The organism is Microbacterium sp. SS28 (assembly GCF_022761035.1).
Lineage (GTDB): Bacteria > Actinomycetota > Actinomycetes > Actinomycetales > Microbacteriaceae > Microbacterium.
Map to the genome: position 1 here is coordinate 169,260 of NZ_JAKWJP010000002.1, position 112,709 is coordinate 281,968.

Annotated in this window: 105 protein-coding genes and 3 tRNA genes (2 of these 108 cut by a window edge); 42 read left to right on the forward strand and 66 right to left on the reverse strand. The window is 70.3% G+C overall.

Going from position 1 to position 112,709, the window contains the following annotated elements; genetic code table 11:
- Positions 1–651, forward strand: the end of a protein-coding gene (serA, locus tag MJ607_RS06095) for a phosphoglycerate dehydrogenase (protein ID WP_243074686.1). 954 nt of this gene lie to the left of the window's left edge; 651 of the gene's 1,605 nt are visible here — the last part of the coding sequence; its start codon lies beyond the left edge, outside the window; the stop codon is at positions 649–651.
- Between the two features lie 155 nt (positions 652–806).
- Here the strand turns inward: serA and MJ607_RS06100 are convergent, their stop codons facing one another.
- On the reverse strand, positions 807–1,349 hold the full coding sequence (locus MJ607_RS06100; protein WP_279234422.1) for a TetR/AcrR family transcriptional regulator: 543 nt from the start codon (positions 1,347–1,349) through the stop codon (positions 807–809).
- A gap of 79 nt (positions 1,350–1,428) precedes the next feature.
- Here MJ607_RS06100 and MJ607_RS06105 point away from each other — a divergent pair, with 79 nt between their 5' ends.
- From MJ607_RS06105 to MJ607_RS06125, 5 genes are all read left to right on the forward strand, one after another.
- Complete coding sequence (locus MJ607_RS06105; protein WP_374238044.1) at positions 1,429–2,976, forward strand: MFS transporter; 1,548 nt, start codon at positions 1,429–1,431, stop codon at positions 2,974–2,976.
- 30 nt (positions 2,977–3,006) lie between these two features.
- Positions 3,007–4,059 carry a 3-isopropylmalate dehydrogenase gene (locus tag MJ607_RS06110; RefSeq protein WP_243074688.1) on the forward strand — a complete coding sequence of 351 codons (1,053 nt, stop codon included), beginning with the start codon at positions 3,007–3,009 and terminating at the stop codon, positions 4,057–4,059.
- 51 nt (positions 4,060–4,110) lie between these two features.
- Complete coding sequence (locus tag MJ607_RS06115; RefSeq protein ID WP_243074689.1) at positions 4,111–5,217, forward strand: branched-chain amino acid aminotransferase; 1,107 nt, start codon at positions 4,111–4,113, stop codon at positions 5,215–5,217.
- Positions 5,218–5,381: 164 nt separating this feature from the next.
- The gene (locus MJ607_RS06120) at positions 5,382–6,146 is read left to right on the forward strand and encodes a fumarylacetoacetate hydrolase family protein (RefSeq protein WP_243075268.1); all 765 of its coding nucleotides are present in this window, start codon (positions 5,382–5,384) and stop codon (positions 6,144–6,146) included.
- A 7-nt stretch (positions 6,147–6,153) separates the two neighbouring features.
- Entirely contained in the window at positions 6,154–7,413 is a 1,260-nt protein-coding gene (locus tag MJ607_RS06125) for an MFS transporter (protein ID WP_243074690.1), read from the forward strand.
- 170 nt (positions 7,414–7,583) lie between these two features.
- Here the strand turns inward: MJ607_RS06125 and MJ607_RS06130 are convergent, their stop codons facing one another.
- On the reverse strand, positions 7,584–8,651 hold the full coding sequence (locus MJ607_RS06130) for an aminotransferase class V-fold PLP-dependent enzyme (RefSeq protein ID WP_243074691.1): 1,068 nt from the start codon (positions 8,649–8,651) through the stop codon (positions 7,584–7,586).
- An 83-nt stretch (positions 8,652–8,734) separates the two neighbouring features.
- On the opposite strand from MJ607_RS06130, the gene MJ607_RS06135 reads away from it, so the two are divergent.
- The 6 genes from MJ607_RS06135 (at position 8,735) to MJ607_RS06160 (ending at position 15,019) form a co-directional block, all read left to right on the forward strand.
- Positions 8,735–9,694 carry a LysR family transcriptional regulator gene (locus MJ607_RS06135; protein WP_243074692.1) on the forward strand — a complete coding sequence of 320 codons (960 nt, stop codon included), beginning with the start codon at positions 8,735–8,737 and terminating at the stop codon, positions 9,692–9,694.
- Between the two features lie 10 nt (positions 9,695–9,704).
- Positions 9,705–11,222, forward strand: coding sequence for a glutamate--tRNA ligase (gene gltX, locus MJ607_RS06140; protein ID WP_243074693.1), 1,518 nt, complete (start codon positions 9,705–9,707; stop codon positions 11,220–11,222).
- 69 nt (positions 11,223–11,291) lie between these two features.
- Positions 11,292–11,366, forward strand: a tRNA-Gln gene (locus MJ607_RS06145).
- Positions 11,367–11,545: 179 nt separating this feature from the next.
- A complete protein-coding gene (locus MJ607_RS06150) occupies positions 11,546–12,325 on the forward strand; it encodes a glucosamine-6-phosphate deaminase (RefSeq protein ID WP_243074694.1) in 780 nt (259 codons plus the stop codon).
- Between the two features lie 43 nt (positions 12,326–12,368).
- Positions 12,369–14,297 (forward strand): N-acetylglucosamine-specific PTS transporter subunit IIBC, encoded by a 1,929-nt coding sequence (gene nagE, locus MJ607_RS06155; RefSeq protein WP_243074695.1) that lies wholly within the window; start codon positions 12,369–12,371, stop codon positions 14,295–14,297.
- A gap of 2 nt (positions 14,298–14,299) precedes the next feature.
- Positions 14,300–15,019: a copper homeostasis protein CutC gene (locus tag MJ607_RS06160; RefSeq protein WP_243074696.1), complete on the forward strand. Its 720-nt coding sequence runs from the start codon at positions 14,300–14,302 to the stop codon at positions 15,017–15,019.
- Between the two features lie 13 nt (positions 15,020–15,032).
- On the opposite strand, the gene MJ607_RS06165 is transcribed toward MJ607_RS06160, so the two are convergent.
- The 3 genes from MJ607_RS06165 to MJ607_RS06175 form a co-directional block, all read right to left on the reverse strand.
- The gene (locus tag MJ607_RS06165; protein ID WP_243074697.1) at positions 15,033–15,773 is read right to left on the reverse strand and encodes a phosphatase PAP2 family protein; all 741 of its coding nucleotides are present in this window, start codon (positions 15,771–15,773) and stop codon (positions 15,033–15,035) included.
- A gap of 46 nt (positions 15,774–15,819) precedes the next feature.
- A complete protein-coding gene (locus tag MJ607_RS06170) occupies positions 15,820–16,557 on the reverse strand; it encodes a phosphatase PAP2 family protein (protein WP_243074698.1) in 738 nt (245 codons plus the stop codon).
- A gap of 186 nt (positions 16,558–16,743) precedes the next feature.
- Positions 16,744–17,661: an aminoglycoside phosphotransferase family protein gene (locus MJ607_RS06175; RefSeq protein ID WP_243074699.1), complete on the reverse strand. Its 918-nt coding sequence runs from the start codon at positions 17,659–17,661 to the stop codon at positions 16,744–16,746.
- Between the two features lie 117 nt (positions 17,662–17,778).
- Here MJ607_RS06175 and MJ607_RS06180 point away from each other — a divergent pair, with 117 nt between their 5' ends.
- From MJ607_RS06180 to MJ607_RS06195, 4 genes are read left to right on the forward strand one after another with little or no spacing between them, the layout of a single operon-like run.
- Positions 17,779–18,564, forward strand: coding sequence for a DeoR/GlpR family DNA-binding transcription regulator (locus MJ607_RS06180; protein ID WP_243074700.1), 786 nt, complete (start codon positions 17,779–17,781; stop codon positions 18,562–18,564).
- Positions 18,561–19,526, forward strand: coding sequence for a 1-phosphofructokinase family hexose kinase (locus MJ607_RS06185; protein WP_243074701.1), 966 nt, complete (start codon positions 18,561–18,563; stop codon positions 19,524–19,526). Before MJ607_RS06180 ends, MJ607_RS06185 begins: the two co-directional genes overlap by 4 nt.
- Before the next feature lie 10 nt (positions 19,527–19,536).
- Positions 19,537–21,588, forward strand: coding sequence for a fructose-specific PTS transporter subunit EIIC (locus MJ607_RS06190; protein WP_243074702.1), 2,052 nt, complete (start codon positions 19,537–19,539; stop codon positions 21,586–21,588).
- A 35-nt stretch (positions 21,589–21,623) separates the two neighbouring features.
- Positions 21,624–21,893, forward strand: coding sequence for an HPr family phosphocarrier protein (locus MJ607_RS06195; protein ID WP_243074703.1), 270 nt, complete (start codon positions 21,624–21,626; stop codon positions 21,891–21,893).
- Positions 21,894–21,967: 74 nt separating this feature from the next.
- Here MJ607_RS06195 and MJ607_RS06200 read toward each other — a convergent pair whose 3' ends face one another.
- Positions 21,968–22,606, reverse strand: coding sequence for an MBL fold metallo-hydrolase (locus MJ607_RS06200; protein ID WP_243074704.1), 639 nt, complete (start codon positions 22,604–22,606; stop codon positions 21,968–21,970).
- 109 nt (positions 22,607–22,715) lie between these two features.
- On the opposite strand from MJ607_RS06200, the gene MJ607_RS06205 reads away from it, so the two are divergent.
- From MJ607_RS06205 to MJ607_RS06215, 3 genes are all read left to right on the forward strand, one after another.
- Positions 22,716–22,788: transfer RNA gene (locus MJ607_RS06205), tRNA-Glu, on the forward strand.
- A 125-nt stretch (positions 22,789–22,913) separates the two neighbouring features.
- A complete protein-coding gene (locus MJ607_RS06210; protein ID WP_243074705.1) occupies positions 22,914–24,215 on the forward strand; it encodes a M20/M25/M40 family metallo-hydrolase in 1,302 nt (433 codons plus the stop codon).
- 9 nt (positions 24,216–24,224) lie between these two features.
- Positions 24,225–25,058: an undecaprenyl-diphosphate phosphatase gene (locus MJ607_RS06215; protein WP_243074706.1), complete on the forward strand. Its 834-nt coding sequence runs from the start codon at positions 24,225–24,227 to the stop codon at positions 25,056–25,058.
- 86 nt (positions 25,059–25,144) lie between these two features.
- Here MJ607_RS06215 and MJ607_RS06220 read toward each other — a convergent pair whose 3' ends face one another.
- Positions 25,145–26,008 carry a PAC2 family protein gene (locus tag MJ607_RS06220; RefSeq protein ID WP_243074707.1) on the reverse strand — a complete coding sequence of 288 codons (864 nt, stop codon included), beginning with the start codon at positions 26,006–26,008 and terminating at the stop codon, positions 25,145–25,147.
- A gap of 116 nt (positions 26,009–26,124) precedes the next feature.
- On the opposite strand from MJ607_RS06220, the gene MJ607_RS06225 reads away from it, so the two are divergent.
- The 9 genes from MJ607_RS06225 to lnt all read left to right on the forward strand — a co-directional run bounded on the left by MJ607_RS06225 (position 26,125) and on the right by lnt (position 36,064).
- Complete coding sequence (locus MJ607_RS06225; RefSeq protein ID WP_308193808.1) at positions 26,125–26,811, forward strand: HAD family phosphatase; 687 nt, start codon at positions 26,125–26,127, stop codon at positions 26,809–26,811.
- Positions 26,808–27,818, forward strand: coding sequence for a tRNA (adenine-N1)-methyltransferase (locus MJ607_RS06230; protein WP_243074708.1), 1,011 nt, complete (start codon positions 26,808–26,810; stop codon positions 27,816–27,818). Before MJ607_RS06225 ends, MJ607_RS06230 begins: the two co-directional genes overlap by 4 nt.
- 9 nt (positions 27,819–27,827) lie before the next feature.
- Positions 27,828–28,763 (forward strand): FKBP-type peptidyl-prolyl cis-trans isomerase, encoded by a 936-nt coding sequence (locus tag MJ607_RS06235; protein ID WP_243074709.1) that lies wholly within the window; start codon positions 27,828–27,830, stop codon positions 28,761–28,763.
- Between the two features lie 102 nt (positions 28,764–28,865).
- On the forward strand, positions 28,866–29,795 hold the full coding sequence (locus MJ607_RS06240; protein WP_279234468.1) for a WYL domain-containing protein: 930 nt from the start codon (positions 28,866–28,868) through the stop codon (positions 29,793–29,795).
- Positions 29,792–30,754 carry a YafY family protein gene (locus MJ607_RS06245; protein WP_243074711.1) on the forward strand — a complete coding sequence of 321 codons (963 nt, stop codon included), beginning with the start codon at positions 29,792–29,794 and terminating at the stop codon, positions 30,752–30,754. The genes MJ607_RS06240 and MJ607_RS06245 overlap by 4 nt, the downstream gene beginning before the upstream one ends.
- A 74-nt stretch (positions 30,755–30,828) precedes the next feature.
- A complete protein-coding gene (gene tatA, locus MJ607_RS06250; protein WP_243074712.1) occupies positions 30,829–31,077 on the forward strand; it encodes a Sec-independent protein translocase subunit TatA in 249 nt (82 codons plus the stop codon).
- A gap of 66 nt (positions 31,078–31,143) precedes the next feature.
- Positions 31,144–31,905 carry a twin-arginine translocase subunit TatC gene (gene tatC / locus MJ607_RS06255; protein WP_243075270.1) on the forward strand — a complete coding sequence of 254 codons (762 nt, stop codon included), beginning with the start codon at positions 31,144–31,146 and terminating at the stop codon, positions 31,903–31,905.
- Positions 31,902–34,412 carry an RNA helicase gene (locus MJ607_RS06260; RefSeq protein WP_243074713.1) on the forward strand — a complete coding sequence of 837 codons (2,511 nt, stop codon included), beginning with the start codon at positions 31,902–31,904 and terminating at the stop codon, positions 34,410–34,412. Before tatC ends, MJ607_RS06260 begins: the two co-directional genes overlap by 4 nt.
- A gap of 56 nt (positions 34,413–34,468) precedes the next feature.
- Positions 34,469–36,064 (forward strand): apolipoprotein N-acyltransferase, encoded by a 1,596-nt coding sequence (gene lnt / locus MJ607_RS06265; RefSeq protein WP_243074714.1) that lies wholly within the window; start codon positions 34,469–34,471, stop codon positions 36,062–36,064.
- A gap of 6 nt (positions 36,065–36,070) precedes the next feature.
- Here the strand turns inward: lnt and MJ607_RS06270 are convergent, their stop codons facing one another.
- The 4 genes from MJ607_RS06270 to MJ607_RS06285 form a co-directional block, all read right to left on the reverse strand.
- Positions 36,071–36,457, reverse strand: coding sequence for an RNA polymerase-binding protein RbpA (locus tag MJ607_RS06270; RefSeq protein ID WP_243074715.1), 387 nt, complete (start codon positions 36,455–36,457; stop codon positions 36,071–36,073).
- Positions 36,458–36,591: 134 nt separating this feature from the next.
- Complete coding sequence (locus MJ607_RS06275) at positions 36,592–37,368, reverse strand: glycerophosphodiester phosphodiesterase family protein (RefSeq protein WP_243074716.1); 777 nt, start codon at positions 37,366–37,368, stop codon at positions 36,592–36,594.
- On the reverse strand, positions 37,365–38,336 hold the full coding sequence (locus MJ607_RS06280; protein WP_243074717.1) for an SPFH domain-containing protein: 972 nt from the start codon (positions 38,334–38,336) through the stop codon (positions 37,365–37,367). The genes MJ607_RS06275 and MJ607_RS06280 overlap by 4 nt, the downstream gene beginning before the upstream one ends.
- The gene (locus tag MJ607_RS06285; RefSeq protein WP_243074718.1) at positions 38,333–38,803 is read right to left on the reverse strand and encodes an NfeD family protein; all 471 of its coding nucleotides are present in this window, start codon (positions 38,801–38,803) and stop codon (positions 38,333–38,335) included. Before MJ607_RS06285 ends, MJ607_RS06280 begins: the two co-directional genes overlap by 4 nt.
- A gap of 154 nt (positions 38,804–38,957) precedes the next feature.
- Between MJ607_RS06285 and MJ607_RS06290 the strand changes: the two genes are divergently transcribed.
- Positions 38,958–39,731, forward strand: a complete 774-nt coding sequence (locus tag MJ607_RS06290) for an SDR family oxidoreductase (RefSeq protein ID WP_243074719.1) — start codon at positions 38,958–38,960, stop codon at positions 39,729–39,731.
- A 58-nt stretch (positions 39,732–39,789) separates the two neighbouring features.
- On the opposite strand, the gene MJ607_RS06295 is transcribed toward MJ607_RS06290, so the two are convergent.
- Both MJ607_RS06295 and MJ607_RS20165 read right to left on the reverse strand, forming a co-directional pair.
- Positions 39,790–40,347 (reverse strand): HdeD family acid-resistance protein, encoded by a 558-nt coding sequence (locus MJ607_RS06295; RefSeq protein WP_243074720.1) that lies wholly within the window; start codon positions 40,345–40,347, stop codon positions 39,790–39,792.
- Between the two features lie 128 nt (positions 40,348–40,475).
- On the reverse strand, positions 40,476–41,396 hold the full coding sequence (locus MJ607_RS20165) for an AEC family transporter (protein ID WP_243074721.1): 921 nt from the start codon (positions 41,394–41,396) through the stop codon (positions 40,476–40,478).
- A 118-nt stretch (positions 41,397–41,514) separates the two neighbouring features.
- Between MJ607_RS20165 and MJ607_RS06305 the strand changes: the two genes are divergently transcribed.
- The 3 genes from MJ607_RS06305 to MJ607_RS06315 are packed head-to-tail and all read left to right on the forward strand — an operon-like array spanning position 41,515 to position 43,105.
- Positions 41,515–42,108: a sulfite oxidase-like oxidoreductase gene (locus tag MJ607_RS06305; protein ID WP_243074722.1), complete on the forward strand. Its 594-nt coding sequence runs from the start codon at positions 41,515–41,517 to the stop codon at positions 42,106–42,108.
- Complete coding sequence (locus MJ607_RS06310; protein WP_243074723.1) at positions 42,105–42,839, forward strand: ferredoxin reductase; 735 nt, start codon at positions 42,105–42,107, stop codon at positions 42,837–42,839. Before MJ607_RS06305 ends, MJ607_RS06310 begins: the two co-directional genes overlap by 4 nt.
- Positions 42,839–43,105, forward strand: a complete 267-nt coding sequence (locus MJ607_RS06315) for a DUF6510 family protein (protein WP_243074724.1) — start codon at positions 42,839–42,841, stop codon at positions 43,103–43,105. The genes MJ607_RS06310 and MJ607_RS06315 overlap by 1 nt, the downstream gene beginning before the upstream one ends.
- A 10-nt stretch (positions 43,106–43,115) precedes the next feature.
- Here MJ607_RS06315 and MJ607_RS06320 read toward each other — a convergent pair whose 3' ends face one another.
- Positions 43,116–43,577 carry an SRPBCC domain-containing protein gene (locus MJ607_RS06320; RefSeq protein WP_243074725.1) on the reverse strand — a complete coding sequence of 154 codons (462 nt, stop codon included), beginning with the start codon at positions 43,575–43,577 and terminating at the stop codon, positions 43,116–43,118.
- Positions 43,578–43,694: 117 nt separating this feature from the next.
- Between MJ607_RS06320 and MJ607_RS06325 the strand changes: the two genes are divergently transcribed.
- The gene (locus tag MJ607_RS06325) at positions 43,695–44,510 is read left to right on the forward strand and encodes an MBL fold metallo-hydrolase (RefSeq protein WP_243074726.1); all 816 of its coding nucleotides are present in this window, start codon (positions 43,695–43,697) and stop codon (positions 44,508–44,510) included.
- 15 nt (positions 44,511–44,525) lie between these two features.
- On the opposite strand, the gene MJ607_RS06330 is transcribed toward MJ607_RS06325, so the two are convergent.
- A complete protein-coding gene (locus MJ607_RS06330) occupies positions 44,526–45,443 on the reverse strand; it encodes a patatin-like phospholipase family protein (RefSeq protein ID WP_243074727.1) in 918 nt (305 codons plus the stop codon).
- Positions 45,444–45,676: 233 nt separating this feature from the next.
- On the opposite strand from MJ607_RS06330, the gene MJ607_RS06335 reads away from it, so the two are divergent.
- From MJ607_RS06335 to MJ607_RS06350, 4 genes are all read left to right on the forward strand, one after another.
- Complete coding sequence (locus tag MJ607_RS06335) at positions 45,677–46,543, forward strand: AraC family transcriptional regulator (protein ID WP_243074728.1); 867 nt, start codon at positions 45,677–45,679, stop codon at positions 46,541–46,543.
- A 126-nt stretch (positions 46,544–46,669) separates the two neighbouring features.
- Positions 46,670–48,013, forward strand: coding sequence for a nitrate/nitrite transporter (locus tag MJ607_RS06340; RefSeq protein WP_243074729.1), 1,344 nt, complete (start codon positions 46,670–46,672; stop codon positions 48,011–48,013).
- Between the two features lie 46 nt (positions 48,014–48,059).
- Positions 48,060–48,968, forward strand: a complete 909-nt coding sequence (locus MJ607_RS06345; RefSeq protein ID WP_243074730.1) for a pseudouridine-5'-phosphate glycosidase — start codon at positions 48,060–48,062, stop codon at positions 48,966–48,968.
- Complete coding sequence (locus MJ607_RS06350) at positions 48,965–49,810, forward strand: carbohydrate kinase family protein (RefSeq protein ID WP_243074731.1); 846 nt, start codon at positions 48,965–48,967, stop codon at positions 49,808–49,810. Before MJ607_RS06345 ends, MJ607_RS06350 begins: the two co-directional genes overlap by 4 nt.
- 4 nt (positions 49,811–49,814) lie before the next feature.
- On the opposite strand, the gene MJ607_RS06355 is transcribed toward MJ607_RS06350, so the two are convergent.
- From MJ607_RS06355 to MJ607_RS06365, 3 genes are all read right to left on the reverse strand, one after another.
- On the reverse strand, positions 49,815–50,078 hold the full coding sequence (locus tag MJ607_RS06355; protein ID WP_243074732.1) for a DUF6458 family protein: 264 nt from the start codon (positions 50,076–50,078) through the stop codon (positions 49,815–49,817).
- 110 nt (positions 50,079–50,188) lie between these two features.
- Entirely contained in the window at positions 50,189–50,635 is a 447-nt protein-coding gene (locus tag MJ607_RS06360; protein WP_243074733.1) for an SRPBCC domain-containing protein, read from the reverse strand.
- Positions 50,628–51,053, reverse strand: coding sequence for a helix-turn-helix transcriptional regulator (locus MJ607_RS06365; RefSeq protein ID WP_243074734.1), 426 nt, complete (start codon positions 51,051–51,053; stop codon positions 50,628–50,630). Before MJ607_RS06365 ends, MJ607_RS06360 begins: the two co-directional genes overlap by 8 nt.
- Before the next feature lie 87 nt (positions 51,054–51,140).
- Here MJ607_RS06365 and MJ607_RS06370 point away from each other — a divergent pair, with 87 nt between their 5' ends.
- Positions 51,141–51,707: a dihydrofolate reductase family protein gene (locus MJ607_RS06370; protein WP_243074735.1), complete on the forward strand. Its 567-nt coding sequence runs from the start codon at positions 51,141–51,143 to the stop codon at positions 51,705–51,707.
- Positions 51,708–51,711: 4 nt separating this feature from the next.
- Here MJ607_RS06370 and MJ607_RS06375 read toward each other — a convergent pair whose 3' ends face one another.
- Genes MJ607_RS06375 through MJ607_RS06385 form a run of 3 tightly spaced genes read right to left on the reverse strand, consistent with a single transcriptional unit; the run spans position 51,712 to position 54,938 of the window.
- Positions 51,712–52,476 (reverse strand): SGNH/GDSL hydrolase family protein, encoded by a 765-nt coding sequence (locus MJ607_RS06375; RefSeq protein ID WP_243074736.1) that lies wholly within the window; start codon positions 52,474–52,476, stop codon positions 51,712–51,714.
- Positions 52,477–52,495: 19 nt separating this feature from the next.
- Complete coding sequence (locus MJ607_RS06380; protein WP_243074737.1) at positions 52,496–53,857, reverse strand: MFS transporter; 1,362 nt, start codon at positions 53,855–53,857, stop codon at positions 52,496–52,498.
- A 37-nt stretch (positions 53,858–53,894) separates the two neighbouring features.
- A complete protein-coding gene (locus MJ607_RS06385) occupies positions 53,895–54,938 on the reverse strand; it encodes an LLM class flavin-dependent oxidoreductase (protein ID WP_243074738.1) in 1,044 nt (347 codons plus the stop codon).
- A gap of 129 nt (positions 54,939–55,067) precedes the next feature.
- Here MJ607_RS06385 and MJ607_RS06390 point away from each other — a divergent pair, with 129 nt between their 5' ends.
- Positions 55,068–55,694 (forward strand): phosphoribosyltransferase, encoded by a 627-nt coding sequence (locus MJ607_RS06390; protein WP_243074739.1) that lies wholly within the window; start codon positions 55,068–55,070, stop codon positions 55,692–55,694.
- A gap of 27 nt (positions 55,695–55,721) precedes the next feature.
- Here the strand turns inward: MJ607_RS06390 and MJ607_RS06395 are convergent, their stop codons facing one another.
- Positions 55,722–57,395, reverse strand: a complete 1,674-nt coding sequence (locus MJ607_RS06395) for a DUF885 domain-containing protein (protein WP_243074740.1) — start codon at positions 57,393–57,395, stop codon at positions 55,722–55,724.
- A 79-nt stretch (positions 57,396–57,474) separates the two neighbouring features.
- Positions 57,475–60,114, reverse strand: a complete 2,640-nt coding sequence (gene polA / locus MJ607_RS06400; RefSeq protein ID WP_243074741.1) for a DNA polymerase I — start codon at positions 60,112–60,114, stop codon at positions 57,475–57,477.
- A 58-nt stretch (positions 60,115–60,172) separates the two neighbouring features.
- Between polA and MJ607_RS06405 the strand changes: the two genes are divergently transcribed.
- Positions 60,173–60,601, forward strand: a complete 429-nt coding sequence (locus MJ607_RS06405) for a hotdog fold thioesterase (RefSeq protein ID WP_243074742.1) — start codon at positions 60,173–60,175, stop codon at positions 60,599–60,601.
- Positions 60,602–60,652: 51 nt separating this feature from the next.
- Here MJ607_RS06405 and MJ607_RS06410 read toward each other — a convergent pair whose 3' ends face one another.
- Positions 60,653–61,267, reverse strand: a complete 615-nt coding sequence (locus MJ607_RS06410) for an ANTAR domain-containing response regulator (protein ID WP_243074743.1) — start codon at positions 61,265–61,267, stop codon at positions 60,653–60,655.
- A gap of 55 nt (positions 61,268–61,322) precedes the next feature.
- Here MJ607_RS06410 and MJ607_RS06415 point away from each other — a divergent pair.
- Positions 61,323–61,405: transfer RNA gene (locus tag MJ607_RS06415), tRNA-Leu, on the forward strand.
- A gap of 166 nt (positions 61,406–61,571) precedes the next feature.
- On the opposite strand, the gene MJ607_RS06420 is transcribed toward MJ607_RS06415, so the two are convergent.
- The 16 genes from MJ607_RS06420 to rpe all read right to left on the reverse strand — a co-directional run bounded on the left by MJ607_RS06420 (position 61,572) and on the right by rpe (position 79,169).
- On the reverse strand, positions 61,572–63,116 hold the full coding sequence (locus MJ607_RS06420) for an APC family permease (RefSeq protein ID WP_243074744.1): 1,545 nt from the start codon (positions 63,114–63,116) through the stop codon (positions 61,572–61,574).
- A gap of 152 nt (positions 63,117–63,268) precedes the next feature.
- On the reverse strand, positions 63,269–63,652 hold the full coding sequence (locus MJ607_RS06425; RefSeq protein WP_243074745.1) for a PLDc N-terminal domain-containing protein: 384 nt from the start codon (positions 63,650–63,652) through the stop codon (positions 63,269–63,271).
- A gap of 82 nt (positions 63,653–63,734) precedes the next feature.
- Positions 63,735–65,177, reverse strand: a complete 1,443-nt coding sequence (pyk, locus tag MJ607_RS06430; RefSeq protein WP_243074746.1) for a pyruvate kinase — start codon at positions 65,175–65,177, stop codon at positions 63,735–63,737.
- A 60-nt stretch (positions 65,178–65,237) separates the two neighbouring features.
- A complete protein-coding gene (locus MJ607_RS06435; RefSeq protein WP_243074747.1) occupies positions 65,238–66,704 on the reverse strand; it encodes a glutamate synthase subunit beta in 1,467 nt (488 codons plus the stop codon).
- Positions 66,697–71,283, reverse strand: a complete 4,587-nt coding sequence (gene gltB / locus MJ607_RS06440) for a glutamate synthase large subunit (RefSeq protein WP_243074748.1) — start codon at positions 71,281–71,283, stop codon at positions 66,697–66,699. The genes MJ607_RS06435 and gltB overlap by 8 nt, the downstream gene beginning before the upstream one ends.
- A 78-nt stretch (positions 71,284–71,361) precedes the next feature.
- On the reverse strand, positions 71,362–72,345 hold the full coding sequence (lgt, locus tag MJ607_RS06445) for a prolipoprotein diacylglyceryl transferase (protein ID WP_243074749.1): 984 nt from the start codon (positions 72,343–72,345) through the stop codon (positions 71,362–71,364).
- 49 nt (positions 72,346–72,394) lie between these two features.
- Positions 72,395–73,204 carry a tryptophan synthase subunit alpha gene (gene trpA / locus MJ607_RS06450; RefSeq protein ID WP_243074750.1) on the reverse strand — a complete coding sequence of 270 codons (810 nt, stop codon included), beginning with the start codon at positions 73,202–73,204 and terminating at the stop codon, positions 72,395–72,397.
- The gene (trpB, locus tag MJ607_RS06455; protein WP_243075271.1) at positions 73,201–74,400 is read right to left on the reverse strand and encodes a tryptophan synthase subunit beta; all 1,200 of its coding nucleotides are present in this window, start codon (positions 74,398–74,400) and stop codon (positions 73,201–73,203) included. Before trpB ends, trpA begins: the two co-directional genes overlap by 4 nt.
- 53 nt (positions 74,401–74,453) lie before the next feature.
- Entirely contained in the window at positions 74,454–75,230 is a 777-nt protein-coding gene (gene trpC, locus MJ607_RS06460; protein WP_243074751.1) for an indole-3-glycerol phosphate synthase TrpC, read from the reverse strand.
- A gap of 2 nt (positions 75,231–75,232) precedes the next feature.
- Positions 75,233–75,463 carry a DUF6704 family protein gene (locus tag MJ607_RS06465; protein ID WP_243074752.1) on the reverse strand — a complete coding sequence of 77 codons (231 nt, stop codon included), beginning with the start codon at positions 75,461–75,463 and terminating at the stop codon, positions 75,233–75,235.
- Between the two features lie 33 nt (positions 75,464–75,496).
- Positions 75,497–76,099, reverse strand: a complete 603-nt coding sequence (locus tag MJ607_RS06470; RefSeq protein ID WP_243074753.1) for a Trp biosynthesis-associated membrane protein — start codon at positions 76,097–76,099, stop codon at positions 75,497–75,499.
- A complete protein-coding gene (gene hisI / locus MJ607_RS06475) occupies positions 76,096–76,473 on the reverse strand; it encodes a phosphoribosyl-AMP cyclohydrolase (RefSeq protein WP_243074754.1) in 378 nt (125 codons plus the stop codon). Before hisI ends, MJ607_RS06470 begins: the two co-directional genes overlap by 4 nt.
- Positions 76,470–77,249 (reverse strand): imidazole glycerol phosphate synthase subunit HisF, encoded by a 780-nt coding sequence (hisF, locus tag MJ607_RS06480; protein WP_243074755.1) that lies wholly within the window; start codon positions 77,247–77,249, stop codon positions 76,470–76,472. The genes hisI and hisF overlap by 4 nt, the downstream gene beginning before the upstream one ends.
- Positions 77,249–78,091: an ATP phosphoribosyltransferase gene (gene hisG, locus MJ607_RS06485; protein WP_243074756.1), complete on the reverse strand. Its 843-nt coding sequence runs from the start codon at positions 78,089–78,091 to the stop codon at positions 77,249–77,251. Before hisG ends, hisF begins: the two co-directional genes overlap by 1 nt.
- A 43-nt stretch (positions 78,092–78,134) precedes the next feature.
- Positions 78,135–78,398 carry a phosphoribosyl-ATP diphosphatase gene (locus MJ607_RS06490; protein WP_243074757.1) on the reverse strand — a complete coding sequence of 88 codons (264 nt, stop codon included), beginning with the start codon at positions 78,396–78,398 and terminating at the stop codon, positions 78,135–78,137.
- Between the two features lie 93 nt (positions 78,399–78,491).
- Positions 78,492–79,169, reverse strand: a complete 678-nt coding sequence (gene rpe, locus MJ607_RS06495) for a ribulose-phosphate 3-epimerase (protein ID WP_243074758.1) — start codon at positions 79,167–79,169, stop codon at positions 78,492–78,494.
- Positions 79,170–79,189: 20 nt separating this feature from the next.
- On the opposite strand from rpe, the gene glsA reads away from it, so the two are divergent.
- The gene (glsA, locus tag MJ607_RS06500; protein ID WP_243074759.1) at positions 79,190–80,362 is read left to right on the forward strand and encodes a glutaminase A; all 1,173 of its coding nucleotides are present in this window, start codon (positions 79,190–79,192) and stop codon (positions 80,360–80,362) included.
- A 94-nt stretch (positions 80,363–80,456) separates the two neighbouring features.
- Here glsA and MJ607_RS06505 read toward each other — a convergent pair whose 3' ends face one another.
- The 26 genes from MJ607_RS06505 to alaS form a co-directional block, all read right to left on the reverse strand.
- Entirely contained in the window at positions 80,457–81,821 is a 1,365-nt protein-coding gene (locus MJ607_RS06505) for an RsmB/NOP family class I SAM-dependent RNA methyltransferase (protein WP_243074760.1), read from the reverse strand.
- On the reverse strand, positions 81,818–82,741 hold the full coding sequence (gene fmt, locus MJ607_RS06510; RefSeq protein WP_243074761.1) for a methionyl-tRNA formyltransferase: 924 nt from the start codon (positions 82,739–82,741) through the stop codon (positions 81,818–81,820). The genes MJ607_RS06505 and fmt overlap by 4 nt, the downstream gene beginning before the upstream one ends.
- Positions 82,742–82,749: 8 nt before the next feature.
- Positions 82,750–84,735: a primosomal protein N' gene (locus MJ607_RS06515; protein ID WP_243074762.1), complete on the reverse strand. Its 1,986-nt coding sequence runs from the start codon at positions 84,733–84,735 to the stop codon at positions 82,750–82,752.
- Between the two features lie 57 nt (positions 84,736–84,792).
- Entirely contained in the window at positions 84,793–85,986 is a 1,194-nt protein-coding gene (metK, locus tag MJ607_RS06520; RefSeq protein WP_243074763.1) for a methionine adenosyltransferase, read from the reverse strand.
- 97 nt (positions 85,987–86,083) lie between these two features.
- Positions 86,084–86,338 carry a DNA-directed RNA polymerase subunit omega gene (gene rpoZ / locus MJ607_RS06525; RefSeq protein WP_243074764.1) on the reverse strand — a complete coding sequence of 85 codons (255 nt, stop codon included), beginning with the start codon at positions 86,336–86,338 and terminating at the stop codon, positions 86,084–86,086.
- An 81-nt stretch (positions 86,339–86,419) separates the two neighbouring features.
- Positions 86,420–87,316, reverse strand: a complete 897-nt coding sequence (gene gmk, locus MJ607_RS06530; protein WP_243074765.1) for a guanylate kinase — start codon at positions 87,314–87,316, stop codon at positions 86,420–86,422.
- The gene (gene pyrF / locus MJ607_RS06535) at positions 87,309–88,184 is read right to left on the reverse strand and encodes an orotidine-5'-phosphate decarboxylase (protein WP_243074766.1); all 876 of its coding nucleotides are present in this window, start codon (positions 88,182–88,184) and stop codon (positions 87,309–87,311) included. Before pyrF ends, gmk begins: the two co-directional genes overlap by 8 nt.
- A complete protein-coding gene (gene carB, locus MJ607_RS06540; protein WP_243074767.1) occupies positions 88,181–91,468 on the reverse strand; it encodes a carbamoyl-phosphate synthase large subunit in 3,288 nt (1,095 codons plus the stop codon). The genes pyrF and carB overlap by 4 nt, the downstream gene beginning before the upstream one ends.
- A complete protein-coding gene (gene carA, locus MJ607_RS06545) occupies positions 91,461–92,615 on the reverse strand; it encodes a glutamine-hydrolyzing carbamoyl-phosphate synthase small subunit (RefSeq protein ID WP_243074768.1) in 1,155 nt (384 codons plus the stop codon). Before carA ends, carB begins: the two co-directional genes overlap by 8 nt.
- Positions 92,612–93,121, reverse strand: coding sequence for a hypothetical protein (locus tag MJ607_RS06550; RefSeq protein WP_243074769.1), 510 nt, complete (start codon positions 93,119–93,121; stop codon positions 92,612–92,614). Before MJ607_RS06550 ends, carA begins: the two co-directional genes overlap by 4 nt.
- Positions 93,118–94,428 (reverse strand): dihydroorotase, encoded by a 1,311-nt coding sequence (locus MJ607_RS06555; RefSeq protein ID WP_243074770.1) that lies wholly within the window; start codon positions 94,426–94,428, stop codon positions 93,118–93,120. The genes MJ607_RS06550 and MJ607_RS06555 overlap by 4 nt, the downstream gene beginning before the upstream one ends.
- Entirely contained in the window at positions 94,425–95,384 is a 960-nt protein-coding gene (locus MJ607_RS06560) for an aspartate carbamoyltransferase catalytic subunit (RefSeq protein ID WP_243074771.1), read from the reverse strand. The genes MJ607_RS06555 and MJ607_RS06560 overlap by 4 nt, the downstream gene beginning before the upstream one ends.
- Positions 95,381–95,911 carry a bifunctional pyr operon transcriptional regulator/uracil phosphoribosyltransferase PyrR gene (gene pyrR / locus MJ607_RS06565; protein WP_243074772.1) on the reverse strand — a complete coding sequence of 177 codons (531 nt, stop codon included), beginning with the start codon at positions 95,909–95,911 and terminating at the stop codon, positions 95,381–95,383. The genes MJ607_RS06560 and pyrR overlap by 4 nt, the downstream gene beginning before the upstream one ends.
- A 105-nt stretch (positions 95,912–96,016) precedes the next feature.
- Positions 96,017–97,672 (reverse strand): cell wall-binding repeat-containing protein, encoded by a 1,656-nt coding sequence (locus tag MJ607_RS06570; RefSeq protein ID WP_243074773.1) that lies wholly within the window; start codon positions 97,670–97,672, stop codon positions 96,017–96,019.
- A 296-nt stretch (positions 97,673–97,968) separates the two neighbouring features.
- Positions 97,969–99,531: a Rieske 2Fe-2S domain-containing protein gene (locus MJ607_RS06575; RefSeq protein WP_243075272.1), complete on the reverse strand. Its 1,563-nt coding sequence runs from the start codon at positions 99,529–99,531 to the stop codon at positions 97,969–97,971.
- A 72-nt stretch (positions 99,532–99,603) separates the two neighbouring features.
- The gene (locus MJ607_RS06580) at positions 99,604–102,933 is read right to left on the reverse strand and encodes a DEAD/DEAH box helicase (protein WP_243074774.1); all 3,330 of its coding nucleotides are present in this window, start codon (positions 102,931–102,933) and stop codon (positions 99,604–99,606) included.
- Between the two features lie 53 nt (positions 102,934–102,986).
- Positions 102,987–103,397 (reverse strand): transcription antitermination factor NusB, encoded by a 411-nt coding sequence (nusB, locus tag MJ607_RS06585; protein ID WP_243074775.1) that lies wholly within the window; start codon positions 103,395–103,397, stop codon positions 102,987–102,989.
- 12 nt (positions 103,398–103,409) lie between these two features.
- A complete protein-coding gene (gene efp, locus MJ607_RS06590) occupies positions 103,410–103,970 on the reverse strand; it encodes an elongation factor P (protein ID WP_243074776.1) in 561 nt (186 codons plus the stop codon).
- 124 nt (positions 103,971–104,094) lie between these two features.
- Positions 104,095–104,553: a type II 3-dehydroquinate dehydratase gene (gene aroQ / locus MJ607_RS06595; RefSeq protein WP_243074777.1), complete on the reverse strand. Its 459-nt coding sequence runs from the start codon at positions 104,551–104,553 to the stop codon at positions 104,095–104,097.
- Positions 104,554–104,584: 31 nt separating this feature from the next.
- Positions 104,585–105,667 (reverse strand): 3-dehydroquinate synthase, encoded by a 1,083-nt coding sequence (gene aroB, locus MJ607_RS06600; protein WP_243074778.1) that lies wholly within the window; start codon positions 105,665–105,667, stop codon positions 104,585–104,587.
- A complete protein-coding gene (locus MJ607_RS06605; RefSeq protein ID WP_243074779.1) occupies positions 105,664–106,230 on the reverse strand; it encodes a shikimate kinase in 567 nt (188 codons plus the stop codon). Before MJ607_RS06605 ends, aroB begins: the two co-directional genes overlap by 4 nt.
- 3 nt (positions 106,231–106,233) lie before the next feature.
- The gene (gene aroC, locus MJ607_RS06610) at positions 106,234–107,460 is read right to left on the reverse strand and encodes a chorismate synthase (protein ID WP_243074780.1); all 1,227 of its coding nucleotides are present in this window, start codon (positions 107,458–107,460) and stop codon (positions 106,234–106,236) included.
- 4 nt (positions 107,461–107,464) lie between these two features.
- Entirely contained in the window at positions 107,465–108,307 is an 843-nt protein-coding gene (locus tag MJ607_RS06615; RefSeq protein WP_243074781.1) for a shikimate dehydrogenase, read from the reverse strand.
- Positions 108,301–110,112 (reverse strand): endolytic transglycosylase MltG, encoded by a 1,812-nt coding sequence (gene mltG / locus MJ607_RS06620; protein ID WP_243074782.1) that lies wholly within the window; start codon positions 110,110–110,112, stop codon positions 108,301–108,303. Before mltG ends, MJ607_RS06615 begins: the two co-directional genes overlap by 7 nt.
- A 2-nt stretch (positions 110,113–110,114) precedes the next feature.
- A complete protein-coding gene (ruvX, locus tag MJ607_RS06625; RefSeq protein WP_243074783.1) occupies positions 110,115–110,588 on the reverse strand; it encodes a Holliday junction resolvase RuvX in 474 nt (157 codons plus the stop codon).
- Positions 110,585–112,709, reverse strand: the 3' portion of a protein-coding gene (alaS, locus tag MJ607_RS06630) for an alanine--tRNA ligase (RefSeq protein ID WP_243074784.1). It continues 533 nt past the right edge of the window; only the last 2,125 of its 2,658 coding nucleotides appear in the window; its start codon lies beyond the right edge, outside the window; the stop codon is at positions 110,585–110,587. Before alaS ends, ruvX begins: the two co-directional genes overlap by 4 nt.

Consider the following 112,709-nt stretch of genomic DNA (forward strand, 5'->3'; position numbering starts at 1 on the left):
GCGGGCGGCATCATCGACCCGTTCGTGCGCCCCGGCATCGCCCTGGTCGAGAAGCTCGGCCAGTTCTTCACCGGCCTGTCGCACTCGGCGCTCACGAGCCTCGACATCGAGGTGCGCGGCGAGCTCGCGGCCTACGACGTCAGCGTCTACCGCCTCGCGGCACTCAAGGGCATCTTCACGAACATCGTGAGCGAGAACGTCTCGTACGTGAACGCCCCGCTGTTCGCCGAGCAGCGCGGCATCGAGACGCGACTCATCGTCGAGGCCGAGAGCCCGCTCTACCGCAACATCACGATCCTGCGCGGCACGCTGTCCGACGGCACGGTCCTCACGGTCGCGGGCACGCTCGCCGGCACCCGGATGGTGCCCAAGGTCGTCGGCATCAACGACTACGAGATCGAGGTGCCGTTCGAGCGGTACCACGTCGTCATGCGCTACCAGGATCGCCCCGGCATCGTCGCGATCTACGGCAAGGAGCTCGGCGACGCCAACATCAACATCGCGGGTCTGCAGGTCGCGCACCCCGATGCGAGCGGACGCGCCCTCTCGGTCCTGACGGTCGACTCGCCCGTCTCCGACGAGATCCTCGACGAGATGCGCACTGCGGTCGGGGCCGACATGTTCCGGCAGATCGAGATCTCCGAAGGCTGAGCGTGACGTCGCCGGAGTCTCGCAGCATCGCGGTCGCGGGACCCCGGCGCTTCTGCTGAGCCGGGTCCAGGGTGGCCCGATCTTGCGGCCTGTCGCCGACGCGCGACCGCTCCGGCGATTCGCGCGAGCCTGCTCACAGGCTCAACCAGCGAGAATCAGCGGGCGGCGGACTCCACGAGCGCGACGAGACGGTCGAGCGCGGGTCCCTCGGGGACCGCGTCGGTGAGCACGCCGCCTTCGAGCGCGTTGTTGAAGTAGAGGCCGTCGCTCACGAGCATCACGAGGTCGAGGGCCGCGGCATCCCTCGTATGCGGACGCAAAGCGTCCTGCCAGCGGTGCCGCATGTCCCGCAGCGCTGCGACCGCCGCTGAGCTGCCGCCCTGCGCGAGGCGCGAGACGGCGATGATGACGCGATCGAGGGGATCGTCGTCCATGACGGACGTCCGGAGGAAGTAGCCGATCGCGCCCTCGGGGGCCGCTGCGATGCGCTCGAGGTCCTCGTCGACGAGGGCCGCGAGCCGCTCGAGGAGGCCGGCTTCGAGGGCGTCCTTCGACGCGAAATGGTACAGCAGCCCACCCTTCGACACGCCTGCCGCGCGGGCCGTGGCATCCATGGTCGCGGCGCGGCCGCCGCTCGAGATGAGTGTCGCCTCGAACGCGTCCAGCACCGATTCGCGGGCGCGGGGTGGACGGCTCATGCGTCGATCGTATCGGCCGTCCGTCCTCGCAGAGCGGAGGTGCTCCGTGTTACTATACCGGCTGGACGGTTTACTAATGATGACACTCACCCAAGAACTCCGCATCGCCGACGCCCAGGCCACGAAGGTCGGTTGGCGCGGCTGGGCCGCGCTCGTCGTGCTCATGCTCCCTGTGCTGCTCGTCTCGGTCGACAACACGGTGCTGAGCTTCGCGCTGCCGCAGATCGCGCTCGACCTCGAGCCCACGGGCACTCAGCAGCTCTGGATCATCGACGCGTACCCGCTCGTCCTCGCGAGCCTGCTCGTGACGATGGGCACGCTCGGCGACCGATTCGGACGTCGACGGATGCTGCTCATCGGCGCGACCGGATTCGCGGCGGTCTCGGCACTCGCGGCGTTCGCGCCCACCGCGACGCTCCTCATCGCCGCGCGCGCCGCGATGGGCGTCTTCGGGGCCATGCTGATGCCCTCGACGCTGTCGCTCCTGCGCAGCATCTTCACCGACCGCGACCAGCGCCGCCTCGCCATTGCGATCTGGGCGTCGATGTTCTCGGCGGGCTCCGCCCTCGGTCCCATCGTGGGCGGCCTGCTGCTCGAGCACTTCTCGTGGGGCTCGGTCTTCCTCATGGCCGTCCCGGTCCTCGTGCCGCTGCTCGTGCTCGCGCCGATCCTCGTGCCAGAGAGCCGCGATCCGAACCCGGGCCGCATCGACCCCGTGAGCATCGCGCTGTCGCTCGGAACGATGGTGCCGATCGTCTACGCGATCAAGGAGGTCGCCGTCCACGGGCTGAGCGCGACCGTCGCCGTCCTGGTCGCGGTGGGGCTCGCATTCGGCACCCTCTTCGTGCGCCGCCAGCTGCGCGCCGAGACGCCGATGCTCGACATGCGCCTCTTCCGCCGCCCGACCTTCACAGGTGCGCTGCTCGTCAACCTCCTGAGCGTCGTCGCGCTCGTGGGCTTCTTGTTCTTCGTCGCGCAGCACCTGCAGCTCATCGTGGGCCTGAGCCCGCTCGAGGCGGGCCTCGTGCTGGTCCCCGGGCTCGCCGCGATGATCGCCGCAGGGCTGCTCGTCGTGCCGATCTCCAAGCGGTTCTCGCCGCGCATCGTCGTGCCCGCCGCGCTGTCGCTCTCGCTCGGCGGATACCTCGTGGTCGCGGCGACGGCGGGGTCGGGCAGCATGCCCGCCATCATCGCGGCCTTCGTCGCTCTCGGCATCGGCATCGGCATGGCCGAGACCGTGTCGAACGAGCTCATCCTCTCCAGCGCCCCGCCCGAGAAGGCGGGAGCCGCGAGCGCCGTCTCCGAGACGGCGTACGAGCTCGGGGCAGTCCTCGGCACCGCCGTGCTCGGCGGGCTGCTGACGGCGCTCTACCGCGGCGGGCTCGTCCTGCCCGGCGGACTGCCTGCCGACGCCGCGGAGGCGGCCCGCGAGACCCTCGCAGGGGCGATGCACACCGCCGACTCGATCGGGGGCGCGCTGGGCGAGTCGGTCCGGGATGCCGCCGCCCACGCCTTCGACGCGGGCGTCACCGTGACGGCGCTCATCGGCGCCGCGCTCGTCGCGATCGCCGCGATCATCGCGGCCGCTACCCTGGGAAGGTCCCGCTCCGCGTCCGTGGACCATTGACGCCGGAGTGTTCCCCCAGCAAGGAGAGCAATGTCGCGCGTCGTGAAGCTTGCCGTCATCCCCGGTGACGGCATCGGTCCCGAGGTCATCGCCGAGGCGGAGAAGGTGCTGGATGCCGCGACCGCGGGCAGCGACATCCGGTTCGACAAGACCGCCTTCTCGCTCGGGGCCTCGCGGTTTCTCGAAACGGGCGACACGCTCACCGACGCCGACCTCGAGTCGATCAAGGGGCACGACGCGATCCTGCTCGGCGCCGTCGGGGGAGTGCCCGGCGACCCGCGGCTGAAGGACGCCAACATCGAGCGCGGTCTGCTGCTGAAGCTGCGCTTCGAACTCGACCACTACGTCAACCTTCGCCCGTCGAAGCTCTACCCGGGCGCCCCGGGCCCGCTCGCCGAGCCGGGAGACATCGACTTCGTCGTCGTGCGCGAGGGCACCGAGGGCCCGTACGTCGGCAACGGCGGCTCGATCCGGCGCGGAACCCCGCACGAAGTGGCCAACGAAACCTCCGTCAACACGGCCTTCGGCGTGGAGCGCGTCGTGCGCTACGCGTTCGACCTCGCGGAGCGTCGCTCGAAGCGCGTGACGCTCGTGCACAAGACGAACGTCCTCGTCCACGCCGGCGGCATCTGGAAGCGCGTCGTCGACGAGGTGGCGCTGGAGCATCCCGAGGTCGCCGTAGACTACATCCACGTCGACGCGGCAACGATCTACCTGGTCACGAACCCCGGCCGCTTCGACGTGATCGTCACCGACAACCTCTTCGGCGACATCCTGACCGACTTGGCCGGCGCCGTCACCGGTGGCATCGGCCTCGCCGCTTCGGGCAACATCAACCCCGACGGCGCGTTCCCCTCGATGTTCGAGCCCGTCCACGGTTCGGCGCCCGACATCGCGGGACAGCAGAAGGCCGATCCCACGGCCGCGATCCTGTCCATCGCTCTGCTGCTCGACCACCTCGGGCTGCGGCACGAAGCGCACCGCGTCACCCGCGCGGTCGAGGACGACATCGCAGAACGCGGCGCCTCCGCCCGCACCACCGCGCAGATCGGCGACGCCATCGCCGCGCGGCTCCAGGCGTAACCTGGAAGCCGCGCCGCCGTCGCCGCAGCAGACCCCCAGTCAGGACACGACATGACCCTCATCGACTCCGACCCCGACACCGGACTCGCTCCGCTCCAGTTCGCGGTCACCAAGAACCTCGCCGCCAAGAGCCCCGCCCAGCGCGAGGCGATCCTCGCGGATCCGGGCTTCGGCACGAACTTCACCGACCACATGGTCGACATCTGCTGGTCGATCGGCGGCGGGTGGCACCGCCCCCGCGTGCAGCCGTACGGCCCCATCACTCTCGACCCTGCGGCCGCCGTCCTGCACTACGGCCAGGAGATCTTCGAGGGCATCAAGGCCTACCGTCACGCCGACGGCTCGGTCCACACGTTCCGGCCCGACCAGAACGGCCGACGCCTGCAGCGCTCGGCACGTCGCCTGGCACTGCCGGAGCTGCCCGTCTCGTACTTCCTGCAGTCGCTGCGCGAGCTGATCGCGCTCGACGGCGCGTGGGTGCCCTCGGGCGAGGACCAGAGCCTGTACCTGCGGCCGTTCATGTTCGCCAAGGAGGCCTTCCTCGGCGTGCGCCCCGCGAACAAGGTCGCGTACTACCTGATCGCGTCGCCCGCCGGCGCCTACTTCAAGGGCGGCGCCAGGCCCGTCTCGATCTGGCTCAGCGAGGACTACGCGCGCGCAGGCAAGGGCGGCACGGGGGCTGCGAAGACGGGCGGCAACTACGCGTCGAGCCTGCTGCCGCAGGCTGAGGCCTACGAGAACGAATGCGACCAGGTCGTCTTCCTCGACCAGGACCGCAACGTGGAAGAGCTCGGCGGCATGAACGTCGTGTTCGTCTTCAAGGACGGCACGCTCGTCACGCCGCAGTCGGACTCGATCCTCGAGGGCATCACGCGTGACTCGATCCTGCAGCTCGCGATCGACCGCGGCCACAAGGTCGAGGGCCGCAGCATCTCGCTGGACGAATGGCGTCGGGGCGTGGCATCCGGAGACATCGTCGAGGTGTTCGCGTGCGGCACGGCCGCCGTCGTGACGCCGATCGGCGTGCTCAAGGGCAAGGACTTCTTCGACGAGCAGCCCACGGGCACGCTCGCGCTCGAGCTGCGCGAGGAGCTCACCGACATCCAGTACGGCCGCCGCGAAGACAAGCACGGCTGGCTCGTGCGCCTCGACGGCTGAGCGCACTCGACGACTGAGCAGAGGGGGACGGATGCCGCGGCATCCGTCCCCCTTCTGCTTCTCCCGCCCGTCCCGCTGCCGCTCGCCAGACTTCACTTCTGTCATCGCCGGCCGCCCGTCGGATGACATTGGTGAAGTCCCGCGACGCGTGGGAGGGTGAACAGGTGAAGATCGCGCGGTTCAGCCACCAGGACGCCATCCGCTTCGGGATCCTCGACGAGGGCGACTTCGTCGTCCTCGCGGGCGACCCGATGTTCGCCGGATTCGAGACGACGGGGGAGCGCGTTCCCCTCGCGGACGCATCGCTGCTGGCACCCGTCATTCCGCGCTCCAAGGTCGTGTGCGTCGGGCGCAACTACCGCGAGCACGCCGCCGAGCTCGGCAACGAGGTGCCCGCCGAGCCGATGCTCTTCTTCAAGCCGAACACGTCGGTCATCGGGCCGGGCGACTCCATCGTGCGTCCCGTGCAGTCGTCGTTCACGAGCTTCGAGGGCGAGCTCGCCGCCGTCATCGGGCGCATCGCCAAGAACGTCCCCGCCGAGTCGGCGCTCGACTACGTGTTCGGCTACACGATCGCGAACGACGTCACGGCCCGCGACCTGCAGAAGACCGACGGCCAATGGGCCCGGGCCAAGGGCTTCGACACCTTCTGCCCGCTCGGTCCGATCATCGAGACGGAGTTCTCGTTCGACGGCGCGACGATCACGACGCGGCTCAACGGCGAGGTCAAGCAGAACGGGCCCATCAGCGACATGATCCACTCGGTCGCCGACATCATCGCCTACGCGTCAGCCGCCTTCACGCTGCTGCCGGGCGACGTCATCCTGACGGGCACCCCCGCGGGCGTCGGCCCGTTCGTCGACGGCGACGTCATCGAGGTCGAGATCCCGGGTCTCGGCATCCTGCGCAATCCCGCGCGCGCCGCGTAGGGGCCCGATGATCACGAACCGGACGGATGCCGCTTCCCTGACCCCCGACGACGTCAGAACCGTCCAGCGCCGCACGGTATGGGTGCTTTCGATCGGGCAGGTCCTCGGCGGGCTCGCGTTCGGCGCGACGCTCTCGCTGGGTGCCGTGCTCGCCGCCGAACTGTCAGGCGATGAGGCTTTCTCGGGACTCGCTGCGGCCTCCGTGACACTGGGCACAGCCGTGCTCGCCGTGCCGCTCGCCGCCTTCGCGCGGCGGGCGGGCCGACGCCTCTCGCTCGCGGCGGGCATGGCGATCGCGCTCGTCGGCGTCGCGGGCGTCGTCACGGCGGTCGGCTCCGACTCGTTCCCGCTGCTGCTCGCGGCGTTCCTCCTGATCGGCGGCGGCCAGGCCGCGAACCTGCAGTCCCGCTTCGCCGCGGTCGATCTCGCGACCGACACCTCGCGCGGCCGGGATCTCTCGATCGTCGTGTGGGCGACGACGATCGGCGCCGTCCTCGGACCCAACCTGACCGGACCCGGCGAAATGCTCGGCGACGCCGTCGGGATGCCGCCTCTCACGGGTCCGTACCTCTTCACCATCGTGGGACAGTCGCTCGGCATCCTGCTGTATCTCTTCACACTCCGGCCAGACCCTCTGCTGACGGCCCAGCGGGTGGTCGCGGCGGGCCAGGGCACACAGGCCGCCGCGGCGATCGTCAAGCCCGACCGGCCGAGGATCGCGCGCTATGCGATCTTCGCGGTCGCCGCCGCGCACGGCGTCATGGTGTCGGTCATGGCGATGACCCCTGTCCACCTGCTGCACCACGGGGCCGACCTCACGATCATCGGCGTCACGATCAGCCTCCACGTGCTCGGGATGTACGCGCTCTCGCCGGTCTTCGGCATCCTCTCCGATCGGATCGGCCGCGTGCAGACGATCCTCCTGGGCCAAGGCCTCCTCGTCGCGGCACTCCTCACTGCCTCATTCGGGCAGGACTCGACGGCCGCCGTCACGGTTGGGCTCATGCTGCTCGGCCTGGGCTGGAGCGCCTCGACCGTCGCAGGCTCCGCCCTCCTCACCGAGGCTTCGTCCGAGCAGATGCGCACGAAGCGGCAGGGCATCAGCGACTTCACGATGAGCATCGTCGGCGCCGGCGGGGCGATCCGCGCGGGCGTCGTCCTGGGCGGCATCGGCTACGGCGGGCTCGCGCTCGTCGTCGGCATCGCCGTGATCGCGGTCGCGGCGCTCTCGCCGCTCGCGCGCGCCACGGCGCCCTCCCGCGGCTGACGTACCGGCGTCAACCGCGCGGCGATCTCACCGATAGGCTCGCGAGAATCTGACGTCAACTCACGATGGGGCATCCGTTACGCCGATCGACCTCGGCCGCGCCCTTCCCGAAGGACGAGAGCCCGCGATTCATCGCAGGTCCCTAGCGCCCGCGCGCGACTGATCCGTCGTCAGCGGGCGAGTGCCCGCGCTGCGAGGTCGACGTCTTCGGCGTCGTTGAAGACGTGGAAGGCGACCCGTGCGCGACCCGACCGCCCCGACGCCGTCAGCCCCGCGAGGCTCAACCGGGCGAGATCGCACCCTTCGGGGTCGTCCCACGTGACGATCGCGCTCGGACGCAGCGGCGCCGGCAGCCCCATCCGCGCGCGGAAGTCGGCGGCGAGCTGCGTCGTGTGGGCGAACACCTCCGCGAGGTCGAGCGACGCGAAGAGCTCGAGCGCGGGCTCGGCGCCGACGAAGGCCTGCCACGCGGGCGACACGTCGAAGCGTCGCGCATCCTGCGCGAGAGTGAAATCGCCGCCGTAGCACGAGAGCCACGGATCCTCTCCGGCGTACCAGGCGGCACTCCGCGGCGCGATCTGCGACTGCAGGTCGGTTCCCACGGCGAGGAACGCGACTCCGCGCGGAGCGCACAGCCACTTGTAGGCGTGGCAGACGAGGGCGTCGAATCCGGATGCCGCGACGGGCAGCCAGCCGACAGCCTGCGTCGCGTCGCAGAACGTACGAGCGCCGTGCCTGCGTGCGGCCGCGGCGATGGCGTCGGCGTCCGCCACCTCGCCCGTCGCGGATTGCACGAGGGAGAAGGCGACGAGCGCCGTCTTCGGCGTGATCGCGTCGGCGAGCGCGTGCAGGGGTGCCGTGCGCACCTGGATGCCTCGCCCCGCCTGTACGAACGGCATGACAATCGATGAGAAGTCACCCTCGGGCACGAGCACCTCGCCGTCGTCGGGCACGGCCGTCGCGATGAGTGCCGCGCACGCCGAGACCTGCGAGGCGATTGCGACGCGGTCGGCGCCCACGCCCACGAGCTGCGCGAACAGAGCCCGCGAGCGTTCGACCGACGCACTGTACGCGGCGACGTCGACACGGCCGCGAGCCGCCGCCTCGACATCGGCGATGACGGCGTCGCGCGTCGCGCGAGGCGGGAGGCCCGCCGCGCAGGCCGCGAGGTAGCCCCGGCCGCCGTCGAACGCGTCGTGGGCGGAGAACAGGCGCGCGGGGAGGGTCGCGGTGGGCATGGATCCAGCGTGAGGCCCGTGACATCCATTCGTCTACGGCAGGTATTGCATGCGATACATGCTCACGGCTTATGCTTTCAGGGATGGCGGCAGACGAGCTCGATGAACCGGAACTCGACGTGCAGTCCCTCCGGGTCGTCAAGGCGATCGCCGACGGCGGCTCGATCACGGCGGCCGCCGAGGCGCTCGGCTACAGCCAGCCCGCCGTGAGCCAGCAGCTCAAGCGGCTCGAGACGCGGCTCGGACTCGCGCTCGTCGAGCGCGTCGGTCGCGGGGTCCGGCTCACCGAGGCGGGCCGCGTGCTCGCGCGTCACGCGCCCTCCGTCACGACGGCGCTGGATGCCGCGGCGGGCGAGCTCGCCGAGCTGCGGGGGCTGCGGGCAGGACGGGTGCGGCTCGTCGGCTTCCCTTCGGCGTCTCCGACCGTCCTGCCGCGGCTGCTCGCCGACCTCGCGCAGAGGCATCCCGGCATCGCCGTCACCTACGTCGAGGGCGAGCCGCCCGAGGCGGTGCTCGCGGTGCGCGAGGACCGCGCCGACATCGCGCTGACGTTCAGCTATCCGGGCGACCGCGAGGATCCGCACGGCTCGAGCGCGCACGGACTCTCGGTTCGGGAGATCGGCTCGGACGATCTGCTCGCCGTCCTGCCGCGGGGGCACGCGGCCGCCGAGAGCGACGTGCTCGATGTCGGGCAGCTCGCGGACGAGAACTGGATCGCCGGCTGCCCGCGGTGCCGCGGTCATCTGCTCGAGCTGTGCGGGCGTGCCGGATTCGAGCCGCGCATCGCGTTCGAGACCGACAACTTCGTCGCGGTCGAGGGTCTCGTCGCTCAGGGGATCGGCGTCGCGACGCTCCCGCGCATGGCCGTCGAGTCGTTCCCGCAGCTCCCCGGAGTCGTGACGCGGCCGCTGCCGGCGGGGGAGCGCAGGACGCTCCATGTCGTGACGGCGCATCGAGCCGAGCGCGTGCCGCCCGTGCGGGCGACGCTCGCCGCCCTCACGCGGGTGCTCGCGCCCACGGAGGGCGCGGCATCCCGCCGGTAGACTCGTGCGGATGTCTTCTGCACCCGATCCCCGCACCACGACCGCGACCGGCGCCGACGTGCGCGTGCGGTTCTGCCCGTCGCCGACCGGCCTGCCGCATGTCGGCATGATCCGCACGGCCCTCTACAACTGGGCCTACGCGCGCCACACAGGCGGCAAGATGATCTTCCGCGTCGAAGACACGGACGCCGCACGCGACAGCGAAGAGAGCTACCGCCAGCTCGTCGACGCGCTCACGTGGCTCGAGATCGACTGGGACGAGGGCGTGGAGAAGGGCGGGCCGCACGCGCCGTACCGCCAGTCGCAGCGCCTCGACATCTACGCCGGCGTGCTCGAGAAGCTCATCGCCTCGGGCGCGGTGTACGAGTCGTACTCGACGGCGGAAGAGATCGACGCGCGCAACGAGGCGGCCGGTCGCGCGAAGCAGCTCGGGTACGACAACTTCGACCGCCACCTGACCGACGAGCAGAAGGCCGCCTTCCGCGCCGAGGGGCGCGAACCCGCGTGGCGCATCCGCGTCCCCGACGAGGACGTCACCTACGTCGACCTCATCCGCGGCGAAGTGACCTTCCCCGCGGGGTCGTTCCCGGACTTCGTCGTCGTGCGCGCCGGCGGCCAGCCGCTGTACACGTTCACGAATCCCGTCGACGACGCGCTCATGGGGATCACGCACGTAATCCGCGGCGAAGACCTCATGCCCTCGACGGCGCGCCAGCTCGCGCTCTACGCGGCGCTCATCGACGCGGGCGTGACGCCCTTCGTCCCGCGCTTCGGCCACATGCCGCTCGTGCTGGGCGAAACGGGCACCAAGAAGCTCTCGAAGCGCGACCCGCAGGCCGACCTGTTCCTGCACCGCGAGCGCGGGTTCATCCACGAGGGCCTGCTGAACTACCTCGCGCTGCTCGGCTGGTCGATCGGTCCCGACCGCGACGTCTTCTCGCTCGACGAGTTCACGGCGGCCTTCGACATCGTCGACGTCAACCCGAACCCGGCGCGCTTCGATCAGAAGAAGGCCGAGTCGATCAACGGCGACCACATCCGGATGCTGCAGCCCGCCGACTTCGCCGCGCGCATCGTGCCGTACCTCGCTTCGGCCGGTCTCGTCGCGGTGCCGCCGACGGCGGAGCAGCAGGCGATCATCGACGCCGCCGCCCCGCTCGTTCAGGAGCGCGTCCAGATCCTCGGCGACGTGCCGGGACTGCTCGGCTTCCTCTTCGTCGACGAGGTCGATTACGCCGACGATGCCCTCGCCTCGCTGCCCGCCAACGCCGACGAGGTGCTCGTGGCGTCGGTGGGTGCCCTCGAGCTCCTTCCCGAGTCGGAGTTCACCACGGCGGCCGTCCAGGAGGCTCTCGCGGGCGCTCTCATCGAGGGCCTGGGACTCAAGCCGCGCGTCGCCTACGGACCGCTGCGCGTCGCGCTGAGCGGCCGCCGCATCTCGCCGCCGCTGTTCGAATCGATGGAACTGCTCGGCAAGGCGGCGACGGTTCGACGACTCGCGAGACTGGTCGAGACGCGCCCGGCGTGACGTCTCGGTTTGGCAGAGGGCGGGTCATCGTCTAAACTTGATCTTCGGCACGACCTCGGTCGAACGCCTTGGGGTATGGTGTAATTGGCAACACGGAGGTTTCTGGTACCTTTGTTCTTGGTTCGAGTCCAGGTACCCCAGCCAATCGAAAAACCCCCGCTCAGCGGGGGTTTTTCGTTTCCCCCGTGAGCACTCGCCGCTCCCGCGCCGCCGTGCGAGACGCACGCTCATCCGTCGCTCTGCGCACACTCTGGTGCGCGAAGCGAGGAACCCCTATCGTGGGGCGCGATCGCGGCGCCGATGCCGCAGAGTCGAGGTGCTCGATGGCGGAAGTCGTGGTCGTGGATTCCAAGGCGGCGGCCGGCGCGCTGATCGCCGACGAGATCGCGGGGCTCATCCGACGTCAGCCGGACGTCGTGCTCGGACTCGCGACGGGTTCGACACCCACCCCCGTCTACGAGGCGCTGCCCTCGCGACTGGAAGGGGTGGACGTCTCGAGAGTGCGCGGATTCGCGCTGGACGAATACGTCGGCCTCGACCCGCGGCATCCCGAGACCTACCGCAATGTGATCACGCGCGAGGTGGTGGACCCGCTCGGACTCAACCCGGAGCTGATCCACACCCCGAACGGCGATCCCGCCGGGATAGAGCACGCAGGCGACGACTACGAAGCCGCGATCCGCGCCGCGGGCGGCGTCGAGCTGCAGATCCTCGGCATCGGCACCGGCGGGCACATCGGATTCAACGAGCCCGGCTCCTCCTTCGCTTCTCAGACCCGCGTCAAGACGCTGACGGCCCAGACCCGGAGCGACAACGCCCGCTTCTTCGATTCGATCGACGACGTTCCGATGCACTGCATCACGCAGGGGCTCGGCACGATCCTGCGTGCTCGGCACCTGGTGCTGCTCGCATTCGGCGAGGGGAAGGCCGACGCCGTCGCCGGCGCTGTGGAGGGCCCCATCACGTCGTCTCTTCCCGGTTCAGCGATCCAGCTGCATCCGCACGCGACCGTCGTCGTCGACGAGGCCGCGGCGTCGCGGCTGGAGCACCTCGACTACTACCGATACGCCTACGACAACAAGCCGGACTGGCAGGGGCTGTAGAGCCCACTCATCGACAACGCCACTTTTCAACGAGGAGAAGAGCATGAAGTTCCTACAACGGCTCGGCAGGTCGATCATGCTTCCGGTCGCGGTTCTGCCGGTCGCAGCGATTCTGGCCGGCATCGGCTACTGGATCGAGACCGCCAGCGGCGACAAGAACGTGGTGTCGATCTTCCTCAATGCCGCGGGCGGCGCGCTCCTGAACAACATGGCGCTGCTCTTCGCGATCGGCATCTCGATCGGCATGGCGAAGAAGAGCGATGGCACCTCGGCTCTCGCCGGCCTCGTCTCCTGGCTCGTCGTTACGACGCTGCTCAAGCCCGAGACGGTGCTCCTGTTCACAGGCGTCGAGAACGTCAACGAGGTTGACCCCGCCTTCCTCAAGGTCCAGAACGTGTTCATCGGCATCATCTGCGGCCTCATCGGCGCGTACTGCTACGACCACTTCAAAGACACCAAGCTGCCCGACGCACTGTCCTTCTTCTCGGGCAAGCGGTCCGTAGCGATCGTCACGGCCGGGTTCTCGCTCGTGCTCGCCGTCGTGCTGTTCTTCGTCTGGCCGTTCGTCTACACCGGACTCGTCCTCTTCGGCGAGTGGATCGTGACCCTCGGACCGTTCGGAACCGGCATCTACGGCTTCCTCAACCGGATGCTGATCCCGGTCGGCCTGCACCATGCGCTGAACTCCGTGTTCTGGTTCGACGTCGCGGGCATCAACGACCTCAACAACTTCCTCAACGCGACGGGCACCTACGGCGTCACGGGCCAGTACATGACGGGATTCTTCCCCGTCATGATGTTCGGTCTGCCCGGCGCCGCTCTTGCGATGTACCTGACCGCGAAGACGACGCGCAAGAAGCTCGCGTACGGCATCCTCCTGGGCGGTGCGATCTCGTCCTTCTTCGTCGGAGTGACCGAGCCGCTCGAGTTCGCGTTCATGTTCCTCGCGCCCGTGCTCTACCTCGTGCACGCGGTGTTCACGGGCATCTCGATGGCGATCAGCCAGATACTCCCCGTGCGCATGGGCTTCGGTTTCTCTGGAGGATTCATCGACCTCGTCCTCGGCTGGGTCAACCCGATGGCGCAGAATCCGTGGCTCATCCCCGTCATGGGCGTCTTCTGGTTCTTCATCTACTTCGGGGTCTTCTACTTCTTCATCAAGCGCTTCAACCTCAAGACGCCGGGCCGCGAGGACGACGACATCCTGGGAGAGGGAACCGAGTTCGACACCCACTCGAAGGACGATGCCTACAACCTCACCGCCGTGCGGTTCATCGATGCGCTCGGCGGCAAGGAGAACATCACCGAGCTCGACAACTGCGCGACGCGGCTGCGCATGGAGATCGCGGATGTCTCGCAGGTCGACGACGTCGCACTCAAGCGCGCAGGCGCCGCAGGCACGATGAAGGCAGGCGGCCACTCGGTGCAGGTGGTCTACGGCCTGAACGTGCAGTTCGTGAAGGATGCGATGGAGCGCGTCATGTCCGGCGAGGTCGTGCTGCCCACCGCGGAGCCGGACCCCGGACGACCGGCCGCAGAGACCGCCACGGGAACCAAGACCCGGACGACGATCACGCTCCGCCAGCCGGTCGCGGGGACGGTGGTGCCGCTATCGGCCGTTCCGGACCCGACGTTCGCGGAGGAGATCATGGGACCGGGTGTCGCGATCGAACCGTCCGGGAGCACCGTCGTGGCGCCCGCCGACGGCACCGTGGGTGCGACTTTCGAAACGAGCCATGCCGTCGCGCTCGAACTCGACGACGGGACCGAGCTGCTCATCCACGTCGGGATCGACACGGTCCAGATGAAAGGCGACGGGTTCCGGACGCTGGTCGAGAAGGGAGCCCGCGTGACAGCGGGCACCCCGCTGCTCGAGTTCGATCTCCGCAAGATCGCGGCGGCGGGACATCCCGCCATCACGCCCGTGATCGTGCTCAACAACGAGGATGCGCGGATCGAATTCTCGGAGTGACGGTGGGCGCGCACGCGGTCGAGATCGCGGTTCAGGATGCCGCGGGCGCGCGTGTCGCCCTCGACGCCGGGGCCGACCGGCTCGAACTGTGCCAGTCGCTCGAGACAGGGGGTCTCACTCCGTCGCTGGGCACCCTCGAGTCGGTGCTCGCCGCGGTCGACGCGCTGCGTGTGAACGTCCTCGTGCGTCCTCGTGCGGGTGGCTTCGTCTATTCGACGGAGGAGACGGCGGTCGTCGAGGCCGACATCCGGGCGTGCGTCCAGCGCGGGGCCGGGGGCGTCGTGGTCGGCGCCCTGACCGCAGACGGCCTGCTCGATCGCGATGCGATGCGCCGCTGGAGGGATGCCGCAGGCGGGGCGACGATCGTGTTCCATCGTGCGATCGACGCGAGCGCCGACCCTCGGGCGGTGTTCGATGCCCTCATCGAGGAGGGAGCAGATCGCGTCCTCACGTCGGGGGGCGCCGCGCGCAGCATCGACGGCATCCCGCTCCTCTCGCGGTTCGCCGCGGCATCGGCCGGCCGGATCGAGCTGATGGCGGGCGGGGGTGTCAGCGCGGGAGATATCCGCGCGCTCTTCGCCGCCGGAGTGGATGCCGTGCACCTCTCTGCGCGTGCACGCTCAGGCGCTGATGCTCCGTCCGGGCCGGGCGGCGGCGCGAGCGGGCACGACGTGACGAGCGCAGCACTCGTTGCCGAGGCGGTGCGAGCGGCCACGAGCTGAATGGCGCGGCGGCTCACTCAGCCTCGTCGACGGCTTCCGTCGAGGACGGATGCGTGCGCGGGACCTCCATCCAGATCGGCGCATGAGGGCGACGTCCCTCTCGATAGAGGCGGAACGCGAACGGCGCCCACACGATGACGGCGACGGCGACGCCGATGAGCATCCCTCCGATCGTGTCGGAGATCCAGTGCGCGCCGAGATACGTGCGGCTGAGCATCATGAGGAGGGTGTAGATCGACCCCGCGATCCACACCCACCGGCGCGCGAAGATGATGCCGAGCGTCGTCGCGATGAGGGCCGCATTCGCGCTGTGCCCCGAGGGGAACGAGCCGAAATCGGGCGTCACCAGGATGTCGAGGGGACGCGGTCGGCCGATCACGTTCTTGATCACCCACACGACGGCGACGCTTCCGATGGCGGAGCATGCGTAGTACAGGGCGGCCCACGGGCGTCGCCAGACGAGGAGGCCTCCGATGATGACCAACGGCACGATCACGATGGAGCTGATCCCGCCGCCGATCCAGTTGAAGACGAGCGCCGGGATGGTGAAGATCGGTGCACGGGCCTCGACGAGCTCGCTCATCCACTCGACCTCGAAGCCGAAGGGCTTGTTGGACTCGCGGTAGAAGATGATCGCGCCCAGCAGCGCGACGAGGATGAGTGCGCTCGCCGCCGAGACCACCCACCACAGGCGGGCGATCCGCACCGGTGCAGGAGCGCCTGAAGGAATGGCCTCCGTCAACTTCTTCTCCATCCCGTGATCGTGGATTCAGTGCGAGAGCCGAGCTCGCTCGCGGGCGTCACCCGCTCGGCGACCCCACGCGCACGGTTCGCCAGGTGTCGACGGCGATCACCGCCCCGAGCATCACGAGCGACAGCGACAGCGAGGCGAGCACATCGGTGGGCCAGTGGTAGCCCAGATACACCCGGCACGAGGCCGTCAGAACGACGAGGATGACGGCGACGACGAGCGCCACGATGGTCGAGACCGGATTTCGTCGACGGGAGAAGACCAGGAACGTCGTGATGAGCAGGAAGTCGGCCGCCCCCATCACATGACCGGACGGGAAGGATGGCGTGTGGTCGACGTCGAGAAGCATGTCCGAGATCGGGGGACGCTCACGACCCACGATCGGAGCGAGGATCTGCACACTCGCAACCCCGAGGATCATCGCGGTCGCGAGCAGGAGCGGCCGCCAGGCGTGCTTGGCTGCGAAACCCCACCACACCGTCGCCACGAGCACGATCACCGGCATCGCTATCGGCCCGAACACGGCCGCCACGGTCGCCATGACGGCCGTCATCGGCGGCGAACGCATCCCTTCGAGCCAACCCTGCACGGGCCGGTCGATGACCGACAATCCATCGCTCTCACGCACGGAATCGAGGATCCAGAGGAACGAGACGAGCCCGACCACGACGAGCACGATGGCGATGATGAAGAGGTTTCGGCGAGCGGAGGCCGACACGAAGCGCAGTTCCACGATGAACTTCTCGTGGAACGCGCGCAGCCCTCCATGCGTGTCTGCTGTCGTCATCCTCGGCCCGTCCCTGCTCACGGTTTGGAGCCTCTACGCTACTTCGCCGTCATCAGGGGCGGACCGGCTTGACATTTCACCCATAAGGCGCAGTTCGTCGAACGCTGTCGCCGCTCGTGGCGGCGGATGCGACAGCTCTGAGGGCTGCGCCGATCTCGCCGCGGCGTGGCCGGGCGCAGACACCCTTCAGCGCCGCATGACCTGTTCGAGGGCGTCTCGCCCGAGCGCCGCATAGTCCGGATCGTCATCGCTGCGCGCGAGCAGCAGGACGGCGAACGCGGCCGCCCAGGCCGCGGCGCGCGTCCATGTCGCGTCGTCGTAGCGCCCGCGCGTCGCCGCACGGAATTGCGTGCGCCCGTACGCGTCGAAGGCGAGCCAGGCGACGGCGAGGTCGTAGGCGGGATCGCCCGCCGTCACGTCGCCGAAGTCGATGATCGCGGCGAGCGCCCCGTCGCGGATCACGAGGTTTCCGGGATGCAGGTCGCCGTGGATCCATACGGGCGGCCGCGCCCATGCAGGCGCCTCGAGACCGGCGCGCCACGCCGCGGCGGCCGGGTCGAGCAGCGCCCTCGGAAGGCGGCCGGCTTCGCGCAGCATCTCGAACCGCTCGTCGACGGCGAGCGCGCGTTCGATGAGGGGGACACCTCGGACAGGATTCACGGGATGCCCCTGAGGTGCCGTTTCGTGCAGGGCGCTCACGGCGTGTGCGAGCGACTCCGCCCATGACGAGCGCGCCGCGCGATCGGTGTCTAGTGCTCGGACCCCCTCGAGCCAGGGCACGACCGACCAGTGCCACGGGAAGCACTCGGCGGGTCGGCCGGCGAACACGGGAGCGGGCACGCGCACGCCCGTCGTGACCAGCCGCTCCGCGATCGCCGGCAGCGCCGCCTGCTCGTGGAGGATCAGGGGAGCAGCGAGCGCCCGGCGGGGGAGCCGCACCGCGAGCCGCGAGCCCAGCCGCCACAGCTCGTTGTCCCAGCCCTCGGCCGCCTTCGCGAGCGGCTGGGACGCGGCATTCGGGATCGCCTCGACAGCCTGCGAGTCGATCAGCTCCCGCACCGTCTCGGCGGTGATCGCCACCTCCGCGGCGGGCTTGTCCGGCATTCCGCGAGGGTACCGACATCGCGGTGGTCTCACCCGGCTTCTGTGCGATTCTGCTTTTCTGTTGTTTTATCTGTGTACCTGTTGTAACCTGTGAACACCTTGACGGTGAGGACTCTCATGTACGCAACGGAGCGGCACGCTCACATCACGCGCCACCTGACGGATCGCGGACGCGTCTCCGTCGTCGGGCTCGCGGACGACCTCGGCGTCACGACCGAGACGATCCGCCGTGACCTCGACCTCCTCGAGCAGCAGGGCGCGCTGCGCCGCGTGCACGGGGGAGCGGTGCCGCTGCGCACGGGCGGAGTCGCCGAGCCGTCGATCGCCGAGCGCATGAGCGTCAACGCCGAGGCCAAGCGCGCTATCGCGCTCCGCGCGCTCGAGGTCATCACCGACGGCTACCGCGGCGCGATCGTCTTCGACGCAGGCTCGTCCGTCGGTGCCGTTGCAGCGGGACTCGGCGAGCGCGTCGCCGCGACCGGCGCGCGCCTCGACGTCGTGACGCACGCCGTCCCCGTCGCCCACACGCTCTCGCTGCTCTCGGACGTCGGCCTCACCGTGTTGGGCGGGCAGGTGCGCGGACTCACGGCCGCAGCCGTCGGCCCCGCGACGCTTGCGGCACTCGAGTCGCTGCGCCCCGATCTGGCCTTCATCGGCGTCAACGGCATCTCCGCCGACTTCGGGCTCAGCACACCCGACCCCGCTGAGGCCGCCGTGAAGGCCGCCATCGTCCGCTCCGCACGCCGCACGGTCGTCGTGGCCGATGCGGCGAAGTTCGGCGTCGAGTCGTTCGTGCGGTTCGCGCACCTCTCCAACGTCGACATCCTCGTGACGGATGCCGCTCCCGATGCCGATCTCGCCGTGGCCCTGGCCGCGGCCGACGTGGAGGTGTGGATCGCATGATCGTCACGCTGACCGCCAATCCGTCCCTCGACCGCACCATCACGCTCGCCGAGACGCTGCGCCCCGGCGAGGTCCAGGCCGCGACGTCGGCGCGGGAGGATGCCGGCGGCAAGGGCATCAACGTCGCGCGCGTCGTGGCGGCCGCCGGCGTGATCTCGCTCGCCGTCCTTCCCCTGTCCGAAGGCGACCCCTTCGACGCGGCGCTGCGGGCCTCGACGGTCCGTGCCGAGCGGGTGCCGATCCACGGCTTCGTCCGCGCGAACGTCACGATCACCGACCCCGACGGCGTCACGACGAAGCTCAATCTTCCCGGTGCACGGCTCGACGACGACGACACCGCCGCCGTGATCCGCGCTGTCGTCGACGCGTGCGAGGGCGCCCGCTGGCTGGTTCTCGCGGGCTCGCTGCCCCCTGGCGCGTCCGACCGCTTCTACGTCGAGGTCATCGACGCCGTCCGCACCCGCTGGGGCGCCGAGGCACCCCGCATCGCCGTCGACACGTCGGGGCCCGCGCTCGCGGCCGTCGTCGCGGACGGTCGTCCCGACCTCATCAAGCCCAACGACGAAGAGCTCGCCGAGCTCGCCGGCGTCGGGCTCGAGTACGGCGTCGACCTCGCCGCCGCCGTGCTTCCCGTCGCGCGGCAGCTCGTGCCGTCGCGTGTCGGCGCGGCCCTCGTGACCCTCGGGTCGCAAGGCGCCGTCCTCGTCGAGGCCGACACGGCCTGGGCGGGCACGCCGCCGCGCATCCGCGTCGCGAGCACCGTCGGTGCGGGTGACAGCTCGCTCGCGGGCTACCTCCTCGCCGACCTCGACGGCGCGGACGCCGAAGAGCGCCTCCGCCGTTCGATCCGCTACGGCGCCGCCGCGGCATCCCTCCCCGGCACGCAAGCCCCCTCGCCTGCCGACCTTCCGGACGGCGACGTCCCCATCCGAATCCTCACCTCAAACGCATCACCGACCTGAGGAGGTCACCGTGTCCCAAACCATCACGCCCGAGCTCGTGAGTCTCGACGTCGGCCTCGGCGCCGACAAATCCGCCGTCATCCGGGCTCTCGCCGCCCGCGTCGTCGCGCAGGGTCGCGCGACCGACGCCGAAGCGCTCTACGCCGACGCGTGGGCGCGCGAGGAGAAGGACGAGACCGGCCTTCCCGGCGGCATCGCGATCCCGCACGCCAAGAGCGCCGCCGTGACCGAGCCGTCGCTCGCCTTCGCGCGTCTCGCGCCGGGCGTCGACTTCGGCGCCGACGACGGCCCCGCCGACCTCGTCTTCCTCATCGCGGCACCCGACACCGCCGCAGAGGCGCACCTGGCGGTGCTCTCCAAGCTCGCACGCAGCCTCATGCAGGACGACTTCACCGCGGGCCTGCGCGCGGCACGGACCCCCGAGGACGTCGTCGCGATCGTGCGCGCCGCGATCGGAGAAGGGGATGCCGCGACACCGGCCGCCCCCGCAGCCGCTGCCGCGGCACCGTCCGCCGCCGCGGGGGCCGTGGCATCCGGTCTCCTGGTCGACGGGCGCCCCGCGCGCATCGTCGCCGTGACCTCCTGCGCGACGGGCATCGCGCACACCTTCATGGCTGCCGATGCGCTCACGGCCGCGGGCAAGAAGAGCGGCATCGACCTCACGGTCGAGCCGCAGGGCTCGAGCGGGTACCAGGCGCTCCCGCAGCACATCATCGACGACGCCGACGCCGTCATCTTCGCGACGGACGTCGACGTGCGCGAGCTGCAGCGCTTCTCGGGCAAGCCCGTCGTCCGCTCCGGCGTCAAGCGCGGCATCGAGAAGCCGAACGAGCTCATCGCCGAGGCCGTCGCGGCCGCGAACGACCCGAGCGCCGCCCGCGTCGCGGCATCCGCCACAGCATCGACATCGACCGCGGCGGCGGCGAACGTCGGCTGGGGCGTGCGCATCCAGCGCATCCTGCTGACGGGCGTGAGCTACATGATCCCGTTCGTCGCGGGCGGTGGTCTGCTCATCGCCCTCGGCTTCCTGCTGGGCGGGTACGAGGTCGGCGACGACGCGAAGACCGTCATCGTCAACAACGCGCTGTGGGATCTCCCGCCGGGCGGCCTCGGTCAGTACCTGGGCTCGGTCGCGTTCATCATCGGCGTCACGTCGATGGGCTTCCTGGTCTCCGCACTCGCGGGCTACATCGCCTTCGCGATCGCGGACCGCCCCGGCATCGCGCCGGGCTTCGTCGCGGGCGCCGTCGCGGTGCTCATGAACGCGGGCTTCATCGGCGGCATCGTCGGCGGTCTGCTCGCGGGCGTCACCGCCTGGTGGATCGCGAGCTGGACCGTGCCCCGCTGGCTGCGCGGGCTCATGCCCGTCGTGATCATCCCGCTCCTGGCGTCCATCGTGGCGTCGGGCCTCATGATCCTCTTCCTCGGGCGCCCCATCTCGACGCTCATGGTGTGGCTCAACGACTGGCTCACGGCTCTTGCGGGAACTGCCGGGATCGTCGTCGTCGGCATCATCCTCGGACTCATGATGTGCTTCGACCTCGGTGGGCCGGTCAACAAGGTCGCCTACGCCTTCGCCGTCGCCGGTCTCGCGTCGGGATCGGCCGAGAACCCGACGCCGTACCTGATCATGGCCGCCGTCATGGCATCCGGCATGGTCCCGCCGCTCGCCATGGCGCTCGCCTCGACGGTGCTCGCCCGCAACCTCTTCCCGCCGGTCGAACGCGAGAACGGAAAAGCCGCGTGGCTGCTGGGCGCGGCGTTCATCAGCGAGGGCGCCATCCCGTTCGCCGCGGCCGACCCTCTCAGGGTCATCCCGGCATCCCTCGTCGGCGGCGCCGTCACGGGCGGGCTCAGCATGGCCCTCGGCGTGCAGTCGCTCGCTCCCCACGGCGGCATCTTCGTGTTCTTCGCGATCAACCCGATCTGGGGTTTCCTCGTGGCGCTCGCGGCCGGTACCGTCGTGACTGCGTTCCTCGTCGTGGCACTCAAGCGCTTCTGGGGACGCAAAGAGCTCGAAGCGGCCGAGGCCCCGTTCGAACCGGCCGTGGCCGCCGCCTGATCCCGTAGTCCGTCGAACGAACCAAGGAGCACTCCATGGCAGAACGCCAAGCCACCATCGCCAGCAGCTCGGGCCTCCACGCCCGCCCCGCGAAGCTGTTCGTGCAGGCCGTCAAGGAGCAGAACGTCCCCGTCACGATCGCGGTCGAGGGCGGAGCCGACCTCAACGCCGGCAGCATCCTGTCCATCATGGGACTGGGCGCCTCGCAGGGCACCGTCGTGACGCTCAAGGCGGAGGGCGACGGCGCCGACGAGGCGCTCGACGCGCTGGTCGCGTTCCTCGAGACGGATCACGACGCCGCGTAGCAGATGACGGATGCCGCGGCCCGGGTGAACCGGTCCGCGGCATCCGTCGTTCCCGCCCCCGAAGGGACGTCGGCTCAGATGTCTGTCGACTCGCCCGGGTCGAGGGCGAGGAAGGTGCCCCCGCCCTGCTCCACCGCCCACTTGAGCCGCGCGCGCCCCATGTCGCGTCCGATCACCGAGAGCGTCATGTCGTGCGTGCCGAAGGCCTGGCCCGGCGCGACCGAGAGGACGAAGTCCATGGCCTCGCCGATCTTGAGCCACGGCGCTCCGACGGGCGCGGCGAGCAGCTTGACGTCCCGGCCATGCGGCACGGCGTATGAATCGCCCGGGTAGTAGAACTCGTCATCGACGAGCACTCCGACGTTGTCGACGACGGGGATCGACTCGTGGATCACGGCATGGCTTCCGCCGAAGAACTCGAGCCGGAAGGGCTCGACCTCGACGCGGTCACCGGGTGCCACGACGATGATGTCGTAGCCCGCCGCGGCCTTCGCGACGCCCTCGGGTGCGTAGATCGGGGTGCCCGGCGCATACGCGAGAATCCGGTCGAGATGGTCGGGAGTCCAGTGATCGGGGTGCTCGTGCGTGATGACCACCGCGACGACCGCGGCGAGGTCCGCCAGGGGCAGGGTGAACGACCCGGGATCGATGATGAGCTTGCGCCCGTCGGACTGGAGAGTGAGCGCGGCGTGCTCGAACTTGGTGACTCGCATGCATCGAGTCAAAGGGTCGCGAGGCCCTGCGGCAAGGGGAGACACGCCGATTGCCGCCTCGATTTTGCCGAGACGTGAACCCCATGGCATACTTGAACGGTTGTCTTCCGGCCCCATCGTATAGCGGCCTAGTACGCCGCCCTCTCACGGCGGTAACGCGGGTTCGAATCCCGCTGGGGTCACAACACAAGAAAGAGCCGGTCCGAAAGGGCCGGCTCTTTCTTGGTTTCTGCGCGGATTTCCGCCTGTTTCTCACGGTCTCGGGGGCGAAACGGGGCCGCAATGCGCGGACGGTAGGTTAGTCCGCATGCCTACGCCCGGAGACGACCTTCCCGAGGTCGTGCAGATCGCGCGAGACCTCATCCGCTTCGACACGACGAACTACGGCGGGGGCCGCGCCAACGGCGAGCGGGAGGCCGCCGAATACGTCGGCGCATACCTCGGATCGCTCGGCCTGACGCCCGAGTACTACGAGCCGATCCCGCGCCGCACGAACGTCATGGCGCGCGTGCCGGGCCGCGATCGCGACAAGCCGGCGCTCGTCGTCCACGGGCACCTCGACGTCGTCCCCGCCATCGGCGCCGACTGGAGCGTCGACCCCTTCGCGGGCGAGATCCGCGACGGCCTGCTGTGGGGTCGGGGCGCCGTCGACATGAAGGACATGGACGCCATGATCCTCACGTCGGTCGCCGACATCCTTCGCGCGGGCGAGCAGCCCGAGCGCGACCTCGTGCTGGCCTTCTTCGCCGACGAGGAGAACGGCGGCGTCGAGGGATCCGCGCTCGTCGTGCGCGACCGGCCGGAGTGGTTCGCGGGCGCGACCGAGGCGATCAGCGAGGTGGGCGGATACTCGATCGCGGCCGACGGCCGACGCGCGTACCTGCTGCAGGTGGGGGAGAAGGCCCTCATCTGGATCCGGCTCGTCGCGCGCGGCCGCGCCGCCCACGGCAGCAGCCTGCACGCCGACAACGCCGTCACGCGGCTCGCAGAGGCCGTCGCGGCGCTCGGGCGCACGCAGTGGCCGATTCGCCTCACGGCCACCACGGGGGCACTGCTCGAGGGGCTCGCCGAGCTCACCGGCGGCGATGCGGGCGACCCCGACACCCTCGCCGGAACGACGGGCGCCGCATCCGGATTCATCCGCTCGACTCTGCGGACGACGACCAATCCGACGGGTCTCACGGCGGGGTACAAGCACAACGTCATCCCGGACCGGGCCGAGGCGCTCATCGACGTGCGCGCGCTGCCCGGCACGGAGGATGCCGTTCTGGCCGACATCCGCGCGATCGTCGGCAACGGCGTCGAGGTCGAGATCGTCCACCAGGACATCGGGCTCGAGGTGCCGTTCGAGGGCGACCTCGTCGATGCCATGGTGGCGGCGCTGGGCCGCCACGACCCCGGCGTCCCCGTCATCCCGTACCTGCTGGGCGGCGGCACCGACAACAAGGCGCTGTCCGCCCTCGGCATCGCCGGCTACGGCTTCGCGCCGCTGCGCCTGCCCGCCGACCTCGACTTCACCGGCATGTTCCACGGCGTCGACGAGCGGGTCCCGCTCGACGCCCTCGTCTTCGGTCAGCGCGTTCTGACCGACCTCCTCCGCAGCTACTGAAAGGCGCGCATGCACCTCCTCGAAGCGATCATCCTCGGGCTCGTCCAAGGCCTGACCGAGTTCCTTCCCGTATCCTCCAGCGCCCACCTGCGCATCGTCGGCGAGTTCCTGCCCAGCGCGACCGACCCGGGCGCGGCGTTCACCGCCATCACGCAGCTCGGAACTGAAGCGGCCGTCGTGCTCTTCTTCTGGCGCGACATCGTCCGGATCGTGAGCCATTGGTTCCGGGCGCTCTTCGGCAAGATCCCGCGCAACGACCCCGATGCCAAGATCGGCTGGCTCATCATCATCGGGACGATCCCGATCGTCGTGCTCGGACTGCTCTTCCAGGACGAGATCGAGACGGTCCTCCGCTCGCTGTGGTTCACGGCCGCGACGCTCATCTTCTTCGGCATCCTGCTCGGCATCGCCGACTGGGTCGGCAGCAAGCGCCGCAAGCTCAACGACCTCACCGTCGGCCACGGCATCCTCTACGGCCTCGCGCAGTCGCTCGCCCTCATTCCGGGCGTCTCACGCTCGGGCGGCACCATCACGATGGGCCTCTTCCTCGGCTACGAGCGCGCCGCGGCCGCCCGCTACGCGTTCCTGCTCGCGATCCCCGCCGTGTTCGGCAGCGGCTTCTACCAGCTCTACAAGAGCTGGGGCGAGCCGACCGTCTTCACCCTCGGTGAGACGGCGATCGCGACAGGCGTCGCGTTCATCGTCGCGCTCGGCATCATCGCCTTCCTCATGAGCTGGATCTCGAAGCACAGCTTCCTGCCGTTCGTGATCTACCGCCTCTTCCTCGGCGGGCTGCTCATCGTCCTGCTCCTGACGGGCGTGCTCGAGCCGCTCCCCGTCTGACGTTCGACGCGGTGGGCCGCCTGCGGGCGGCCCGCCGCGTCCACGCGCCTCGCGCTGCGTGGGACGGCTGCGCGCTCGAGCGAGAGCTAGCGGCGCGGTTCGTCGCGGCCGGGCTTGGTGGGCCCGTCGCCGCCCCTGCGCAGATAGCGCTCGAACTCCTGGGCGATCGCGTCGCCGGAGGCTTCGGGGGAGTCCCACGTGTCGCGCGTGCGCTCCAGCTGGCGGATGTACTCCGTCATCTCCTCGTCGTCGGCCGCGGCGGCGTCGATCGACGCCTCCCACGCGGCGGCGTCGCTCGCGAGATCGCCGCGCTCGATGCGGGCGCCCGTGAGGTCCTCGAGCTTGTCGAGCAGGGCGAGGGTCGCCTTGGGGGACGGCGTGTGGCCTGCGACGTAGTGGGGCACACTCGCCCACAGCCCCGCCGACGGGATGCCCGCCGCGTCGGCGGCGTGCGAGAGGACGCTGAGGATGCCGACGGGACCCTCGTAGGTGCTCCGCTCGAGGCCCAGCGACGTGCGCAGACCCTCGTTCTCGCTTCCCGCGAAGATCGAGATGGGCCTCGTGTGCGGCACGTCGGACATCATCGAGCCGATGCCGACGAAGCCCGTGATGTCTTCGCGGAGCGCGATGTCGATGAACTCGCCCGCGAAGGCCTGCCACGCGCGGGCGGGCTCGACGCCCGTGAGGAGCCACAGCTGGGTTCCTCGCGTCGCACGGGCGGGGCGCAGGAGGGTCGCCTCGGGCCACTTCAGATTGCGGCGTCCATCGGCGTCGGCCGAGATGTGGGGGCGTGTGTACTGATAGTCGAAGTACAGCTCGGGATCGACCGAGAAGACGGGCGTGTATTCACCGCTCTCACGCAGCTGCGAGAGCGCAGAGGACGCAGCCTCACCCGCGTCGTTCCAGCCGTCGAATGCGGCGACGATCACTCGGCGTCCCAGTCCGTCCACGCAGCCTCCTCCACCCCCACGGGGATGCTTCCAGGATAGGCGTCCTGCGGCCCGAGGGCGCGGCCCTCACGACGGCGCGCCCCGGTCTCGCAGGTCGCGGTCGGTAGCATGGTTCGGTGAATCAAGGTCTTCCCGCCGCTGTCCTCTGGGACATGGACGGCACCCTCGTCGACACCGAGCCCTTCTGGATGGCGGCCGAGACGCCGCTCGTCGAAAGCTTCGGCGGCTCGTGGTCGCACGAGCAGGGCCTGCGCCTGGTGGGGCTGGGACTCGAGGACTCCGCCCGCATCTTCCAGGAGGCGGGGGTGCGCATGGGCATCACCGACATCGTCGACCACCTCACGGACGACGTCATGGAGCAGCTGTCCGTCAAGGGCGTCCCGTTCCGCCCCGGCGCGCGCGAACTGCTCGAGAGTCTTCGGGATGCCGGCATCCCGACCGCCCTCGTGACGATGTCGCTGCGCCGCATGGCGCAGTCGGTCGTCGATCTCATCGACTTCGACGCCTTCGACGTCGTGATCGCGGGCGACGACGCGACACGCCCCAAGCCCTTCCCCGATCCGTACCTGCAGGCGTGCGAGGCCCTCGGCGTCGACCCCGCCCATACCGTCGCGATCGAGGACTCGCCCAACGGGCTGCGCTCGGCCGTCGCCTCGGGCGCCGCCGTCATCGGCGTCCCGCTCATGGTCTCGATCGACGGAGCCGGCGCCCACGCCGTCTGGCCGACGCTCGAGGGCCGATCGGCGGCCGATGTCGCCGAGGTCCACCGAACGCACGTCGAGCGACGGGAGTCGGTCCGATGACGACGCAGCGACCCAGCGGACCCTTCCGCATCGGCGACCGCGTGCAGCTGACGGGGCCCAAGGGCCGCCTGCACACCATCACCCTCCGCGCCGACGGCGAGCTGCACACGCACCACGGCGTGCTCAGGCACACGGCCCTCATCGGCCAGCCGGACGGCTCGGTCGTGACGAACAGCGGCGGGCACGAGTACCTCGCGCTGCGGCCCCTCCTGCGCGACTTCGTCATGTCCATGCCGCGCGGTGCGGCCATCGTGTACCCGAAGGATGCCGCGCAGATCGTCGCCCAGGCAGACGTCTTCCCCGGGGCCGTCGTGGTCGAGGCGGGCGTCGGGTCGGGCGCGCTGTCGCTATGGCTCCTGCGCGCCACGGGCACGGAAGGCCGTCTCGTCTCCTTCGAGCGCCGCTCCGACTTCGCCGAGGTCGCCCGCGCCAACGTCGAGACGTTCATCGGCGAGATGCCGGCCAACTGGGATGTCGTCGTGGGCGACCTCGCCGAGTCGCTGCCGACCGCCGTGGAACCGGCATCCGTCGACCGCGTCGTGCTCGACATGCTCGCTCCGTGGGAGTGCATCGACGTCGTGGCCGAGGCCCTCGCCCCCGGTGGCGTCGTGGTCTGCTACGTCGCGACGGCGACGCAGCTGAGCCGCGTCGCGGAGTACATCCGCGGGACGGGCCTCTTCACGGATCCCGAGGCGAACGAGACGATGGTCCGCGGCTGGCACGTCGAAGGACTCGCCGTCCGGCCCGATCACCGGATGGTCGCGCACACGGGATTCCTCATCTCGGCGCGCCGGCTCGCGCCCGGCGCCATCGCGCCCGAGCAGAAGCGCCGTGCGTCGAAGTCGAGCTACGGCGACGAGGACGTCGAGCTCTGGACCCCCGGGGCCGTCGGGGACCGGCAGATCACCGACAAGAATCTGCGCAAGCGCGTGCGCGAGGCGCAGCGCGCGGCCGACGGTGCACGCGAGGCGTCCGCGCGCGCGGGCGAGCCGGACACATCCGCCTAGACTGTTGCGGTGCGCAAGATCCCCGCTGCCCTCGCGGTTCTCGGACTCGCCGCGGTCGGCCTCGCCGGCTGCGCCCTGCCCGCGGGCTATGACGACTGCTCCCGTACCGCCTCCGACGGGACGGCGACCGATCTCGTGACCGTGAGCGGTGAGAGCGGCGCCACCCCCGACATCGCCGTGCCCACGCCGTTCCACGTCGAGAGCGCGTCCTTCGCCGATCTCGCGCAGGGCGAGGGCCCGACCATCTCGGGCGGCGCGCAGGCGCTCGTGCTCGACATGCAGATCGTGAGCGGCGAGACGGGCGACATCGTCTATCAGTCGCCGTACGACGGCGACCTCTCGCGCGTCACCTCCTTCGACCAGTGGGTGCAGGCCGTGCCGGCGTTCGAGTCCGCGCTCGCGTGCGCGACCGAAGGCTCGCGCACCGTCGTCGCACTCGCGCCCGGCGACATCGAGGCGGAAGCCGCTGCGAGCCTCGGACTCGCCGAGGACGAGTCCGCCGTCGCCGTCGTCGACATCCAGAAGGTCTTCCTGCCTCACGCGCAGGGGTCGCTCGTGTACAACGACGCGCGCGGCCTTCCTACGGTCGTCCGGGCTCCCGACGGTCGCCCGGGCATCCTCGTCCCCGACGCGGATGCCCCGGAGGAGGTCGCCGCGCAGACCCTGATCAAGGGCACAGGCGAGGTCGTCACGGGTGACCAGCCCATTCGGGTCCACTACACGGAAGTCTCCTGGGACAGCAGCTCGGTCACCAACAGCACCTGGGACGGCGCGCCCGCGACGGAGACGCTCGACCATTTGGTCCCGGGCGCGGCGAAGGTGCTCGAGGACGTCACCGTCGGCTCGCAGCTGCTCGTCGTTCTTCCCGCGAAGGACGGCGAGACGGGTTCGGCGCGCGTGTTCGTGATCGACATCCTCGGAGTGGATCAGTCACCCACGCAGTGAGGCGATGGCGTTCTCCAGCGACCCTAGGATGAGGGAGTGCCTGCGAGATCCCCCGTCCGCAACCCGCCGGAAGAGCGGCTCGTCAACCTTGTCGTCGCCCTCATGGCGACGGAGCAGGGGCTGACGAAGGACGCCATCCTCGGCTCCGTGTCGGGCTACCGCGAGCAGACCGACGCGGGCGCCAAGAAGGACGCGCTCGAGAAGATGTTCGAGCGCGACAAGGAGAACCTCCGCGCGCTGGGCGTGCCGATCGAGACGATCGGCGACCGCCTCGACCCGGACGACCTGCGCGAAGCGCGCTACCGCGTTCCGACGGCCGAGTACGAACTGCCGGACGACATCGAGTTCAGCCCTGCCGAGCTGGCTCTGCTTCACCTCGCGGGCGGCGTTTGGAGCGAGAGCTCGATGTCGGCCGAGGCGCGCAGCGGGCTGCGCAAGATCCGGGCGCTCGGCATCGCGGTCGAGGACCCGATCATCGGCTACTCGCCGCGGATCACGGTGCGCGAGCCCGCCTTCCCCGTGCTCCAGCAGGCGATCGAGCAGAGCCGCGTCGTCACCTTCCCGTACCTCAAGCCGGGGGAGGAGGCGCCGCGCATGCGCCGCGTCCAGCCCCTCGCGCTCATCGAGTACGAGGCGCGCTGGCACGTCTTCGCCGTCGACCTCGACGCCCTCGCCGACCGGACGTTCCTGCTGTCGCGCATCGTGGGCGACGTCGCCACGACACGCGCGAGCTTCGATCCGTCGCTCCGCGAAGGCGCGGGCGAGCGGGCCCGCGCCGGACTCGAAGAGCTCGCCGCCCGCCAGTCGGCGCTCATCGAGGTCAACCCCGGCAGCGAGGCCGCGCTGCGCCTCTCGCGGCGGGCCCAGCCCGCGTCGCAGGGGATCCGGGTACCGTACGTCGACGTCAACATCCTCGCCGACGAGCTCGCGTCGTACGGTCCCGAAGTGCGCGTCGTCGAACCCGACGCGCTGCGAGAGAAGGTCGTCGCGCGCCTGACCGCGACCGTCGAAGCACACGGAGGCGTCGCATGAGCGAACGCAGACCCCTCATCGCGACGGACCGCGCCGCGATCATGCTCCAGCTCGTGCCATACCTGCTCGGCAAGGGCGAGGTCTCGGTCGCCGAGGCCGCCGACGAATTCGAGGTGTCGGCCGCGCAGATGCGCGAGATGGTCGAGAAGCTCACCGTCATCGGCCTGCCCGGCGACAGCGGGTTCTGGCAGATGCCGAACGAGCTCTTCGACATCGACTGGGACCTCCTGACGCAGCAGGACCTCATCGTCATCACGAACAGCGTCGGCCTCGAGCGCTCGCCCAAGCTCACGGCGCGCGAGGCCGCCGCCCTCCTGGCGGGCCTCCAGCTCGCCCGGACGATCCCGGGCGTCGGCGACTCCGAAATCTTCGCGGGCCTGCTCGCGAAGCTCTCGCGCGGCGCCTCGGCCGCGCCCGCCGAGGTCATCGTGGCATCCGAGCCGGTCGACGAAGTGCGCTCGATCGTCGCGTCCGCCGTGCGCGAGCGCCTCGCCGTCTCGTTCACGTACAAGGCGACGGATGCCGCTCCCACAACCCGCACGGTCGACCCCGTGAAGGTGCAGATCGCGAGCGGCCAGTGGTATCTGCAGGGCTGGTGCCACCTGCGGCGCGCGATGCGCACGTTCCATCTCGACCGGGTCAGCGACATCCGTCTCACCGACATCCCCATCTCGCACGGCGGCGAGCCCGTCCCCGGCTGGTTCGAGGACGGCGAGGACGACGTCGTCGTGCGCGTGCGCTTCCCCGAGACCGTCGCACCCCTGCTCGGCGACTACCTCGACCGCGCGACGGTCGACACCGTCGACGGCGTCTCGACCGCGACGATGCGCGTCGCCGACGAAGTGAGCCTGCGCCGACTCGCCGCGAAGCGCGGGGGAGTCGTCGAGATCCTCGAGCCGGAAGGCGCCCGGCGCGCGGCGGCCGAGTGGGCGGCGGCGGGACTCGAGCAGTACCGCTGAGCCCCGCCTGCCGGTCGGCTGACTTGCTTCGGGTTTAGACTGAGGTGATCCCGACCTGACAAACGGAGTGCATCATGCTCGGCAATCTGAACGGCTGGCACCTTCTCATCCTGCTCGCCGTCATCCTGCTCCTCTTCGGCGCCGCCAAGCTTCCGGCGCTCGCCAAGAGCGTGGGTCAGTCGGCGCGCGTCTTCAAGGGCGAGATGAAGGCCATGAAGGAAGAAGACCAGACCGCGCCCGTCGCCGAGGCGACCGCCGCTGACCCTGCGACGCCGTCCGCGACGGTCAGCAGGCCCGCTGACACCGCAGAACCCAAGCAGTAGCTCGCGGTGGCCACGGCCGGACCGCCGCGGATCGACGAACCGGACGCACCGCGGCACGACAAGAGGATGTCGCTGGGGCAGCATCTCGTCGAGCTGCGCCGACGCCTCGTGATCGCCGCGCTGGCGCTCGTCGTCGGCATGATCGTCGCCTTCTTCATCACGGACTGGGTGCTGTGGCTCATCACGGAGCCCATCCGCGTCATCGCTGCCGAGAACGGCGACTCACGCCAGGTCGAGCTGATGTTCAGCACCGTGACCTCGGCCTTCGACCTGCGCCTGCGGATTTCGTTCGCGATCGGCATCCTGCTCTCGGCGCCGATCTGGCTGTGGCAGATCTGGGCGTTCGTCATGCCCGGTCTCACCCGCAAGGAGATCGGGTACACGTGGGGCTTCCTGGGGGCGGCGATCCCGCTCTTCTTCATCGGCTCGTACGTCGGCCTGCAGATCATGCCGCACATCGTCGAGCTCATGAACAGCTTCGTCCCCGAGGGCGGGGCCTCGTTCTACGACGCCCAGTACTACTACGACTTCGTCTTCAAGCTGCTCGTCGTGGTGGGCGTCTCATTCGTGCTCCCGGTGTTCCTCGTGGCCCTCAACCTGGCGGGCGTCATGTCGGGGCGGGCGATCCTCAAGGGCTGGCGCGTCGCGATCCTCATCGCGACGGTGTTCGCGGCGCTCGCCACGCCCGCCGCTGACGTCGTCAGCATGCTGATCCTCGCGGGCATCCTCGTCGTGCTGTTCTTCGCCGCCGCCGGGATCTCCCTCCTGTTCGATCGCCGTCGCTCCAAGCGCGAGAGCTCGCTGCTGCCCCCCGGGGCCGTGGCGTGAGCGAACCGAGTCCGGCCGACCGGTACGCGCAGGCCCGTGAGGACCGTGTGCATCCCGCAACGGCCGGTTTCGCGGCATCCCAGCGATTCACTCTGGATCCGTTCCAGGTCGCGGGATGCCACGCCCTCGAGGACGGCCGCAGCGTCCTGGTCGCCGCGCCCACGGGCGCCGGCAAGACGATCGTCGGCGAGTTCGCGATCCACCTCGCTATGCGCGAGCCGGCCGATGCCCGGCACCCCGCGAAGGCGTTCTACACGACGCCGATGAAGGCTCTGTCGAACCAGAAGTTCCGCGAGCTCGTCGAGGTGTACGGCGCGGACGACGTGGGGCTGCTGACGGGCGACACGAACATCAACGGCAATGCCCGCGTCGTCGTCATGACGACCGAGGTGCTGCGCAACATGCTCTACGCCGACTCACCGGCGCTGCGCGGCCTGCGCTACGTCGTCATGGACGAAGTGCACTACCTCGCAGACCGGTTCCGCGGAGCCGTATGGGAGGAGGTCATCATCCACCTTCCGTCGGATGTTCGGCTCGTCTCGCTGTCGGCGACGGTCTCGAACGCCGAGGAGTTCGGCGACTGGCTCGACACCGTCCGTGGCGACACCGAGGTCATCGTCTCGGAGGTGCGCCCCGTCCCGCTCGAGCAGCACGTCCTCGTGCGCGGCGACCTGCTTCCGCTCTTCGACGACCGCGCCGGGATCGCGACTGCGCAGGTCAACCAGGAGCTCATGCGCATCCGGTCGTTCAAGGGCCCGACGTACGAGAACAACCGTCGCGCGCAGGCGGCCCGCAGCGCGAACTACCACGCGGGCGGCGGGTACGAGGCATCCCGTCGCCGTCCTCAGAAGGGCAGCGTGCGGCCCGTGCGATCGGCGAACGTCCAGCGCATCGAGCGGATGGACCGGCCCGACGTCATCGAACTGCTCGAGCGCGGCAACCTGCTGCCGGCGATCTTCTTCATCTTCAGCCGCGCCGGATGCGACGCGGCCGTGCAGCAGGTGCGCCGCGCGGGCCTGCGCCTCACGACGCACGAGGAGCGCATCGAGATCCGGGCCACGGTCGAGCAGCTCACCCGCACCCTCCATGACGAGGACCTCGCGGTGCTGGGCTTCTGGGAGTGGCGTGAGAATCTCGAACGGGGCGTCGCGGCGCACCATGCGGGGCTGCTGCCGGCATTCAAGGAAGTCGTCGAGGACCTCTTCCAGCGCAAGCTCGTGAAGGTGGTGTTCGCGACCGAGACCCTCGCCCTCGGAATCAACATGCCGGCTCGCACCGTCGTGCTCGAGAAGCTCGAGAAGTTCAACGGCGAGGCGCGCGTCGCCATCACGTCCGGCGAATACACCCAGATCACCGGGCGTGCGGGGCGACGGGGGATCGACGTCGAGGGCCACGCCGTCGTACAGTGGACCGAGGGGCTCGACCCTCAGGCCGTCGCGGCCCTCGCGTCGCGCCGCACCTACCCGCTCAATTCGAGCTTTCGACCGACGTACAACATGGCCGTCAACCTCATCGACCAGTTCGGGCGGGGGAAGGCGCGCGAGATCCTCGAATCGTCGTTCGCGCAGTTCCAGGCCGACCGCGCCGTCGTGGGCCTCGCGCGGCAGGTGCGCGAGCAGGAGGAGTCGCTCGCGGGCTACGAGCAGGCCATGACGTGCGATCGCGGCGACTTCGCCGACTACTCGCGCATCCGCCGCGAGCTCAGCGACCTCGAGAAGATCAATCGGCGGGACGTCACGGCCGGTCGCGCGACGCGCGACGAGCGGCAGCGCCAGATCTCGTCGCTGCGCAAGCGCATGCAGCGGCACGCCTGCCATCAGTGCCCCGACCGCGAGCACCACGCGCGCTGGGCGGAGCGGTACTGGCGCCTCAAGCGCACGGTCGACGACCTGCGCCGTCAGATCGAGAACCGCACCGGCACCGTGGCGCGCATCTTCGACCGCGTCGTCGATGTGCTGGCCGAGCTCGACTACGTCGCCGTCGCTGAGGACGGAGCCACCTCGCTGACCCCGGCGGGCCGCACGATGCGCCGCATCTACGGCGAACGCGACCTCCTCGTCGCGGAGTCGCTGCGGACGGGCATCTGGAAGGACCTGGATGCCGCGTCCCTCGCGGCGCTCGCATGCTGCCTCGTCTACGAGCCGCGGCGCGAGTCCGGCGACCCGGGCGACCAGCGACTGCCGCGCGGCGCGTTCCGGACGGCCCTGAGCGCGACGCAGGACCTGTGGCAGCGCCTCGACGACCTCGAGCGCGACCACCGCCTGCCCGGCTCCGAGCCGATCGCCGCGGGTCTCGCGCAGGCGATGCACTCGTGGGCGCGCGGCGTGCCGTTGGACCGCGTGCTCATCGAAGCGGATCTCGCGGCCGGCGACTTCGTGCGCTGGACCAAGCAGACGATCGACCTGCTCGATCAGCTCTCGCTCGTCGCCGAGCCCGCGGTCGGCACCGTCGCCCGTCGGGCGCTCGACGCCGTCCGCCGCGGCATCGTCTCGTACTCGTCGGTCTGACCCGGCAGAGGCGCCCGCCCGACGCTCGCGACGGCCGAGGGGCTTAGGCTCGATCCGTGCCCGACGCCCCCACCCTCGCCGAGCCCGTGCGACCGATCCTCCCGCTGTGGGCCGCGGTCGCGGCATCCGTCGTCGCAGGACTCGTCCTCACCACCGCGTTCCCGGCGCTCGCCTGGTGGCCCGCCGTGTTCGTCGCCGTTCCGCTCGCGCTCGTGAGTCTCGTGGGGCGCGGGTTCTGGTCGGCCCTCCTCGTCGGCTTCGCCTTCGGCGCCGCGTTCTTCTTCGTGAATCTGCTGTTCACGGCCCGCTACCTCGGGCCCGTGCCGTGGATCGCACTGTCGATGCTCGAGGCGGCCCTCACGGCGCTCTTCGCGATACCGATCGCCCTCGCCTACCGCTGGGTTCCGCGCGTCCTTCCGGGAGCGTGGGGGAGGCTCGTGTCGCTTCCCGCGCTCGTCGCAGGGCTCTGGACGCTCCGCGAGGAGGTGCTCGGCACGTTCCCCTACGGCGGATTCCCGTGGGGGCGGCTCGGGGTGACGCAGGCGGACGGCCCGTTCGCCGAGGTCGCGTCATGGGTCGGGATGTCGGGCCTGTCGTTCCTCATCGTGCTCGTGTGCGCCGCGGGGGTCGAATACGTCCGCCTCGGCCGGTGGCGCGACGTCCGCGCGGTGGTCCCGACCGCCGCCGCGGCTGTGCTGCTGATCGTCACACCCCAGTTCCCGACGACGGATGCCGGTGCGATGCGGGTCGGCGCCGTCCAGGGCAACGGCCCCGCGGGCTACTTCGACGAGCGCGGCCGCAACGACATCCTCCGCGCGCAGCTCGCGGCGACGCGGCCGATCCTCGACGAGGACATGGACGTGCTGCTGTGGCCCGAGGGCGGCATCGATTCCGACCCCACGACCGACGAGGCGACCGCGGGAGTCCTCGACACCCTGGCCGCGCGCATCGGCGCGCCGCTTCTCGTGAGCGCCGTCACGCAGCGCGGAGACGAGTACTTCAACTCCGCGCTGCTGTGGGAGGAGGGCGCCGAGAACCCGGTCGACACCTACGACAAGCGGCATCCCGTGCCGTTCGGCGAATACGTCCCCGACCGCTGGCTCTACCGCAACTTCGCGCCCGAGCTCATCGACCTCATCCAGCGCGAGTACACGCCGGGCGTCGCGACGCCGATGTTCGACATCGGGGGAGTAGGCGTGGGGCTCGCGATCTGCTTCGACGTCATCTACGACGACGTCATCTGGGACGGCGCGCAGGCGGGCGCCGAGGTCTACATGTTCCAGACGAACAACGCGGACTTCCGCGGGACCGATGAGAACCTGCAGCAGCTCGCGTTCGCCCGCATGCGCGCGATCGAGACGGGTCGCTCGGTCGTCAACCTCTCGACGGTCGGGACGAGCCAGGTCATCGCGCCGGACGGCGCGACCCTCGACGGTCTGCCCGCCGACGAGGCGGGAGCCATGCTCACGGACGTGCCGCTGCGGACGGGGCTCACGCCCGCCGTCATCGCGGGCGCCGCGCTCAAGGCGCTCCTCGCGTGGGGGAGCCTCGCCGCGCTCGTCGCGTTCGGGATCATCGCCCGGCTGCGGCGACGGGCCGGCAACGCAGCGACGCCGGCTCCCGAAGGAACCGGCGTCGCAGAGAAGGCGTGATGCGCGTCAGGCGCTGATCTTGTCGAGGGTGACGACGTCCTCGCCGGCGCCGCGGCGGGCGCGGACGTAGGCGAGACGCTCCTCGAGGAGCTCTTCGAGCTCGGGGAGGGTGCGCCGCTCGAGCAGCATGTCCCAGTGCGAGCGCGGCACCTTGTCGCCGCTGTGGTCGACCGTCGCGGTGCCCTCGCCGATGCGCAGGAGCGACTCGGAGCCGCACGTGCGGCATTCCCAGCTCTCCGGGATCTCGGCGTCTGCCGCGAAGGTCAATGTCGTGTCACGTCCGCACGACGTGCACGTGTAGGTGTGCTGTGCGCGCTCATGGAACACGACGCCCTCTTCGCTTTGTAGGCTCTGGGCGCCGAGTCGGATGCCGCGCAGGCTGCGGTCTGCCATTTCGGGTCCTCTCGTCGCTAACCAGGTATAACGAAGTGACCTGGGCGTCTCATCCGAACAAGGCCGCTCCAGGCGCCTTTCACAGTGGATGCACAGCCTGACACGCCGTCTCATCGATTGTGAGACCCGGAACCTCAGCGCAATGTCGCGAGGGCCAGATCGGCGCGGTCCGTCACGATGCCGTCGACGCCCAGGGCCACGAGCCGTCGCATGTCGGCGGGGTCGTTCACCGTCCAGACGTGGACCTCGACGCCCGCCGCGTGCGCGTAGTCGATGAAGCGCGGTGTCACGATGCGGATACGGCCCTGCCGCTCCGGCACCTGCAGGGCATCCAAGCCCTGCAGGATGCGGCGCGCCAGCGGCCGGGAGCGCACCGACACGGCGCCGACCAATCGCGTGACGATCGCGCTGCCCGCCGACGTCGCGGGACGGATGTCGCCGCCGACGCCGGCCGCAGCGGCGAGGGCGGCGCGTCGGCGGTCGTCCGAGAAGCTCGTGACGAGCACGCGCGCGCCGTGCGCGGCGACCTGCCGACCGACCTTCTCGGCGGCGCCCGCGGCCTTGACGTCGAGGTTGAAGCGCACCCCCGGGAACGCGTCGAGGGCCTGCTCGAGGGTCACGAGCCCTCCGTGGCCGCTCATCAGGAGCTCGAGGTCGCGGAGGGTCACTTCGTCGACGCGGCGCGGATCGCCCGTCACGCGTCGCAGATCGGCGTCGTGGAAGAGCACGACGAACCCGTCGCGGGTCAGATGGCAGTCCGACTCGACGTAGGCAGCACCCGCCGCCTGCGCCGCCGCGACGGCCGCGAAGGAGTTCTCCACGACGCCGGCTCGCGCGGCATCGGCCGTGACGAGACCGCGGTGCGCGAGCACGCGCGGCGTCGCGACCCCCTCGAACCAGGGATGCGTCATGCCGTGGGCGGCTGCTCCGCTGCGGGCTTGGCCGGGGGAGCGGTCACGGCGTCGGCGGGGCGTACGGCGTTCGCGACCGATGACCCGAAGGCTCCGCTCACGTTCTTGAGGGCCTCGGTGAGCTCGCTCGGGATGATCCAGAGCTTGCTCGACGGGCTCTCGCTGATCTTCGGGAGCGTCTGCAGGTACTGGTACGCGAGCAGCTGCGGGTCGGGGTTGCCGACGTGGATCGCGTGGAAGACGGTCTGGATGGCCTCGGCCTCGCCCTGCGCGCGCAGCACGGCGGCCTGCTTGTCGCCCTCGGCCTTGAGGATCTCGGCCTGGCGCTGGCCCTCGGCCGTGAGGATCGCGGACTGCTTCGTTCCCTCGGCTGTGAGGATGAGCGCACGGCGATCGCGCTCGGCACGCATCTGCTTCTCCATCGAGTCCTGGATCGAGTGCGGCGGGTCGATCGCCTTGAGCTCGACGCGTCCCACGCGGATGCCCCACTTGCCCGTCGCCTCGTCGAGCACGACGCGGAGCTGCCCGTTGATGTTGTCGCGGCTCGTGAGGGCCTCTTCGAGGTTGAGTCCGCCGACGACGTTGCGCAGCGTCGTCGTGGTGAGCTGCTCGACGGCGCCGAGATAGTTGGCGATCTCGTATGTCGCGGCCCGAGCGTCGGTCACCTGGAAGTAGACGACCGTGTCGATCGAGACGACGAGGTTGTCTTCAGTGATGACGGGCTGCGGCGGGAACGAGACGACCTGCTCGCGCATGTCGATGAGGGGTCGCAGCCGGTCGATGAGCGGCACGAGGAGGTTCAGACCGGGCGACAGGGTCTTGTGGTAGCGCCCCAGCCGCTCGACGATGCCGGCGCTCGCCTGCGGGATGATGCGGATCGAGCGGGCGATGACGACGATCACGAAGATGACGACCGCGATCGCAAGCGTCCAGCCGATCGCGACGGGGATGACTTCTTCGACGGTCATGCGTTCTCCTCGTTCACAGGTCGGACGTAGGCCGTGGCGCCGTCGATGCGGCTCACGCGGACGGGCTCGCCCGGCTCCAGGGCGGCGGCGGCATCGGCACGTGCGGTCCACACGTCGCCGTTCGAGAGCTTCACCTGGCCGCCATCGGCGGACACGGTCGACAGCACGCGTCCGGACAGGCCTATGAGGGCGTCGACGTTGCTCGGCGTGGGGTCTTCGCCTCGTCGGAGGCGCCGCAGAAGGGGCGGTCGCAGCACGAGGACGAGCACGGCCGCGACGACGGCGGCGATGACGACCTGGAGCCAGATCGGGGCGCCGAGGAGGTCGGATGCGAGGCCTGCGACCCCGCCGATGCTGAGCATCAGGAAGGTGAAGTCGAGCGTCAGCATCTCGATCACGAGGAACAACAGGATGAGCACCAGCCATCCGATCCAGGCCCAGTCTTCGATCGTCTGGATGAGCTCCACGTCGTGCCTCCTTCAATCGAACCTATCACGCAGGAAACCGCCCGGATCGGCCCCGAGCGGGCCGGATTGGTAGGGTCGAGTGATGCCGCGCGAACCGTCCGCGGCGGCCGCGGCATCCGCTGATCGGCACCATCGCAACCCCTTGGGAAGTCACGTGTCCGAACCCCTCACGCCCCTTGCTCCCGGCTCGCTCACGGGCCTGACCGCCCTCGTGACGGGCTCGTCGCGCGGCATCGGCGCCGACACCGTGCGCTACTTCGCGCAGGCCGGCGCGAACGTCGTCATCAACTTCCGCAACAAGGCTCCGCGCGCCGAGAAGCTCGCCTCCGAGCTGCGCGAGCTGGGTGTCGAGGCGCTCGTCGTCGGCGCCGACCTGACCGACCCCGAGTCGGTGCAGGCGATGTTCGACCAGGTCTCGCAGACCTTCGGCGGGCTCGACATCCTCGTGCTGAATGCCTCGGGCGGCATGGAGTCCGGCATGGCCGAGGATTACGCCCTGCTGCTCAACCGCGACGCGCAGGTCAATGTGCTCGAGACGTCGCTCCCGCTGCTCCACGAGGGGTCGCGCGTCGTGTTCGTCACGAGCCACCAGGCGCACTTCATCCGCACGACTCCGACGATGCCCGAGTACGAGCCGGTCGCGCTGTCCAAGCGTGCGGGCGAGGACGCGCTGCGCGAGCGGATCCCCGCGCTGACCGAGCGCGGGGTCGAGTTCGTCGTGGTGTCCGGCGACATGATCGAGGGCACGATCACCGCGACGCTCCTCGAGCGCGCGAATCCGGGCGCGATCGCGGCACGCCGCGAGGACGCCGGCAAGCTCTACAACGTCTCGGAGTTCGCTGCCGAAGTGGCCCTCGCAGCCGTCGAGCCGATACCCGCCGACAACACGCGCCTCGTCGGAGACACCGACTCGTTCGGCGACGAGTAACCGCAGGACAGAGAAGAAGGGCCCCGGGAATCCCCGGGGCCCTTCTTCTCTGCATGACTCAGAAGTCGCGGCCCGAGAACTTGAAGGCGCGGATGATCTGGATGATGCCGAGGACGATCAGCAGGATGCCGAGCAGCCACCACAGCACGGCCGCACCGAGGAGCGGCGTGACGATGAGGTAGATGCCGGCGATGAGGCTGATGATCGCGAAGAAGATCGTCCAGCCCTTCGAAGCGGCGTCGCCGAGCGTCGAGAGCGAGACGATGCCCTCGACGACCCAGAGGATACCGATCAGGATGCCGACGAAGATCGCGAGCCAGGCGGTCGCCTGCTGCAGGTTGAGGAGCGCGACCACGCCACCGGCGATGAAGATGAGGCCGAGGACGATGTGGCCGACGCGGGCCCAGCCGCCCTTGGACTTCGAGAAGATGCCGAGGCCGGCGTAGACGAGCCCGCCGACGATCGCGTAGATCGCGATCACGATGGTGACGAAGAAGGCAGCGCCCTGCGGCTGCCAGATGATGAGAGCACCGGCGAGGATGGAGAGAACGCCACCGACACCGAATGCGGTGCGGACGCCGTTGATGGCCGACTTCTCGGCTGCGGATTCGGACATGGGAGCCCTTTCTGAGTGTTTCCTGAGAGGTTCTGGCCCAGCCTAGACCCCGCCGCGACAGACTCCGCGCAGCCGCGCGGTTCGATCACACCTTATGGCGGAGGGTTTCGCCGTGTTTCGGAGGGCGCTCAGGCGAGCAGATAGGTCGCGAGCAGCAGCACGGGCACGCAGCCGACCGTCGTCAGGAAGACGGTGTCGCGCGAGATCGTCTCGCCGACTCCGTAGCGCTGCGAGTAGTTGAAGACGTTCTGGGCCGTCGGCAGGGCCGCCAGCACGACCACGACGAGGACGTCGTGCGCCGGCATTCGGAATACGAACTCGCCCACGGCCCACGCGACGATCGGCATGAAGAACAGCTTGAGCAGCGTCGCGAGCGTTATGTCGCGGCGGCGCCCGGACGGCGCGAGCACGCGCTGGCCGTACAGCGAGATGCCGTACGAGATGAGGAGGACGGGGACGCACGCGTTCGCGACGAGCTGCGCGGGCTCCATGACGATCGGCGGCAGCTCGAGGCCCGTGACGGAGACGATCGTGCCGAGGATCGACCCGACCACGATCGGGTTTGTCAGGGTGCGCAGCAGCGCCCGCGGGAAGGACGTCCGCCCCGCCGTGACCGTCTCGAGGATCGTCATCGAGATCGGGGTGAAGACGAGCAGCTGCATCAGGATGACGGGGGCGGGGTACGCGGCCGATCCGAGCAGGTAGAGAGACAGGGGGATGCCGATGTTGTTGGAGTTGACCTGCCCCGCCGAGAGGGCGCCGATGACGATCTCGCCCGTCGAGCGCCGCCACGCGAAGCGCGCCACCGCGACGTAGACGACGAAGACCGACACCGCGGCGATCGCGGCTACGGGCAGCATCGCGGAGAAGAGCAGTCGCACGTCAGCCTGGCTCAGCACGACGAACAGCAGAAACGGCGAGAGCACGAAGAACGTGAGCCGCGCGAGCACGGGGCGCCCGTGCTCGCCCAGCAGATCGGTGCGCCCGATGATCCAGCCGACGAGGATCGCGACGCCGACGACGGCGAACCCCGTGAGGGACTCGATCACGGGGTGTCCGGGCAGTCGTCGAGGCTAGTCACATCTTCAGGCTATCGACGCCTCGAGCCGGGCCTCGCTAGCCTGGTGCCGTCGGCGGAATGTCGCCCGCCGGCGTGAGGAGGAGTCGATGGCAGTGTTCTCCCGAGGCTTCGGCGATCGTCGTCGCGAGTCGGACCCGCGGCTGCCGCCGGGTCAGTACCTGACCGAGGACTTCCCGGTGCTCTCCGCAGGCCCCACCCCCGAGATCGACACGGGGGAGTGGCGCTTCACGATCCGCACCGAGGCGGGTGAAGACACGTCGTGGACGTGGGACGAGTTCCAGGCGCTGCCGATCGAGGACATCGACACCGACATCCACTGCGTCACGCGCTGGACGAAGCTCGGCACGTCGTGGCGCGGCGTCTCGCTCGACACGCTCATGGAGGGTATCGACACGAGCGTCGAGTACGCGATGGCGCACTCGTATGGCGGCTACACGACCAACGTGCCGCTCGAGGATCTGCTCGGCGGCAAGGCGTGGATCGCCTTCGAGTTCGACGGCGAGCCGCTCGACCCCGAGCACGGCGGTCCCGCGCGGCTGCTCATCCCGCACCTCTACTTCTGGAAGAGCGCGAAGTGGGTGCGCGCGCTCGTGCTGCACGAGCACGACGACCCGGGATTCTGGGAGCAGAACGGCTATCACCTGCACGGCGATCCGTGGACCGAGGAGCGCTACTGGTGACTGCGCCCGGTCGCGTGCTCTGGCGCGAGGCGCGCGTCGCCGAGGCGGTCTCGGCCTCGCCGCGCTCGCGGATCCTCCGCCTCGAGGCCCCGGGATGGCCCGGCAGCCTTCCGGGACAGCACGTCGACGTGCGCCTCACCGCCGAGGACGGCTACCAAGCCGTGCGCTCCTACTCGCTCGCGCTCGCGGGGGACGGGGACTCGATCGAGCTCGGCGTCGACGAGGTGCCCGACGGCGAGGTGTCGCCGTATCTCGTCCACGACGTCGCGCCGGGGGACGAGCTCGAAGTGCTCGGACCGCTGGGAGGCTACTTCGTGTGGCACCGGGACGATCCGTCACCCGTGCAGCTCATCGCGGGCGGCTCGGGCATCGTGCCGCTGCGCGCCATGGTGCGCGCGCGGGTCGAGGCCGCGACATCCCAGCCGTTCCGGCTGCTCGTCTCGGTGAAGACCCCGCAAGACGCGATATATCGCGATGAGCTCAACGGCTTGACGGATCATGGGGGAGTCGAGGTCGACTGGGTCTTCACACGCAGCGCGGCGCGGGACTGGACGGGCACGGTCGGCCGGCTGTCGGCGGAGGCCCTGGATGCCGCCGTCTGGCCCGTCGCGGACGACCCGCTCGTGTTCGTGTGCGGCCCGACGGGGTTCGTCGAGTTCGTCGCACGAGCGCTCGTCGCGCGCGGGCATCCGTCGGCGCGGATCAAGACCGAGAGATTCGGAGGCGCCTGATGAGCGCGCATGTCGAACACGTCGACGGCAATGCGCTCGCCGGCATCCTGGCCGAGTTCATGAGCGCGGATGCCTCGACCCTGCGCATCACATGCCGCCATTGCGGGGCGCACGATCCGATGGGCGAGGTCGTCGTCGAGCGAGACGACGCGGGATCGATCGTGCGCTGCCGCGGCTGCAGTCACACGCTGCTCGTGATCCTGCGCGACGCAGGAGGCGGCATCCGTCTGCGCTTCGAAGGATGCGCCGAGATCGCTTCCGGCTGACAGACCCCGATCAGGAGACGGATGCCGCGTCTTCGCCGGCGAGGACGGCGGACGTGCCTCGCTGCCACTCCAGGAGCATCTCGTCGAAGTCCTGCGCGAACTGCTCGAGCAGCGCATCGGCCGCCTCGTCGAGCGACGTGATGTCGTATCCCACGTCGACCCGGGTGCCGGCATCCGTTCGCTCCAGACGCACGCGAACCCTCGTCGCGCTGTGTCCCGGCGTGAACCGCGCGTAGGTCGCCGCGGTGGGCGGTATCGACTCGACGACGATCCACGTCGTCTCGCGGCCGTCGGCCGACGTGCGCCAGACGGTTCCGGGCGCCGTGTCGTCGTCGACGTCTGCGAGAAACTCCGGCGACCACCCGGGAACCCAGAGTCGCTCACCGGCTGCAGTGAACAGCGGGAACGCCCGCTCCGGCGGCGCTGTGAGCGCGAACCCGCCCCGGCAGACGAAGCGAGGACGTGCGGTCACACGCGCGACGTTACCAGTACGTGCAATCGCCGATAATGCACATTATGTCAACTCTTTCACGGAGCGCCCTCCTCCTGGGTTCTTCCGGATGAGCGGACACTTCCCCAGAATGGGGGGATGCTGCAGGAAGTCGCCGACGGCGTTCTCGTCCACGAGAGCCAGTTCATCCAGAGCAACTCCGTCGTCGTGCGCGGCCGCGACGGCGTGCTGCTCGTCGACCCCGGGATCACGCGCGACGAACTGGAGCACATCGCCGACGACCTCCGCGAGATGGGGCTTCCCGTCGTGGCGGGCTTCTCGACGCACCCCGACTGGGACCACGTGCTGTGGCACGCGCGGTTCGGCGATGTCCCCCGGTACAGCACGGCGCGGGGTGCGGCATCCATCCGGGACGTCCTCGCCAGCGCGGACTGGCGCGAGCAGGTCGCCGAAGGACTCCCCCCGGAGCACGCCGACGACATCCCGATGGAGCTGCTCGGACTGCTCACGCCTCTGCCCGCCGAGGCGACGATCCTTCCGTGGGACGGCCCTGCGGTGCGGATCCTCGAGCATCGGGCCCACGCCCCCGGTCACGCGGCGCTGCTCATCGCGGAGCCACGCGTCCTGATCGCAGGCGACATGCTCTCCGACATCCTGATGCCTTTCCTCGACCCGCGGGCCGAGAGTCCGATCGACGACTACCTCGCGGCGCTCGCCCTGTTCGAGGGCGTCGCGGGCGAGGTCGACGTCGTCATCCCGGGTCACGGATCGGTGGGACGAGGCGACGACGTGCGCGCACGCATCGCCCTGGACCGTGCGTATGTCCAGGACCTCCGTGACGGCGGCGAGTTCGACGACTACCGCATCGGCCCCGCCGCCCCGCTCGAGTGGCTGCCCGAAGTGCACGAGTGGCAGGTTGAGCGGCTCACCGGCGGCGATCAGGCCGCACAGTAGGCCGCTCCCCCGCTGTCAGCGCCAGAATCCGCCGAGGTGGGCGGCGAGACCTCTCCCCTGCGCGAACCCGGCGCGAGCCGCCGCAGGACGCGTCGAAGAGTCCATGAGGTCGTCGCCGAAAGCCGACAGCGCATCGGCATCCGGGAAGATCGTCTCGACGCCACTCCCCTGCGCCCGCAGTTCGTCGAGCTGCGTCGCGAGGTGCGTGCCCCACGCGAACGGGGTGCGTGTCCTGCCGCCGAGCGGCGACAGCACGAGCACGCGGGCGAATCCGGCGGCGAGATCGGCGTTGTCGGCGTTCGACCGGTAGCCGCCGTCGATGTACCGCCCCTCCCCTATGCGGTACGCGAAGCCGCCGGCGCAGCTGGCCGCGACGGCGTCGACCAGTTCGATCCCGCTGTCGCGATCGAACACGACAGGTTCGCTCGTGCGGGCGTCGACTGCCGTGATCTGCAGGCGCTGCCGCGGCCACTCCGCGTGGGGCAGGCGAGCTGCGACAGTCGTGCGCCACCGCTCGGACTGCTGGGGGACGTCGTGCTCCGCGAATGCGGCAGCCGTCCGGCGTCGCACGTCGGCCATGTCGGAGGAGGCCGCGATGATCGCGTCGAACCTCTCGAGATGGCTCGTCGTCAGCACGGGAGGCCGGCGATCGCTGCCGGTCGGCGCCGTCCGCACAGGTGGGACCTCGAGGGTGGCGGAGAAGAGGTCGGCGGGCGCCGCCCCCGTGATCTGGGCGGCGGCGGTCGATCCGGCCGAAGTGCCGATGATGAGGTCGGCGTCGGTCACATCGAGACCGCCGTCGGAGAAACCGGCGACGACGCCGATCAGCCAGGCGTTGCCGGCCGATCCGCCGCCCCCGAGCACCAGCGCGGTGCGGGAGGCGGAGTCGTCGTGGGCGGATGTTTCTGAGGTGCGCGAGAACAAGAGGTTCATGGTCGCAGCTTTCTTGGAGTGCAGGATGCGCTCCCCGCGACGGCTATGTCAGTCGCGCGATCGTGAACTCGAGGGAGCGCCCGGAGTGGACAGTGCGTGCATCGGGCTCACCTCCTCGGATCGTGTCACGTTCGCCGAGAGTCTACGCCCGACTCCTGGCACGATCGGATCGGACCGTGAAAGTCGGGTGGCCGCGGCGCGAGAGGACGAGGCTGGATGTCGAAGGAGAGGCCGTGATCGCGATACTCAACCGGGTCGTCGACGCTGTCGAGGAACACCTCGGCGACGAGATCGACCTCGGCGACCTCGTCGCGAGCCTCGGAGCGACGGAGTACCACGTGCGCCGGATGTTCTCGTCGCTCGCGGGCATGCCGCTGTCGGAGTACATCCGGCGGCGTCGCATGACCGTTGCGGCCGCGGATCTGCTCGGAGACGACGATCTGCTGAGCATCGCGGTTCGCTACGGGTACGGCTCGACGGAGGCGTTCGGCCGCGCGTTCCGTGCCGTGCACGGCGTCGGGCCTGCCGACGTGCGCCGTGACGGCGGCCCCCTTCGCTCGCAGCCACAGCTCAGGTTCCGCCTGACCGTAGAAGGGAACACCCCCATGGACACCCGCATCGTCGACCGACCCGCCTTCCATCTCATCGGGCACGCGGCGCGCGTGCCGCTCATCCACAGCGGCGTCAATCCGCACATTCAGGCGCACATCGCCGCGCTGCCGATCGACGAGCACGCCCGACTCAAGGGGCTCAGCACCACCGAGCCCGAGGGGCTGCTGCAGGTGAGCGCGGACGTGGACCCTGACTACGCCGAAGGCAGCGAACTCACATACCTGCACGGCGTCGCGGTGGAGGACGGAGCATCCGTGCCCGACGACCTGACGGCGATCGCCGTGCCCGCGGGCACGTGGGCCGTCTTCCGAACGGAGGGGCCGTACCCCGCCGCACTGCAGGCGACGTGGGCGGCGACCGCGACCGACTGGTTGCCGTCGAACCCGTGGCGGCTGCGGCCGGGACCGTCGATCGTGGCGGTGCTCGACCGCTCCCCCGACTTCAGCACGGCGACGTGCGAGCTGTGGCTCCCCGTCGAGCGCGCCTGATCCCGATCGCCGGCGCGGTGTGAGCGCAAATCGCGCCGCTGAGGTGCCGGCCGGATCACGGATGCCGATCCGGACGATACGCTGGAAGCAACCCTCGAATCGATTCGGATTGACGACGCACGACTGATGACGACTCCCCTGCAGGCCCAGCCCTCCTGGAGGGCGTGGATCATCTGGGGAGTCGGCGTTGCCGCCTATGTGCTCGCGGTGACGAACCGGACGTCGCTCGCCTCGGTCGGCGTCGACGCCGCCGAACGCTTCCAGGCCGATGCCTCGACGCTTTCGCTGTTCGCCGTGCTGCAGCTCGCCGTGTACGGGGCGATGCAGCTGCCGGTCGGCGTCTGGCTCGACCGCTTCGGCGCCCGCCCCATCATCGCGATCGGGATGGCGCTCATGGCGGTCGGGCAGCTCGTCATGGCGGTCTCGCCCAACGTGGGCGTCGCGATCGTCGCGCGCATGCTGCTCGGTGCGGGCGACGCCGCCGTGTTCCCGAGCGTCCTGCGCCTCATTGCAACGTGGTTCCCCGCGCAGCGGGCGCCCGTCATGGTGCAGTTCACGGGGATCATCGGCCAGTGCGGGCAGATCATCGCGATCGTCCCGCTCGCGGCGCTCCTGCACGCGACGTCGTGGAGCGTCGCGTTCGGCAGCCTCGCGGGGCTGTGCGTGCTCTTCACGATCCTCGTCGCCCTCGTCATCCGGAATCATCCTCCCGAACGCGATGCCGATGTGTCCGTCGACACCGACACGGGGTCGATCCGGGTCGTGACCTCGTCGGCAGACACGAGCGTCGGCATGCGTGCCGCCTGGTCGCACCCCGGCACGCGCCTCGCCTTCTGGTCGCACTTCACGACACCGTTCGCGGGCACCGCCTTCGTCATGCTGTGGGGCGTGCCCTTTCTCACGGCGGGCGAGGGCCGCACCAACGCCGAGGCGGCGACGATCATGCTCGTGTACGTCATCGCGGGCATGCTCATGGGCCCGTTCGTCGGGATGCTGTCGGCGCGCATCCCGCATCTGCGCTCGCGTGCCCTCGTCCTGCCGACGATCGCTGTGCAGGCCGTCGTCTGGCTCACCGTCATCGCGTGGCCCGAGCCGGCGCCGCTGTGGCTGCTCTTGGCGCTCGCCCTCGCGCTCGCGACGGGCGGCCCCGCCTCGATGATCGCGTTCGACCACGCCCGCACCCACAACCCGAGCCACCGGCTCAGCACCGCGACGGGCATCACGAACGTGGGCGGATTCCTCGCGGGCCTGCTCGCGATCCTCCTGATCGGCCTCGCGCTCGACGCGCAGGGGGCCGGCACGCCCGAGACGTACACGCTCGAGGCCTTCCGTCTCGCGTTCCTCACGCAGGTACCGCTCTGGGCGCTCGGCGCGGCGTTCATCGTCGTGGAGCGCAAGAAGACGCGCATCCGGATCGGACTCGACGCGCCGCGGCCGCCCCGCTCGGCACGCCGTCGCCGCAACCGCTGATCGGCGCCGCCCGGTGCGTACTGTGGGACGCGACGAGAGGGGCGCAATGGCCGTGCATGTCTCCGACGAGGTCCGGGATGCCGTGGGCCGCGGCATCCCGGTCCTCGCGCTCGAATCGACGATCTTCACGCACGGACTCCCCCGCCCCCGCAATCTCGTGGTCGCCCTCGAGGCGGAGCAGCGCGTGCGGGCCGCGGGCGTCGTGCCCGCGACGATCGGCGTCGTCGAGGGGCGTGCCGTCGTCGGCCTCTCGACCGCCGAGATCGAACGGCTCTCGACCGCCGACGACGTCGTCAAGCTGAGTGTGCGCGACCTGCCGATCGCAGCCGCCAAGCGCCTCCACGGCGGGACGACGGTCGCCGCGACAGCGCTCCTCGCGCACCGCGCCGGCATCCGGGTGTTCTCGACGGGCGGGCTCGGCGGCGTGCACCGCGACGCGCAGCAGACCTTCGACGAGTCGGCGGATCTTCCGACCCTGGCGCAACTGCCGCTCGTCGTCGTGAGCGCCGGCGTCAAGTCGATCCTCGACATCCCGCTGACCCTCGAGCGGCTCGAGACGCTCAATCTGGCGGTCGTCGGCTACCGCACGACCGACTACCCCGGGTTCTACATCGCCGATTCGGGATACGACATCGAGTACTCGGTCGCGTCGGCCGACGAGATCGCCGACATCGCGGCGGCACGGGACGAACTCGGGATCTCCTCGACGATCCTCGTCGCCAATCCCGTCGAGGAGTCAGCGCAGCTGCCCGCCGACCTGCACGACGACGTGCTCGCGCGCGCGCTCGCCGCGGCCGCCGCCGAAGGCGTCTCAGGTCACGACACGACGCCGTTCCTGCTCGACTTCATGCAGCGCGAGACGGGCGGGCGCAGTCTCGACGTCAACGTCGCCGTGTACCGGGGCAACGTCGCTCTCGGCGCCGAGATCGCGGCCGCGATGGCGAGTCGCGCATGACGCTCACGGTCATCGGCGACCTCATCGCCGACGTCGTCGTGCTGGGCGCGACGACGCTCGAGATCGGCACCGACAATCCCGCCGTCATCACGCACGTCCGCGGGGGCAGCGCCGCCAATGTCGCGGCGGCGGCGGCGCGGTCGACATCCGTCCGCTTCATCGGACGCATCGGAACGGATGCCGAGGGCGAAGCCCTCGCGCACGAGCTGGCCGAGGCCGGGGTCGAGGTGCGCGTGCAGCGCGCGGGCCGCACGGGATCGATCGTGATCCTCGTCGACGACGCGGCGGAGCGCACGATGCTCACCGACCGCGGCGCGGCGGCCGAGCTCGGGGAGATCGACCCCGCATGGCTCGAGGGCACGAGCTGGCTGCACGTTCCGCTGTACGGATTCGCCGAACCGGGGTCGGCGGCGGCTCTGCGTGCCGCGGCCACGCGCGTGCGCGCGAGCGGCGCGCCCGTCAGCCTCGATCTCTCGAGCGTCGCGTCGATGCGCGCGCACGGGCGCGACGAGCTGCGCGGCATCCTGTCCGCCCTCTCGCCGACCGTCGTGTTCGCGAATGCCGACGAAGCGCGCCTCCTCGACGAACTCGATGTGCACGTCGCGGGCGACGTCGTGCTCGTCGTGAAGCGCGGCGGCGATCCCGTACTCGTCCGGTCCGACGGCGCCGTCACCGAGGTGCCCGTCGAACGCGTGTCCGACGCCCTCGATTCGACGGGTGCGGGAGACGCCTTCGCCGCCGGCTACCTCTCCGCGGCGCTCGAGGGAGGCACGCCCGCGGAAAGCGCAAAGGCCGGCGCAGCCCTCGCGAAGGAGGCGCTGCGCCGGCCTGGCGCGATCTGAGGGTCTAGAGCCCCGCTGCGTCGTCGGGCGTGCTCGAGGACTGCCGCGTCACACGCTCGTTGGATACCGGGTCGACGGTGGTCCGCTGCACGACGTCCGAGCGGCGGCGGCGTGAGAGGAGCACGATCCCGATCAGGACGATCACAACGCCTGCACCCATCAGGATGTAGCCGACGAGATCCAGATTCACCCAGTCCACCTGGACGTTCAGGGCGAACGCGAGGATCGCTCCGAGGACGAACAAGACGATTCCGGCACCGATGCTCATGCGAGGCTCCATTTCCGGGACCTCCCCAAGTGGAGTCCCTTCCGTTGCTCGATGCTGGCAGATCGGTGCGCGCGGACGCAGGGGCTTGACAAGCCCCGAATCCGCTGGGATCAGGCGTTCTGCATGCGCGCGAGCTCGTTCTCGATCTCGTCGACGAAGGCGTTGTAGCCCGCGATGGTCGCCGCGACCTGCTCGTCGCTGAAGTCGGCGCGGTCCTGGCGGATCGTCAGGCGCGTGCCCCCGTCGATCTCCTCGAGGTCGAACAGCACGGGGAGCCCCGCATACTGATCCGGATTGTCGGTCAGCGTCATCGCGAGGTGCGACGGCGGGTCGACCGCGACGTACTCGCCGGCCCAGTCGATCCGATTTCCGTCGGGCAGCAGCATGACGGCGCGGAAGGCGCCGCCGACGCGGACGTCCATCGTGAGCGAGTCCTGCGGCACCTCGACGGCTGCGGTCCCGAACCAGACCGCGAAGTGCTCGGGCTTGCTGAGCGCGTCGAAGACGAGCGATCGCGGTGCGGTGAGCTCGCGCGTGATGGTGAAGTAGTCAGCCATGGGGGTTCTCCTTGTCGTGTGGTGGTTCAGGGTCGTGTGGTGGTTCAGGGTCGCGTGACGGGTCGGGGGCCGATGAGCTCGGGGCGAGCTGCTGCAGGACCTCGAGGTAGGCGCCGAGCGCGCCCAGGGAGTCCGACCAGAACCGCTCGAAGTCGCCGATCCATCGGGATGCCTCGGCGAGCGGCCGCGCGTCGAGCCGCGCTGGGCGGTACTGCGCGTCCCTCCCCCGCGTGACGAGCCCCGCGGCCTGCAGCACCCGCAGATGCTTCGAGACGGCGGCGAACGTCATGTCGAACGGAGCCGCGAGCTCCCCCACGCTGGCCTCGCCCTGCGCGAGTCGCGCGAGGATCCGCCGCCGCGTCGGATCGGCGAGCGCTCCGAAGGTGCGATCGAGCTGCTCCTCCGTCGGGTGCGGCATCCGTCCACTCCTTATTCAACTGATTGGTACAGTACCCTTTGGTTGAATAGCTGTCAAGATGTCGGATGCCGCGGCTACCGTAAGCGCATGACGCGCTTGATCTTCAACACCGCGACGACGCTCGACGGCTACATCGCCGATCCCGCCGACTCGCTGTCGTGGCTCTTCACCGTCCCCGGAGCGGGCGAGGCCGAGAGCGACTTCGGCGGCTTCCTCGCGACGATCGGGGCCCTCGTGATGGGCTCGACCACGTACGAGTGGATCCTGCACCACGAGGACCTGCTCGCACACCCCGAGCGCTGGCAGCGCTCCTACGCCGACCGGCTCTCGATCGTCATGACCTCGCGCGATCTGCCTGCTGTCCCCGGCGCACGGCTGCACTTCCGCTCCGGCTCCGTGGCCGACGTCTGGGCAGAGCTGCAGGAGGCCGCTGAGGGAAAGGACGTGTGGGTCGTGGGCGGTGGCGACCTCGTCGGGCAGTTCGCCGACGCGGGCCTCCTCGACGAGGTCCGGGTGTCGGTCGCGCCCGTGACCCTCGGGGCGGGCAGACCGCTCCTTCCCCGACGAATCGAGTCCGACCGGCTCACGCTGGAATCCGTGGCACAGAAGGGTCAGTTCGCCGAGCTCGTCTACCGCGTCACGGGACGGGCCTGAGGCGTCAGGCCTCCGAAGGGTCGAACGTCGCCCACGTCGCGAACTTCGGCTCACGTCCGTCACCCGACGACGTGCCGGTCATGCGGCGACGCACCCAGGGTCCGACGTGCTCCCGGTAGTACGAGGTCGACCGCACCGCCGCGGCGGGCGGCAGCGCCGGCAGCGACCACCACGCGGCCGGGGGCTCGAGCCCCAGGGCGGTCAGCACACGGGCGGCGACGCGGTGGTGACCGCGAGCGTTCATGTGCAGGCGATCCTCGGACCAGTAGCCCGGCGTCGACAGTTCGCGGTCAGGCCAGTTGAGCGCACGGATGACGTCGGGGCGCTCGTCCAGGCGCACTCCGACGGCAGCCGACAGCACATCGCCGCGGCGCTGGAAGACGCGGCCCATCGGCAGCTGCGGCGACGGGTTCGCCCCCGAGAGCACGATGAGCTGCACGCCCTCTTCGTCGCATCGACGGATGACATGGTCGAAGGCCTCCACGATCCGCGAAAGGGACGCGCGGGGCCGGAGCATGTCGTTGCCTCCCCCGTTGAACGAGAGATGCGTCGGCTTCAGGGCGAGTGCCGGCTCGAGCTGCTGGTCGACGATCGGCCACACGAGCTTGCCGCGGATCGCGAAGTTCGCGTACTCGACGGGCTCGTCCGTCGCGTCGGCCCAGCCGTGGGCGACGAGGTCCGCCCAGCCGCGCACGCGGCCGTCGGGCAGATCGTCGCCGACGCCCTCGGTGAACGAGTCGCCGATCGCGACGTAACGAACAGATGCCACCGGCCCAGCCTAGGCGGGTTCAGCGATCGTCCAGCGCCCGACCGCGGCGATCGAGGAGACCCCACGCGGCGATCGCGGCGACAGCGAAGAAGGCGGCGAAGAGGACGAAGAGCGCGGGGGCTCCGCCGAGCGCGAGCATCGGCGGGACGGTGAGCGGCGCCACGATCGATGCGATGCGACCGGCGCCGGCTGCCCAGCCGGAACCCGTCGCCCGCAGAGAGGTCGGATACATCTCGGGGGTCACGGCGTACAGCGCGCCCCACGCTCCGAGGTTGAAGAACGACAGCGCCATGCCCGTCGCGATGATGGCGGGCTCGCCCGCGGCGGTGCCGAACAGGATTGCGGAAACGGCGGACCCTGCCAGGAAGATCGAGAGCGTCGCGCGGCGGCCCCAGACCTCGATGAGCCACGCAGCTACGGCGTACCCGGGCAGCTGTGCGAGCGTGATGATGAACGTGAACCCGAACGACCGGACGAGGTCGTAGCCCTGCGCGACGAGGATCGTCGGGATCCAGATGAAGGCGCCGTAGTAGGAGAAGTTGACGCAGAACCAGACCAGCCACAGGCACGCCGTGCGGACGCGGAACTCCCGACCCCAGAGCAGTCGCAGGCGCTCGCGCGTGGTCGGGGCGGCGGGCATCTCCGGCGAAGCGGATGCCGTCTGCTCCTTCGAGGGAAGGGGCTGCGCCGTCGGCGCAGCGACCTCGGCCTCGAATGCACGCACGACGGCGTCCGCATCGGCGAGGCGGCCCCGTCGCTCGAGCCAGCGCGCCGACTCGGGCAGCCCCCAGCGCACGATGAGCGCATACACGGCGGGGATCGCGCCCAGCGCGAACGCCCACCGCCATCCGTTCTCGGAGGTCGGGATCACGAAGTAGCCGATCAGCGCCGCCGCCGTCCAGCCGACGGCCCAGAAGGCCTCGAGCAGCACGACCATGCGCCCCCGGATTCGCGCGGGCGCGAACTCGCTCACATACGTCGAAGCCACCGGCAGCTCGGCGCCGAGTCCGAGGCCCACGAAGAACCGCAGGATCAGGAGCAGTGCGAGCCCGCCGACGAGCGCGCTCGCGCCCGTCGCAAGCCCATAGACGATGAGCGTCAGGGCGAAGACCTGCCGCCGGCCGAACCGATCCGCAAGCAGTCCGCCCACGCTCGCGCCGATCGCCATCCCCACGAACCCGATCGAGGCGATCCACGCGGCCTCGGTGGGCTCGAGCGACCACTGCTGTGCGAGCGCCGCGATGATGAAGGAGATGAGGCCGACGTCCATCGCATCGAGGGCCCAGCCGACGCCCGAGCCCGTCAGCACACGGAGGTGCCGCCGGGTGAAGGGCAGTCGGTCGAGCCGTTCCGACACCGTCGCGGTCGAGGCATCCGTCATGTCGTCATCGTACGGATGCCGGGACCGGTGCGGTGCGCTACGCGAGCAGCTCGCGGACGCGCGGCGCGACCTCGGCTCCGTACAGCTCGATCGAGCGCATCATGCGCTCGTGCGACAGCGTGCCGGTCGAGAACTTCATGTCGAAGCGATCGAGCCCCAGCGTGCGGACCGTGTCGGCGATCTTGCGTGCGACGGTGTCGGGCGAGCCCACGTAGAGGGCGCCCTCCGGGCCGACGTCGTGCTGGAAGCGCAGCCGGTTGTACGCGGGCCATCCGCGCTCGCGGCCGATCGTGTTGTTCATCGCCTCGAAGCCTTCGTAGGCCTCGTCCCATGCCTGCTGGTCGGTCTCGGCGACGTGACCCGGCGAGTGCACGCCAACCGGCAGGGGGTCGCGGCCGAACGAGTCGAGCGACCGCTGGTAGAGGTCGGTGAAGACGCGGAAGCGATGTGCGGGACCGCCGATGATCGCGAGCATGAGGCCGTAGCCGTAGCGGGCTGCGCGCACGGCGGACTCCGGCGTGCCGCCCACGCCGACCCACGCGCGGATCCCGTTCTCGGTCTTGGGGAAGACGTCGGCGTCTTCGAGCGACGCGCGCGTCGAGCCCGACCATGTGACGGGCTTCTCGGTCAGCAGCTGCGAGAAGAGGGCGAGCTTCTCGTCGAAGAGCAGCTCGTAGTCGCGCAGGTCGTAGCCGAACAGCGGGAAGGACTCGACGAACGAGCCCCGACCGAGGATGACCTCGGCCCGCCCGTTCGAGATGGCGTCGAGCGTCGCGAACCGCTCGTAGACCCGCACAGGGTCGTCGCTGGAGAGCACCGTGACCGCAGTGCCGAGATGGATGGCCTTCGTGCGTGCCGCGGCGGCCGCGAGCACGATCTCGGGGCTCGAGACGGCGAACTCGGGTCGGTGGTGCTCCCCCACCCCGAAGAACGACAGCCCGACCTCATCGGCGAGGACCGCCTGATCGACGACGTTGCGGATCGTCTCGGCGTCGCTCAGGAGCCGTCCGGAGGCGTCGCGCGTGACATCGCCGAAGGTGTCGAGACCGAGCTCGAGCTGAGAGGGATCGCTGATGGCCATGATCCATCCTTTCATTCGTCTGCATAGAACCCCGGTCGGGTTCTCGACATTCCCTCCGAGCCCGCCACTCCCCTGCTGCCGCCGCTGCGGACCCTGTGCCGCCTGATGGCCCGCGCGTAGGGTGAGGCCGTGGCCATCTTCCCCGATCGCGTCCACGCGGGTCGAGAGCTCGCCGCAGCACTCGCGCAGTGGGCGACCACGGATGCCGTCGTCCTCGGCATCCCCCGCGGGGGCGTCGTCGTCGCCGCCGAGGTCGCCCACGCGCTGGGACTGCCCCTCGACGCCGCCGTCGTGCGCAAGCTCGGCACGCCCCACCACGAGGAGTACGCCGTCGGCGCGATCGCGGACGGCGTCCGCGTCGTCGACCCCGAGGCGATCCGCCGGGGAGCCGTAACGCCCGATCAGCTCGCATCGGTCGAGACCGCCGAGCGGGCTGAGCTCGCGAGGCGCAGTGCGCTGTTCGCGCCGCATCCCGTCGACGTCACCGGCCGGCCCGCGATCATCGTCGACGACGGCGTCGCGACGGGTGCCACCGCGACCGCTGCGTGCCGCGCCGTGAAGGCGCGCGGCGCGCGGCACGTCGTGCTGGCGGTGCCCGTGGCACCGGCATCCTGGATCCCCGAAGACGTCGACGAGTACGTGTGCCCGCATCGCGAACGCGGCTTCTGGGCGGTCGGCGAGTACTACGACGACTTCACCCAGACACGGGACGAGGAGGTCGCACGCCTGCTCGCGCGCGACCCCGCCGAGGAGTAGAGCCGGCAGGCTCAGGCCTCGACGGGCTCAGCCGACGAGCGCCGTGCGAAGGGTGTCGAGACCGACGCCGCCGATGCCGAGGGCGCACTGGTGGAACGCCTTGATCGAGAACGCGTCGCCCTCGGTCTCGGCCACCTCGTCACGCAGCTGCTCCCAGATGCGCTGCCCCACCTTGTACGACGGAGCCTGACCCGGCCAGCCGAGGTAGCGGTTGACCTCGAAGCGGATGAACTCGTCGGGCATGTTGACGTTGTGCCGCATGAACTCCAGCGCGTACGCGGCGTCCCACGGGCCCGACTCGTCGGGGCGCGTCTTGGACAGGTGCACGCCGATGTCGAGCACGACACGCGCGGCGCGCATGCGCTGGCCGTCGAGCATGCCGAGGCGGTCGGCCGGATCGTCGAGGTAGCCCAGCTGCTGCATGAGGCGCTCGGCGTACAGCGCCCACCCCTCTGCGTGGCCCGACGTGCCCGCGAGCAGGCGCCGCCACGAGTTGAGCTCGGCGCGGTTGTAGACCGCCTGCGCAATCTGCAGATGATGCCCGGGGACGCCCTCGTGGTACACCGTGGTGAGCTCGCGCCACGTGTCGAACTCGTCGACACCCTCGGGGACCGACCACCACATGCGGCCCGGGCGCGAGAAGTCGTCGGTCGGGCCCGTGTAGTAGATCCCGCCTTCGTTGGTCGGGGCGATCATGCACTCGAGCCGGCGGATCGGCTCGGGGATGTCGAAGTGCGTCCTGCCGAGCTCCTCGACGGCCCGGTCGCTCGTCTCCTGCATCCAGCGCTGCAGCGCCTCGGTGCCCTGGAGCTTGCGCGAGGCGTCCTGCTCGAGGAACGCGACGGCCTCTTCGACGCTCGCTCCCGCCTTGATCTCGTGCGCGATCGACTCCTGCTCGGCGACCATGCGCGCGAGCTCTTCGACGCCCCACTCGTACGTCTCGTCGAGGTCGATCGTCGCGCCGAGGAAGCGGCGCGAGTGCAGCGCATAGAGGTCGCGGCCGACGGCGTCCTGCTCCGACGCCTCGGGGGCGAGCTCGTTCGCGAGGAACTGCGCGAGCTCGTCGTATGCGACGCGGGCGGCGCCTGCGCCCTCTGAGATTTCACGGGCGAGGGATGCCGGCAGCTGACCCTCGTCGGGAGCCGCCTCGGCAGCGAACCCCGCGAAGAAACCCGTGTCGCTCGTGTAGCGCCCGATCTGCGTCACGACCTCGGACACCTGACGGCGTGCCGGCACGACTCCGCGCGCGATGCCCTCGCGGAGCGTCGCGACATAGCCGTCGACGGCCCCGGGGAGCGCCCTGAGGCGCTTGGCGACGACGCTCCAGTCGTCGACCGTGCTCGTGGGCATGAGGTCGAAGACGGAGCGGATGTCTTGGGCCGGCGACGCGATGACGTTGAGGTCGCGCAGGTGGGACTGCGCGTCGTGCAGCTCGAGCGAGAGCCGCAGCTCGCGAGTCAGGTCCTCCTTCGTCACCTCGTCGACGGGGTCGACGGGCGCGGCGGTCTCGAGCGCCGAGAGCGTCGCGCGGGTCGCCTCGACGACGCGCTCCTGGCCCTCGGGCGAGAAGTCCGCGTACCGGTCGTTGTGCTCGCTCTTGCCGATGTAGGTGGCCAGTGAGGGATCGAGCTCGGCGAGCGTGTCGACCCATGCGTCGGCGATCGCGTCGATCGGAGTACCGGGCCGAGGGGAAGCAGTCATGCTTCGAGCCTATGTACGCGACCGCGTCGCAGCCAACCCGGCACCCGGTTCCGTCGTGCCCGAGCGTCGGTGCGCCGCGTCAGTGCGCCGCCTCGTTCCAGTCGCCGCCGCGGCCGATCTGCACATCGAGGGGCACCGAGAGCTGGGCGGCGCCGCCCATCTGCTCGCGCACGACGCGCTCCGCGGCGTCCCACTCGCCGTCGGCGACTTCGACGACGAGTTCGTCGTGGATCTGCATCAGAACGCGGGAGCGCAGGCCCTCGGCCGTGAAGTCGTCGTGGATGCGGAAGAGCGCGATCTTCATGATGTCGGCCGCGCTTCCCTGGATGGGCGCGTTGAGGGCCGCTCGCTCGGCGTTCTCGCGCAGGACGCGGTTGGGGCTCGCAAGGTCGGGGAACGGCCGCCGGCGCCCGAAGATCGTCTCGGTGTAGCCGTCGATGCGGGCCTGCTCGACCGATGAGCGCAGGTAGTCGCGCACGGCGCCGAACCGCGCGAAGTACTCCATCATGAGCTGCTTCGCCTCGGACTGCTCGATGCGCAGCTGCTTCGAGAGGCCGAACGCCGAGAGGCCGTACACGAGGCCGTACGACATCGCCTTGACCTTCGTGCGCATCTGCGACGTGACCTCTTCGGGCGCGACGCCGAACACGCGCGCACCGACGAAGCGATGCAGGTCTTCGCCCGAGTTGAACGCCTCGATGAGCCCCGGGTCTTCCGAGAGGTGCGCCATGATGCGCATCTCGATCTGCGAGTAGTCGGCCGTGAGGAGGGTCTCGTAGCCTGCCCCCACCTCGAAGGCGGACCGGATGCGGCGGCTCTCCTCGGTGCGGACGGGGATGTTCTGCAGGTTCGGGTCGGTGCTCGAGAGACGGCCCGTCTGGCTGCCCGTCTGCAGATACGTCGTGCGCACCCGGCCGTCCGCCCCGATCGCGACGTCGAGCGACTCGATGATCTGGCGCAGCTTCGTCGCCTCGCGGTGCTGCAGGAGCAGGTCGAGGAACGGGTGGGGGTTCGTCTCCTGGAGGTCTGCGAGCACCGCGGCATCCGTCGAGTACCCCGTCTTCGTCTTGCGGGTCTTCGGGAGCTGCAGCTCGTCGAACAGCACCTCCTGCAGCTGCTTCGGCGAGCCGAGGTTGACCTCGCGTCCGATCGCGGCGTACGCATCAGCGGCGATCGCGTCGGCGCGCTCCCCCAGCTCGCGAGAGAACGTCGAGAGCTTCTCGTGCGAGACGGCGACGCCCGCGAGCTCCATGTCGGCGAGAGCCTGCAGGGTCGGCAGCTCGATGTCGGTGAGGACGGTGGAGACGGATGCCGCGAGCTCGCCGCGCACCGCCTCTGCGACGCGCAGGACGAACCACGACAGCTGACCCGCCGTCGCGCCCTCGGTCTCGGGCACGAGCTGCGTCGGGTCGGACTCGGGGAGGCTCTCGTCGAGGTAGCGCTCGACGAGGTTGGCGAGGGTCTTGTCGGGGAAGCTCGGGCGCAGCAGCCAGCCGGCGAGGATCACGTCGAGCGCGAGACCGCCGACGCGCGCTCCGGCGCGCCGGAGAGCCTTGACCTGCGGCTTGGCGTCGCTGAAGACCTTGGGAGCGTCGGAGGCGAGCCACGGGCCGATGGCCTCGCCCACTTCGGGCGTCCAGGCGGACTCGGCGGCGGCATCCTTCGACGCGAAGCCGAGTCGATCGGGCTGGCCGCCCGAGACGACGACCGTGACGCCGACCTCGCCCTGCGCCGCCTCGAGCCACGCGCGCAGCGCATCCGGAGCGAGCTCGGCGGGCGCGGGCATCGGCACCGCCGCGGCAGAGGTCACCGCGGCCATCTGCTGCTCGATGCCGGCGAGTTCGGCGACGCGTGGAATGAGCGTCTTGAACTCGAGGCGCGCGAAGATGTCGCGGACCGCCTGGGCGTCCATCGGCTGCACCTCGAGGTCGAGCGGGCCGAGCGGAAGCTCGACGTCGGTCAGGAGGCGGTTGAGCGAGCGGTTGCGTCGCACGTCGTCGAGATGCTCGCGCAGGTTGCCGCCGACGACGCCCGTGACCTTGTCGGCGTTCTCGAGCAGCGCATCGAGCGACCCGAACTGCGTGAGCCACTTGACGGCGGTCTTCTCGCCCACCTTCGGGACGCCAGGCAGGTTGTCGCTCGTCTCGCCGACGAGGGCCGCGATGTCGGGGTACTGCTCGGGAGGGACGCCGTACCGGTCGATGACGGCCTGCCGGTCGTAGCGCTTGAGCTGCGAGACGCCCTGCACGTTCGGGTAGAGCAGCGTGACCTCGTCGTTCACGAGCTGGATCGTGTCGCGGTCGCCCGAGCAGACGAGCACGTCGAAGCCCGCGGCAGAGCCCTGTGTCGCGAGCGTCGCGAGGATGTCATCGGCCTCGATGTCTTCCTTCTGCAGCACCGGGATGCTCATCGCGGCGAGGCACTCCTGCAGCAGCGGGATCTGGCCCTTGAACTCGGACGGCGTCTCGGACCGGTTGGCCTTGTACTCGGAGTACGCGCGGGTGCGGAACGACTGGCGCGACGTGTCGAAGGCGATCACGAGATGCGTCGGCTTCTCGGCCTTGATGAGGTTGATGAGCATCGACAGGAACCCGTAGATCCCGTTCGTGTGCTGGCCGTCCTTCGTCGAGAAGTTGTCGACGGGGAGCGCATAGAAGGCCCGGTACGCGAGGGAATGGCCGTCGACGACCAGAAGGGTAGGCTTTGCGGAGTCCGTCACCCTGCAAGCCTAGACGCGGGGTGGGACACGAACCGATGCCCGCGAACCCGGACGGACGATGACTGAGCCGCACCCTGCTCCCGACGACCGGATCGACTGGGCCCGCTCCCGCGGCGTCGGCGCACTGGCCGAGAAGATGGGCTTCGAGTGGGTCGAGTTCACCCTCGAGCGCGCCGTCGCCACGATGCCCGTCGAAGGCAACACGCAGCCCGTCGGGCTCTTCCACGGCGGCGGCTACGTCGTGCTCGGCGAGTCGCTCGGCTCGATGCACGCGAACCTCCACGCCGGCCCCGGACGCCTCGCCGTCGGCATCGACATCAACGCGACCCACACGCGCTCTGCGACGTCCGGGCTCGTGACAGGCGTGTGCACGCCGATCCACATCGGCCGCAGCCTCACGGTGCACGAGATCGTCGTGAGCGACGATCAGGGCCGTCGCTGCTCGACCGTGCGGATCACGAACATGATCCGCACCCTCGCGGCATAGACGACGGATGCCGCGACCCGTGGGCCGCGGCATCCGATTGAAGTCTCCGGCTCAGCCCTTCTTGGGCGCGAGCTGCTCGATGATGGCCTTCGCGACGTCCTGCATCGTGAGACGACGGTCCATCGACGCCTTCTGGATCCAGCGGAACGCCTCGGGCTCGGACAGCCCCATCTTCTCGTTGAGAAGGCCCTTCGCCCGGTCGACGAGCTTGCGGGTCTCGAAGCGCTCGACCATGTCGGCCACCTCGGCCTCGAGCGTGATGATCTGCTCGTAGCGGGCCAGCGCGATCTCGATCGCCGGCAGAAGGTCGTTCGGCGTGAACGGCTTGACGACGTACGCGAGTGCACCGGCCTCGCTCGCACGCTCGACGAGCTCCTTCTGGCTGAAGGCCGTCAGCAGCACGACAGGCGCGATGTGGTTCTTGCTGAGCTTCTCGGCGGCGCTGATGCCGTCGAGCTGGGGCATCTTGACATCCATGATGACGAGGTCGGGACGCAGCTCCGTCGCGAGCTGGACGGCGGTCTCGCCGTCGCCCGCCTCGCCGACGACGTCGAACCCGTTGTCGCGGAGGATCTCGACGATGTCGAGGCGGATCAGCGACTCGTCCTCCGCGACGACGACGCGACGGGGGGTGGTTGCCGAAGTGGCTTGCTCTTGCTCAGTCACCTTTGAATCCTAGGGTATGTTCATTCGCGGACGCGCGGTGCCCTCCTCCGCGCGGGCCGGTGTGGCGGAATGGCAGACGCGACCGACTCAAACTCGGTTGTCCGAAAGGACGTGTGGGTTCGAGTCCCACCACCGGTACGAAGGAAGGGCCGCCCCTCGGGGCGGCCCTTCCTTCGTGCGTGTGGTGTCGCTGAGAATGCACGTGTGGCCGTAGGGCCGAGTCCCACCACCGGTACATCACCGGCACAGACAGGGTCTGAGAGGGGAGCGGATGCCTCGATACGAGGCATCCGCTCCCCTCTTCTCAGTCGTCGACCGTCTTGATCGCCGTCGTGTTGGGGTCAGGCAGCGTCTCGACCTGCTCGGGCGAGCGCAGGTCGACGTCCGCGGGCGCCTTCCTGTCGAGCTCCGCCGGCAGCTCGAGCGGTCGGCGCGAGTAGTAGACCTTCGCCTTGCGGTAGAACAGCGCGAGCGGCACGACGCCGAGCACGATGAGCCCGATGCCGAGCCAGTTCACGATCGGGTCGTTGAGCGGGACCGACACGATGAACGCCCAGGCCATGAAGACGGCTCCCGCAGCCGGCCACAGGCCGATCAGCACGAAGTTCTTCACCGACTGGAACAGCACGCGGCGATACGCGACGACGACGGCGATGCCCGCGAGCGTGTAGTAGAACGCGATCTGCAGGCCGATCGACGAGATCGCGTTGCTCATGATGTCGGCGACGCTCCCGAGGAAGTTCGAGCCGATGAACAGCACCAGCGAGACGCCGAGGATCACGAGGGTCGCGAAGGTCGGGGTCTTCCAGCGCGGGTGGACGCGGCCGAACGCCTGGGGAAGCGTGTGGTCGCGGCCCATCGCGAAGAGCGTCCGCGTCACCTGGATGAGTGTCGTCTCGAGTGTCGCGATCGTCGACAGCGCCACCGCGATGATGAGGATCTTGCCGCCGAGCCCCGGCCAGATGATGTCGCCGAGCACCGAGAGGATGTTCGCGCTGTTCTCCTCGATCTGCTCCTGCGAGAGCATGATGAGCGTCGCGATCGTGAAGATCTCGAAGAGGACGAACACGATGCCCACGCCGATGAGGCCCGCCGAGCCCGCCGACTTGTGGCCGTCGGTCGTCTCTTCGTTGAGATTCGACGAGACGTCCCAGCCCCAGTAGTAGAAGGCCGCGATGAGCGCCGCCGAGACGAAGACGCCGGGACCCGCGAGGTGCGTGAAGCCGAGCCACTCCCACGAGAAGTCGGGTCCGTCGTGCGCGGTCGTCGCGGCGCGGTACAGCGCGAGCCCCGCGAAGACGACGAGGATCGCGACCTCGGTGACCGACATGATCCACTGCGCGCGCGCCGTGATGTGCACGCCGAAGTACACGCAGGCGGCCATGACGATGAACCACACGGCGCCGACGGTCGTGATCAGCGGGACGTTGTCGGCCTGGCTCGGGTCGAACAGCGAGACCGTCATTGCCCCCGCGGGAAGCGCTCCCGCGACCATGAAGATCGTCGCCGAGATGACGAGCGCCCAGCCGGAGAGGAAGCCGAGGGCCGGGTGCAGGGCGCGTGCGACCCACGAGTAGGCGGCACCGGCATTGACGTCGGCGCGGCCGAGATACAGGAACGCCCACGCGATGCCGAGCATCGGGATGCCGCACCACAGCAGTGCGGCGGGTGCGCCGAGCCCGGCGACGCCGACGAGGGTCGCGGTCGTCGCCGCGATCGAGTAGGCGGGAGCACTGCCCGCCACGGCCATCACGATCGAGCCGGCAGGGCTCACTCCGCCTGCCTGCAGGGCGTGAGAGCCCGCATCCCTCTGGCCGTCGGGTGCGACCTGAGAGCTGTTCTGTGCCATCTGTCATCCTCACTGCCGCCACGGTGGCGACGGCTGGACGCTACACCCGATCGGCGTGCGCCATCCATGAGAATCCACAGGCCGCCGCGGGAACGCAGAAGCGGCGTGGAGCTGAGCTCCACGCCGCTTCCCGAGCGGTGCTCGGTGGCCGGTCAGGCCCCGAAGTACTGGTTGCCCAGGGCCTTGCTCTTGAGGGCGTCGAACTCGCCCTGCGAGATCGTGCCCGCATCGAGCAGCGACTTCGCGCGGGCGATGTCTTCCGCGGGGCTCGCCGATGCGGTCGGACGGTACGCGTCGTTCTCGGCGACCGACGCGCGCGCCTGATACTCGCGCTCTGCGATGCCCTTGCCGCGGGCGATGATGTAGATGATTCCCGTCAGGAACGGCACGAAGACGAGGGCGATGATCCACAGCGCCTTGAGCCACCCGTTGAGACTGTCATCGCGGAACAGATCGCGGATCACGAAGATGATGACGTAGAGGTAGGCGATGAAGTAGAACGCCCACAGCAACCACCAGAAGAACACGGAATCCACCTTTCCAAAGCGGCTAGATCGCCCTCAGCCTAGCGATCGCCAGGCCGAGGACGATCCATTCGTCGCCCGCTGCGGGTGAGTGCTACTGGCGGTAGATCGGCGCTGCGCCGTGCACCGCGTCGCCGACCTTGTGGACGCGGATGTCGTTGGTCGAGCCGATGATTCCGGGAGGGGATCCCGAGATCACGACGACCTTGTCGCCGACCTTCGCGAGCTCGTTCGAGAGCAGGTAGTCGTCGACCTGGATGAACATGCGGTCGGTGTGCTCGACGTGCTCGACGAGCGTCGACTGCACGCCCCACGTGAGCGCCATGCGGCGCCGGATGGCCGGCTCCGGCGTGAACGCGATCATCGGGATCTTGGAGCGGATGCGCGACATGCGGCGGGCCGTGTCGCCGGACTCCGTGAAGAGGCACAGGAACTTGGCGTCGACGAAGTCCGCGACCTCGACGGCGGCGAGCGTGATGGCGCCGCCCTGCGTGCGAGGCTTGGCCGTGAGCGGCAGGATGCGCTCGAGGCCGTGCTCCTCGGTCGACTCGACGATGCGGGCCATCGTCTCGACGACCACGACGGGGTACTTGCCGACGCTCGTCTCGCCCGAGAGCATGACCGCGTCCGCGCCGTCGAGGACGGCGTTGGCGACGTCCGAAGTCTCGGCGCGCGTCGGAACCGGGTTCTCGATCATCGACTCGAGCATCTGCGTCGCGACGATGACGGGCTTGGCCATGCGCCGGCACAGCTCGACGGCGCGCTTCTGGACGATCGGCACGGCCTCGAGCGGAAGCTCGACGCCGAGGTCGCCGCGGGCGACCATGATGCCGTCGAACGCGTCGATGATCTCCTCGAGATTGTCGACAGCCTGCGGCTTCTCGATCTTCGCGATGACCGGGACGTGGCGTCCCTCCTCGGCCATGATGACGTGGACGCGCTGGACGTCCTTCGCGTCGCGGACGAACGACAGCGCAACGAGGTCGCAGCCGGCCCGGAGGCCCCAGCGGAGATCCGCTTCGTCCTTCTCGGACAGCGCGGGCACGTTGACCGCGACGCCGGGAAGGTTGATGCCCTTGTTGTTCGACACGGGGCCGGCGACGATGACCTTCGTCGTGACGACGGGGCCGTCGACGCTCTCGACCTGGACGCGCACCTTGCCGTCGTCGATCAGCAGGAAGTCGCCCGCCTTGACGTCGTCGGGAAGGCCCTTGAACGTCGTCGAGACGATCTCCTTCGTGCCGGGGACGTCTTCCGAGGTGATCTTGAAGATGTCGCCGACCGCGAGCTCGTGGGGGCCGTCGGTGAACTTTCCGAGGCGGATCTTCGGACCCTGCAGGTCCACGAGGATCGCGACAGCACGCTGCGCGTCCTCGGCGGCCTTGCGGACGTTGGCGAAGTTGTTGTCGTGGACCGAGTAGTCCCCGTGGCTGAGGTTGAACCGCGCGACATCGACGCCGGCATCGATGATCGCGCGGACCATCTCATACGTCGAGGTTGCGGGGCCGAGGGTTGCGACGATCTTTGCGCGTCTCATCCGTATGTGCTCCGTGGGAGGGATTTTGCGGGAAAGCGGTCGGATTCGACCTCATTCAGCCTACGCGGGCAGGAGACCGATCGCGACATCGGACGCCCGGACGGGAGCCGGAAGCGATGTCGCACCCATGAGGTAGGCGTCCGCATGCGCTGCCGCCGCGCGGCCTTCCGCGATCGCCCACACGATGAGCGACTGGCCGCGGCCGGCGTCGCCTGCCACGTACACGCCGGGCACGGCGGAGCGGAAGTCATCTTCGCGCTCGACGTTGCCGCGGCTCGTGAACTGCGCGCCGAGCTGCTGCTCGAGCTGCGTGCGCTCGGGGCCGGTGAATCCCATCGCGATCAGCACGAGGTCCGCGGGGATCTCGCGCTCCGTGCCGCTCTTGGGCACGCGCCGGCCGTCGACGAACTCGGTCTCGGCGACGCGCAGCGCGCGCACCTCCCCCGCCCCGTTCCCGAGGAACTCGACAGTCGAGGCGAGGTAGGCGCGCTCTCCGCCCTCTTCATGCGCGGACTGCACCTCGAAGAGCGTCGGCGACATGGGCCACGGCTGGTGGTCGGGACGCTCGCCGGGAGGGCGGTTGCCGATCGCGAGGTTCGTGACGCTGAGCGCGCCCTGGCGGTGCGCCGTGCCGATGCAGTCGGCGCCGGTGTCGCCGCCGCCGATCACGATGACGTGCTTGCCCTCTGCCGAGATCTGGTTCGGCACCTTGTCGCCCGCGGTCGCGCGGTTGGACTCGACGAGATACTCCATCGCGAAGTGCACGCCCGCGAGGTCGCGGCCGGGGATCGGGATGTCGCGCGGCACTGTCGCGCCGGTCGCCACGATGACGGCGTCGTAGCGCGCACGGAGGTCGCTCCACGAGATGTCCTTGCCGACCTCGACGCCCGCGCGGAAGCGCGTGCCCTCGTCCTGCATCTGGCGAAGACGCGACTCGAGGTGCTTCTTCTCCATCTTGAAGTCCGGGATGCCGTAGCGCAGGAGCCCGCCGATGCGGTCGTCGCGCTCGAACACCGCGACGGTGTGACCCGCGCGCGTCAGCTGCTGCGCGGCCGCGAGGCCCGCGGGCCCCGAGCCGACGACGGCGACGGTCTTGCCGGTCAGGCGACCGGGCGGCTCGGGCTCCACCCAGCCGTTGCCGAACGCCTCGTCGATGATCGAGACCTCGATCTGCTTGATCGTGACGGCGGGCTGGTTGATCCCGAGCACGCACGAGCTCTCGCACGGAGCGGGGCACAGACGGCCCGTGAACTCCGGGAAGTTGTTCGTCGCGTGCAGCCGCTCGATCGCGGCGCGGCCCTCGCCGCGCCACGTGAGGTCGTTCCACTCCGGAATGAGGTTGCCGAGCGGGCAGCCCTTGTGGCAGAACGGCACGCCGCAGTCCATGCAGCGGCCCGCCTGGCGACGGAGCACGGCAGAATCGCCGGGCTCGTACACCTCTTTCCAGTCGAGGATGCGGACAGGCACCGGACGACGAGCCGGAAGCTCGCGATCGGTGACCTTCAGAAAGCCTTTCGGGTCAGCCACCCGTCACCTCCAGGATGCGGGTCCAGACGACATCGCCGTCGGGGTCGAGCCCTTGGGCGACCGCCTCCTGACGCGTCTGAAGGACCGCTGCGTAGTCGCGCGGAAGCACGCGCACGAAGTCGTCGAGGACCGTTTCGAAGTCCTCGAGAAGGGATGCCGCAAGCTGCGACCCGGTCTCGGAGAGATGCTGCACGAGGAGATCGCGCAGGATCTCGGCATCCCCCGATCCCAGTTCGCCGAGCACGAGCTCGCCGCTCGCGAGCGCCTCGCGGTTGACGAGGGCGCGGTCGAGCTTGTGGATGTAGGCCATGCCGCCGGACATGCCGGCGCCGAGGTTGCGCCCCGTCTTGCCGAGGATGACCGCGAGACCGCCGGTCATGTACTCGAGGGCGTGGTCTCCGACGCCTTCGACGACGGCCGTCGCGCCCGAGTTGCGCACGAAGAAGCGCTCGCCGACGACGCCGCTGAGGAACATCGTCCCCTGCGTCGCGCCGTAGCCGATCACGTTGCCCGCGATGACGTTCTGCGACGCGTCGAAGCGCGCGGCCCGCGGCGGGCGGATCACGATCTGCCCACCCGAGAGGCCCTTGCCGACGTAGTCGTTGGAGTCGCCCTCGAGCCGCAGGGTGATGCCCGCGGGCATGAATGCCCCGAACGACTGACCCGCCGAGCCCGTCAGGTTGACGACGATCGAGCCGGTCGGCAGCCCGTTCTGGCCGTGCGCACGCGTGACGTGGTGGCCGAGCATCGTGCCCACAGCCCGCTCCGTGTTGCGGATCGCGAGGTCGATCTCGATGTGTCCGCCGTGCGCGATGACGTCCTGCGCGCGCTCGAGCAGCTGCACGTCGAAGTGGTCCTCGAGCTCGTGCTGCTGGCCGCGCGCGTTGCGACGCGGCTCGTCGGCGGCGAACGCGGGGCCCTCGAGCACGGGCGAGAGGTCGAGACCGCTCGCCTTCCAGTGGTCCACGGCGCCGTCGATGTCGAGGACCTCGGTGTGGCCGATCGCCTCGTCGAGCGAGCGGAAGCCGAGCTCGGCGAGGTACTCGCGCACCTCTTCTGCGATGAACTCCATGAAGTTCACGACGAACTCGGGCTTGCCGTTGAACCGCGCGCGGAGCACGGGATTCTGGGTCGCCACGCCCACAGGGCACGTGTCGAGGTGGCAGACGCGCATCATGATGCAGCCGGACACGACGAGCGGGGCCGTCGCGAAGCCGAACTCCTCGGCGCCCAGCAGCGCGCCGATGATGACGTCGCGTCCCGTCTTGAGCTGGCCGTCGACCTGGACGACGACGCGGTCGCGCATGCCGTTGAGCATGAGCGTCTGCTGCGTCTCGGCGAGACCGAGCTCCCACGGCGTTCCCGCGTGCTTGAGCGAGTTGAGCGGGCTCGCGCCCGTCCCCCCGTCGTGGCCCGAGACCAGGATGACGTCGGCGAGCGCCTTGGCGGTGCCCGCGGCGACCGCCCCGATGCCCGACTGGCTCACGAGCTTGACGTGCACGCGCGCACCCGGGTTGGCGCGCTTGAGGTCGAAGATGAGCTGCTTGAGGTCTTCGATCGAGTAGATGTCGTGGTGCGGCGGCGGCGAGATGAGACCGACGCCGGCCGTCGCGTGCCGCGTGCGCGCGACCCACGGGTACACCTTCGTGGGGGGTAGCTGCCCGCCCTCGCCGGGCTTGGCGCCCTGCGCGAGCTTGATCTGGATGTCGTCGGACTCCGTCAGGTACAGGCTCGTGACACCGAAGCGCCCCGACGCGACCTGCTTGATCGAGCTGCGGCGCTCGGGGTCGAGCAGCCGATCGACGTCCTCACCGCCCTCACCCGTGTTCGACTTGCCGCCGATGCTGTTCATCGCGATCGCGAGCGTCTCGTGCGCCTCGCGGGAGATCGAGCCGTAGCTCATCGCACCCGTCGAGAACCGCTTGACGATCGCCGAGACGGGCTCGACCTCGTCGATCGGGACGGCGGGACGCAGTCCCTTGCGCAGCGCGAACATGCCGCGCAGGGTCTTGAGCTCGCTCGCCTGGTCGTCGACGAGCTTGGTGTACTCGCGGAAGACGTCGTAGCGCCGCGTCCGCGTCGAGTGCTGCAGCCGGAAGACGGTCTCGGGGTTGAAGAGGTGGGGCGAACCGTCGCGCCGCCACTGGTATTCGCCGCCCGTCCAGAGCCGCTCGTGCGCGCGCACGGCGGCGTCCTCGGGGTACGCGTACGCGTGACGCGCGGCGTTCTCGGCCGCGATGACGTCGAGGCCCACTCCCCCGAGCTTGGACTCGGTGCCCGTGAAGTACTTCGCGACGAACTCGTCCGAGAGCCCGATGGCCTCGAAGACCTGGGCGCCCGCGTAGGACGACACCGTCGAGATGCCCATCTTGGACATGATCTTCAGCACACCCTTGCCGAGCGCGTAGATCAGGTTGCGGACGGCCTTCTCGGGCGGGATGCCGGTGATGAAGCCGGCACGGACGAGGTACTCGACCGTCTCCATCGCGAGATAGGGGTTCACGGCGGACGCGCCGTAGCCGATGAGCGTCGCGACGTGGTGCACTTCGCGCACATCGCCCGTCTCGACCACGAGGCCGACCTTCATGCGCGTCTCGTTGCGGATGAGGTGGTGGTGCACCGCAGCGAGCATGAGCAGCGACGGGATCGGCGCGAGGTCCTTGTTGGAGTCGCGGTCGCTCAGGACGATGAACTCGGCGCCGTCCTCGATCGCCTGGTCGACCTCCTGGCACATCTGGGAGATGCGCTTCTGCATGCCCTTGTGGCCGGCCTCGACGCGGTAAAGACCCCGGATCGTGACCGACGTGCGACCCGGGAGGGCCGTGTCGATGTGCTGGATCTTGGCGAGCTCGTCGTTGTCGATGACCGGGAAGTCGAGCGTCACGGTGCGCGTGTGGTCGGCACCCCACGACAGCAGGTTGCGCTCGGGGCCGAGCCCCAGCGAGAGCGACGTGACGACCTCCTCGCGGATCGAGTCCAGCGGCGGGTTCGTCACCTGCGCGAACTGCTGCGTGAAGTAGTCGAACAGCAGGCGCGGACGATCGCTCAGCACGGCGACGGGGGTGTCGCTGCCCATGGCGCCGAGGGGCTCGGCACCGGTCTGGCCCATGGGGGTCAGGAGGATGCGCACCTCCTCCTCGGTGTAGCCGAAGGTGCGCTGACGGCGCGTGATGGACGCGATCGGGTGCACGATGTGCTCGCGCTCCGGAAGATCGGCGAGGCGCACGCGTCCCGCGTCGAGCCATTCCTGCCACGGCTCGAGCGTCGCGAGCTGGCCCTTGATCTCGTCGTCCTCGATGATGCGGCGCTGAGCCGTGTCGACGAGGAACATGCGGCCGGGGCGCAGGCGTCCGCGGCGCTTGATGCGCTCGGGCTCGAAGTCGAGCACGCCGGTCTCGCTGCCGATGACGATGAGGCCGTCGGTCGTCTCGGTCCAGCGGCCGGGGCGCAGGCCGTTGCGGTCGAGCGTCGCGCCGACGAGGGTGCCGTCGGTGAAGATGAGCGCGGCGGGGCCGTCCCACGGCTCCATCTGCATCGAGTGGTAGTCGTAGAAGGCGCGCAGATCGGGGTCGATGTCGACCTGCTTCTCGTACGCCTCGGGGACCATCATCATGATGGCGTGCGGCAGGCTGCGGCCCGTGAGGGTCAGGAGCTCGAGCACCTCGTCGAACGAGGCCGAGTCGCTCGCGCCATCCGTGCAGATCGGCAGGAGCGGCTTGAGGTCGCCGAGCAGCTCGGACTCGAGCTGCGACTGACGCGCGCGCATCCAGTTGCGGTTGCCGTTGACGGTGTTGATCTCGCCGTTGTGCGCGAGCATGCGCAGCGGCTGCGCGAGCGGCCACGACGGGAAGGTGTTCGTCGAGTAGCGCGAGTGCACGACCGCGAGCTCGGACATGAAGCGATCGTCCGAGAGGTCCGGGTAGAACGGCTCGAGCTGCAGCGTCGTGACCATGCCCTTGTAGCCGAGCGTGCGGCTCGAGAGCGAGACGAAGTACGCGTCGAGCTCGTGTCGCGCGCGCTTGCGCAGGCGGAACACGCGGCGGTCCAGCGCGATGCCCGACAGCGCGGGCGCGTCGCCCTCGGCGGGGCTCGCGACGAACAGCTGCTCGAAGACGGGCTGCGCGTCGAACGCGAGCTTGCCGAGGTGCTCGTCATTGGTCGGCACCTCGCGCCAGCCGAGCACGGCGATGTTCTCGCTCGCGGCGATCCGCTCGATGCCGGCCTTCTGCGCGGCGCGCTCGTCGGCGTCGACCGGCAGGAAAGCCAGTCCGGCGGCGTACTCGCCGACGGGCGGAAGATCGAAGTCGACGACCTCGCGCAGGAACGCGTCCGGCATCTGCGTCAGGATGCCGGCACCGTCACCGGTTCCCGCGTCCGAGCCGATCGCACCGCGGTGCTCGAGGTTGCGCAGCGCCGTCAGGGCGAGCGCGATGATGTCGTGGCCGGGCTCGCCGCGAAGAGTCGCGACCATGGCCAGACCGCAGGCGTCCTTCTCGAAGGCAGGGTTGTACATTCCCTGCTTCTGCGGGAGGCCGCTGGTGCCGGTGGAACCGGGGCTGTGACGGGGGCTCGAAGCCATACCGACCGTCCTCACTTGATGCTCACAATGGGACGACGTCGGCCCGGTACTAGCTGGACTGCACGAATGTGCAGCGGGTTACTTGGCGGCGACTGTGCTTGTGGCGGTGCCCTCGGCGACGGCGTCGGCGGGTGGTTCGCTGAGATCGACGAAGTCGTTGGTGTCCTGCGATTGTACAGCCCCGGCGGGATTCCACTCGCGGCCCGGCTGGTAGGGAGAAGGCTCCAGGCCGGGGTGGCGCCGCTTCTGCACGATCAGGATGACGAGACCGAGCACGACGCCGAAGATCGCCGCCCAGACGTTTGTGCGCAGTCCGAAGTAGACCTCGCTGGGGTCGATGCGGATCGACTCCCACACGATGCGTCCGGCGCTGTACCAGACGAGGTACAGGCCGAAGAGGCGGGCCCACTGCAGCGTGAACTTCCGGCCTGCCCAGAGCAGGACGAGCACGCCCAGCGTGTTCCAGATGACTTCGTACAGGAACGTCGGGTGGAACAGCGTCCCCGGCTCGAGGCCCGCGGGGAAGGCGGGGTTCTCGCTGTCGATCTCGAGACCCCACGGGACGTCGGTGGGAAGGCCGAAGAGCTCCTGGTTGAACCAGTTGCCGAAGCGGCCGATCGCCTGCGCGAGCAGGAGGCCAGGGGCCAGCGCATCGGCGAATGCCGTGAATCGGATGCCGGTCCACCGGCAGCCGAGCCACGCGCCGATCGCGCCGCCGATGAGGGCGCCGTAGATCGCGATGCCGCCCTCCCAGATGCGGAAGATCGCCCAGAAGTCGCTGCCCTCGCCGAAATAGAAGCCCGGGTGGGTCGCGACGTGGTACATGCGTGCCGCGATGATCGCGAGCGGCACCGCGAGCAGCGCGATGTCGACGACGACCCACGGCTCGGCGCCGCGCTTGGTGAGCCGGTGGTTCGTCATGAAGACGGCCACGATGATCCCGGCGATGATGCACAGCGCGTAGTAGTGGATCGTCAGGTTCCACGAGAACACGTTGATCGTGAACGAGCTCACGGGAGGGCTCGGGATGCTGGTGACGACGTCGAGTGCGGCGCGGATCATGCTGGTCCTTCGGAAGGGGTTCGCCGGCATCGCGCCGGCTTTTGGAAGTCTAAGCGGCGCGCACGGCGCCCGCGGCAAGTGCGCGAGCCGTCTCGGAGAGGCCTTCGAGGCCGCCGTCGCGGAGCGCGCGCACGAGGGCCGTGCCCACGATCGCGCCATCGGCGTAGTCGAGCACGCCCTCGATCTGGTCAGCGGTCGAGATGCCGATGCCGACGCACGCGCGCAGCTCGCCGTCGGGCGATGCGGAGGCGTGCTCGCGGAGGCGTCCGACGAGAGTGCGGGCGGCGGCATCCAATTCGGCCCTCTCGCCCGTGATGCCCATGGTCGAGACCGTGTAGACGAAGCCCGTCGAGCTGCGGACGATGAGCTCGAGGCGCTCGTCGGTCGACGTGGGCGCCGCGAGGAACACGCGGTCGAGGCCTGTGCGCTCGCTCGCCTCGATCCACTCGCCTGCGGCCTCGGGCGTGATGTCGGGCGTGATGAGCCCCGCACCGCCCGCCGCGAGAAGGTCGTCGGCGAAGCGGTCGACGCCGTACTGCACGACGGGGTTCCAGTACGTCATCACGAGCACCGGTACGTCGACGCGGCGCGTGATCTCGCGGACCGCCGTGAACGTGTCGCGCAGGCGGAAACCCGCGGCGAGAGCCGCCTGCGTCGCCTCCTGGATGACCGTGCCGTCCATGACGGGGTCGGAGTACGGCGGGCCGAGTTCGAGGATGTCGGCGCCGCTCTGGGCGAGGGCGACCGCCGCGTCGATGCTGGTCTGCAGATCGGGAAAGCCCAGCGGAAGGTAGGCGACGAACGCGCCCCGTCCTTCCGCGCGGGCGGCGTCGATCGCGGCGGCGACGCGCGAGGTCACAGCTTCGTCCCCTCACCCTTGGCGGCGGGGTCCGTCGGCTCTCCGAGGACGGGTTCGTCGTCGTAGAGGCCGAAGTAGGTCGCCGCCGTGTCCATGTCCTTGTCTCCGCGGCCCGAGAGGCACACGGCCAGAACCGCGTCGGGGCCGAGCTCGCGCCCGAGGCGCAGCGCGCCCGCGAGGGCGTGCGCCGACTCGATGGCGGGGATGATGCCCTCGGTCCGGCTCAGGAGGCGGAGCGCCTGCATCGCCTCGTCGTCGGTCGCGGGGATGTACTCCGCGCGCCCGATCGACGCGAGCCAGGCGTGCTCAGGGCCGACGCCCGGGTAGTCGAGGCCCGCCGAGATCGAGTGCGACTCGATCGTCTGGCCGTCCTCGTCCTGGAGGACGTAGGTGCGCGCGCCGTGGAGCACGCCGGGGCGTCCGCGCTCGATCGAGGCGGCGTGACGGGGCGTGTCGACGCCGTCGCCCGCGGCCTCGACTCCGTAGAGCTTGACGCCCTCGTCGTCGAGGAACGCGTCGAACATGCCGATCGCGTTGGATCCGCCGCCGACGCACGCGACGACGGCATCCGGAAGCCGACCGATCTCGTCGAGGAGCTGCGCGCGCGCCTCTTCCCCGATGATCTTCTGGAAGTCGCGCACCATGGCGGGGAACGGATGCGGCCCCGCCGCCGTGCCGAAGATGTAGTTCGTCGACTCGACTGTCGCGACCCAGTCGCGGTACGCGTCGTTGATCGCGTCCTTGAGGGTGCGGGACCCGGTCTTGACGGGGATCACCTCGGCGCCGAGCAGGCGCATCCGTGCGACGTTGAGGGCCTGTCGCTCGGTGTCGACCTCGCCCATGTAGATGGTGCACTCGAAGCCGAAGAGCGCCGCCGCCGTCGCCGTCGCGACGCCGTGCTGGCCGGCACCCGTCTCGGCGATGACGCGCGTCTTGCCGAGGCGCTTGGTCAGCAGCGCCTGTCCGAGCACGTTGTTGATCTTGTGCGAGCCGGTGTGGTTGAGGTCCTCGCGCTTGAGGAAGACGCGCGCGCCGCCCGCGTGGGCGGCGAACCGCGGCACCTCGGTCAGGACCGACGGGCGGCCCGCGTACGAGCGCAGGAGCTCGGCGAACTCGTCCTGGAATGCGGGGTCGACGATCGCCGTCTCGTACACGGCGGTCAGTTCGTCGATCGCGGCGATGAGCGACTCGGGCATGTAGCGCCCGCCGAACTCGCCGAAGAAGGGCCCTGCGGCCTCGCGCAGCTGCGTCACTTTCCCGCCTCCAGGAATGCACCGAGGGTCGCGACCGGATCGCCGGTCACGAGCGCCTCGCCGATGAGCACCACGTCGGCACCCGCCGCGCGGTAGTGCGCGACATCCGCCGGTGTCAGGACCGCCGACTCGGCGATCTTGATCGCGTCGGCCGGGATGCGCTCCGCGAGCCGGCCGAACAGGTCGCGGTCGAGCGCGAACGTCGAGAGATCGCGCGCGTTGACGCCCACGAGCCGCGCGCCGATGTCGGCGGCGCGGTCGACCTCGTCGGCCGAGTGGGTCTCTACGAGGGGTGTCATGCCGAGCTCGAGCGTGAGCGCGTGCAGACGCGCGAGGACGTCCTGCTCGAGCGCCGCCACGATGAGCAGCACGAGGTCGGCACCCGAGGCGCGGGCCTCCAGCACCTGGTACTCGGTCGCGATGAAGTCCTTGCGCAGGACCGGCAGAGCCACGGACGCCTTGACGGCCTCGAGGTCCGCGAGGCTGCCCTTGAAGCGGCGACCCTCCGTGAGGACCGAGATCGCCGAGGCGCCCCCCTGCTCGTAGAGGCGCGCCTGGAGCGCGGGGTCCGGGATGTCGGCGAGATCGCCGCGCGAGGGGCTCGCGCGCTTCACCTCGGCGATGATCTTGACGCGGTCGGCGGGCGCGAGGGCTGCGAGGGCGTCGCGCGCAGGGCTCTGCGCGAGCGCCGCCCGCTCGACGACGGCGAGAGGGCGCTCGGTCGCGCGCGTCTCGGCATCCTCCACCGCGCCGGCCGTGAGGTCGGCGAGCATGCTCAGTGCTCTTTCGGCGAGTACTTCGGGCCGTTGACGCCGTAACCGGCCTTCGCCATTCCCCAGCCCACGAGGAGGCCGACGATGAGAAGACCGGCCGAAGCCCACACCCCGGCCGGGATGTCCATGAAGAAGAACAGCGTGCCGATCGCCACCGCGACGAGCATGATCACGACGGCCGTCCACGCGGCGGGCGAGTGTCCGTGGCCAGGGTCGCCGATGTGGTTGCTCATGGTTTTCCTCCGTATTGCGCGGGCTGGGTCAGTCTAGCGGGCGGTCGGGTCGTCGCCGCGCGACAGGTCGTCCCACGAGTCGATCGCATCGTGGGGACGGGATGCCGCCGGCCCGGTGGCCGCCGCAGGAGCGGCATCCGTCCGGTACTTGCGCCCGCTCCCCCGCCACTGTCGCGCCGTCGCGACGGCGAACAGCCCCGCGGCGAGCAGGACGATCCATGCGGCGAGCGTCACGGCGGGCCACGGCGTCGAGCCGATCGAGACGACGAGCGCCGTCACGGCTTCGGTGCCCGTGAGGCCCGTCGCGGTCGTGACGGTCGCCGCGACCGCGGCGATGGGCGGCGCCGCGACGATCTGCGCCGTGAGGACGCCCAGCACGACAGCGATGACGACGGTGAGCGCGCCGAAGATGCAGCGCAGGACCAGACCCACGATCGACAGGGCTCCGCCGAGCGCGAGCACGGCGAGGCTCAGCGGCGCGAGGACGGGGATGGCGGCGGCCCCGGGAACCGCGAGCGGGTGCGCGGCGCCGTCCGCGAGCACGACAGTGAGCCACGTCTGGGTCGACGAGATGATGCCGATCGCGCCCGCGAGCACGATCGCCGCGACGGTGAGGAGGCGCGCGCGCGCGATCACGGCTGGGGGCCGCGGACCGGGGCGAGGTCGTCGGCGTCGAAGCACGTGCGCGTGCCGGTGTGGCACGCGGGGCCGATCTGCTCCACCTCGAGGAGGATCGCGTCGCCGTCGCAGTCCAGGCGTGCGCCGCGGACGAGCTGGATGTGGCCGGAGGTGTCGCCCTTGCGCCAGTACTCCTGGCGCGATCGCGACCAGAAGGTGACGCGGCCTTCCGTCAGCGTGCGGCGCAGGGCCTCGGCATCCATCCATCCGAGCATGAGGACCTCGCGCGTGTCCCACTGCTGCACGATCGCGGCGACGAGGCCGACGTCGTTGAACGCGACGCGCGCGATGCGCTCCTCGACGGACTCGGAGCCTGCCGCTGTCTCCGTCATGCTGTCGCTCCCGTCTCGCGGACATCGATGCCGTCCGACACGAGCGCCGCCTTGACGTCGCCGACGGTGAGCTGGCCGGAGTGGAAGACGGATGCCGCGAGCACGGCGTCCGCGCCCGCGCGGATCGCGGGCGCGAAGTGCTCGACCGACCCGGCGCCGCCGGAAGCGATGACGGGGACGCTCGAGAGCTCGCGCATGAGAGCGACGAGCTCGAGGTCGAAGCCCTCGCGCGTGCCGTCGGCGTCGATCGAGTTGACCAGCAGCTCGCCCGCCCCGCGCTCGATCGCCTCGCGGGCCCAGGCCAGCGCGTCGAGGGTCGTCTCGGTGCGGCCGCCGTGGGTCGTCACGACGAAGCCGGAGTCCGTCGCCGAAGAGCGCTTGACGTCGAGCGAGAGCACGAGCACCTGAGCGCCGAAGCGGTCGGCGATCTCATCGAGGAGGTCGGGGCGCGCGATGGCGGCCGAGTTGACGCCGATCTTGTCCGCGCCGACCGAGAGCAGCCGCGCGACGTCGTCCGCGGAGCGCACTCCCCCGCCGACCGTGAGCGGGATGAAGACCTCTTCTGCCGTCCGGCGCACGACGTCGTAGGTCGTCGAGCGCTCGTCGACGGTCGCCGTGACGTCGAGGAAGGTGAGCTCGTCGGCGCCCTGCTCGAAGTAGAGCCGTGCGAGCTCGACGGGATCGCCCATGTCGCGCAGGTTCTCGAAGTTGACGCCCTTCACGACGCGCCCCGCCGCGACGTCGAGACACGGGATGACGCGGCACACGAGGCTCATCAGAGCCTCGCGTTGTGGATCGGCGTCACGAGGATCGCGCGCGCGCCGATCGCGTAGAGGGCGTCCATGACCTGGTTGACGCCCTTGCTGGGGCTCATGACGCGCACGGCGACCCACGCCGGGTCGCGCAGGGGCGAGATCGTGGGCGACTCGATGCCGGGCGCCAGCTTGACGGCCTCGTCGACGAGCTCAGCCGGCAGGTCGTAGTCGATCAGGACGTAGCGGCGCGCGACGAGGACGCCGCGCAGGCGGCGCAGCAGCGTCTCGGTGCCGTCGATGTCGTCGGGCCCCGTGATCAGGACGGCCTCGGACTCGAGGATCGGCGGGCCGAAGATCTCGAGCCCCGCCTGACGCAGCGTCGTGCCGGTCTCGACGACGTCCGCGATGGCATCGGCGACGCCGAGACGGACGGCGGACTCGACCGCGCCGTCGAGCGGGACGAGGTCGACGGCGATGCCGCGCTCATCGAGGAAGGCGTCGACGAGGCCCGGGTAGGACGTCGCGATGCGGGTCCCCTGGAGATCGGCGAGGTCCTGGAACTTGCCGCGGGGTGCGGCGAAGCGGAACGTCGAGGTCGCGAACCCGAGCGCTTCGATCTCGCGGGCACCCGGCATCCGGGCGTCGAAGAGCAGATCACGACCCGTGATGCCGACGTCGAGGGCGCCCGAACCGACGTAGGTCGCGATGTCCTTGGGGCGCAGGTAGAAGAACTCGACCTCGTTCTGGGGGTCGATGACGTGCAGATCCTTGGGATCGCGGCGACCGGTGTACCCGGCCTCGTGCAGCATCTCGGAGGCGGTATCGGCGAGCGAGCCCTTGTTGGGCACGGCGATGCGCAGCATGTGGGGACTTTCGGGTCGGAGCGTCGAGGGTCGGAGGCGGCGCTCAGAGATGTCGGTAGACGTCCTCGAGCCCGAGCCCCTTCGAGATCATGATGACCTGGAGGTGGTACAGCAGCTGCGAGATCTCTTCGGCCGTGGCATCCGTCGACTCGTACTCGGCCGCCATCCACACCTCGGCGGCCTCTTCGACGATCTTCTTGCCGATGTAGTGGACACCGGCGTCGAGCTCGGCGACCGTGCCCGATCCTTCGGGGCGCTCCACCGCTTTCGCGGAGAGCTCGGCGAACAGCTCGTCGAACGTCTTCACCATGCCAGGGTAGCGCCCTTCGACACTCGCGCTCCGCGCGCTGCTCCGGAAGCGGGCGCCGCGCGGGCCGTGGCCCGCGTGACGCCGACAGCCTCAGTGGGAGTGCGCCGCGATCCCCCGCAATGCCGTGATCGCGAGCCCCGGATCGGCCGCGCCGAACACGGCGGACCCCGCGACGAAGGTGTCGGCGCCGGCCTCGGCGGCCTGCGCGATCGTCGACTCGCCGATGCCGCCGTCGACCTGCAGCCACACGGCGGAGCCGCGGCGCTTGGCCTCGTCGGCGAGCCGGCGCAGCTTGGGCATCGTCTCGGGCATGAACGACTGCCCGCCGAAGCCCGGCTCGACGGTCATGACGAGGATCTGGTCGAAGTCGTCGAGGAGGTCGAACAGGCTCTCGACGGGGGTCGCGGGCTTGACGGCGACGCCCGCGCGCGCGCCGATCGACCGCAGCCGGCGGGCGAGGGCCACGGGCTCGGTCGCCGCTTCGAGGTGGAAGGTCACCGATGCGGCGCCGATCTCGGCGTACTCCGGCGCCCAGCGGTCGGGGTCGGCGATCATGAGGTGCACGTCGAGCGGCACGGGGCTCGTCGCCTGGATCCGCTCGACCATCTGCGGACCGAACGTGAGGTTCGGCACGAAGTGGTTGTCCATGACGTCGACGTGGACGAAGTCCGCCTCCGCGATGCGCGCGAGCTCGGCCTGCATGTTGACGAAGTCGGCAGCCAGGATGCTGGGGTTGATCCGGATGCGGTCCTGGTCGTGGCGCGGCATCCGTCCATTATGGTCGAGCCGTGGATCCCATCGTGGCGCTCATGCAGCAGGTCGTGGACGACGTCTCGGATGACGACAGCGGCTCCCCCGCGTCCTACATCCCCGAACTCGCGACCGTCGACCCCGATCGTCTGGCGTTCGCCGTCGTCGGCCCGCGCGGCATCGTGCGCTCGGTCGGCGACGACGAGGTCGAGTTCACGATCCAGTCGATCTCGAAGCCCTTCGTCCTCGCGCACGTGCTGTCGCGGCAGGGGCTCGACGCCGTCATGAAGCGCGTCGGCACCGAGCCGAGCGGCGAGCCGTTCAACGCCATCAGCCTCGAAGAGGGCACCGGCCGCCCCGAGAACCCCATGGTGAACGCGGGCGCGATCGCCACGACGGGCATGGTGGAGGGAGCGGATGTCGCGGAGCGCACGCGGCGGATCCTCGAGACCCTCTCGGCGTTCGCGGGCCGCGAGCTGCGCGTCGACGAGTCGGTCTACCGGTCGGAATCCACGACGGGTGACCGCAACCGCGCACTCGGGCACCTCATGCGCTCGTACGGCATCGTCGACGCCCCCGTCGACGTCGCCCTCGAGACCTACTTCCGGCAGTGCTCGATCCTCGTGACGGTGAGGGACCTCTCGGTCATGGCGTCGACGCTCGCGTTCGGCGGTGTCAACCCCGTCACGGGTGAGCGTGTCGCCTCGGAGCGCGTCGCGCGCGACGTGCTCTCGATCATGTCGAGCTGCGGCATGTACGACTTCTCGGGCGAGTGGCTCCTGCGCGTCGGGCTGCCCGCGAAGAGCGGCGTCAGCGGCGGCGTGCTCGCGGTCGCGCCGTCCCAGTTCGGCGTCGCGGCGTTCAGTCCGCGCTTGGACCGGCACGGGAACAGCGTGCGCGGGCAAGCGATCGTCGCGACGATGTCGGACCGGATGGGGATGCATCTGCTGGAGCCCCACGAGAGCATCTCGCAGCCGATCGTCGACATCACCGAGACCCCGGAGGGACGCGTCATCCGGCTCAGCGGAGAGCTCGGGTTCGCGGCGGCCGAGCGCGTCCTCGCCGTCCTGCGCGACCTGGCCGTCGCCACCCCGTCGGGCTCGACCATCAGCCTCGACGCCCGCGAACTCGCCCGCTCGCACCCCGCCGCACTCGTCGCCTTGAAGGTCGAGCTCGACGGGCTCCCGGCATCGATCACGCTGCTGGAGTGACCGTCTGGGCGGGCGTGCGGCAGGGGTTCTCGTCGAGACAGATGACGTGCGGCTCGGTCTCGGCGGAATCTGCTGATTGAGCGGAGCGCGCTGGTCAGACGCGCCGCAGGAGCGAGATCGACATCGCGTCGGTGTTGTGGCGGTGCGGCCAGAGCTGCGCGCGCAGCGAGCCGTCGGCCTGCGCCGGCAGCCGCGGGTCGGTCGACGCGACGCGCGCGACGACAGCCCGCGCGTCGACCTCCTCGAGCGACGAGCCGAATGCGCGTCGCACCTCGGCGACGACACCGGACGTCTCTGCGAGATGCGGCGAGCACGTGATGTACGCGACGATCCCGCCGGGGCGGAGCGCCAGGACCGCGGCCGAGAGGAGCTCGGTCTGCAGTTCGGTGAGCGACGGGACGTCGGAGGGCGACTTGCGCCAGCGCGCCTCGGGCCGCCGGCGCAGCGCGCCCAGCCCCGTGCACGGCGCGTCGACGAGGATGCGGTCGTAGAGCCCGGGAGTGTCGGCGGCACGGAACCGGCCGTCCTCTTCGGACACGTCCACCTCGAGCGGGACGCCCGCGATCGCGCGCCGCACGAGCCCCGCGCGGGCGGGTGAGATCTCGTTCGCCTCGAGCAGCGCGCCCCCGGCCAGCGCCTCGGCGGCCAGCACGGCGGTCTTGCCGCCGGGGCCCGCGCACAGGTCGAGCCAGCGCTCGCCGGGGCGGACGGGCTCGGCGCGCGTCAGAGCGAGCGCCGCGAGCTGCGACCCTTCGTCCTGCACGCGCACGCGGCCGCCGGAGCCCGTCACGAGCCCCTCGGGATCGCCGCCGCCGAGCCGGAAGCCGAGCGGAGAGTAGGGCGTGTGCCGGGCGTCGTCGGGGACCTCGGCGAGTCCGGGAAGGGCGGCCATCGTGACGCGCGGCGAGGCGTTGTCGGCCGTCAGGAGGGCCTCCAGCTCGTCGGCACGCCCCTCGGCGGCGAGGGCGCGCCGGAAGGCGCGGACGATCCACACGGGGTGCGAGTAGACCAGGCCGAGGCGCTCGTCCTCGGAGCGCGCCGACTGCTCTACTCGCGTCATCCAGTCCCCCGGCGTGTCGCGTGAGATGCGGCGCAGGACGGCGTTGACGAAGCCCGTTGCACCGCGACCCGCTCCACGGACGAGCTCGACCGACTCGTGGACGGCGGCATGCGACGCGACGCGCGTCGAGAGCAGCTGGTGCACCCCGAGGCGGAGCGCGTCGATGACGGCGGCGTCGATCTCCTGCACGGGACGATCGGCGGCGATCGAGATCACGGCGTCGTACGTGCCGCGGCGACGGAGAGTGCCGTAGGTGAGCTCCGTCGCCAGGGCGGCGTCGGCCGTCGAGAGCTGAGCCCGCGCGATCGCGGTGGGCAGCAGCAGATTGGCGTAGGCGTCGGACTCGCCGACCGCCTGCAGCACGTCGTGTGCGACGCGGCGGGGTGCGCTGGCGCTCATTCCGCGACCACCCGACCCTCGGCGCGCATCCCGCGCCACCAGTCGGGGGCGCGCATCGCGCCCTTGCCGGCGGGCTGGACGGTCTCGAGCACGATCGGGTCGGTCGCGGTCCCCGCGTGCACGTCGCGTCCCACGAGGGCGAGCTCGCCCGGAGAGAGGCGCTCGGCTCCCGCGGGGGCGGGCGCCGCCGCGAGAACCTTGAGGCGCGCACCGTCGAGGGTCGTGTGCGCGCCCGGCTCGGGGGTCACGCCGCGCACGCGCGAGAGGACGGCTTCCCGCGGTTCGCGCCAGCGGATGCGGCCATCCTCGAGACCGAGCTTCGCGGCGTGGGTGGGTTCGCCCGTCTGAGCGCGCGCCTGGGCCGTGCCGGCGGCGATCCCGTCCACGACCTCGCTCACGAGGTCCGCACCGCGCACGGCGAGATCGGCGAGCAGCTCACCGGCCGTCACGCCCTCGGGCGTCGGGATGCGCAGCTGCGCGAAGACGTCGCCCGCATCGAGGGCGGGCACGAGCTGGAACACCGCCGCACCCGTCTCGGCGTCGCCTGCGATGAGCGCGCGCTGCACGGGGGCGGCTCCGCGCCAGCGCGGCAGCAGGGAGAAGTGCAGATTGATCCAGCCGTGCCCGGGCAGCGACAGGAGCGGCTCGCGGACGAGCCCGCCGTACGCGACGATGACGCCCAGGTCGGGGGCGAACGCGCCGATCGCCCCGGTCGCCGCGTCGTCGAGGCGGTCGGCCTTGATCGTCGGGATGCCGAGCTCCCCGGCGGCCTGCGCGACGGGAGACGGCGTCAGGACGCGCTTGCGCCCGAGCGGCGCGTCCGTGCGCGTGACGACCGCGACGACATCGTGGTCGGAGGCGGCAAGGCGGCGGAGCGTCGGGACCGCGGCATCCGGGGTCCCGGCGAAGACGAGGCGCATGGCGCTCCTCACAGGTCGAGGTCGGGCACGTCGACCCGCACTCTGAGTGTATTGCGAGCGCCGGGCGTCCTCCCGCGCGCGTTCTTGCGCGCACGCAGCGCATCGGCGACGACCGAAGAGCGCAGGCTCTCGGTGACGCGCCCGCCCTGCCCGTAGTCGAAGCGGACGAGCGCGCGCACGGTGTCGTCGTCGCGGGCGACGGGTCCGAGCAGATCCTGCGCCCCGAGATCGGGCGCGGCATCCCGGACCGCCGCGAGGGCCGCCGTCACCGACGTGGAGGGACCCTCGAGGACCGCGACACGGACGGCGGGCGGCATCCGCAGCGGCGCTCGGTCGGCGAGCTCGGAGCGCGCGTAGGCGGCGGGCGTCCACGTCGCGAGAGCGCGCGCCACGGAGCCAGTGACGCCCACGAGGTGCACGGGGGCGTTCGCCGCCGACAGGGCTGCCGCGTTCATCCACCAGCGCAGGCACGACTCGCCGATCCGCAGATCGTCGGCCAGCAGCATCCGCTCGCCGTCCAGCAGGATGACGGCGCGATAGCCGCCCTCGGCGATCGGCTCGGCGCCGCGGGTCGCGACGACGAGTGCGGGGCGCGCGTCGACGTGAGTGACCGGGTGGTCGCCGTCGGCGACGATGATCCGGATGCCGGCGAACGCGCGGCCGAGCTCATCGGCGGTGCGCTCGCTGCCCGAGGAGGCCATCCGCACCCGGGTGGACTCGCAGTGCGGGCACGCCCATCCGTTCGCGGAGCGGCCGCACCATCCGCACGTCGGCACGGCACCCGGCCGGGCCGCGTGCAGGGGGCCCGCGCAGTGCTCGCAGCGGGCGGGCCGCCGGCATTCCGCGCACACCAGGACGGGCGAGTATCCGGGACGCGCGACCTGGACGAGGACGGGCCCCGAGCGCAGCGCCTCGCGGGCGGCCGCGAAGGCCGCGGAGGGCACCCGCGCGCCCCGCGACTCGCCTTCGCGCGTCGCGCTGAGGACGACGCGGGGGCTTCCTCGCCGCGCGGGCGGCACATCGCGCACCCAGCCCACGCCGATGAGCCGCTCGACGTCGGTCGTGCGTGTGTGGCCCGCGAACAGCAGCGCGCAGGCGTCGAGCTCCTGCCGGAGCAGGGCGGCGTCGCGCGCGTGCACGCCGGGGCTCAGGGGCTCGTCGAGGAGCGGGTCGCCGTCATCCCACACCGCGATCAGGCCCGGCGCGTGCACAGGTGCGTAGACCGCCGAGCGATTGCCGACCACGATGCACGGGACAGGGTCGAGCGTGCGCAGGAATCCGGCGTAGCGCGCGGGCGACGCCTGGCGGGCGTCGAGCCGGATGACCGCCTCGGCGGGGACGAGGCCGGCGAGGGCGTGCTCGAGCTGCGCCTGGTCGCGATGGTCGGGGACGACGAGCACGGCGCTGCGCCCCGCGGCGAGCGTCGAGACGGCGGCGGCCGCGAGCAGCTCGGCCCACGCGCCGACCCATCCGCCGTCGCCCGTCGCGACCTGCGCGACACGCGCAGGAGCCTCGACCGCGAGGCGTGCGCCCTGCGCCACGCCGTCGGCGAGGCCCGGGAACGCCGCGAGCACTCCCCCGGCCCACTCAGCACTCGCGGCCGGCACGGCCGGGGCATCCCGAGTCGGCGTCGCGACCCACGCCTTCTCGGCGCGCACCATGCGCTTGGGCACGACGAGACGCAGGATGTCGGACGCCGACCCCGACGCACGGTCGGCGGCGCGGCGAGCGAGCGTGTACAGCCGGTGCGGCAGGACGGGGACGGGCGAGAGGACGGCGTCGAGCTCGGAGAGCGGACGGTCCCCCGTCTCGGGCTCGCCGCGCTCGACGAGGAACCCGTCGACGACGCGACCGGCCGAGCGCAGCGGCACGCGCACGCGGACACCCGGCTGGGCGTCCTGCTCCCACTCGGGCGGGATGGCGTAGTCGAAGAGACGGTCGAGCTGCGGCAGCGGCGAATCCAGGAGGACTCGCGCCACGGGCCGCGCGGTCACGTCAGCGCCCTGCGCGCGCCGAGAGCCATGTCAAGGCCGGGGTGAGCGAGGACCGGCTCACAGGCCGGCCGCGGCGCGGAGCTCCTCGACGCGGTCGGTGCGCTCCCACGTGAAGTCGGGCAGCTCGCGCCCGAAGTGGCCGTAGGTCGCCGTCTGCGCGTAGATCGGACGCAGGAGGTCGAGCTCGTCGATGATCGCCTTGGGGCGCAGGTCGAAGACGCTCGTGATGGCCTTCGTGATCGTCTCGTCGTCGATGTGACCCGTGCCGAACGACTCGACGTAGAGCCCGACGGGGTTCGCCTTGCCGATCGCGTACGCGACCTGCACCTCGAGTCGATCCGCAAGGCCCGCTGCGACGGCGTTCTTGGCGACCCAGCGCATCGCGTACGCGGCCGAGCGGTCGACCTTCGACGGGTCCTTGCCGCTGAAGGCGCCGCCGCCGTGCCGCGAGGCGCCGCCGTAGGTGTCGATGATGATCTTGCGGCCCGTGAGACCCGCGTCGCCCTTCGGGCCGCCCGTGACGAAGTCGCCGGCCGGGTTGATGTGGTACTTCACGCCGTCGAGCGACAGGCCCGTCTGCGCGAGCACGGGGTCGATCACCTCGGCCTGCACCGCGGCGCGGAGCGCGGCGATCGAGATGTCGGGGTTGTGCTGCGTCGAGACGACGACGGCCTCGACGGTGCGCGGGACGGCGCCGTCGTAGCCGAGGGTGACCTGCGTCTTGCCGTCGGGGCGGAGGAACGGCAGCGCTCCGGACCTGCGGGCGGCGGCGAGCCTCTCGGCGATGCGGTGCGCCGTCCAGATCGCCATCGGCATGAGCTGCGGCGTCTCGTTCGTCGCGTAGCCGAACATGATGCCCTGGTCGCCGGCGCCGAGCTCGTCGATCGGGTCGTCGGAGCCGCCCTCGCGGTGCTCGATCGCCGTGTCGACACCCGCGGCGATGTCGCCGGACTGCTCGCCGATCGACACGCTGACGCCGCACGAGTCGCCGTCGAAGCCCGTGTCGCTCGACGTGTAGCCGATGCCGTTCACGACGCGGCGGACGATGCCCGGGATGTCGACGTAGCCCTCGGTGCGGACCTCGCCCGCGACGTGGACGAGTCCCGTCGTGACGAGCGTCTCGACCGCGACGCGGCTGTCGCGATCGACCTCGAGCAGCGCATCGAGGATCGAGTCCGAGATCTGGTCGCAGATCTTGTCGGGATGCCCCTCGGTGACGGACTCGGAGGTGAACAGACGCAGTGCGGACATCGAGGCTCCAGGATCGTTACGGGTGCGGCCCGCCCCCAGTCTGAGGGCAGGCCCCGACATCGCGGCGTCAGGCGCCGCGGGGCGTCACACGCCGGACTTACTCGACCGAGCGGAGGCGGAGCTTGTCTTCGTTGATCTCGTGGAGCGCGATCGTGAGCGGCTTGTCCTCGACGGTGGAGTCGACGAGCGGGCCCACGTTGTCGAAGAGGTTGCCCTCGTGCAGGTCGGAGTAGTAGTCGTTGATCTGGCGCGCGCGCTTGGACGCGTAGATCACGAGCTGGTACTTCGAGTCGACCTTGCCGAGCAGGTTGTCGATGGGGGGCTCGATGATGCCCTGGTTCGTTCCGGCCATGGGGGAACCTCCTGGTTCGGGGGCGGATGTCGGTGGAAGACGTACGGCACGCGTCACCCGGCGCGCGCCCAAACAGACAGTCTACCGCGTGAGGGCGACGACCTCTTCGGCGGCGTGGCCGACTTCGTCGTTGACGACGAGGAAGTCGAACTCGTGCTGGGCCGCGAGCTCGACCTTGGCGGTGCGCAGTCGGCGACTGCGCTCCTCGGCGCCCTCCGTGCCGCGGCCGACGAGGCGCTGCACGAGCTCGTCCCAGCTCGGCGGCAGCAAGAAGACGAGGGTCGCGGACGGCTCGGCCGCCCGCACCTGGCGCGCACCCTGCAGGTCGATCTCGAGCAGGACGCTCCGGCCCTCGTCGAGGGCCTTCTCGATCGGCCGGCGGGGCGTGCCGTAGCGGAAGCGGTTGTGCACCGTCGCGTGCTCGAGCAGCTCGTCGTCCGCGATGAGGCGGTCGAACTCCGCGTCGTCGACGAAGTAGTAGTGCTCGCCCTCGGTCTCGCCGGGGCGCGGAGCGCGCGTCGTGGCGGACACCGACAGGTGGATCTCGGGATGCTCCCGCTTGATGTGCGCCGCGACGGTGCCCTTGCCGACCGCCGTCGGCCCTGCGAGCACGACGAGACGGCTGCGGCCGCTGCGGGGCTGAAGTTCGGGCCAGCGCTCGTCGAGGAAAGCCTCGAGCGCACGGCGCTGGCGGGCGCCGAGGCCGCCGAGCCGCTTGACGGGCGAGATGCTCAGCTGCGCGAGGATCCGGTCGCGCTTGCCCTCGCCGATCGCGGGGATCGCGGTCAGGAACTCCGTGACGCGCATCGTGCCGGCGGGCGACGCGGGATCCTCGAACGCGCGCCGCAGCAGCTGCTGCGGCGTGAGGACACGCATGGCGACGTCCTGCTTGAGAGCCGCACGCGCACGCCGCGCGGCGACGGCGCGACGGGATGCCGCGGCCCGGTCGACCTCGGGAGGATGCTGTGCGTCAGGCATGGGACCCCCCACGGTACAGGGCGGCCCGCTCCTCGATGCGCGCGACGAGCCCATCCGGGCCGGCCGAGAGGATGCTGCGACTCTCGGACGCGATCACGTTCGGCGCGAGCTCTCCGAAGAGCGCCGGGAGGTCGGCCGGGTCGGCGCCCTGCGCACCGAAGCCGGGCGCGAGGATCGGCGCGCCGCGCAGGACGTCGTCCGTCAGCCCGAACTCGAGCCGGTCCACCGTCGCGCCCACCACGAGGCCCACGGGGCCGAGCCCGCCACCGAACGCGGCCGAGCCGTTGACCCACGCGATGTCGCGGGCGACGCGCGCCGCGACGGTCTCGCCGTCACCGGCCGCGACATCCGTCGTGTGCGCGGTCTGCAGCGACGCCGCCTCGGGGTTGCTCGTCGCGGCGAGGACGAAGACGCCCTTCCCGCCGCGGACGGCGAGGGTCAGCGTGCCGCGCAGCGACTCGGGGCCGAGGTACGGGCTCACCGTGACGGCGTCCGACTCGAGCGGGGAACCCGGCTCGAGCCAGGCGGCCGCGTAGCCGTCCATCGTCGTGCCGATGTCGCCGCGCTTCGCGTCCGCGATCACGATGAGGCCCGCGGCACGTCCCGCCGCGATGACCTCCTCGAGAGCCGCGTACCCGGCGGCACCTGCGCGCTCGAAGAAGGCGACCTGCGGCTTGACGACGCCGACGCGCCCGGACGCTGCGTCCACGACGCGCAGTCCGAACTCGCGGAGGCCCTTGCCCGAGGCATCCAGCCCCCACTCCTTCAGGAGCTGCGTATGCGGGTCGATCCCGACGCAGAGCGGCCCGTGCTGCGCGAACGCGGCAGTCAGCCGTGCGCCGAACGCTTCGACCCGCTCAGCGGTCACGCGCGCCCCGCCCGGTCGAGCGCGTACTCCTGGAGGCTCCTGACCTTGAAGCCCTCGCGCAGCACCGGCAGGGCGCTCACGGCGGCGCCGAGCACCGCCATGGTCGTGAACAGCGCCTTGTCGGCCGCGACGGCCGCCGCGCGGATCTCGTAGCCGTCGGCGCGCGCGGCACCACCGCTCGGCGTGTTGACGATCATGTCGATCTTGCCCGCGTTGATGAGGTCGACGATGTTCGTCTCGCCGCTGGCCTGCGTCTCGGAGTACTTGCTCACGACCTCGACCGCGATGCCGTTGCGGGCGAGGATCTCGGCCGTGCCCTCGGTCGCGACGAGCGTGAACCCGAGCTCCTGCAGGCGGTGCGCCGGCAGGATGACGGCGCGCTTGTCGTCGTCGGCGACCGAGATGAACACGGTGCCCTCGAGCGGCATGCCCCCGTACGCGGCATCCTGACTCTTCGCGAACGCGGTCGGGAAGTCGCGGTCGATGCCCATGACCTCGCCTGTCGAGCGCATCTCGGGTCCGAGCACCGAGTCGACCATGAGGCCGTCCTTCGTGCGGAACCGCTTGAAGGGCAGCACCGCCTCCTTGACGGCGACGGGCGCGTCGAGCGGCACGCGCGAGCCGTCGCTCTCGGGCAGGAGGCCCTCGGCCTTCAGCTCGGCGATCGACGCACCGGCCATGATGCGCGCGGCGGCCTTCGCGAGCGGGATGCCGAGCGCCTTCGACACGAACGGGACGGTGCGCGAGGCACGCGGGTTCGCCTCGATGACGTAGAGCACGCCGGCGCTCACGGCGAACTGCACGTTGAGCAGTCCGCGCACGCCGACGCCCTCGGCGATCGCGTGCGTCGCGGTGCGAACGCGGTCGATCTCGGTGCGGCCGAGCGAGATCGGCGGGAGCGTGCAGCTCGAGTCGCCGGAGTGGATGCCGGCCTCCTCGAGGTGCTCCATGACGCCGCCGATGTAGAGCTCGTCGCCGTCGAACAGCGCGTCGACGTCGATCTCGACGGCGTCATCGAGGAAGCGGTCCACGAGCAGGGGCTTGCCGGGCTCGATGACGACCTCGCCCGCCGTGCGGACGAAGTAGTCGCGCAGGCTCGGGGTGTCGTAGACGATCTCCATGCCGCGTCCGCCGAGGACGAACGACGGGCGCACGAGGACGGGGAACCCGATCTCCTCCGCGATCGCGATCGCGCCTGCCTCGTCCGTCGCCGTGCCGTGGCGGGGTGCGACGAGGCCTGCGGAATCCAGGATTCCGCTGAAGAGCGCGCGCTCCTCCGCGAGGTCGATCGCGGCGGGGCTCGTGCCGAGGATCCGGTATCCCGCCTCCTCGATGCCCTTCGCGAGGCCCAGCGGCGTCTGGCCGCCGAGCTGGCAGATCACGCCGAGGATCTCGCCCGAGCGCGCCTCGGCGTGCAGCACCTCGAGGACGTCCTCGAGCGTGAGCGGCTCGAAGTACAGCCGGTCGGACGTGTCGTAGTCGGTCGAGACGGTCTCGGGGTTGCAGTTGACCATGACGGTCTCGTAGCCGGCGTCGGCGAGCGCGAAGGACGCGTGGACACACGAGTAGTCGAACTCGACGCCCTGCCCGATGCGGTTGGGCCCCGAGCCGATGATGACGATCTTCGTGCGCTCCGAGGGCGTCACCTCGGTCTCGAAGTCGTAGCTCGAGTAGTGGTACGGGGTGAGCGCGGGGAACTCGCCGGCGCAGGTGTCGACGGTCTTGAAGACGGGACGGATGCCGAGCCCATGGCGGACGCCGCGCACCTCCTGCTCGGAGTCGCCGCGGAGCTGCCCGATCTGCGCGTCGCTGAAGCCGTGCTCCTTCGCGACGCGCAGGGTCGCGGCATCCAGCTCCCCTGCCGTGCGGACGAACTCCGCCACCTCGTTGATCAGGACGATCTGGTCGAGGAACCACGGATCGATCGCCGTCGCGTCGAAGAGCTGCTCGATCGTCGCGCCCTTGCGCAGCGCCTGCTGCACGACGATGATGCGGCCGTCGGTCGGGGTCTTCGCGATCTCGAGCAGCTCGTCGACCGAGCGCGGCTCGTCGCCCCAGTGGAAGCTCGATCCCCGCTTCTCGAGCGAGCGGAGCGCCTTCTGCAGCGCCGTCGCGTAGTTGCGGCCGATCGCCATCGCCTCGCCGACCGACTTCATGGTCGTCGTGAGCGTGACGTCGGCGGCCGGGAACTTCTCGAAGTTGAACCGCGGCACCTTGACGACGACGTAGTCGAGCGTCGGCTCGAAGCTCGCGGGCGTGACCTTCGTGATGTCGTTCGGGATCTCGTCGAGGCGATACCCGATCGCGAGCTTCGCGGCGATCTTGGCGATCGGGAAGCCCGTCGCCTTCGACGCGAGGGCCGAAGACCGCGAGACGCGCGGGTTCATCTCGATGACGATGATGCGGCCCGTCTTCGGGTCGACGGCGAACTGGATGTTGCAGCCGCCCGTGTCGACGCCGACGGCGCGGATGATGTCGATGCCGATGTCGCGCAGCTTCTGGTACTCGCGGTCGGTGAGCGTCAGCGCGGGCGCGACGGTGATCGAGTCGCCCGTGTGGACGCCGACGGGGTCGACGTTCTCGATCGAGCACACGACGACCGTGTTGTCGGCCGTGTCGCGCATGAGCTCGAGCTCGTACTCCTTCCAGCCGAGGATCGACTCCTCGAGGAGCACCTCGGTCGTGGGTGAGTCGTGCAGGCCCGCGCCGCCGATGCGGCGCAGGTCGGCCTCGTCGTAGGCGAAGCCCGAGCCGAGGCCGCCCATCGTGAAGGACGGGCGCACGACGAGCGGGTAGCCGAGCTGCTCGGCGCCGGCGAGCAGCTCCTCCATCGAGTGGCAGATGACGGATGCCGCGACATCCGCTCCCGCATCCAGCACGAGCTGCTTGAAGATCTGGCGGTCCTCGCCCTTGTTGATCGCCTCGAAGTCGGCGCCGATCAGCTCGACGTCGTACTTCTCGAGGATGCCGTTCTTGTGCAGGTCGATCGCCGCGTTGAGCGCCGTCTGGCCACCGAGGGTCGGGAGGATCGCGTCGGGCTTCTCCTTCGCGATGATCGTCTCGATGACGCGCCAGTTGATGGGCTCGATGTACGTCGCGTCGGCGAAGTCCGGGTCGGTCATGATCGTCGCCGGGTTCGAGTTGACGAGGATGACGCGCACGCCCTCCTCGCGCAGCACGCGGCAGGCCTGCGTGCCGGAGTAGTCGAACTCGCACGCCTGGCCGATGACGATCGGGCCGGACCCGATGACGAGGACGCTCTTGATGTCGTCGCGCTTAGGCATTGTTGTCCTTGATCGTGGCGAGAACGAGGTCCCGGAAGCGGTCGAAGAGGTAGTTGGCGTCGTGCGGGCCGGCCGCGGCCTCGGGGTGGTACTGCACCGAGAAGGCGGGGATGTCGAGTGCCCGCAGGCCCTCGACGACCTGGTCGTTGAGTCCCACGTGGCTCACCTCGACGCGTCCATAGCCGTTGGGGCTGTCGAAAGCGCCTTCGAGCGGCGCGTCGACGGCGAAGCCGTGGTTGTGCGCCGTGATCTCGACGCGGCCCGTCGCCTTGTCGAGCACGGGCTGGTTGATGCCGCGGTGCCCGAAGGGGAGCTTGTACGTTCCGAGGCCCAGCGCGCGGCCGAGCAGCTGGTTGCCGAAGCAGATGCCGAAGAAGGGCAGCCCGTCGTCGAGGACGCCGCGCAGGAGCTCCACGTGGTCGCCCGAGGCGGCGGGGTCGCCGGGTCCGTTCGAGTAGAAGACCGCGACGGGCTCGATCGCACGGATGTCGTCGATCGTGACATCCTGCGGAAGGACGTGGACGTCGAAGCCGCGCGCCGCGAGGTTGTCGATCGTCGCCTGCTTGACGCCGAGGTCGAGCACCGCGAGGTTGCCGATGCGCTCCCCCGTCGCCTCCGTCACCTCTGCCGAGGCGACCGAGACGGCCGCCGAGAGGTTCTGGCCCGCCATCTGCGGAGCGTCGGTCACGAGGCGCAGCTGCTCCTCGGGGTCGAGGGCGGCGGCCTCGCCCGAGAAGATGCCGCCGCGCATGCTGCCCGCCGAGCGGATGTGGCGCGTCACGGCGCGCGTGTCGATGCCGCTGATGCCCACGACGCCGTCGTTCACGAGCGCGTCGTCGAGCGACTCGTCGGCGCGCCAGTTGGAGACGACGCGCGAGGGGTCGCGCACGATGTAGCCCGAGACCCAGATGCGGCGCGACTCGGGGTCTTCGCCGTTCATGCCGGTGTTTCCGATGTGCGGCGCCGTCTGCAGCACGATCTGGCCTGCGTACGAGGGGTCGGTGAGCGTCTCCTGGTAGCCGGTCATGCCGGTCGAGAAGACGACTTCGCCGAGGGTCGTGCCGTGCGCGCCGTAGGCGCGTCCGACGTGTCGGGTCCCGTCCTCGAGCACGAGGACGGCGGGGTCGGCCTGGAACAGGGAGGTCATGCGTCGGTTCCCGTCGGGGTCGGAATCAGGATGCCGCTCACGGCGTCCGCGAGAGCGCGGGCCGAAGCATCCTGGGGTCGGAAGTAGGTGTCGACGACCGTGCCGTCGTCGGTGCGCCAGTCGATGCGGGTGAGCCCGTCGGGCTCGACGACGCGGTCGATCGCGACGGTCGCCTGCGCGGCGCCGGCGATGCGGGAGACGTCGAGGAACACGCGCGGCTGGCCGGTGAGGTCGAGCGCCACGCCGGCGTCGGTGATCGTGAGGTCCGCCTTGGAGCGGAACCCCAGCCCCCGGATCGCGAGGCGCTCGAGCGGCTGGCCGTGCTTCGTGGTGGCGACGTACAGCCCAGGGAAGACCGCCAGCACGGCGGCTCTCGCCGGAACCTCACCCACGGGCGCGGTGAGCGCGCTGTCGCGGCGCGTGCGTCGAATCCACGCCCACACGAGAGAGAAGAGGAGCGCGGCCGCGATGCTGATCATCGTCAGCAGGGCGCCCTGCTGGGTCATGCGCGCACTCCCGGCGTCTCGAGCAGAGCTCCTTCGGCGACGGTCGGGCGTCCGCGGTGCAGCGTCCAGCGCACTTCGCCGGGCAGTTCGCGTCCGAGGTAGGGCGAGTTGACGCTGCGGCCGGCGAGGTCACCTGTCGAGAAGGCCCGCACGGGAGCGGGGTCGTAGAAGGTGACGGATGCCGCGTGCCCTGCGCTGAGCGGAGTGCCGTGGCCCTCGAGCCGCCCGATGCGCGCGGGCGTGCGCGACATGATGCGCGCGACATCGGCCCACACGATGAGCCCCGTGTCGACCATCGCCTGCTGCACGACGCGGAGGGCGCTCTCGAGCCCCACCATGCCGTTCGCGGCGGCCTGCCACTCGCACGCCTTCGCTTCGACGGGATGCGGTGCGTGATCCGTCGCGACGATGTCGATCGTGCCGTCCGCAAGGCCCTCGCGCACGGCGAGGACGTCCTCTTCGCGGCGCAGCGGCGGGTTGACCTTGAAGCGCGCGTCGTAGTCACGCGCGAGCTCGTCGGTCAGGAGCAGGTGGTGCGGCGTGACCTCGGCTGTCACGTTCACACCGCGCTTCTTCGCCCACCGGATGATCTCGACCGACCCGGCGGTCGAGAGGTGGCACACGTGCAGGCGCGAGCCGACGTGCTCGGCCAGGAGCACGTCGCGCGCGATGATCGACTCCTCGGCGACGGCCGGCCAGCCCGCGAGACCGAGCTCGGCCGAGACGGCGCCCTCGTTCATCTGGGCGCCCTCCGTGAGCCGCGGGTCCTGCGCGTGCTGCGCGATGACGCCGTCGAAAGCCTTCACGTATTCGAGCGCGCGGCGCATGATGAGCGGATCCCACACGCAGAAGCCGTCATCGCTGAAGACGCGGACGCGGGCGCGGGAGTCCGCCATCGCGCCGAGCTCGGCGAGGCGCTCGCCCTTCTGCCCGACGGTGACGGCGCCGATCGGCTGGACGGTGACGTACCCGGCGGCCTCGCCGAGGGCGAGCTCCTGCTCGACGACACCGGCCGTGTCGGCGACGGGCGAGGTGTTGGGCATCGCGAAGACCGCCGTGTAGCCGCCCGCTGCCGCGGCACGCGACCCCGTGAGGATCGTCTCGGATGCCTCGTACCCGGGCTCGCGCAGGTGCGTGTGCAGGTCGACGAGGCCGGGGAGCGCGACGAGTCCGTCGGCGTCGACGACTGTCGCGCCGGAGCGGCTCAGTCCCGTGCCGACTTCGGCGATGACGCCGTCCTCCACGAGCAGGTCGGCGGCTTCGCCGCCTTCGAGCCGGGCACCGCGGAACAGAAGAACCTCTGTCATTGCACGTTCTCCTTCTCGTCCATGCCCGCAAGCAGCAGGTAGAGCACCGCCATGCGGACCGAGACCCCGTTGGACACCTGCTCGAGCACGGTCGAGCGCGGTGAATCGGCGGCGTCGGCGGAGATCTCGAGACCCCTGTTCATCGGGCCCGGGTGCATGACCATGCTACCGGTGCCGAGCGCCGCGAGCCGAGTCGCATCCAGCCCCCACCGCCGGGAATACTCCCGTTCAGTGGGGAAATACGCGGCGTGCATGCGCTCGAGCTGGATGCGCAGCATCATGAGCGCGTCGCAGCCCTCGGCGATCGCCTCATCGAGGTCGTACACGACGCGCGCGGGCCAGGCCGAGACGTCGTGGGGAACGAGGGTCGGCGGCGCGACGAGCGTCACCTGCGCTCCCAGCGAGGCCAGCAGCCACACGTTCGAGCGGGCGACGCGCGAGTGCAGGATGTCGCCCACGATCGTGACGCGAAGGCCGTCGAGGTCGCGTCCGCGGCTGTCGTCGCCGAATGTGCGCTTGCGGATCGTGAAGGCGTCGAGCAGGGCCTGGGTCGGGTGCTCGTGCGTTCCGTCGCCCGCGTTGACGACTCCCGCCGTGATCCAGCCGCTCGTCGCGAGCGTGCGCGGCGCGCCGGAGGCGCCGTGGCGGATGACGACGGCGTCGGCGCCCATCGCCTGCAGCGTCTGCGCCGTGTCCTGGAGCGACTCGCCCTTCGAGACGCTCGAGCCCTTCGCCGAGAAGTTGATGACGTCGGCGGAGAGGCGCTTCGCGGCGGCCTCGAACGAGATGCGCGTGCGGGTCGAGTCCTCGAAGAAGAGGTTGACGACCGTCTTGCCGCGCAGCGTGGGGAGCTTCTTGACCTCGCGCCGCTGCGTGTCGGCCATGTCCTCGGCGACGTCGAGGATGCGAAGGGCCTCCTCGCGCGCGAGCGTCTGGGTGTCGAGCAGGTGCCTCATGACTCGATCGTCACCTCCTCGGCGCCGTCGACCTCCGACAGGCGCACGTTGACGCGCTCGTCGCGGGCGCTGGGCAGGTTCTTGCCGACGAAGTCGGGGCGGATCGGCAGCTCGCGGTGGCCGCGGTCGACCAGCGTCGCGAGGCGCACGGCGGCGGGGCGCCCGATGTCCTGCAGCGCGTCGAGGGCGGCACGGATGCTGCGTCCCGAGAAGAGCACGTCGTCGACGAGCACGACGGTCTTGCCGTCGATGCCGCCGGCCGGGATCTGCGTCGGATGCGGGGCGCGCGTCGGATTGCGGTGCAGGTCGTCGCGGTACATCGTGACGTCGAGGGCGCCGACGGGCACGGGCTGTCCGCCGAACTGCGCGACGAGGGCGCCGATCCGGTGGGCGAGGGCGACACCTCGAGTGGGGATGCCGAGGAGGACCAGATTCTCCGGGCCCTTGTTGGACTCGAGGATCTCGTGGGAGATCCGAGTCAGCGCCCGGGTGATGTCGGCCTCGTGCAGCACGGTTCGCGTGCTCATCCGCCGCTCCCTTCTCCGCCTCACAGGACGGTGTTAAAGGTTGCTCTAGGTTCCGGTCGATCCTACCGGACGCCGCCGGCGACGGAGGCCCTCGGATGGGGTACCTCAGCCTCGTATGAACGTCAGGCCGGAAAGCACCTTCACATCCCAGGTCGCGTTGTCGCGGGGCGCGTATACCTGCGTGGTGATTGTGCCGTCGACTACGTCGAACTGGGACAATCGCACGGGATTAGCGGTGTTGGAGTGCAGCGTCTGCAGCAGATACGCGACCCGATTCCCCGACTCGGTCGAGATGACTCGCGACATCGCCACGCCGGTGTGCCCGCTGGTAACGACCTTGACGTTGGCATACGGCGCGACGAGCAGGTCGTAGACCCGTTGAGGCGACGAATCGCCGTACTCCCATTTCGGCTGGGAATGGCCCGCTCCGTCGATCTGCGCGTCGCCGTTGAGGAACGAGTGGGTCTGGATCACGACGTTGTATTGCGGGTGCGACGCGATGACGCTTGCGGCCCAAGACACCACCGTGCCTCGGGGCCACAGCTCCAGGTTCAGGATGAGCCAATGGGCACCTTCGGCGTCGAAAGTCGAGTATGTGTTGTCCACCTTTCCGGGCTCGAATTGCCCCGAGAGGGCAAGGTAGTCCGACGAGCGCCAGAAGGAGTTGAAGGTGGTTGTCAGGCGTTGGTATTCGTACGTGCGAGCCGGTTCGCGCGCCGACCCACCCGGGCCGGTCGCGTAGGTGTCGTGGTTGCCGATACTCAGCTGGTAGGGAATTCTCGCCTGGTCCAGCGGTCTGGTCGCGTCTCGCGCGATGACGTACTGCTCATGGCTTGGCGTGTCCCAGTTGACGACGTCTCCCGTGTGCGCAACGAACCGGAGGTCTAGTGCACCCTGATGTGCAACGAGCCACTTCGATCGATCCACGAAACGCGTGTCCGTGGCTGTGTAGACCTCCTGCTGTGTGTCTGGATAGATCGCCACGGTGAACCATCCATCTTTCTCGCGGTTCTCCGGGACTCCGTGCGAGTAAGGCGCGAGTTGGATGAGAAGAGAATCGTTCACCATCTCGGCTCCGCCTAGGACGACGATCTTCATAGGCTTGAGACGCGCCAGCTCAGTCCGCACCGCAGCCGAAAGCGAGTCTGGCGCGGTCAAGAGAACAGGCCCACCAAGCACCCCCGCCGCAGCCGCACCCGACAACGCGTCAGGAAAATTCACCCCAGCCGCAACATAAGCGACCGGAACGCCCGGAGAGAAAACGCTCGCACTGACCACAGCCGACGTCTCATACCGATCCGCACCCGCCAACCGCTGCACAGGACTGTTGGTGTAAGCCGCGAGCTGCGTTCTCACCGATTCCGAGACCATCCCGGCACCGCCTAGGACGACGATCTTCACAGGCTTGAGACGCGCCAGCTCAGTCCGCACCGCAGCCGAAAGCGAGTCTGGCGCGGTCAAGAGAACAGGCCCACCAAGCACCCCCGCCGCAGCCGCACCCGACAACGCGTCAGGAAAATTCACCCCAGCCGCAACATAAGCGACCGGAACGCCCGGAGAGAAAACGCTCGCACTGACCACAGCCGACGTCTCATACCGATCCGCACCCGCCAACCGCTGCACAGGGCCAGACGGTGAAGTTCCCACGCTGGAAGCCGCACCTTCGAACGATAAGGTCGCCTGCGCCGATTGCCCAGCCAACCCCAAGCAGGCCACAAGCGACAGGGTGATCGAGACCGAAAAGAAGCGAAATCCACGCATGAGCCACTCCGTTGATAGACGTCGCGCTCGCTGCCCAAGAAGACGTGGCGTCAGCTCACCGTGCCCGAAGTTACGGCACTCACGTCGCAGAATACCAAATGACGTAGTCGTTTGGTTGGGTCTAGGAGCTCACGCGCTTGGGCCAGGTGTCGTCCCTTCCTACCTGACCGCGCTCCAAGCCTCGAAGACGGGAGGTGAGGCCGATCTCGACCTGACCCGTTTTGACGAGTCGCCAGAAGGCACGGGCCGAGCCCACCGATCCCGGCGAATCGTCGCGATGCGGGAGGTTCGGCGGGTTACGCCGCCGGAACCGCCGCGTCGTCCTCGACCTGCGACGCCCGGATGGGGTGCCCTTGCGAGGTGAGGCACTTGCCGCTCGCGAGGTCCCACTTCCAGTCGTGCAGTGAGCACGTCAGGACGCCGTCCTCGATCTTGCCGGTCTTGGTGAGGTCGGCGCGGAGGTGCGGGCAGCGGCGCTGCACCTGCCAGTCGCCGAGCTGTGCGTCCTCTGTCTGGTCGGTCTGCTCCGCGTACCAGTTCTCGACGTACTCGATGCGGTCGCGCGAGAGGCACTTGAGGAACGTTGTGAGGAACTCGTTGAACTTGCCGCTGCGCCCCACCTCGAACTGCATCGAGAGGAAGATCGAATTCGACCAGTCGATCTCGTGATCGCGGATGTTCGTCGAGACGAGATCGGCGGGGATCGTGTACCAGTAGATGCACTCTTCGCCCGCGTACTCGCGCACCTTCGCCTTGGGGAAGTCCACGACCATGTCGAGCTCGCCGATGCGGAACCGGACGTTGCCGCCCACGCCGTTGCGGATCGTCCGCGCGCGGCGCAGCAGCGGCTCCCACCATTCCTGGATCGCCGCGAGCATCTCGGCGGGCGGCAGGACGGCGGCACGGGATGCCTCTTCCGCCACGACCTCGTCCTGCCGGGTGTCGCGCTGCTCGGCGAGGTAGGCCCACTTGTCGTCGAAGAAGCGGTCGATCTCGGCATCCGTGTACAGCGTCTGCGTGACCGACAATTCACCGTCGGACAGCTCGACGACGGTGCCGGGGACGAACTCGTAGCCCTTCTGCGCGGGCCGCTCGACGGCCATGTGCGCGAGGAACTCGCGCTGGTCCGTGAAGATCGAGTCGCTCTCGAGTCCCGTGCCGTTGTAGCGGAAGAGCTCCTCGCGCAGGAACATCGGCGGTCCCGCCATCGGGAAGACGTGCTCGGCGTCGACCTTCTCGATGTAGTAGAGCGCGCGCTTGTTCTGCGCGTCCCGCTTGAGCTTCGCGAAGTTCTGCTTGGCGTCCTGCGGCAGGTCGTAGACCATGGGCCACCAGATCGCGCCCGAGACCTGCGTGAAATACGCCTCCGGCTTCGAGAACGACAGCAGCTTCTCAAGATCGAGCGGGTGCGAGTCGTTCTGGTTCAGGATGCTGGCGGTGCCGTCGTCCACCGAGAGCGACGAGTCGCCGATGGGTCCATCACTGGGCGCGCGCAGCGGCGTCACCATGAGCTTGAGTTCGCCGAACTCGAGCGGCACGCCCGCCTGCGTGTAGACGATGTTGTCGTAGCCGAGCCTGCGGAGGTCCTGCTCGAGGTCGTCGGTCGGGTAGTCGGGCAGCAGGACTTTGATCGACTTCGGCACGACGCGCTCCATGAGCGCGGGGTCGAAGTGGTCGCGGTGGCGGTGCGAGACGTAGAGGAAGTCGGCGTTGCCGAAGCGCTCCCAGTCCAGGCCCCGGTTGTCGGGGAACGGGAACCACGATCCGAAGAACGTCGGACCGATCACGGGGTCGCACAGGATGCTGCCGCCCCGAGTCTCGATGAACATCCCGGCGTGGCCGAGGCCCGTGATCCGCATGAGCGCTCCCTTCAGAACCAGCACCCGAGTCTACGCGGGCGGCGCATGCCGCCCCATCTGGCGCGGCGGGGATCAGGCCTCCAGCAGGCCGCGGATGTCGTCGGCGGTGAGCGCCTGCGAGAACATGGCGTCGTCGTCCACGACTGCCTGGAAAAGGCGCGCCTTGCGCTCCTGGAGCGCCATGACCTTCTCTTCGATCGTGTCGGCGGCGATCATGCGGTAGACGAAGACGGTGCGGGTCTGGCCGATCCGGTGCGTGCGGTCCACGGCCTGCGCCTCGGCCGCGGGGTTCCACCACGGGTCGAGCACGAACACGTAGTCCGCCTCCGTGAGCGTGAGGCCGAACCCGCCGGCCTTGAGACTGATGAGGAAGACGGGCTCGTCGCCGCGACGGAAGGCGTCGATGACGGCGGCCCGGCGCCGGGTGGACCCGTCGAGGTACGCGTGACGGATGCCGGCGGCATCCAATCTCTCCGCCGCCAGTGTCAGGAACGACGTGAACTGGCTGAACACGAGAGCCCTGTGCCCCTCGGCGGCGACCTCGACGATGCGTTCGAGCAGGGCGTCGAGCTTCGTCGAGCCGACGTGCGCGTGTTCTGGATCGACGAGCACGGGCGCGAGGCTCATGAGCCGCAGGAGGGTCAGCGAGCGGAACACGATGAACCGGTTGCGGTCGAGGTCGTCGAGCAGGCCCAGAACCTTCTGCCGTTCGCGCGCGAGGGCGCGGTCGTAGAGGGCGCGGTGCACGGCATCGAGCGCAACGCGCAGCAGCTGCTCCTGCTTCTCGGGCAGGTCGGGCGCGACGAGCTCCTTCGTGCGGCGCAGCATGAGGGGACGGATGCGACGGCGGAGCCGCTCGAGCCGCGCCGAGCGGAACGCGCCGCCCTCCTGGTCCTCCGGCACCTTGCCCTGCTCGATCGGCTTGACGTACTCCTCGCGGAAGCGCCGCGCCGAGGGGAAGAGTCCGGGCGCCGTGAGCGCGAGAAGCGCCCACAGGTCGGTCAGGCTGTTCTCGAGCGGCGTGCCGGTCGCGGCGACGACCATCCCGGCGCGCAGCCGCGCGAGGGCGCGGTGCAGCTTCGTCTGCGGGTTCTTCGCGAACTGCGCCTCATCGAGGATCACGACCGCCCAGTCGACCGCCGCGAACTCGTCGGCGTCGAGCCGCGCGAGCGCGTACGACGTGATGACGAGGTCGGCGCCGGCAGCGGCATCCGTCACCCGCACGCCGCTCTTGCCGGAGGTCTGCTCGATCGTGCGCACCGCGAGCCCCGGGACGAAGCGCGCGGCTTCCGACGCCCACGTCGGGAGGACGGATGTCGGTGCCACGACAAGCACAGGACGCGGCTCGCCGCCCTCCTTGACGTGCGCGGCGAGGGTCAGCAGCTGCAGCGTCTTGCCGAGCCCCATGTCGTCGGCGAGGATCCCGCCCAGCCGGTGGCTCCACAGGAAGGCGAGCCAGTCGAACCCCGCACGCTGGTACGGCCGCAGCTCCCCGAGCACGCCGGCCGGCAGTCGCGCCGAGGGGGCGCTCGTCTCGGAGCGCAGCCCTTCGACGAGCGAGCGCCACGCGAGCGCCGGCTGCGCCTCTTCCGCGAGATCCTCGAAGTCGGCCCAGAGGTCGGTCTGGTAACGGCTGATGCGAGGCGCCGTCTCCCACTCGGCGATGCCCGCGGCCTCGTCGATCAGCTCTTTCAGCCGGTCGAGCGCCGGGTGACGCAGCGAGAAGAAGGCGCCGTCCGAGAGCAGCAGCTTGGCACGGCCCCGCGCGAGGGCCGTGAAGAGAGGCGTGAACGGGATGCTGCGCCCGTCTATCGTCACGATGATCCCGAGATCGAACCAGTCGGGATCCGTGGTCTCGACCGAGGTCAGCGAGATGGCAGGGTCGCCCGTGAGCTCGGTGTACGTGCGCCGCGGCGCGTTGCCCTCGATCCGCACGCCGTCGAGCTGCTGCCAGGCCGGCAGCGTCCGGGCGGCGAGCTCGGCGGCATCGACGCCCTCGAGCCGGCCCGTCGGGGCGAACGGCAGCGCCGAGCCCCAGGACTCCTCGAGCGCCTCCCGGATCCGATCCTCCGCCGCTGCGTCGCGATCGGGATGCGCGGCCGCGGCGTAGGGCAGACGTGTGAGGCCCGGATACGACCACTCGATGCGGTAGTCGACGACGTCGCCCGTTCCGAACGCCGCCGTGACGATCGCTACCGGCTCGGAAGCGGGGGGAAGCGCGATCCCCGCGCCCGCCGTCACTGTCGTGCGCCGTCGGAGCCTCGGGACGGCGTCGCGCAGGAACTCGTCCTTCTCGTCGCGCGCGACGAGGACGCCGTCGCGGAGCGGGAGCAGCGTGCGGACGGCCTCGGGCAGCTCGCACGGCGCGAGCGTGATGGGGATGGGGTCGGCGTCGAGCCCTGCGACGTAGAAGCCGTGGCTGCCGATGGGCCGCACGACGGCGTGCGCGACGGGTTCGCCGTCGACGGTGAGCCGCGCGCTCAGCCGCAGCGCGCCGCCCGCGCCGGCGGCGATGTCGAGCGACGCCGACGCGGTCGCAGCGAGGACGGCGGACTGCCGCTTCGCCGTCGTGACGAACGGGATGCCGCATCCCGCTGCGGCCTCGAGGTGCGGCCACAGCAGCCCCGAGTCGACGGTGTCGAGCGCGATCCACTCCCCAGGGTCGGCGTACGGACCGAGCGAGCGCGCGCCGATCGCGATGTCGGCGAGCTGTGCGAACCAGCGGGCGTGCTCGTGCAGGAACCCTGAGCCGGGCCGGCGCACGGCATCCCACGACACGTTCCCCTTGATCCAGGCGCCCGTCGCGTCGCTGCGCACCAGGGGGCGGATCGCGAGTGAGAGATCGTCCTGGCGCGCAGCCAGGGCGCGCGGTTCGGCCGCCTCCACGCGGCGCGGCGCCCACGAGCGCTCCTGGTAGGGCGCGCGCTGGCGCAGCTCGATGCCGAGCGCGAGCGGCGGGCCGGACGGCACCGCGGGCGGATCGAGCAGCGAGCGCCACGTGGGCGCCGGGGGCGCCGCGGGCGCCGCAGGCCGTGCAGGCATCGGCATCGCGGGTGCGAGCACGACGGCGGGCGATGCGACGACGGATGCCGCGATCGCCGGCGGCGCCGACTGCTCGTTGCTCGCGAGCATCGTCGCGACCGTGTGCTTGCAGTCCGCTTCCACGGGGCACGAGCAGACGGCCGACGCGATGGGTCCCGTGCGATGCCGAGGGTCGATGCGGATCGTGCAGCGGTAGGTGTTCCTGCCGCTGCCGCGCACGATGCCGGTGAGGGTGCGGGATGCCTCGTCCCACGTCGCTCGCGCGACCATCCCTTCGCGGTGGTATGCGGCGCCGCGCTCGAAGCCCGCTCCCCCGGCCCGCCGACGGATGTCGTCGGGATCGAGGAACGGCGCCGCCACGGCATCCATCCTCTCAGGAGCCGCCGACACGACGGCCGCCCCGGGAGACGGGATCAGGACGCGCGGGCGATCTTGGCGAGGACGCCGTGCACGAATGAACCGGAGTCGTCCGTCGAGAACTCCTTCGCGAGCTCGACGGCCTCATCGATCGCGACGGCCGAGGGCACCTCGTCGTTGTAGAGGATCTCCCACACCGCGATGCGCAGCACGGCGCGATCGACGGCGGGCATGCGCGCGAGCGACCAGTCCTTCGCGAAGGTCGTGATCTGCTCGTCGATCGCGTCGCGATTGTCGATCACGCCGTCGACGATCTCGCGCGCGTAGAGCCACGACGCCTCGCGGGCAGGCTCGCTCGCCGCGCGCTTGGCCTCGGCGGCGAGGATCGCCGCGAGGTCCTCATCACGGACGTCGGACTGGAACAGGATGTCGAGCGCGCGCTTGCGCGCCTTCGAACGGGCACTCATGGAGGGAGCGCGTCAGTTCACACGGCCGAGGTAGTCCCCGGTGCGCGTGTCGACCTTGACCTTGGTGCCGGTCTCGACGAAGAGCGGGACCTGGATCTCGTAGCCCGTCTCGACCGTCGCCGCCTTCGTGCCGGCCGACGAGCGGTCGCCCTGCAGGCCCGGCTCGGTGTAGGTGATCTCGAGGACGACCGACGCAGGCAGCTCGACGTAGAGCGGGTTGCCGTTGTTGAGGGCGATCTGCACCTGCTGGTTCTCGAGCAGGAAGTTCTTCGCGTCACCGACGGTGGCGGCACCGACGTTGATCTGGTCGTAGTCGGCGACGTCCATGAAGACGAAGTTGTCGCCGTCGTTGTACAGGTAGGTGAAGTCGCGGCGGTCGACGTTCTCGATGTCGATCTTCGCTCCCGCGTTGTAGGTGCGGTCGACGACCTTGCCCGAGACGACGTTCTTGAGCTTCGTGCGGACGAACGCGCCACCCTTGCCGGGCTTGACGTGCTGGAACTCGATGACGTTCCAGAGCTGTCCGTCGATGCTGAGGACGACGCCGTTCTTGATGTCTGCGGTCGATGCCATGGCTGAAGGAGTTCCGTTCGTCAGAGAGTCGATGGGTCGGTCGCTGCCCTCGGCAGGCTCGAAACCCGCTCGGCGCGTGCGACCCGACGTTCGATTCTACGGGATGCCGCCTCCTGCGCCGCGATCAGCCCTCGGCTTGTCCCGTGATGGCGTCCAGGAGCAGGCGCACGGCCTTCGCGTAGCCCGGGATCCCCTCGCCGATGACGTGGACGAGCGCGACGTCCGCGACGTAGGAGTGATGGCGGAACGGCTCGCGCTTCATGACGTCCGAGATGTGCACTTCGGCGACGGGGAGAGCGACGCCCGAAAGCGCGTCGCGGAGCACGACCGACGTGTGGGTGAGACCGCCGGGGTTGATGACGATGCCCGCGCAGTCCTCGCGGGCCGCGTGGATCGCGTCGATGAGCACGCCTTCGTGGTTGGACTGCACGGCGCGCACCTCGAAGCCGCGGGCGGCCGCGGCATCCGTCACCGAACGCTCGACGTCGGCGAGCGTCGCCGTCCCGTAGACCTCGGGCTCGCGCACGCCGAGCAGGTTGAGGTTGGGTCCGTTGACCAGGAGCAGACGGCGGGGCACGGTCATGCTCCGAACCTACCGCCGCCGGCGAGGGCTCTCAGCCCGCGACCTCCTGGTAGGCCGCGAACAGGAGCGACTCGTCGGGCGCCTGCAGAACCGTCGGACGGGCGATGTCGTCGAGCACGATGAACCGCAGCATCCCGCCGCGGCTCTTCTTGTCGCGCTGCATCGTCGCAAGCAGCTGAGGCCACGCGCCGCCGCGGTACGACGTCGGCAGGCCGAGCGTCTCGAGGATGTCGCGATGGCGCTGTGCGGCGGCATCCGGAAGCCGTCCCGCGAGGCGCGAGAGCTCCGCCGCGAAGACCATGCCGATCGAGATGGCGGCGCCGTGCCGCCACCGGTAGCGCTCGGCGTGCTCGATCGCGTGCCCGAGCGTGTGGCCGTAGTTGAGGATCTCGCGCAGGCCCGCCTCGCGGAGGTCCTCCCCCACGACCCGCGCCTTCATGTCGATGGCGAGCTCGATGCAGCGCCGGAAGGCCGCGCTCTGCGGATCGACGGCCGCGACCGGGTCGGCCTCGATCAGATCGAGGATCTCGGGCGCCCAGATGAAGCCTGCCTTGACGACCTCCGCGAAGCCGGCGGTGCGCTCGTTCGGCGAGAGGCCGTCGAGCAGGTCGAGGTCGCACACGACGGCGGTCGGCGGCCAGAACACGCCGACGAGGTTCTTGCCCTCGGCGGTGTTGATCCCGGTCTTGCCGCCGACGGCCGCGTCGACCATGGCGAGCACCGTCGTGGGCACCTGAACGACCGCGACGCCGCGCAGCCAGGTCGCCGCGACGAACCCTGCGAGGTCGGTGACGGCGCCGCCGCCGAAGCCGACGATCGCGTCGGTGCGCGTGAAATCGGCCTGCCCGAGGATCTGCCAGCAGAACGCCGCCACCTCGACGCGCTTGCCCGCCTCGGCGTCCGGCACCTCGGCGAGGAGCACTTCGCGCGTGCCGTCCGACTGGAGGGCCTCGCGCAGCGTCGCGGCCTGCGCCGCCAGGGTGGGCGGGTGCACCACGAGGACCTTGCGCGCGGCAGCCGGGAGGGCCTGCGCGACGCGGTCCAGGATGCCGCGCCCCACGATGACGTCGTAGGGCTGGTCTCCCCCGACGGTGATGGTCGTGACGTCGCTCACTGCGTCTCGGTCCCCTCGTTCAGTGCATCGCGTGCGTCGTCAGCGGGGCGGCCGGAGCGGACCCACGAGACGATGTGGTTGACGACCTCGGCGAGCGGCCCCGTCGAGGTGTCGAAGGTGACGTCGGCGACCTCTTCGTAGAACCCGCGACGTTCGTTCAGGATCGACTGCCAGCGCGCGACGGGATCCTCGCCGTCGGTCAGGAGCGGCCGCGACTCGCCCTGGATCCGCGCGCGCACGATGTGCGGCGCGACAGTCAGCAGCACGACGCGGTGATCGGCGAGATCACGGCGCGTGTCGGCGTCGAGCACCGCGCCCCCGCCGAGGGCGACGACACCGCCCTCCTGAAGTGCGGCGCGCACGGCGGCTCGCTCGAGCTCGCGGAAGCGCGCCTCCCCGTGCTCCGCGAAGAGCGCGGGGATGGCGCCGTGCTCACGCGCGACGAGGCTGTCGGTGTCGGCGAAGGGCACGCCGAGCTCGCGGGCGACCCGCCGCCCCACGCTGCTCTTGCCCGCGCCCATGGGGCCGACGAGCACGATGGCTCCCGTGGAACTCGAGGTCATCGGTCAGGAGAGCTCGTGCGCGACGAGGTCCGCCTCGGATGCCGGCGTCGTCCGCAGCGAATCCGGGATCGCCGCGAGGTAGGCCTCGAGGTTGCGGCGCGTCTCGCCGACGCTGTCGCCGCCGAACTTCTCGAGCACGGACTCCGCAAGCACGATCGCGACCATCGCCTCGGCCACGACGCCGGCGGCCGGCACGGCGCACACGTCGGAGCGCTGGTGGTGCGCGGCGGCGGTCTCGCCCGTCGCGACGTCGATCGTGCGCAGCGCGTGCGGGACTGTCGCGATCGGCTTCATGCCCGCGCGCACGCGCAGGACCGTGCCCGTCGACATGCCGCCCTCGGTGCCGCCCGCGCGGTCCGACGAGCGCGAGATGCCGGCATCCGTCGAGAACAGCTCGTCGTGCGCCTGCGAGCCGCGGCGGGTGGTGGTGAGGAAGCCGTCGCCGACCTCGACGCCCTTGATCGCCTGGATGCTCATGAGCGCCTGGGCGAGCTTGCCGTCGAGTCGACGGTCCCAGTGCACGTGCGAGCCGAGTCCCGGAGGAAGGCCGTACGCGAGCACCTCGACGATGCCGCCGAGCGTGTCGCCGTCCTTGCGCGCCGCGTCGACCTCTTCGACCATGCGCGCGCTCGTCGCGGCGTCGAAGCAGCGCAGCGGATCGGCGTCGAGCCGGTCGACATCGTCGGGCGCGGGCAGGTCCGCGTCCTCGGGGACGCGCACGGGGCCGATCGAGAGCGTGTGGCTCACGAGCCGGATGCCGAGCTCGCCGAGGAAGCCGCGCGCGAGGGCGCCGAGCGCGACGCGCGCCGCGGTCTCACGGGCGCTCGCCCGCTCGAGGATCGGCCGCGCCTCGTCGAAGTCGTACTTCTGCATGCCCACGAGGTCGGCGTGACCGGGGCGGGGGCGCGTGAGCGCGGCGCCGCGGCCGCGCGACTTCTCGGTGAGCTCGACCGGCTCGGGGCTCATGACCTCGACCCACTTCGGCCACTCGGTGTTGCCGACGCGCAGCGCGATGGGGCTGCCGAGGCTGAGGCCGTGGCGGACGCCGCCCGAGATCGTGAGCTCGTCCTCTTCGAACTTCATGCGCGAGCCGCGGCCGTAGCCGAGCTTGCGTCGTTCGAGGTCGGCCTGGATGGCGGCGCGCGAGATGGGGACGCCTGCGGGCAGGCCTTCCATGATGGCGACGAGTTCGGGGCCGTGCGATTCGCCGGCCGTGAGCACGCGGAGCATTGATCTAGTCTCCCACGATCGACTGGCGCATCGCGGCCAGCACCGACTCCTCGTCATCCACGGGAGCATCCGGGTCGCCCGCCGTGAACACGCGCACCTGCAGGAGGGCCTGGTGCAGCAGCATCCCGAGCCCCGAGACGGCGGGATGCCGCGCGTTCTCCCACGCGGTCGAGAGGGTCGTCGGCCAGTGGCCGTAGACGACGTCGAGCAGCAGGCCGCCCGCCTCTGCGAGGGCGTCGGCGGCCCCTTCCGCCAAGGGCGCGTCGCCGGGGAGGGTCGCGATCGTGAGCGGCACGGAATCGTGGCGGGATGCCGCGAACGGGACGGCGACGACGGCGATGCCGAGCTCGCGGCCCAGCTGCGCGAGCGGCTCCACCGCTTCGGGTCGGCGCGCGACGACCTCGACGCGCCGAGCGCCCAGCTCGCCGAGCGCGACGATCGCGGAGGTCGCGGTCGCGCCGGCGCCGACGATGCGCGCCTCATCGACGCCCTCGATCCCCTCCTCCGCGAGCGAGCGGACGATGCCGCCGATGTCGGTGTTGAACCCGCGCAGACCGTCCCGGTCGAGCAGGAGCGTGTTGACGGCGCCCGTCAGCTCGGCGCGCCGATCCCGGCTGACCGCGGCCTCGAACGCGACGCCCTTGAGCGGCATCGTGAGCGACAGGCCCCGCCACGTGTCGTCGAGCGACGCGACCTCCGCGGCGAACGACGACTCCGTCACCTGCCGACGGCCGTACGTCCAGTCCAGGCCCAGCACGCCGTAGGCGGCGCCGTGCAGCTGCGGCGAACGGCTGTGGGCGATGGGGTCGCCCCAGACCGCGAGTCGCGTCGCCGCGGTGCTCAGCATCTACCGGGGTTCGCGGCGCACCAGTCCTGCCACTGCTTGACGTACTTCTCGTGCTCCTGCACCGTCTCGGTGAAGACCGTCTCGCCCGAGTCGGGGTTCACCGTCACGAAGTAGAACCAGGGACCGTCGACGGGGTGCATCGCCGCGTCGATCGCGACGTCGCCGGGATTCGCGATCGGCCCGATGGGGAGCCCCGCGTGGACATAGGTGTTCCACGGGTTGGGATCGTCGAGCGCCGCCTGCGAAGACGAGACCGTGCCGTCGTGCATCTCGCCGTAGCCGTACTGCGCCGTCGAGTCCATCTGCAGGAGCCCGAAAGTCTGGTCGTTGGCGGAATCGAGACGGTTCTGGATGACGCGCGAGACCTTCTGCATGTCGTCCTCGAAGCTCGCCTCGCGCTGGATGATCGACGCGGTCGTGAGGATGCGCTGACGGTCCTCGAGGGGCACTCCGGCGGCGTCGAGCGACTGGATCGTGCGGTTCACCATCGTCTGGATGACATCCGTCGCGGTCGCGCCGGGGTCGAACGTGTACATCGCGGGGAAGAGCCAGCCCTCGAGGGGCTGGCCACTGGCCGCCGCGATCGCGGGGTCGACCGTGATGCCGTAGACGGACGGGTCGGCGACGGCCGCCTGGAAGTCCTCGAGCGGCAGTCCGATGCCCTCGGCGAGGATCGGCAGCGTCTGCTCGACGGTGAGGCCCTCGCGCAGCAGCGCAGAGTTCTCGAGTTTGTTCGCGGGGTCCTGAAGCGCCGTGAGGGCGGCTGCCGAGGTCATCTGCTTCTGCAGCTTGTAGACCCCGGGGTAGAACGTGGGGTTCTGACCCGTGTCGACGAGCATGTCGTAGAACGCGGACGGTTCCTTCGTCACGCCGGCGTCGTAGAGCGACTGCGAGATCACGCCGCCCGTGTCGCCGGAGGAGATCGTGACGAGCGCTTCGCCGTTCGCGAGCCCGTCCTCGTAGTCCTTGGGCTCCTCCCACCCCATGAACTCGCGGATCTGGCCCTCGTACGTCGTCCAGACGTACAGGCCTCCGGCGGCGATTCCGCCGAGGAGCAGCAGGACGATGCCGAGGGCGATCCATCCCCCGATGCGCCGACGGCGCCGGTTCGGAGGCGGCGGCGGCTGGCCGATCTGGTCCGACGAGGCCCTGCCCATGAACAGATCCTGCAGGTTGTCGCCTGCGGGTGCCACCACGCCCTGCGCGCCGGTTCCCGTCCGCACGTTCGCGGCCGGGGCGTCCTCAGGCTCGGTGGCCCGCGCCGCGAAGAGGTCGTCGAAGGCGAAGGGGGCGGTCGCGGGCTGTGGCTCCGGCGTCGACGGCCCGGTGGGCTCCTGGTGCGCGGGTGCCGCCGGCTCCTCGGACTGCGCCGCCGCGGGACTCACGGGCATGATCGCCGTCGCGGGCAGCACGGGCGCGGCTGGGACGTTCGTCGCGGGCTCGGCGGGCTGGGCGGGGGCGGCGGCCGGAGCGGGGGCCTTGCGCGCTTCGCGCGCGGCCCGCCGCGACGACGGAACCGCTCCCGCGGCTGCCGCATCCGTCCCCGTCGGCTCGGGAGCCGGCGGCGACGCGGGCGGGGTCACCGGGACCGCTGCGGCGACCGGCGTCATCGCGGGCGTCGACGCGGCAATCGGTGCCGGCTCCGGCGCCGGCGGATGCGCGTCGTGGTGCGCCGGGAACTCGTCGCCGAGCGGAGCAGGGGTCCGCCGGGGTCCGGGTGCGTCTCCCCCGCGGTGGCGCGGGTCGGGCAGCTTGCCGAACAGATCCGCGAAGGGATCGTCGAACCGCGAGGTGGTATCGGGCATGATCAGGCGGGCTCCTGGTCCGGGGGGACGGATGTTCCGAGAGGTCGGCCCGTGCTCTTCTCGACATCGAGAGCCTGCTGCAGCAGCACGACGGCGGCGACCTGATCAACAATGCTACGAGAGTTGCGCTGAGATCGCCCTGAACCACGCAGTGCCGAATGCGCCGAGACGGTGCTGAGTCGCTCGTCGACGAGGCGGACGGGCAGCGCGGATGCCGCGGCGAGCCCTTGCGCGAAGGCGCGCGCATCGGCCGTCGAGGGCGTGTCTCCCCCGCTCAGGCTGATGGGCAGGCCGACGACGATCTCCATCGCCTCGTGCTCCCCCGCGAGGGCGAGCACACGTGCGATCGAATCGTCGTTCCGCGTGACGGTCTCGACCGGTGTCGCGAGCATTCCGTCCGGATCGGAGCGCGCGACCCCGACGCGGGCCTTGCCCACGTCGACGCCGATGCGCACCCCGCGCCGGAACCCGCTCACGCGCCGAGCGCGTCCTTCACTGCCGCCAGTGCGACGGGGAGGGCTGCGGCATCCGTTCCGCCTCCCTGGGCGACGTCGTCGCGGCCGCCACCGCCACCGCCGAGTGCCGCCGCGGCGGCCTTGGCCAGCACGCCGGCTTTGGCACCCGCCGCTCGCGCCGCGTCGTTGGTCGCGACGACGACGACGGGGCGACCGCCGACGTCCGCCCCGAGCGCCACGACGGCGGCATCGGAGCCGAGCCGGTCGCGCACCTGGAGCGCGAGCGACCGCACGTCGTCGGCGGAGCCCGCGCTGCCGAGCGACTCGGCGACGACGAGGTGCGCGCCTACACGGGCAGCGGTCCCCGCGAGGGCCGGGAGCCGATCCGACAGCGCGCGCGCCTCGAAGGCGGCGATCTTCTTCTCGGCGGACTTGAGGCTCGCCTGCAGTTCCGCGATGCGCGCGGGAAGCTGGTCGCGCGGAGTCTTGAGCGACGAGGTCAGCTGCAAGACGAGCGCGCGCTCGGCCGCGAGCGAGCGGAAGGCGTCAACGCCGACGAGCGCTTCGACGCGACGGTTCGACGCGCCCACCGACGACTCGCCGACGAGATTGATGAGCCCCACCTCGGCGCTCGTGGCGACGTGCGTGCCGGCGCACAGCTCGCGCGACCACGGACCGCCGATGTCGACCATCCGGACCGTCTCGCCGTACTTCTCGCCGAACAGCGCCATCGCGCCGAGCGACTTGGCCTCGTCGAGCGCCAGGACGCGCGTCGTGACCTCGAGGTTGTCTCGGACGGCGTTGTTGGCGATCTCTTCGATCTCGCTCCGCGTCGCATCCGAGAGCGCCTGGCCCCACGTGAAGTCGAAGCGCATGTAGCCCGCGCGGTTGAGCGAGCCCGCCTGTGTCGCGGTCTTGCCGAGCGTGTCGCGCAGGGCCGCGTGGACGAGGTGGGTCGCCGAGTGCGCCTGACGCGCTGCGCGGCGGTTGACGGCGTCGACGACGGATGTCGCGGCCTGACCGACTCCGACCTCACCGGTCGAGACCTCGATCGTGTGGCTCACGAGACCCGGGACGGGCTTCTGCACGTCGAGCACCTCGAGCTCGAAGCCCGGGCCGACGATGACGCCGCGGTCGGCGACTTGGCCGCCGGACTCGGCGTACAGCGCCGTCTCAGCGAGGATGACCTCGGCGATCTGGCCCGTCACGGCGCGGTCGACCGAGACGCCGTCGATGAGGATGCCGAGCACCGTCGACTCCGTCTCGAGGTCGGAGTACCCCGTGAAGATCGTCTCGCCTTTGGCCCGCAGGTCGCGGTAGACGCTCGTGTCGGCGAGCTGGCGCTTGCGCGCCCGCGCGTCGGCCTTGGCCCGTGCGCGCTGCTCCTGCATGAGCGTGTCGAACGCGGCGCGATCGACCGAGAGACCCGCCTCTTCGGCGATCTCGAGGGTCAGGTCGATCGGGAAGCCGTAGGTGTCGTGAAGCAGGAACGCCTCGCGCCCCTCGAGCGACGTGCCACCCGCGGCCTTGGTCTGCGAGAGCGACTCCTCGAGGATGCTCGAGCCCGACGCGAGCGTGCGGAGGAAGGTCTCCTCCTCGGCGAGGGCGTACTGCGAGATGCGCGCCCAGTCGGTCTCGACGACGGGGTAGGCGTCCTTCATCGCGTCGCGCGAGACCGTGAAGAGCTCGCGGAAGGTGGGGCCGTCGACGCCGAGCAGGCGCATCGAGCGGATGACGCGCCGCATGAGGCGGCGCAGGATGTAGCCGCGGCCGTCGTTGGACGGCGTCACGCCGTCCGACATGAGCATGAGCGACGAGCGGACGTGGTCGGCCACGACGCGGAAGCGGACGTCGTCCTCGTGGTTCGCACCGTACTGCTTGCCCGCGAGCGCGACGGCGCGATCGAGCACGGGACGCACCTGGTCGGTCTCGTACATGTTGTCGACGCCCTGCTTGATGAAGGCGACGCGCTCGAGCCCCATGCCGGTGTCGATGTTCTTCGCGGGCAGCTCGCCGACGATGTCGAAGTCGTACTTCGACCGCACGTTGGTGATCTCGTACTGCATGAAGACGAGATTCCAGATCTCGACGTAGCGGTCGTCGTCGGTCGCGGGACCGCCGTCGATGCCGTAGGCGGGACCG

Excerpts from the sequence above, each read along its gene's own strand:
- MJ607_RS06180 (WP_243074700.1), top strand. The coding sequence starts at position 17,779 with ATGTACGCAACGGAGCGGCACGCTCACATCACGCGCCACCTGACGGAT.
- MJ607_RS06170 (WP_243074698.1), bottom strand. The coding sequence starts at position 16,557 with ATGACGACAGCAGACACGCATGGAGGGCTGCGCGCGTTCCACGAGAAG.
- fmt (WP_243074761.1), bottom strand. The coding sequence starts at position 82,741 with ATGCGCCTCGTCTTCGCCGGGACCCCGGATGCCGCGGTCCCGACGCTC.
- nusB (WP_243074775.1), bottom strand. The coding sequence starts at position 103,397 with ATGAGTGCCCGTTCGAAGGCGCGCAAGCGCGCGCTCGACATCCTGTTC.
- MJ607_RS06380 (WP_243074737.1), bottom strand. The coding sequence starts at position 53,857 with ATGACGGATGCCTCGACCGCGACGGTGTCGGAACGGCTCGACCGACTG.
- hisG (WP_243074756.1), bottom strand. The coding sequence starts at position 78,091 with ATGCTGCGCATCGCCGTGCCCAACAAGGGCTCGCTCGCCGATACCGCC.
- aroC (WP_243074780.1), bottom strand. The coding sequence starts at position 107,460 with ATGCTCCGCGTGCTCACGGCCGGCGAATCGCACGGCCCCGAACTCGTC.
- rpe (WP_243074758.1), bottom strand. The coding sequence starts at position 79,169 with ATGCCGCGCCACGACCAGGACCGCATCCGGATCAACCCCAGCATCCTG.
- MJ607_RS06365 (WP_243074734.1), bottom strand. The coding sequence starts at position 51,053 with ATGCCGCACCCGACGGAGGAGCAGCTCGATCGCACCTTCGGAGCGCTC.
- MJ607_RS06315 (WP_243074724.1), top strand. The coding sequence starts at position 42,839 with ATGAGCGCGCATGTCGAACACGTCGACGGCAATGCGCTCGCCGGCATC.
- MJ607_RS06395 (WP_243074740.1), bottom strand. The coding sequence starts at position 57,395 with ATGACTGCTTCCCCTCGGCCCGGTACTCCGATCGACGCGATCGCCGAC.
- MJ607_RS06210 (WP_243074705.1), top strand. The coding sequence starts at position 22,914 with ATGCCTACGCCCGGAGACGACCTTCCCGAGGTCGTGCAGATCGCGCGA.
- metK (WP_243074763.1), bottom strand. The coding sequence starts at position 85,986 with ATGTCCGCACTGCGTCTGTTCACCTCCGAGTCCGTCACCGAGGGGCAT.
- carA (WP_243074768.1), bottom strand. The coding sequence starts at position 92,615 with ATGACCTCCCTGTTCCAGGCCGACCCCGCCGTCCTCGTGCTCGAGGAC.
- MJ607_RS06150 (WP_243074694.1), top strand. The coding sequence starts at position 11,546 with ATGGCGGAAGTCGTGGTCGTGGATTCCAAGGCGGCGGCCGGCGCGCTG.
- MJ607_RS06570 (WP_243074773.1), bottom strand. The coding sequence starts at position 97,672 with ATGCGTGGATTTCGCTTCTTTTCGGTCTCGATCACCCTGTCGCTTGTG.
- MJ607_RS06105 (WP_374238044.1), top strand. The coding sequence starts at position 1,429 with ATGACACTCACCCAAGAACTCCGCATCGCCGACGCCCAGGCCACGAAG.
- MJ607_RS06275 (WP_243074716.1), bottom strand. The coding sequence starts at position 37,368 with ATGACGCATCCCTGGTTCGAGGGGGTCGCGACGCCGCGCGTGCTCGCG.
- MJ607_RS06130 (WP_243074691.1), bottom strand. The coding sequence starts at position 8,651 with ATGCCCACCGCGACCCTCCCCGCGCGCCTGTTCTCCGCCCACGACGCG.
- rpoZ (WP_243074764.1), bottom strand. The coding sequence starts at position 86,338 with ATGGCCGGAACGAACCAGGGCATCATCGAGCCCCCCATCGACAACCTG.
- MJ607_RS06245 (WP_243074711.1), top strand. The coding sequence starts at position 29,792 with ATGAGCGAACGCAGACCCCTCATCGCGACGGACCGCGCCGCGATCATG.
- gltX (WP_243074693.1), top strand. The coding sequence starts at position 9,705 with ATGTCTTCTGCACCCGATCCCCGCACCACGACCGCGACCGGCGCCGAC.
- MJ607_RS06465 (WP_243074752.1), bottom strand. The coding sequence starts at position 75,463 with ATGAGCAACCACATCGGCGACCCTGGCCACGGACACTCGCCCGCCGCG.
- MJ607_RS06280 (WP_243074717.1), bottom strand. The coding sequence starts at position 38,336 with ATGACCGTCGAAGAAGTCATCCCCGTCGCGATCGGCTGGACGCTTGCG.
- MJ607_RS06575 (WP_243075272.1), bottom strand. The coding sequence starts at position 99,531 with ATGCGGATCACGGGCCTCGGCCACGCCGGGATGTTCATCGAGACTCGG.
- MJ607_RS06350 (WP_243074731.1), top strand. The coding sequence starts at position 48,965 with ATGACGCTCACGGTCATCGGCGACCTCATCGCCGACGTCGTCGTGCTG.
- gmk (WP_243074765.1), bottom strand. The coding sequence starts at position 87,316 with ATGCCTGACGCACAGCATCCTCCCGAGGTCGACCGGGCCGCGGCATCC.
- MJ607_RS06240 (WP_279234468.1), top strand. The coding sequence starts at position 28,866 with ATGGCGACGGAGCAGGGGCTGACGAAGGACGCCATCCTCGGCTCCGTG.
- MJ607_RS06555 (WP_243074770.1), bottom strand. The coding sequence starts at position 94,428 with ATGACAGAGGTTCTTCTGTTCCGCGGTGCCCGGCTCGAAGGCGGCGAA.
- MJ607_RS06560 (WP_243074771.1), bottom strand. The coding sequence starts at position 95,384 with ATGAGGCACCTGCTCGACACCCAGACGCTCGCGCGCGAGGAGGCCCTT.
- pyk (WP_243074746.1), bottom strand. The coding sequence starts at position 65,177 with ATGAGACGCGCAAAGATCGTCGCAACCCTCGGCCCCGCAACCTCGACG.
- gltB (WP_243074748.1), bottom strand. The coding sequence starts at position 71,283 with ATGGCTTCGAGCCCCCGTCACAGCCCCGGTTCCACCGGCACCAGCGGC.
- MJ607_RS06165 (WP_243074697.1), bottom strand. The coding sequence starts at position 15,773 with ATGGAGAAGAAGTTGACGGAGGCCATTCCTTCAGGCGCTCCTGCACCG.
- MJ607_RS06615 (WP_243074781.1), bottom strand. The coding sequence starts at position 108,307 with ATGCTGAGCACCGCGGCGACGCGACTCGCGGTCTGGGGCGACCCCATC.
- MJ607_RS06505 (WP_243074760.1), bottom strand. The coding sequence starts at position 81,821 with ATGAGCGCCAGCGCACCCCGCCGCGTCGCACACGACGTGCTGCAGGCG.
- mltG (WP_243074782.1), bottom strand. The coding sequence starts at position 110,112 with ATGCCCGATACCACCTCGCGGTTCGACGATCCCTTCGCGGATCTGTTC.
- MJ607_RS06405 (WP_243074742.1), top strand. The coding sequence starts at position 60,173 with ATGACTGAGCCGCACCCTGCTCCCGACGACCGGATCGACTGGGCCCGC.
- efp (WP_243074776.1), bottom strand. The coding sequence starts at position 103,970 with ATGGCATCGACCGCAGACATCAAGAACGGCGTCGTCCTCAGCATCGAC.
- MJ607_RS06100 (WP_279234422.1), bottom strand. The coding sequence starts at position 1,349 with ATGAGCCGTCCACCCCGCGCCCGCGAATCGGTGCTGGACGCGTTCGAG.
- MJ607_RS06330 (WP_243074727.1), bottom strand. The coding sequence starts at position 45,443 with ATGAACCTCTTGTTCTCGCGCACCTCAGAAACATCCGCCCACGACGAC.
- MJ607_RS06325 (WP_243074726.1), top strand. The coding sequence starts at position 43,695 with ATGCTGCAGGAAGTCGCCGACGGCGTTCTCGTCCACGAGAGCCAGTTC.
- MJ607_RS06135 (WP_243074692.1), top strand. The coding sequence starts at position 8,735 with ATGGCGGCAGACGAGCTCGATGAACCGGAACTCGACGTGCAGTCCCTC.
- MJ607_RS06115 (WP_243074689.1), top strand. The coding sequence starts at position 4,111 with ATGACCCTCATCGACTCCGACCCCGACACCGGACTCGCTCCGCTCCAG.
- pyrR (WP_243074772.1), bottom strand. The coding sequence starts at position 95,911 with ATGAGCACGCGAACCGTGCTGCACGAGGCCGACATCACCCGGGCGCTG.
- MJ607_RS06340 (WP_243074729.1), top strand. The coding sequence starts at position 46,670 with ATGACGACTCCCCTGCAGGCCCAGCCCTCCTGGAGGGCGTGGATCATC.
- MJ607_RS06125 (WP_243074690.1), top strand. The coding sequence starts at position 6,154 with ATGATCACGAACCGGACGGATGCCGCTTCCCTGACCCCCGACGACGTC.
- hisI (WP_243074754.1), bottom strand. The coding sequence starts at position 76,473 with ATGACGGAGACAGCGGCAGGCTCCGAGTCCGTCGAGGAGCGCATCGCG.
- nagE (WP_243074695.1), top strand. The coding sequence starts at position 12,369 with ATGAAGTTCCTACAACGGCTCGGCAGGTCGATCATGCTTCCGGTCGCG.
- MJ607_RS06185 (WP_243074701.1), top strand. The coding sequence starts at position 18,561 with ATGATCGTCACGCTGACCGCCAATCCGTCCCTCGACCGCACCATCACG.
- MJ607_RS06110 (WP_243074688.1), top strand. The coding sequence starts at position 3,007 with ATGTCGCGCGTCGTGAAGCTTGCCGTCATCCCCGGTGACGGCATCGGT.
- lgt (WP_243074749.1), bottom strand. The coding sequence starts at position 72,345 with ATGATCCGCGCCGCACTCGACGTCGTCACCAGCATCCCGAGCCCTCCC.
- trpC (WP_243074751.1), bottom strand. The coding sequence starts at position 75,230 with ATGCTCGCCGACCTCACGGCCGGCGCGGTGGAGGATGCCGAGACGCGC.
- tatC (WP_243075270.1), top strand. The coding sequence starts at position 31,144 with ATGTCGCTGGGGCAGCATCTCGTCGAGCTGCGCCGACGCCTCGTGATC.
- MJ607_RS06420 (WP_243074744.1), bottom strand. The coding sequence starts at position 63,116 with ATGGCACAGAACAGCTCTCAGGTCGCACCCGACGGCCAGAGGGATGCG.
- MJ607_RS06200 (WP_243074704.1), bottom strand. The coding sequence starts at position 22,606 with ATGCGAGTCACCAAGTTCGAGCACGCCGCGCTCACTCTCCAGTCCGAC.
- MJ607_RS06215 (WP_243074706.1), top strand. The coding sequence starts at position 24,225 with ATGCACCTCCTCGAAGCGATCATCCTCGGGCTCGTCCAAGGCCTGACC.
- MJ607_RS06360 (WP_243074733.1), bottom strand. The coding sequence starts at position 50,635 with ATGGCTGACTACTTCACCATCACGCGCGAGCTCACCGCACCGCGATCG.
- MJ607_RS06175 (WP_243074699.1), bottom strand. The coding sequence starts at position 17,661 with ATGCCGGACAAGCCCGCCGCGGAGGTGGCGATCACCGCCGAGACGGTG.
- MJ607_RS06605 (WP_243074779.1), bottom strand. The coding sequence starts at position 106,230 with ATGACCTCGAGTTCCACGGGAGCCATCGTGCTCGTCGGCCCCATGGGC.
- carB (WP_243074767.1), bottom strand. The coding sequence starts at position 91,468 with ATGCCTAAGCGCGACGACATCAAGAGCGTCCTCGTCATCGGGTCCGGC.
- MJ607_RS06305 (WP_243074722.1), top strand. The coding sequence starts at position 41,515 with ATGGCAGTGTTCTCCCGAGGCTTCGGCGATCGTCGTCGCGAGTCGGAC.
- aroQ (WP_243074777.1), bottom strand. The coding sequence starts at position 104,553 with ATGACCGTGCCCCGCCGTCTGCTCCTGGTCAACGGACCCAACCTCAAC.
- MJ607_RS06270 (WP_243074715.1), bottom strand. The coding sequence starts at position 36,457 with ATGGCAGACCGCAGCCTGCGCGGCATCCGACTCGGCGCCCAGAGCCTA.
- MJ607_RS06370 (WP_243074735.1), top strand. The coding sequence starts at position 51,141 with ATGACGCGCTTGATCTTCAACACCGCGACGACGCTCGACGGCTACATC.
- tatA (WP_243074712.1), top strand. The coding sequence starts at position 30,829 with ATGCTCGGCAATCTGAACGGCTGGCACCTTCTCATCCTGCTCGCCGTC.
- MJ607_RS06295 (WP_243074720.1), bottom strand. The coding sequence starts at position 40,347 with ATGTCCGAATCCGCAGCCGAGAAGTCGGCCATCAACGGCGTCCGCACC.
- trpB (WP_243075271.1), bottom strand. The coding sequence starts at position 74,400 with ATGCCCGAGTCGCTCATCGCCGCGATCGACGAACTGACCGCCGTGTAC.
- MJ607_RS06385 (WP_243074738.1), bottom strand. The coding sequence starts at position 54,938 with ATGGCCATCAGCGATCCCTCTCAGCTCGAGCTCGGTCTCGACACCTTC.
- MJ607_RS06345 (WP_243074730.1), top strand. The coding sequence starts at position 48,060 with ATGGCCGTGCATGTCTCCGACGAGGTCCGGGATGCCGTGGGCCGCGGC.
- MJ607_RS06355 (WP_243074732.1), bottom strand. The coding sequence starts at position 50,078 with ATGAGCATCGGTGCCGGAATCGTCTTGTTCGTCCTCGGAGCGATCCTC.
- MJ607_RS06195 (WP_243074703.1), top strand. The coding sequence starts at position 21,624 with ATGGCAGAACGCCAAGCCACCATCGCCAGCAGCTCGGGCCTCCACGCC.
- hisF (WP_243074755.1), bottom strand. The coding sequence starts at position 77,249 with ATGAGCCTCGTGTGCCGCGTCATCCCGTGTCTCGACGTCGCGGCGGGG.
- MJ607_RS06230 (WP_243074708.1), top strand. The coding sequence starts at position 26,808 with ATGACGACGCAGCGACCCAGCGGACCCTTCCGCATCGGCGACCGCGTG.
- MJ607_RS06550 (WP_243074769.1), bottom strand. The coding sequence starts at position 93,121 with ATGACCCAGCAGGGCGCCCTGCTGACGATGATCAGCATCGCGGCCGCG.